The 108,247-nt window shown below is 57.9% G+C and carries 99 protein-coding genes and 1 pseudogene; 34 read left to right on the top strand and 66 right to left on the bottom strand.

The genetic code is table 11. The features are described from left to right. The 9 genes from ACLEXF_RS23165 to fkpA form a co-directional block, all read right to left on the bottom strand. Positions 1–198 (bottom strand): GTP-binding protein (locus ACLEXF_RS23165; RefSeq protein WP_032440645.1); only part of this gene is annotated, 198 nt, incomplete at its 3' end. Between the two features lie 69 nt (positions 199–267). After that, the gene (gene fusA / locus ACLEXF_RS23160; protein WP_004202222.1) at positions 268–2,382 is read right to left on the bottom strand and encodes an elongation factor G; all 2,115 of its coding nucleotides are present in this window, start codon (positions 2,380–2,382) and stop codon (positions 268–270) included. Positions 2,383–2,478: 96 nt separating this feature from the next. Beyond that, positions 2,479–2,949 (bottom strand): 30S ribosomal protein S7, encoded by a 471-nt coding sequence (rpsG, locus tag ACLEXF_RS23155; protein WP_002920113.1) that lies wholly within the window; start codon positions 2,947–2,949, stop codon positions 2,479–2,481. A 96-nt stretch (positions 2,950–3,045) separates the two neighbouring features. Further along, on the bottom strand, positions 3,046–3,420 hold the full coding sequence (rpsL, locus tag ACLEXF_RS23150) for a 30S ribosomal protein S12 (protein WP_002920115.1): 375 nt from the start codon (positions 3,418–3,420) through the stop codon (positions 3,046–3,048). Positions 3,421–3,544: 124 nt separating this feature from the next. Then, positions 3,545–3,832 (bottom strand): sulfurtransferase complex subunit TusB, encoded by a 288-nt coding sequence (tusB, locus tag ACLEXF_RS23145; protein WP_004202221.1) that lies wholly within the window; start codon positions 3,830–3,832, stop codon positions 3,545–3,547. Positions 3,833–3,839: 7 nt separating this feature from the next. Beyond that, complete coding sequence (gene tusC, locus ACLEXF_RS23140) at positions 3,840–4,199, bottom strand: sulfurtransferase complex subunit TusC (RefSeq protein ID WP_004202220.1); 360 nt, start codon at positions 4,197–4,199, stop codon at positions 3,840–3,842. Further along, the gene (tusD, locus tag ACLEXF_RS23135) at positions 4,199–4,585 is read right to left on the bottom strand and encodes a sulfurtransferase complex subunit TusD (protein ID WP_002920128.1); all 387 of its coding nucleotides are present in this window, start codon (positions 4,583–4,585) and stop codon (positions 4,199–4,201) included. Before tusD ends, tusC begins: the two co-directional genes overlap by 1 nt. Further along, entirely contained in the window at positions 4,585–5,307 is a 723-nt protein-coding gene (locus ACLEXF_RS23130) for a helix-turn-helix transcriptional regulator (RefSeq protein ID WP_002920130.1), read from the bottom strand. The genes tusD and ACLEXF_RS23130 overlap by 1 nt, the downstream gene beginning before the upstream one ends. A gap of 168 nt (positions 5,308–5,475) precedes the next feature. Next, entirely contained in the window at positions 5,476–6,306 is an 831-nt protein-coding gene (gene fkpA / locus ACLEXF_RS23125; protein ID WP_407259572.1) for an FKBP-type peptidyl-prolyl cis-trans isomerase, read from the bottom strand. A gap of 222 nt (positions 6,307–6,528) precedes the next feature. Between fkpA and ACLEXF_RS23120 the strand changes: the two genes are divergently transcribed. Continuing rightward, complete coding sequence (locus tag ACLEXF_RS23120; protein ID WP_002920136.1) at positions 6,529–6,747, top strand: protein SlyX; 219 nt, start codon at positions 6,529–6,531, stop codon at positions 6,745–6,747. 57 nt (positions 6,748–6,804) lie between these two features. Here the strand turns inward: ACLEXF_RS23120 and slyD are convergent, their stop codons facing one another. The 4 genes from slyD to kefG form a co-directional block, all read right to left on the bottom strand. After that, positions 6,805–7,398, bottom strand: coding sequence for a peptidylprolyl isomerase (gene slyD / locus ACLEXF_RS23115; RefSeq protein WP_004202213.1), 594 nt, complete (start codon positions 7,396–7,398; stop codon positions 6,805–6,807). A 93-nt stretch (positions 7,399–7,491) separates the two neighbouring features. Next, entirely contained in the window at positions 7,492–7,692 is a 201-nt protein-coding gene (locus ACLEXF_RS23110; RefSeq protein ID WP_002920143.1) for a YheV family putative zinc ribbon protein, read from the bottom strand. Between the two features lie 11 nt (positions 7,693–7,703). Next, the gene (gene kefB / locus ACLEXF_RS23105; protein ID WP_407259571.1) at positions 7,704–9,509 is read right to left on the bottom strand and encodes a glutathione-regulated potassium-efflux system protein KefB; all 1,806 of its coding nucleotides are present in this window, start codon (positions 9,507–9,509) and stop codon (positions 7,704–7,706) included. Next, complete coding sequence (gene kefG / locus ACLEXF_RS23100) at positions 9,496–10,059, bottom strand: glutathione-regulated potassium-efflux system ancillary protein KefG (RefSeq protein WP_004202208.1); 564 nt, start codon at positions 10,057–10,059, stop codon at positions 9,496–9,498. The genes kefB and kefG overlap by 14 nt, the downstream gene beginning before the upstream one ends. A gap of 173 nt (positions 10,060–10,232) precedes the next feature. Between kefG and ACLEXF_RS23095 the strand changes: the two genes are divergently transcribed. The 4 genes from ACLEXF_RS23095 (at position 10,233) to ACLEXF_RS23080 (ending at position 14,483) form a co-directional block, all read left to right on the top strand. Further along, the gene (locus ACLEXF_RS23095; RefSeq protein ID WP_017899944.1) at positions 10,233–12,137 is read left to right on the top strand and encodes an ABC transporter ATP-binding protein; all 1,905 of its coding nucleotides are present in this window, start codon (positions 10,233–10,235) and stop codon (positions 12,135–12,137) included. A 226-nt stretch (positions 12,138–12,363) separates the two neighbouring features. Beyond that, positions 12,364–13,362: a hydrolase gene (locus ACLEXF_RS23090; protein WP_072140368.1), complete on the top strand. Its 999-nt coding sequence runs from the start codon at positions 12,364–12,366 to the stop codon at positions 13,360–13,362. Continuing rightward, the gene (locus ACLEXF_RS23085) at positions 13,359–13,577 is read left to right on the top strand and encodes a YheU family protein (protein WP_002920151.1); all 219 of its coding nucleotides are present in this window, start codon (positions 13,359–13,361) and stop codon (positions 13,575–13,577) included. Before ACLEXF_RS23090 ends, ACLEXF_RS23085 begins: the two co-directional genes overlap by 4 nt. Positions 13,578–13,613: 36 nt before the next feature. Next, on the top strand, positions 13,614–14,483 hold the full coding sequence (locus ACLEXF_RS23080; RefSeq protein WP_004202201.1) for a phosphoribulokinase: 870 nt from the start codon (positions 13,614–13,616) through the stop codon (positions 14,481–14,483). A gap of 55 nt (positions 14,484–14,538) precedes the next feature. Here ACLEXF_RS23080 and ACLEXF_RS23075 read toward each other — a convergent pair whose 3' ends face one another. Next, positions 14,539–14,943 (bottom strand): OsmC family protein, encoded by a 405-nt coding sequence (locus tag ACLEXF_RS23075; protein WP_004202200.1) that lies wholly within the window; start codon positions 14,941–14,943, stop codon positions 14,539–14,541. A gap of 306 nt (positions 14,944–15,249) precedes the next feature. Here ACLEXF_RS23075 and crp point away from each other — a divergent pair, with 306 nt between their 5' ends. Together crp and ACLEXF_RS23065 are read left to right on the top strand one after the other, a co-directional pair. After that, complete coding sequence (crp, locus tag ACLEXF_RS23070) at positions 15,250–15,882, top strand: cAMP-activated global transcriptional regulator CRP (protein ID WP_000242758.1); 633 nt, start codon at positions 15,250–15,252, stop codon at positions 15,880–15,882. Positions 15,883–15,933: 51 nt separating this feature from the next. Continuing rightward, on the top strand, positions 15,934–18,012 hold the full coding sequence (locus ACLEXF_RS23065; protein WP_032456678.1) for a YccS/YhfK family putative transporter: 2,079 nt from the start codon (positions 15,934–15,936) through the stop codon (positions 18,010–18,012). On the opposite strand, the gene argD is transcribed toward ACLEXF_RS23065, so the two are convergent. From argD to ppiA, 5 genes are all read right to left on the bottom strand, one after another. Then, positions 18,002–19,222: a bifunctional acetylornithine/succinyldiaminopimelate transaminase gene (gene argD / locus ACLEXF_RS23060; RefSeq protein WP_004202198.1), complete on the bottom strand. Its 1,221-nt coding sequence runs from the start codon at positions 19,220–19,222 to the stop codon at positions 18,002–18,004. The two genes, ACLEXF_RS23065 and argD, sit on opposite strands and share 11 nt — an antisense overlap. An 89-nt stretch (positions 19,223–19,311) precedes the next feature. After that, complete coding sequence (gene pabA, locus ACLEXF_RS23055; protein WP_004202196.1) at positions 19,312–19,875, bottom strand: aminodeoxychorismate synthase component 2; 564 nt, start codon at positions 19,873–19,875, stop codon at positions 19,312–19,314. 31 nt (positions 19,876–19,906) lie between these two features. Beyond that, positions 19,907–20,509 carry a putative adenosine monophosphate-protein transferase Fic gene (locus tag ACLEXF_RS23050; protein WP_407259570.1) on the bottom strand — a complete coding sequence of 201 codons (603 nt, stop codon included), beginning with the start codon at positions 20,507–20,509 and terminating at the stop codon, positions 19,907–19,909. Beyond that, positions 20,499–20,666: a YhfG family protein gene (locus ACLEXF_RS23045; protein ID WP_004202194.1), complete on the bottom strand. Its 168-nt coding sequence runs from the start codon at positions 20,664–20,666 to the stop codon at positions 20,499–20,501. Before ACLEXF_RS23045 ends, ACLEXF_RS23050 begins: the two co-directional genes overlap by 11 nt. A gap of 104 nt (positions 20,667–20,770) precedes the next feature. Further along, complete coding sequence (ppiA, locus tag ACLEXF_RS23040) at positions 20,771–21,340, bottom strand: peptidylprolyl isomerase A (protein ID WP_002920238.1); 570 nt, start codon at positions 21,338–21,340, stop codon at positions 20,771–20,773. Between the two features lie 276 nt (positions 21,341–21,616). Between ppiA and tsgA the strand changes: the two genes are divergently transcribed. Beyond that, positions 21,617–22,804 carry an MFS transporter TsgA gene (tsgA, locus tag ACLEXF_RS23035; protein ID WP_004202192.1) on the top strand — a complete coding sequence of 396 codons (1,188 nt, stop codon included), beginning with the start codon at positions 21,617–21,619 and terminating at the stop codon, positions 22,802–22,804. Here the strand turns inward: tsgA and ACLEXF_RS23030 are convergent. Beyond that, positions 22,801–24,123, bottom strand: a complete 1,323-nt coding sequence (locus ACLEXF_RS23030) for a cytosine deaminase (RefSeq protein ID WP_407259569.1) — start codon at positions 24,121–24,123, stop codon at positions 22,801–22,803. The genes tsgA and ACLEXF_RS23030 overlap by 4 nt on opposite strands. 238 nt (positions 24,124–24,361) lie before the next feature. On the opposite strand from ACLEXF_RS23030, the gene nirB reads away from it, so the two are divergent. From nirB to cysG, 3 genes are all read left to right on the top strand, one after another. Then, complete coding sequence (gene nirB, locus ACLEXF_RS23025) at positions 24,362–26,905, top strand: nitrite reductase large subunit NirB (protein ID WP_017899950.1); 2,544 nt, start codon at positions 24,362–24,364, stop codon at positions 26,903–26,905. Then, positions 26,902–27,228 carry a nitrite reductase small subunit NirD gene (nirD, locus tag ACLEXF_RS23020; RefSeq protein WP_004202186.1) on the top strand — a complete coding sequence of 109 codons (327 nt, stop codon included), beginning with the start codon at positions 26,902–26,904 and terminating at the stop codon, positions 27,226–27,228. Before nirB ends, nirD begins: the two co-directional genes overlap by 4 nt. A gap of 153 nt (positions 27,229–27,381) precedes the next feature. Beyond that, positions 27,382–28,755: a siroheme synthase CysG gene (gene cysG, locus ACLEXF_RS23015; protein ID WP_004202185.1), complete on the top strand. Its 1,374-nt coding sequence runs from the start codon at positions 27,382–27,384 to the stop codon at positions 28,753–28,755. 74 nt (positions 28,756–28,829) lie between these two features. Here cysG and trpS read toward each other — a convergent pair whose 3' ends face one another. The 12 genes from trpS to ACLEXF_RS22955 form a co-directional block, all read right to left on the bottom strand. Beyond that, positions 28,830–29,834 (bottom strand): tryptophan--tRNA ligase, encoded by a 1,005-nt coding sequence (trpS, locus tag ACLEXF_RS23010; protein WP_017899952.1) that lies wholly within the window; start codon positions 29,832–29,834, stop codon positions 28,830–28,832. Then, a complete protein-coding gene (gph, locus tag ACLEXF_RS23005) occupies positions 29,827–30,588 on the bottom strand; it encodes a phosphoglycolate phosphatase (RefSeq protein ID WP_108433224.1) in 762 nt (253 codons plus the stop codon). Before gph ends, trpS begins: the two co-directional genes overlap by 8 nt. After that, positions 30,581–31,258, bottom strand: a complete 678-nt coding sequence (gene rpe / locus ACLEXF_RS23000; RefSeq protein ID WP_004202179.1) for a ribulose-phosphate 3-epimerase — start codon at positions 31,256–31,258, stop codon at positions 30,581–30,583. The genes gph and rpe overlap by 8 nt, the downstream gene beginning before the upstream one ends. 17 nt (positions 31,259–31,275) lie before the next feature. Further along, positions 31,276–32,103, bottom strand: coding sequence for an adenine-specific DNA-methyltransferase (gene dam / locus ACLEXF_RS22995; RefSeq protein ID WP_004202178.1), 828 nt, complete (start codon positions 32,101–32,103; stop codon positions 31,276–31,278). Between the two features lie 78 nt (positions 32,104–32,181). Then, positions 32,182–33,477, bottom strand: a complete 1,296-nt coding sequence (gene damX, locus ACLEXF_RS22990; protein ID WP_004202177.1) for a cell division protein DamX — start codon at positions 33,475–33,477, stop codon at positions 32,182–32,184. A gap of 84 nt (positions 33,478–33,561) precedes the next feature. Further along, positions 33,562–34,656 (bottom strand): 3-dehydroquinate synthase, encoded by a 1,095-nt coding sequence (aroB, locus tag ACLEXF_RS22985; RefSeq protein ID WP_004202175.1) that lies wholly within the window; start codon positions 34,654–34,656, stop codon positions 33,562–33,564. A gap of 55 nt (positions 34,657–34,711) precedes the next feature. Next, positions 34,712–35,233, bottom strand: a complete 522-nt coding sequence (aroK, locus tag ACLEXF_RS22980) for a shikimate kinase AroK (protein WP_002920267.1) — start codon at positions 35,231–35,233, stop codon at positions 34,712–34,714. Between the two features lie 270 nt (positions 35,234–35,503). Next, positions 35,504–36,742: a DNA uptake porin HofQ gene (hofQ, locus tag ACLEXF_RS22975; RefSeq protein ID WP_108433223.1), complete on the bottom strand. Its 1,239-nt coding sequence runs from the start codon at positions 36,740–36,742 to the stop codon at positions 35,504–35,506. Beyond that, positions 36,681–37,058, bottom strand: a complete 378-nt coding sequence (locus tag ACLEXF_RS22970) for a HofP DNA utilization family protein (RefSeq protein WP_064183551.1) — start codon at positions 37,056–37,058, stop codon at positions 36,681–36,683. The genes hofQ and ACLEXF_RS22970 overlap by 62 nt, the downstream gene beginning before the upstream one ends. Continuing rightward, positions 37,048–37,476: a hypothetical protein gene (locus ACLEXF_RS22965; protein ID WP_043522605.1), complete on the bottom strand. Its 429-nt coding sequence runs from the start codon at positions 37,474–37,476 to the stop codon at positions 37,048–37,050. The genes ACLEXF_RS22970 and ACLEXF_RS22965 overlap by 11 nt, the downstream gene beginning before the upstream one ends. Then, positions 37,466–37,999, bottom strand: coding sequence for a PilN domain-containing protein (locus ACLEXF_RS22960; protein ID WP_048295662.1), 534 nt, complete (start codon positions 37,997–37,999; stop codon positions 37,466–37,468). Before ACLEXF_RS22960 ends, ACLEXF_RS22965 begins: the two co-directional genes overlap by 11 nt. Then, on the bottom strand, positions 37,983–38,783 hold the full coding sequence (locus tag ACLEXF_RS22955; RefSeq protein WP_004202166.1) for a hypothetical protein: 801 nt from the start codon (positions 38,781–38,783) through the stop codon (positions 37,983–37,985). Before ACLEXF_RS22955 ends, ACLEXF_RS22960 begins: the two co-directional genes overlap by 17 nt. A 118-nt stretch (positions 38,784–38,901) precedes the next feature. Between ACLEXF_RS22955 and mrcA the strand changes: the two genes are divergently transcribed. Further along, positions 38,902–41,460, top strand: coding sequence for a peptidoglycan glycosyltransferase/peptidoglycan DD-transpeptidase MrcA (gene mrcA / locus ACLEXF_RS22950; protein WP_023319249.1), 2,559 nt, complete (start codon positions 38,902–38,904; stop codon positions 41,458–41,460). Positions 41,461–41,513: 53 nt separating this feature from the next. Here the strand turns inward: mrcA and nudE are convergent, their stop codons facing one another. Continuing rightward, positions 41,514–42,074, bottom strand: a complete 561-nt coding sequence (gene nudE / locus ACLEXF_RS22945; protein WP_004202164.1) for an ADP compounds hydrolase NudE — start codon at positions 42,072–42,074, stop codon at positions 41,514–41,516. 320 nt (positions 42,075–42,394) lie between these two features. Here nudE and ACLEXF_RS22940 point away from each other — a divergent pair, with 320 nt between their 5' ends. The 5 genes from ACLEXF_RS22940 to pckA all read left to right on the top strand — a co-directional run bounded on the left by ACLEXF_RS22940 (position 42,395) and on the right by pckA (position 48,551). Beyond that, positions 42,395–44,524, top strand: a complete 2,130-nt coding sequence (locus ACLEXF_RS22940) for an intracellular growth attenuator family protein (protein ID WP_064183549.1) — start codon at positions 42,395–42,397, stop codon at positions 44,522–44,524. Between the two features lie 60 nt (positions 44,525–44,584). After that, the gene (gene yrfG / locus ACLEXF_RS22935) at positions 44,585–45,268 is read left to right on the top strand and encodes a GMP/IMP nucleotidase (protein WP_004202162.1); all 684 of its coding nucleotides are present in this window, start codon (positions 44,585–44,587) and stop codon (positions 45,266–45,268) included. Then, the gene (gene hslR, locus ACLEXF_RS22930) at positions 45,265–45,666 is read left to right on the top strand and encodes a ribosome-associated heat shock protein Hsp15 (protein WP_017899959.1); all 402 of its coding nucleotides are present in this window, start codon (positions 45,265–45,267) and stop codon (positions 45,664–45,666) included. The genes yrfG and hslR overlap by 4 nt, the downstream gene beginning before the upstream one ends. Positions 45,667–45,684: 18 nt before the next feature. Beyond that, positions 45,685–46,569 carry an Hsp33 family molecular chaperone HslO gene (hslO, locus tag ACLEXF_RS22925; RefSeq protein ID WP_017899960.1) on the top strand — a complete coding sequence of 295 codons (885 nt, stop codon included), beginning with the start codon at positions 45,685–45,687 and terminating at the stop codon, positions 46,567–46,569. A 359-nt stretch (positions 46,570–46,928) separates the two neighbouring features. After that, positions 46,929–48,551, top strand: a complete 1,623-nt coding sequence (gene pckA / locus ACLEXF_RS22920) for a phosphoenolpyruvate carboxykinase (ATP) (RefSeq protein ID WP_004202159.1) — start codon at positions 46,929–46,931, stop codon at positions 48,549–48,551. Between the two features lie 77 nt (positions 48,552–48,628). On the opposite strand, the gene envZ is transcribed toward pckA, so the two are convergent. Further along, the gene (envZ, locus tag ACLEXF_RS22915) at positions 48,629–49,984 is read right to left on the bottom strand and encodes a two-component system sensor histidine kinase EnvZ (RefSeq protein ID WP_004202158.1); all 1,356 of its coding nucleotides are present in this window, start codon (positions 49,982–49,984) and stop codon (positions 48,629–48,631) included. Beyond that, the gene (gene ompR, locus ACLEXF_RS22910) at positions 49,981–50,700 is read right to left on the bottom strand and encodes a two-component system response regulator OmpR (RefSeq protein ID WP_001157751.1); all 720 of its coding nucleotides are present in this window, start codon (positions 50,698–50,700) and stop codon (positions 49,981–49,983) included. The genes envZ and ompR overlap by 4 nt, the downstream gene beginning before the upstream one ends. A gap of 227 nt (positions 50,701–50,927) precedes the next feature. On the opposite strand from ompR, the gene greB reads away from it, so the two are divergent. From greB to feoC, 5 genes are all read left to right on the top strand, one after another. Then, positions 50,928–51,401 (top strand): transcription elongation factor GreB, encoded by a 474-nt coding sequence (greB, locus tag ACLEXF_RS22905; RefSeq protein WP_002920503.1) that lies wholly within the window; start codon positions 50,928–50,930, stop codon positions 51,399–51,401. 100 nt (positions 51,402–51,501) lie between these two features. Beyond that, the gene (locus ACLEXF_RS22900; protein WP_043522596.1) at positions 51,502–53,832 is read left to right on the top strand and encodes a Tex family protein; all 2,331 of its coding nucleotides are present in this window, start codon (positions 51,502–51,504) and stop codon (positions 53,830–53,832) included. Between the two features lie 412 nt (positions 53,833–54,244). Further along, complete coding sequence (feoA, locus tag ACLEXF_RS22895) at positions 54,245–54,472, top strand: ferrous iron transporter A (RefSeq protein ID WP_004202154.1); 228 nt, start codon at positions 54,245–54,247, stop codon at positions 54,470–54,472. Between the two features lie 28 nt (positions 54,473–54,500). Next, on the top strand, positions 54,501–56,819 hold the full coding sequence (gene feoB, locus ACLEXF_RS22890) for a Fe(2+) transporter permease subunit FeoB (protein ID WP_064151027.1): 2,319 nt from the start codon (positions 54,501–54,503) through the stop codon (positions 56,817–56,819). A 9-nt stretch (positions 56,820–56,828) separates the two neighbouring features. Then, positions 56,829–57,068, top strand: coding sequence for a [Fe-S]-dependent transcriptional repressor FeoC (gene feoC / locus ACLEXF_RS22885; protein WP_004202151.1), 240 nt, complete (start codon positions 56,829–56,831; stop codon positions 57,066–57,068). Between the two features lie 87 nt (positions 57,069–57,155). Here the strand turns inward: feoC and ACLEXF_RS22880 are convergent, their stop codons facing one another. Together ACLEXF_RS22880 and bioH are read right to left on the bottom strand one after the other, a co-directional pair. Next, entirely contained in the window at positions 57,156–57,425 is a 270-nt protein-coding gene (locus ACLEXF_RS22880) for a YdgH/BhsA/McbA-like domain containing protein (RefSeq protein ID WP_004202149.1), read from the bottom strand. 120 nt (positions 57,426–57,545) lie between these two features. Next, a complete protein-coding gene (bioH, locus tag ACLEXF_RS22875; protein ID WP_407259568.1) occupies positions 57,546–58,319 on the bottom strand; it encodes a pimeloyl-ACP methyl ester esterase BioH in 774 nt (257 codons plus the stop codon). Between the two features lie 39 nt (positions 58,320–58,358). On the opposite strand from bioH, the gene gntX reads away from it, so the two are divergent. The 3 genes from gntX (at position 58,359) to gntT (ending at position 61,320) form a co-directional block, all read left to right on the top strand. After that, positions 58,359–59,033 (top strand): DNA utilization protein GntX, encoded by a 675-nt coding sequence (gene gntX, locus ACLEXF_RS22870; protein ID WP_407259567.1) that lies wholly within the window; start codon positions 58,359–58,361, stop codon positions 59,031–59,033. Between the two features lie 58 nt (positions 59,034–59,091). After that, a complete protein-coding gene (gene nfuA / locus ACLEXF_RS22865) occupies positions 59,092–59,667 on the top strand; it encodes a Fe-S biogenesis protein NfuA (protein ID WP_004202143.1) in 576 nt (191 codons plus the stop codon). A 336-nt stretch (positions 59,668–60,003) separates the two neighbouring features. Then, the gene (gene gntT / locus ACLEXF_RS22860; protein ID WP_004202142.1) at positions 60,004–61,320 is read left to right on the top strand and encodes a gluconate transporter; all 1,317 of its coding nucleotides are present in this window, start codon (positions 60,004–60,006) and stop codon (positions 61,318–61,320) included. Between the two features lie 102 nt (positions 61,321–61,422). On the opposite strand, the gene malQ is transcribed toward gntT, so the two are convergent. Together malQ and malP are read right to left on the bottom strand one after the other, a co-directional pair. After that, on the bottom strand, positions 61,423–63,516 hold the full coding sequence (malQ, locus tag ACLEXF_RS22855; protein ID WP_065802714.1) for a 4-alpha-glucanotransferase: 2,094 nt from the start codon (positions 63,514–63,516) through the stop codon (positions 61,423–61,425). A gap of 10 nt (positions 63,517–63,526) precedes the next feature. Beyond that, positions 63,527–65,917: a maltodextrin phosphorylase gene (gene malP, locus ACLEXF_RS22850; protein WP_004202140.1), complete on the bottom strand. Its 2,391-nt coding sequence runs from the start codon at positions 65,915–65,917 to the stop codon at positions 63,527–63,529. 624 nt (positions 65,918–66,541) lie between these two features. Between malP and malT the strand changes: the two genes are divergently transcribed. Then, positions 66,542–69,247 (top strand): HTH-type transcriptional regulator MalT, encoded by a 2,706-nt coding sequence (malT, locus tag ACLEXF_RS22845; RefSeq protein WP_407259566.1) that lies wholly within the window; start codon positions 66,542–66,544, stop codon positions 69,245–69,247. A gap of 15 nt (positions 69,248–69,262) precedes the next feature. Here the strand turns inward: malT and ACLEXF_RS22840 are convergent, their stop codons facing one another. From ACLEXF_RS22840 to glpE, 3 genes are read right to left on the bottom strand one after another with little or no spacing between them, the layout of a single operon-like run. Further along, positions 69,263–70,021 carry a DeoR/GlpR family transcriptional regulator gene (locus ACLEXF_RS22840; RefSeq protein ID WP_002920548.1) on the bottom strand — a complete coding sequence of 253 codons (759 nt, stop codon included), beginning with the start codon at positions 70,019–70,021 and terminating at the stop codon, positions 69,263–69,265. Positions 70,022–70,070: 49 nt separating this feature from the next. Beyond that, positions 70,071–70,901, bottom strand: a complete 831-nt coding sequence (gene glpG, locus ACLEXF_RS22835; RefSeq protein WP_017899968.1) for a rhomboid family intramembrane serine protease GlpG — start codon at positions 70,899–70,901, stop codon at positions 70,071–70,073. A 50-nt stretch (positions 70,902–70,951) separates the two neighbouring features. Then, positions 70,952–71,281 carry a thiosulfate sulfurtransferase GlpE gene (gene glpE, locus ACLEXF_RS22830; RefSeq protein WP_004202138.1) on the bottom strand — a complete coding sequence of 110 codons (330 nt, stop codon included), beginning with the start codon at positions 71,279–71,281 and terminating at the stop codon, positions 70,952–70,954. 204 nt (positions 71,282–71,485) lie between these two features. Here glpE and glpD point away from each other — a divergent pair, with 204 nt between their 5' ends. Further along, positions 71,486–72,994: a glycerol-3-phosphate dehydrogenase gene (gene glpD, locus ACLEXF_RS22825; RefSeq protein ID WP_004202136.1), complete on the top strand. Its 1,509-nt coding sequence runs from the start codon at positions 71,486–71,488 to the stop codon at positions 72,992–72,994. A gap of 89 nt (positions 72,995–73,083) precedes the next feature. On the opposite strand, the gene glgP is transcribed toward glpD, so the two are convergent. From glgP to asd, 6 genes are all read right to left on the bottom strand, one after another. Beyond that, entirely contained in the window at positions 73,084–75,531 is a 2,448-nt protein-coding gene (gene glgP / locus ACLEXF_RS22820; protein WP_004202135.1) for a glycogen phosphorylase, read from the bottom strand. A gap of 17 nt (positions 75,532–75,548) precedes the next feature. Next, positions 75,549–76,982 (bottom strand): glycogen synthase GlgA, encoded by a 1,434-nt coding sequence (gene glgA / locus ACLEXF_RS22815; RefSeq protein WP_004202133.1) that lies wholly within the window; start codon positions 76,980–76,982, stop codon positions 75,549–75,551. Then, positions 76,982–78,277 (bottom strand): glucose-1-phosphate adenylyltransferase, encoded by a 1,296-nt coding sequence (gene glgC, locus ACLEXF_RS22810; protein WP_002920566.1) that lies wholly within the window; start codon positions 78,275–78,277, stop codon positions 76,982–76,984. The genes glgA and glgC overlap by 1 nt, the downstream gene beginning before the upstream one ends. A gap of 79 nt (positions 78,278–78,356) precedes the next feature. Further along, positions 78,357–80,333, bottom strand: coding sequence for a glycogen debranching protein GlgX (gene glgX, locus ACLEXF_RS22805; RefSeq protein WP_023319259.1), 1,977 nt, complete (start codon positions 80,331–80,333; stop codon positions 78,357–78,359). Continuing rightward, the gene (gene glgB / locus ACLEXF_RS22800; protein ID WP_208526984.1) at positions 80,330–82,516 is read right to left on the bottom strand and encodes a 1,4-alpha-glucan branching enzyme; all 2,187 of its coding nucleotides are present in this window, start codon (positions 82,514–82,516) and stop codon (positions 80,330–80,332) included. Before glgB ends, glgX begins: the two co-directional genes overlap by 4 nt. Before the next feature lie 237 nt (positions 82,517–82,753). Beyond that, positions 82,754–83,860, bottom strand: a complete 1,107-nt coding sequence (gene asd / locus ACLEXF_RS22795) for an aspartate-semialdehyde dehydrogenase (RefSeq protein WP_208526985.1) — start codon at positions 83,858–83,860, stop codon at positions 82,754–82,756. Positions 83,861–83,963: 103 nt separating this feature from the next. On the opposite strand from asd, the pseudogene ACLEXF_RS22790 reads away from it, so the two are divergent. Next, positions 83,964–84,326: pseudogene (locus tag ACLEXF_RS22790) on the top strand (hypothetical protein). On the opposite strand, the gene gntU reads toward ACLEXF_RS22790, so the two are convergent. From gntU to ACLEXF_RS22765, 5 genes are all read right to left on the bottom strand, one after another. Then, positions 84,323–85,663: a gluconate transporter gene (gene gntU / locus ACLEXF_RS22785; RefSeq protein WP_004202127.1), complete on the bottom strand. Its 1,341-nt coding sequence runs from the start codon at positions 85,661–85,663 to the stop codon at positions 84,323–84,325. The pseudogene ACLEXF_RS22790 and the gene gntU overlap by 4 nt on opposite strands. Next, positions 85,663–86,193, bottom strand: coding sequence for a gluconokinase (gntK, locus tag ACLEXF_RS22780; RefSeq protein ID WP_004202126.1), 531 nt, complete (start codon positions 86,191–86,193; stop codon positions 85,663–85,665). The genes gntU and gntK overlap by 1 nt, the downstream gene beginning before the upstream one ends. Before the next feature lie 180 nt (positions 86,194–86,373). Further along, entirely contained in the window at positions 86,374–87,369 is a 996-nt protein-coding gene (gntR, locus tag ACLEXF_RS22775; RefSeq protein ID WP_208526986.1) for a gluconate operon transcriptional repressor GntR, read from the bottom strand. A 239-nt stretch (positions 87,370–87,608) separates the two neighbouring features. Then, positions 87,609–88,304 (bottom strand): pirin family protein, encoded by a 696-nt coding sequence (locus ACLEXF_RS22770; RefSeq protein WP_002920779.1) that lies wholly within the window; start codon positions 88,302–88,304, stop codon positions 87,609–87,611. 121 nt (positions 88,305–88,425) lie between these two features. Next, on the bottom strand, positions 88,426–89,463 hold the full coding sequence (locus ACLEXF_RS22765; protein ID WP_049004487.1) for an oxidoreductase: 1,038 nt from the start codon (positions 89,461–89,463) through the stop codon (positions 88,426–88,428). A 264-nt stretch (positions 89,464–89,727) separates the two neighbouring features. On the opposite strand from ACLEXF_RS22765, the gene ACLEXF_RS22760 reads away from it, so the two are divergent. Continuing rightward, positions 89,728–90,369 carry a bactofilin family protein gene (locus ACLEXF_RS22760; RefSeq protein ID WP_069603521.1) on the top strand — a complete coding sequence of 214 codons (642 nt, stop codon included), beginning with the start codon at positions 89,728–89,730 and terminating at the stop codon, positions 90,367–90,369. Positions 90,370–90,608: 239 nt separating this feature from the next. Continuing rightward, a complete protein-coding gene (gene yhhY / locus ACLEXF_RS22755; protein ID WP_074195325.1) occupies positions 90,609–91,085 on the top strand; it encodes an N-acetyltransferase in 477 nt (158 codons plus the stop codon). A gap of 89 nt (positions 91,086–91,174) precedes the next feature. On the opposite strand, the gene ggt is transcribed toward yhhY, so the two are convergent. Next, positions 91,175–92,920, bottom strand: coding sequence for a gamma-glutamyltransferase (ggt, locus tag ACLEXF_RS22750; protein WP_017899976.1), 1,746 nt, complete (start codon positions 92,918–92,920; stop codon positions 91,175–91,177). 123 nt (positions 92,921–93,043) lie between these two features. On the opposite strand from ggt, the gene ACLEXF_RS22745 reads away from it, so the two are divergent. Continuing rightward, the gene (locus ACLEXF_RS22745; protein WP_004202118.1) at positions 93,044–93,364 is read left to right on the top strand and encodes a DUF2756 family protein; all 321 of its coding nucleotides are present in this window, start codon (positions 93,044–93,046) and stop codon (positions 93,362–93,364) included. Between the two features lie 24 nt (positions 93,365–93,388). On the opposite strand, the gene ugpQ is transcribed toward ACLEXF_RS22745, so the two are convergent. From ugpQ to livK, 12 genes are all read right to left on the bottom strand, one after another. Continuing rightward, the gene (gene ugpQ / locus ACLEXF_RS22740) at positions 93,389–94,129 is read right to left on the bottom strand and encodes a glycerophosphodiester phosphodiesterase (RefSeq protein WP_004202117.1); all 741 of its coding nucleotides are present in this window, start codon (positions 94,127–94,129) and stop codon (positions 93,389–93,391) included. Continuing rightward, positions 94,126–95,196 (bottom strand): sn-glycerol-3-phosphate import ATP-binding protein UgpC, encoded by a 1,071-nt coding sequence (locus tag ACLEXF_RS22735; protein ID WP_004150074.1) that lies wholly within the window; start codon positions 95,194–95,196, stop codon positions 94,126–94,128. The genes ugpQ and ACLEXF_RS22735 overlap by 4 nt, the downstream gene beginning before the upstream one ends. A gap of 1 nt (position 95,197) precedes the next feature. Beyond that, positions 95,198–96,043, bottom strand: coding sequence for a sn-glycerol-3-phosphate ABC transporter permease UgpE (gene ugpE / locus ACLEXF_RS22730; protein WP_023319266.1), 846 nt, complete (start codon positions 96,041–96,043; stop codon positions 95,198–95,200). After that, positions 96,040–96,927, bottom strand: coding sequence for a sn-glycerol-3-phosphate ABC transporter permease UgpA (gene ugpA, locus ACLEXF_RS22725; RefSeq protein WP_002920792.1), 888 nt, complete (start codon positions 96,925–96,927; stop codon positions 96,040–96,042). The genes ugpE and ugpA overlap by 4 nt, the downstream gene beginning before the upstream one ends. Before the next feature lie 106 nt (positions 96,928–97,033). Further along, positions 97,034–98,350: a sn-glycerol-3-phosphate ABC transporter substrate-binding protein UgpB gene (gene ugpB / locus ACLEXF_RS22720; RefSeq protein ID WP_004174008.1), complete on the bottom strand. Its 1,317-nt coding sequence runs from the start codon at positions 98,348–98,350 to the stop codon at positions 97,034–97,036. Between the two features lie 291 nt (positions 98,351–98,641). Continuing rightward, positions 98,642–99,010: a type II toxin-antitoxin system death-on-curing family toxin gene (locus tag ACLEXF_RS22715; protein WP_002920800.1), complete on the bottom strand. Its 369-nt coding sequence runs from the start codon at positions 99,008–99,010 to the stop codon at positions 98,642–98,644. Then, positions 99,007–99,228: a type II toxin-antitoxin system Phd/YefM family antitoxin gene (locus tag ACLEXF_RS22710; RefSeq protein ID WP_048295677.1), complete on the bottom strand. Its 222-nt coding sequence runs from the start codon at positions 99,226–99,228 to the stop codon at positions 99,007–99,009. Before ACLEXF_RS22710 ends, ACLEXF_RS22715 begins: the two co-directional genes overlap by 4 nt. A 163-nt stretch (positions 99,229–99,391) precedes the next feature. Next, the gene (livF, locus tag ACLEXF_RS22705) at positions 99,392–100,105 is read right to left on the bottom strand and encodes a high-affinity branched-chain amino acid ABC transporter ATP-binding protein LivF (protein WP_004145133.1); all 714 of its coding nucleotides are present in this window, start codon (positions 100,103–100,105) and stop codon (positions 99,392–99,394) included. A gap of 1 nt (position 100,106) precedes the next feature. Continuing rightward, complete coding sequence (gene livG, locus ACLEXF_RS22700; RefSeq protein ID WP_002920803.1) at positions 100,107–100,874, bottom strand: high-affinity branched-chain amino acid ABC transporter ATP-binding protein LivG; 768 nt, start codon at positions 100,872–100,874, stop codon at positions 100,107–100,109. Beyond that, complete coding sequence (gene livM / locus ACLEXF_RS22695) at positions 100,871–102,148, bottom strand: branched chain amino acid ABC transporter permease LivM (protein ID WP_004202111.1); 1,278 nt, start codon at positions 102,146–102,148, stop codon at positions 100,871–100,873. The genes livG and livM overlap by 4 nt, the downstream gene beginning before the upstream one ends. Next, positions 102,145–103,071 (bottom strand): high-affinity branched-chain amino acid ABC transporter permease LivH, encoded by a 927-nt coding sequence (gene livH, locus ACLEXF_RS22690; RefSeq protein WP_002920807.1) that lies wholly within the window; start codon positions 103,069–103,071, stop codon positions 102,145–102,147. Before livH ends, livM begins: the two co-directional genes overlap by 4 nt. 61 nt (positions 103,072–103,132) lie before the next feature. Then, positions 103,133–104,242 carry a high-affinity branched-chain amino acid ABC transporter substrate-binding protein LivK gene (gene livK / locus ACLEXF_RS22685; protein WP_407259565.1) on the bottom strand — a complete coding sequence of 370 codons (1,110 nt, stop codon included), beginning with the start codon at positions 104,240–104,242 and terminating at the stop codon, positions 103,133–103,135. Between the two features lie 423 nt (positions 104,243–104,665). On the opposite strand from livK, the gene panM reads away from it, so the two are divergent. The 3 genes from panM (at position 104,666) to ACLEXF_RS22670 (ending at position 107,953) form a co-directional block, all read left to right on the top strand. After that, positions 104,666–105,049 carry an aspartate 1-decarboxylase autocleavage activator PanM gene (gene panM / locus ACLEXF_RS22680; RefSeq protein ID WP_048295678.1) on the top strand — a complete coding sequence of 128 codons (384 nt, stop codon included), beginning with the start codon at positions 104,666–104,668 and terminating at the stop codon, positions 105,047–105,049. Between the two features lie 312 nt (positions 105,050–105,361). Then, positions 105,362–105,904, top strand: a complete 543-nt coding sequence (locus tag ACLEXF_RS22675) for a LemA family protein (protein WP_043522571.1) — start codon at positions 105,362–105,364, stop codon at positions 105,902–105,904. A 3-nt stretch (positions 105,905–105,907) separates the two neighbouring features. After that, complete coding sequence (locus ACLEXF_RS22670; protein ID WP_043522569.1) at positions 105,908–107,953, top strand: DUF2207 domain-containing protein; 2,046 nt, start codon at positions 105,908–105,910, stop codon at positions 107,951–107,953. Positions 107,954–108,247 lie beyond the last annotated feature (294 nt).

The raw sequence follows: 108,247 nt of genomic DNA, 5'->3' as shown, positions 1-108,247 counted from the left end.
AGAGGTGTTGATGGTGATACCACGAGCTTTTTCTTCCGGCGCGTTATCGATCTGGTCGAATGCGCGAGCGGAACCACCGTAGGTTTTAGCCAGAACGGTAGTGATGGCAGCAGTCAGGGTAGTTTTACCATGGTCAACGTGGCCGATAGTACCAACGTTGACGTGCGGTTTTGTACGTTCAAATTTTTCTTTAGACACGGCTATATTCCTTACTATAGTGCTCTCCCCTTCGGAGAGAGCACGGGACTTAGGTTTTAATCCTGTGGATTATTTACCACGGGCTTCAATAACGGCCTGAGCAACGTTGTTCGGCGCATCATCATACTTCAGGAATTCCATGGTGTATGATGCACGACCTTTGGTCAGAGAACGCAGCTGAGTTGCATAACCGAACATTTCGGACAGCGGTACTTCAGCGTGGATCTTAACGCCGGTTACTTCGGATTCCTGACCGCGCAGCATACCGCGACGACGGCTCAAGTCACCGATAACGTCACCAGTGTTCTCTTCCGGAGTTTCTACTTCAACCTTCATGATCGGCTCAAGCAGAACTGGTTTTGCTTTCTTAAAGCCTTCTTTAAAGGCAATAGACGCAGCCAGTTTAAACGCCAGCTCAGAGGAGTCAACGTCGTGGTAAGAACCGAAGTGCAGACGGATACCCATATCAACTACCGGGTAACCTGCCAGCGGACCAGCTTTCAGCTGTTCCTGGATGCCTTTATCAACGGCCGGGATGTATTCGCCAGGAATTACACCACCTTTGATGTCGTTGATGAACTCGTAACCTTTCGGGTTAGAGCCCGGCTCCAGCGGGTACATGTCGATCACAACGTGACCGTACTGACCACGACCACCAGACTGCTTGGCGTGTTTACCTTCGATATCGGTAACTTTCGCGCGAATCGCTTCACGGTAAGCAACCTGAGGTTTACCGACGTTCGCTTCAACGTTGAATTCACGCTTCATACGGTCAACGATGATGTCGAGGTGCAGCTCACCCATACCGGCGATAATGGTCTGGTTAGACTCTTCGTCAGTCCATACGCGGAAAGACGGGTCTTCTTTAGCCAGACGACCCAGAGCCAGACCCATTTTTTCCTGGTCAGCTTTGGTTTTCGGCTCAACGGCGATGGAGATTACCGGCTCAGGGAATTCCATACGCTCCAGAATGATCGGCGCATCCGGGTCACACAGGGTGTCACCAGTGGTTACGTCTTTCAGACCGATTGCAGCAGCGATGTCGCCCGCGCGAACTTCTTTGATCTCTTCACGTTTGTTAGCGTGCATCTGTACGATACGACCGAAACGCTCACGTGCAGCTTTCACGGAGTTCAGTACGGTATCACCAGAGTTAACCACACCGGAGTACACGCGGAAGAAGGTCAGGTTGCCCACGAACGGGTCGGTAGCGATTTTGAACGCCAGTGCAGAGAACGGCTCGTCGTCGCTTGCGTGACGCTCAGCCGGAGTATCTTTACCGTCGTCCAGGATGCCGTTGATCGCCGGAACGTCAACCGGGGATGGCAGGTAGTCAACTACCGCATCCAGCATCGCCTGAACACCTTTGTTCTTGAACGCAGAACCACAGGTTACCAGGATGATTTCGTTGTTCAGAACGCGCTGACGCAGAGCTTTTTTGATCTCTTCTTCAGTCAGTTCTTCACCACCCAGGTATTTTTCCATCAGCTCTTCAGAAGCTTCAGCTGCGGACTCGATCAGGTTCTGGTGCCATTCGTCAGCCAGGTCCTGCATGTCAGCCGGGATATCTTCGTATTCGAAGGTTACGCCCTGGTCTGCATCGTTCCAGTTGATGGCTTTCATTTTCACCAGGTCAACAACGCCGGTGAAACCTTCTTCAGCACCAATTGCCAGCTGCAGCGGAACCGGGTTCGCGCCCAGACGGGTTTTGATCTGACCAACAACTTTCAGGAAGTTAGCGCCCATGCGGTCCATTTTGTTAACGAACGCGATGCGCGGAACTTTATATTTGTTTGCCTGACGCCATACGGTTTCAGACTGCGGCTGAACACCACCAACTGCGCAGTAAACCATTACCGCACCATCAAGAACACGCATGGAACGTTCTACTTCGATAGTGAAGTCAACGTGCCCCGGGGTGTCGATGATGTTTACACGGTGCGGTTCATACTGCTTAGCCATACCAGACCAGAATGCAGTAGTCGCAGCGGAAGTGATGGTGATACCACGTTCCTGCTCCTGCTCCATCCAGTCCATGGTAGCGGCGCCGTCATGAACTTCACCGATTTTGTGGTTTACACCGGTGTAGAACAGAATACGTTCGGTAGTAGTGGTTTTACCGGCGTCGATGTGCGCACTGATACCGATGTTACGGTAGCGTGCGATGGGTGTTGTACGAGCCATTTGATTCCTCGTTTATTTCTTTAGGCGTTCAGTTAAGTTATCCAGAGCGGGCGACTCATCTGAAGCGCCCGCCTGGTGACTATGACTCCGAAGGGATTACCAACGGTAGTGAGCGAACGCCTTGTTGGCTTCGGCCATACGGTGAACGTCTTCACGTTTCTTAACTGCAGTACCTTTGTTGTCTGCAGCATCAGTGAGTTCGTTCGCCAGGCGCAGAGCCATGGATTTATCACCGCGTTTACGAGCAGCTTCAACGATCCAACGCATTGCCAGGGCATTACGACGGACCGGACGAACTTCAACTGGAACCTGATAAGTAGAACCACCTACGCGGCGGGACTTAACTTCGACAGTCGGGCGCACGTTTTCGAGCGCAACTTCGAAGGCTTCCAGTTCAGATTTACCAGAACGCTGAGCCAGGGTCTCCAGCGCGCTGTATACGATAGTTTCTGCAGTAGATTTTTTACCATCTACCATCAGGATATTGACAAATTTAGCCAGCAGTTCTGATCCGAACTTCGGATCCGGCAGAATTTTACGCTGACCAATGACGCGACGACGTGGCATGGAAATACTCCGTTGTTAATTCAGGATTGTCCAAAACTCTAAGAGTTTAGTATGACATTAAGATAAATCAGTTTGGCCTTACTTAACGGAGAACCATTAAGCCTTAGGACGCTTCACGCCGTACTTGGAGCGAGCCTGCTTACGGTCTTTAACGCCGGAGCAGTCAAGCGCACCACGAACGGTGTGGTAACGAACACCCGGAAGGTCTTTAACACGACCGCCACGGATCAGGATCACGGAGTGCTCCTGCAGGTTGTGACCTTCACCACCGATGTAGGAGGTGACTTCGAAACCGTTAGTCAGACGCACACGGCAAACTTTACGCAGTGCGGAGTTCGGTTTCTTAGGAGTGGTGGTATATACGCGAGTACATACGCCACGTTTCTGCGGGCAGGCTTCCAGCGCTGGCACGTTGCTCTTTGCAACTTTGCGCGCGCGTGGTTTGCGTACCAGCTGGTTAATTGTTGCCATTAAATAGCTCCTGGTTTTAGCTTTTGCTTCGTAAACACGTAATAAATCGCCTCATATATTATGAGGACGCAGAATTTTAGGGCGGTGCCGAAAAGGTGTCAAGAAATATACAACGATCCCGCCATCACCAGGCCAACTGACCGGCATGTTTGACTGTGAGTCTGACGAAATCAGTATAGCTAACCCTGCCGACACTGTCCGCAATTTGACCAGTTAGCCCGCGGGCGTCAACGTCGTCTTGCAGCACGTAAAGGGTTATGGGGGCGGATTGCAGGATCTCAAGGAAGCGGCCGCCGGCGATAGCCGCCGCGACGCCATCAGACAGCAGTAACAGATCGTCACCTTGCTCCATCAAGCGAAGCATTGCTGCGATATCGGCATGCCAGGGAGAAACACTGAGCGTATGGAGCATGGGGGCCTCAGAAACGCAAAATCACATCAAATTCATGCAGACGGGCGCGCAGGGCATCCGGCGCCAGGCATTCGGCATCCACCACCCACGGGGTCGCAGGATCCAGGCCGCGCTCTCGCGCCGACTCGGCGCACAGCCAGCACTGGTCGATATCGTATAGCGACAGCAGTTTAAAGGTGGCGATGTAGTCGCGGGCCAGCACAGCACCAGGCCGCTGGGCGGGCAACAGCTGAAACACGCCGTCGCCTACGAAAAACACGCCAATCTCGTCGGTGAGGGCGGAGGTGGCTAATAAGGCATCGAGGCCTTCCCTGCCGGCGGCGCTGCCGTGCGGTGCGGAAGAAAAAACGAAAGCCACACGTTTCATCAGAACTGTACCATCCGATCGCAAGTGAGCGCCGCTTCGGCCAGCGCGCCAAGTCCGCTTAACGTAAAACCCGGCTGCAGATTATGGCCAGGCAGAGCGAGCTGTTGCGCTTCGCGTTCGTCCGTTACGCCACGACGCAGGGCGGCCGCCACGCAGATATGCAGCGCGACGCCGTGCTCATCGTGGAGGGATTGCCACCCGCGCACCAGATCGAACTCATCGCTGGCGGGCGCCGTCAACTGGTTAGCGTTAAGCACGCCTTCGCGATAGAAAAAAACGCACGCCAGCTCATGGCCTTCCTGCAGCACGGCCTGAGCAAATTGCCAGGCGCTGCTCGCCTGCTGCGTGCCATAGGCAGGTCCGGTCACCGTGAGGGCAAAACGCATTACTTATCCAGCCCCTGGAAATCACCGCTTTTGAACTGGCGAATATAGAGGTAGACGGTGTGCTTGGAGATATTCAGACGATCGGCCACCTGGTTAATGGCGTCTTTAATATCGAAGATCCCTTTCTCGTAGAGATTCAGCACGATTTGACGGTTTTTAGCATTGTTCGACACGCTGCGATCGGCATTCACCTCTTCGATGGTGAATTCCAGAGTCTGGGCGACCAGATCGTCAACCGAGGAAGCAAAGTTCACCGGCGAGTTAACCTCAGGCGTTTCTGGTGGAATAAAGGTGCTCATGATCTGCGAAAACGGCACATCCAGATTCATGTTGATGCACAACAGACCAATCACCCGGTGATCGCGGTTGCGGATGGCAATCGTCACCGACTTCATCAGGACGCCGCTTTTGGCGCGGGTAAAGTAGCATTTGGAAACGCTGCTATCGGCGCCCGTCATATCGTGCAGCATGCGCAGCGCAAGATCGGTAATCGGTGAACCGATTTGGCGGCCGGTATGTTCACCATTGGCGATACGGATGGCAGAGCATTTCAGATCCTGCAAAGAATGCAGCACGATTTCACAGTGCGAACCGATGAGCATCGCCAACCCGTCCACCACCGCTTCATAAGATTTAAGAATATCGAAATCGGTCTGGTCAAAGGGACGTTGATCCAGCAGGTCAAGCTCGCTGGTTTCGTTGGTTAAAAGCGACCTGGACATGAAAAAAAGCACTCCTTTTCAGGAGCCTGTCGTTATTGTCAGGGCAGGCTCATCATCATTATTAAGCTATCTAAAGTAATACAGCGCCTGAGGATCTTTCCAGTTTTAATTATATCTGCGCGCAATAAAAAAGCCGCCGCCTCTGACGAGACGGCGGCCTGAACCCGATTACTTCTTAGCGTCAGCTTTCGCGTCTGCGGCTTTCGCATCGCCAGCGGCTTCCGGCTGAGCATCTGCTTTCGGCGCCGGTTTGATATCCAGCAGCTCTACATCAAAGACCAGCGTGGAGTTGGCCGGGATCCCCGGGACGCCGGTTTTGCCGTAGGCCAGATCTGGCGGAATGACCAGCTTGATTTTGCCGCCTTTCTTGATGTTCTTCAGGCCTTCAGTCCAGCCCGGGATCACCCCGTCGAGACGGAAAGAGAGCGGCTCGCCGCGGGTATAAGAGTTATCAAACTCTTTGCCGTCGATCAGCGTACCTTTGTAGTTAACCACCACGGTGTCGCTGTCTTTAGGCGCATCGCCAGTGCCTTCTTTCTCGACTTTATACAGCAGGCCAGTCTTCGACGTTTTCACGCCCTTCTCTTTGGCAAAGCTGTCACGGAAAGCTTTACCTTTGGTTTCGTTCTCAGTAGCGTCTTTTTCCATTTTCTGCTGAGCTGCGGTCTTCACGCGCGTTTCAAAGGCCTGCAGAGTCTGTTCGATCTCCTGGTCGGACAGTTTGCTCTTATCGGCAAACGCGTCCTGTACGCCGGCGATCAGCTGGGCTTTATCCAGCTTAATGCCGAGTTTTTCTTGTTCTTTCAGGGAGTTTTCCATGTAACGCCCCAGGGACGCGCCCAGCGCATAGGCTGATTTCTGATCGTCATTTTTAAATGCCGATTTACTCTCAGCCACCGGGGCTGCTTTCGCCGCGGTATCTGCAGCAAAGGTCAGCGGTGCATTCAGGGCGACGGCCATTGTGGTCGCCAGCAGCGTTACTTTAAACAGTGATTTCATCCATTTCTCCAGGGCCGGGGCCTCTCACCCCAGGGTTATCGTAAAAAGCAAAAAACGTACTATAGAACGTCGCCGTTAAAATCTACATACGGACGTTCCTGAATATCGCCTCTTTTAGGACTATTTTTGTATGAATAAGTTTCCTGTAGGACGCAGCGATGCTGCGCGCCGGGGGAAACTTAAGTAGAATCCGCCCGCAGGATCAGACTAAAGAGGTTACCCATGCACGATAGCACATTAGAAACGCGCCTTGCGGAGCTGGAAAGCCGGCTGGCGTTTCAGGAAATCACCATCGAAGACCTCAACAAAACCGTGACCGCCCACGAGATCGAGATGGCGAAGATGCGGGAGCATATGCGTCTGATGATCGAGAAGCTGAAGGCGACCCAACCCTCCCATATCGCCTCCCAGGCCGAAGAGACGCCACCGCCGCACTATTGAGGCGTAAAAAAAGCGGGTTTCCCCGCTTTTTGTCGTCTTCGTGCCGAGGCGCAAAGATTAGTGGCAGCCGCAGCCACCGTGGCCGCCGCAGCCGCCTTTACCATGGTCGTGGCCATGATCGTGGTCGTGACCGTGACCGCCGCAGCAGCCATCGTGACCATGATCGTGGTCGTGATCGTGACCATGCGCGCCGTGCACGTGACCGTGCTCCAGCTCTTCAGCGGTCGCTTCGCGGATGGCGACAACTTCCACATTGAATTTCAGGTTCTGGCCTGCCAGCATGTGGTTACCATCAACCACAACGTGGTCGTCTTCAACTTCAGTGATTTCTACTGGTACCGGCCCCTGATCGGTTTCCGCCAGGAAGCGCATGCCAACCTGCAGTTCATCAACGCCCATGAAGACGTCTTTCGGTACACGCTGCACCAGGTTTTCGTCATACTGACCGTAAGCGTCATTAGCGCCGACGGCTACGTCAAATTTGTCGCCCACTTCGTGGCCATCCAGCGCGTTTTCCAGGCCGGAAATCAGGGAGCCGTGACCGTGCAGGTAATCCAGCGGCGCGCTTACCGGAGACTCATCAACCAACACACCGTCTTCTGTACGTACCTGATAGGCCAGGCTGACCACCAGGTCTTTTGCTACTTTCATGATATCTCCTGAGATGGGAAGAATAGTGGCGCAGATTGTAGCGGAATTCTGCTGCCGTGTACCCTTTAGCTTAAAAAAAGCCGACGGATAACGCTAGTCGGGATGAAAAATGCCAATCACCTGCTCCTCTTTGCGTACATGCTCACGGGCCTCTTTATCCGCCTCACGCATCTGATGACCGCACTTAACGCATTCAACAACATCGACATTATTCTCACGCCACATCGCCAGTGAATCCTGCGCCTGGCACGCCGGACATTTCGCCCCGGCAATAAAACGTTTACGCACTGCCATATGATTTACCTTTATTCAAACTCGTCCCAGCCGTCCAGCTGCCGGCTCTCTTTCTGCATTTCGCGCTGAAAAATCTCTTCCAGTTCGCGCCGGGCTTCCCGCACGCGTGATATCTGTACCGTATCAGTATGCACCGGCATTAACTCACGCAGCATTCGCATATCGAGGCGTCGGAAGTGCAGCTGCGCGCGCTGGGCCTGGTGAGGATGCATCCCCAGGGTAATGAGGGCTTTACGCCCCAGCTCAAGCGCACTGGAGAAAGTCTCACGAGAAAACTGCGTCACGCCGGCCTGCAGCAGCTCATGCGCCTCGACGCGCCCGCGAGCGCGGGCCAGGATGTGCAGATGTGGAAAGTGTTGTTGACACATCTCCACCAGCCGCATGGTGTCTTCCGGCTCATTACAGGTAATGACGATCGACTGCGCCTCCTCCGCCCCTGCCGAGCGCAGCAGCTCCAGCTGGGTAGCGTCGCCAAAATAGACTTTATAGCCATAGTTGCGCATCAGATTTACCGCGCTGATGTCTCGCTCCAGCACCGTAATACGCATCTTATTAGCCATCAGCAGGCGACCGATGACCTGGCCGAAACGGCCAAAGCCAACAATAATCACCTGCGGTTTATCATCCTCTACCCACGGCGCCTCATCGGTATCCTCCGCTGGATTCAGGCGTCGCGACAGTATCTTATCGATCCCTTTCATCAGCAGCGGCGTGGTCATCATCGACAAGGTGACGGCCACCAGCAGCAGCGCCATCTGGTCGTGCTGGAACAACCGCTGCGAGGCGGGCAGCGAAAAGAGGACAAACGCGAACTCGCCGCCCTGGCTTAATACGCCCGCAAACTGCATACGTTCGGAACTCCGCAGGCCATAGAGACGGGCCACCAGATAAAGCACCAGCATTTTTACCGCCACCAGCACCGCCACGCTCACCGCCACCCACAGCAGATGGGTGTACAGCACGCCAAGGTTCAGCGCCATACCGACGGAGATAAAGAACAGCCCAAGCAGCAGCCCCTTGAACGGATCGATGGCGATCTCCAGTTCATGGCGATACTCGCTTTCCGCCAGCAGCACGCCGGCGATAAAGGTACCCAGCGCCATCGACAGCCCCAGCGCCTCCATAAACAGGGCGGATCCGAGGACCAGCAGCAGCGTGGCGGCAGTGAACACTTCCCTGACCCCGGAGCTGGCGATAAAGCGGAATACCGGCCGCAGCAGATAGCGACCGCCAATCAGCATCCCGGCAAACGCCAGGACCTTCATGCCGACTGTCAGCCAGTTCACATGCTCATCCGCGGAACCAGCCAGCAGAGGCACCAGCGCCAGCGCCGGGATCACCGCCAGATCCTGAAACAGCAGGACCGAAAAGCCTAACTGCCCTGATTCGCTGCGGCTCATTCCCTTCTCGCGCATCAGCTGCAGTGCCATCGCGGTAGAGGACATCGCCAGGCCAATCCCGCCGACCACCGCCGCCTGCCATGAAAACCCTGTCGTCATCAACAGACCGCCGAGGATCGCCGCGCTGAGCATCACTTGCGCCGCGCCAACGCCGAAGATGGAGCTTCGCAGCCGCCATAGCTTGGCGGGATTGAGCTCCAGGCCGATGATAAACATCAGAAACACCACGCCGAGTTCAGAGAAATGGAGAATTTCATCCACATCGCTGATAAATCCGAGCCCCCACGGACCAATGGCGATCCCGGCCAGCAGATAGCCCAGCACCGCGCCAATCCCCAGTCTTGAAGCCAGAGGGACGGCGATGACGGCCGCGAACAAAAACAGCACCCCCGCCAGCAGCAGATCAAATCCCGCCATGGACACCTCCGGCGGCAAGGGGGTTGGCCAGCCAGTCCCGATAGGCCAGGGCGCGGCTGCGCAGCTCCTCTGGCTGCTGCCGCCGGGCCCAGTAGACAATGATGGGGCTCATCCAGTGCATACGGCACATACCGGCGGTCAGTTCAAAAGGACGCAGAATATCGTTCATCGGATAGCGATTTGCATCGCGACGGTAAGCGCTCTCTGGTTCGCCGGTGGTGATCACGCTGCGCCAGTACTTTCCCGCCAGTTCGTTCCCTCCGGCGCCGCTGGCGAAGCCGCGGCTTAAGACACGATCCAGCCATTCTTTGAGCAGCGCAGGACAGCTCCAGGTATATAAAGGATGCTGGAAAACAATCACCTCATGCTGGCGCAGCAGGTCCTGTTCGTGAGCAATATCGATAAAAAAATCCGGATAGTGCGCGTAGAGATCGTGCACGGTGACGTTCGGCAACTGTAAGGCGGGTTGTAATAAAACCCGGTTGGCCACGGAATCCTGAGATTCTGGGTGGGCATACAGCAGCAACACTTTCGCTGTCTGAGACATCATTCCCCTCCCGTAGGTCTTCTGGCGGCCTGCACAGCCCCGGCTTTTTGACACAGCCAGAATGACTTTGTGTATCGTCTTCGTTTTGGGCTACCATGGCGGCCCGGTGAAGCGATTCGCTTCCAAACTACATTATCATAATGACAAATTAACATAGTCTGAACATACGGCGCCTTATGATTGTTTTCTCCTCGTTACAAATTCGTCGCGGCGTACGCGTCCTGCTGGACAACGCCACCGCTACCATCAACCCTGGCCAGAAGGTCGGTCTGGTGGGGAAAAACGGCTGCGGGAAATCGACGCTGCTATCGCTTTTGAAAAACGAGATAAGCGCTGACGGCGGCAGTATGACCTTTCCCGGCAACTGGCAGCTGGCCTGGGTGAATCAGGAAACCCCGGCCCTGCCGCAGCCGGCAATCGATTATGTCATTGACGGCGATCGTGAATATCGCCAGCTGGAAGCCGCGCTCCAGCAGGCTAACGAGCGCAACGACGGCCATGCCATCGCCACCGTCCACGGCAAGCTGGACGCCATCGACGCCTGGACCATCCGCTCCCGCGCCGCCAGCCTGCTGCACGGCCTGGGTTTTAGCAATGAACAGCTTGAGCGGCCGGTCAGCGATTTTTCCGGCGGCTGGCGTATGCGCCTTAACCTCGCGCAGGCGCTGATCTGCCGCTCCGATCTGCTGCTGCTCGATGAACCGACTAACCACCTCGACCTTGATGCGGTGATCTGGCTGGAGAAGTGGCTGAAGGGCTACACGGGGACGCTGATTCTGATCTCCCACGATCGCGATTTCCTCGATCCTATCGTCGACAAAATTATCCACATCGAACAGCAGACGATGTTTGAGTACACCGGCAACTACAGTTCGTTTGAAGTGCAGCGCGCCACCCGGCTCGCTCAGCAGCAGGCGATGTACGAAAGCCAGCAGCAGCGTGTCGCGCATCTGCAAAGCTATATCGATCGCTTCCGCGCCAAAGCCACCAAAGCCAAGCAGGCGCAGAGCCGTATTAAAATGCTGGAGCGGATGGAGCTCATCGCCCCGGCGCACGTGGATAACCCGTTCCACTTCAGCTTCCGCCAGCCGGAGAGCCTGCCTAACCCGCTGCTGAAGATGGAGAAAGTCAGCGCCGGCTATGGCGAGCGTATTATCCTCGACTCCATCAAGCTCAATCTGGTGCCGGGGTCGCGTATCGGCCTGCTGGGCCGCAACGGCGCCGGGAAATCGACGCTGATTAAGCTCCTGGCTGGCGAACTCCAGCCCGTAAGCGGGGAGATCGGCCTCGCCAAAGGCATCAAGCTCGGCTACTTCGCCCAGCATCAGCTGGAGTTTCTGCGCGCCGATGAGTCGCCGCTGCAGCACCTGGCGCGCCTGGCGCCGCAGGAGCTGGAGCAGAAGCTGCGCGATTATCTGGGCGGCTTTGGTTTCCAGGGCGATAAGGTCAGCGAAGAGACCCGCCGCTTCTCTGGTGGAGAAAAGGCGCGTCTGGTGCTGGCCCTGATCGTCTGGCAGCGCCCTAACCTGCTGCTGCTCGACGAACCGACCAACCATCTCGACCTCGATATGCGTCAGGCTTTAACCGAAGCGCTGATCGACTTTGAAGGGGCGCTGGTGGTCGTATCGCACGATCGCCACCTAATCCGCTCCACCACCGACGATCTGTACCTTGTCCACGATGGCAAAGTCGAACCGTTCGACGGCGATCTGGAAGATTATCAGCAGTGGCTCAGCGACTCGCAAAAACAGGAGTCCCAGAGCGGCGACGCGCCAAAAGAGAGCGGCAACAGCGCGCAAGCGCGCAAAGACCAGAAGCGTCGGGAAGCGGAGCTACGCAGCCAGACCCAACCGCTGCGCAAAGAGATCGCCCGTCTGGAAAAAGAGATGGATAAGCTCAACGCGCAGCTGGCCAGTGCAGAAGAGAAACTTGGCGACAGCGAACTCTACGACGCCTCGCGTAAAGCAGAACTGACTGAATGCCTGCAGCAGCAGGCCAGCGCGAAATCCGGGCTGGAGGAGTGCGAAATGGCCTGGCTGGAGGCACAGGAGCAGCTGGAGCGCATGCTTCAGGAAGGCTAATCGCCGCGTCATCATTCTGCCTGCGCCTACTACGGCGCGGGCAGAGTGTATTTCTGCCCGCCCTCGCGGTCTGGCCATCAGTGACATCAATGGTTTGTTGTGGTGTAACCTGGCCTCACTGGCCACAAGACCACATATTGGCTAACTCCTGCGCGCCCTGCGCGGTATAGTCATCATCACGTTTATTAATTATTCTGGTGCTATGGTTGAAATCATCCCCACAGACATGACGCCCCCCGAAAACGATTCGCGTGAGTTCCATCCCATGCGCGGCGTGGGCAATCGTCATCTGCAAACCATGCTGCCGCGGCTGATCCGCCGTAAATTGCGCTTTACCCCGCACTGGCAGCGCCTTGAGCTGCCAGACGGCGATTTTGTCGATCTCGCCTGGAGCGAAGACCCGCACCAGGCGTGCCACAAGCCGCGCCTCGTCGTCTTTCATGGTCTGGAAGGGAGTCTGCACAGCCCGTATGCCCATGGACTGATCCACGCGGCGATGCAGCGCGGCTGGCTTGGCGTAGTCATGCATTTTCGCGGCTGCAGCGGCGAACCTAACCGCAATCACCGCATCTATCACTCCGGCGAAACGGAAGATGGCACCTGGTTTCTGCACTGGCTGCAGCGCGAGTTTGGCCCCGCGCCGACCGCCGCCGTCGGCTATTCGCTGGGCGGCAATATGCTGGGCTGCCTGCTGGCAGAAGAAGGCGACCGCTGCCCGCTGGATGCGGCGGTGATCGTCTCCGCGCCTTTCATGCTGGAAGCCTGCAGCTATCATATGGATAAGGGCTTCTCGCGGGTTTATCAGCGCTACCTGCTCAATCTGTTAAAAGCCAACGCCTCACGCAAGCTGAAAGCGTATCCTGGCTCGCTGCCCGTCGATTTACGTCAGCTCAAAGGGATGCGCCGCATCCGGGAATTTGACGATATGATCACCGCCAAAATCCATGGCTTTGCCGATGCGCTGGATTACTACCGGCAATGCAGCGCCATGCCGCGGCTCAGCGATATCACTAAGCCGACGCTCATCATTCACGCGAAAGACGATCCGTTTATGGACCACCATTCCATTCCCCCGCAGGAACAACTGCCGGCGAACGTCGAGTATCAATTGACTGAACAAGGCGGCCACGTTGGCTTCGTCGGCGGCACCCTGCGTAAACCGGAGATGTGGCTGGAAAGACGCATTCCCGACTGGTTAAACCGCTGGCTGGAGGTTCCCGTATGATTATTCCCTGGCAGGATCTGGATCCCGAAACGCTGGATAACCTGATTGAAAGCTTTGTGTTACGTGAAGGCACCGATTATGGTGAACATGAACGTTCACTTGCCGATAAAGTCGCCGATGTAAAACAGCAGCTGAAACGCGGAGAGGCAGTCCTCGTGTGGTCGGAACTGCATGAGACGGTCAATATTATGCCGCGCGCCCTGTTTAACGGCTAAGGCGACGCCACTACATCGTTTAACCAGGGAGTTGTTATGTCTGCCAAACATCCGGTGATCGCCGTCACAGGCTCCAGCGGCGCGGGCACTACCACCACCAGCCTCGCCTTTCGCAAAATCTTCGCGCAGCTAAATCTGCACGCTGCGGAGGTGGAAGGCGACAGCTTTCATCGCTACACCCGCCCGGAAATGGACATGGCGATCCGCAAAGCGCGGGATCAGGGCAAACATATCAGCTACTTTGGCCCGGAGGCGAACGACTTCGGTCTGCTGGAACAGACCTTTGTCGACTATGGCCGCCATGGCAAAGGTCAGTCGCGTAAATACCTCCACACCTATGACGAAGCCGTGCCGTGGAATCAGGTGCCGGGAACCTTCACCCCGTGGCAGCCGCTGCCGGAGCCGACGGACGTGCTGTTCTATGAGGGGCTGCACGGCGGGGTTGTCACGCCGCAGCATGATGTCGCCAGCCATGTCGACCTGCTGGTCGGGGTCGTGCCTATCGTTAATCTCGAGTGGATACAGAAACTCATTCGCGACACCAGCGAGCGCGGCCACTCCCGGGAGGCGGTGATGGACTCCGTCGTCCGATCGATGGAAGATTACATCAACTTCATCACCCCGCAGTTTTCCCGCACCCACATCAACTTTCAGCGCGTGCCGACGGTGGACACCTCCAACCCGTTTGCCGCGAAAGCGATCCCCTCTCTGGACGAGAGCTTTGTGGTGATCCATTTCCGCAATCTGCAGAACATCGACTTCCCCTGGCTGCTGGCGATGCTACAGGGCTCGTTTATCTCGCACATGAACACTCTGGTGGTGCCGGGCGGTAAAATGGGGCTGGCGATGGAGCTTATTATGGCGCCGCTGGTCGAACGCCTGATGGAAGGCCGCAAGATCGGCTAACAGAAGAAACCCCGGCCAGGCCGGGGTTAAGAAAATTCACAACAGCAGGCGAAGACTACGCCTCGATCACTTCATAGGAATGGGTGATCTTCACCGCTTTTTCCAGCATCAGCGCCACCGAGCAGTATTTCTCTGCCGACAGATCCACCGCACGGGAGACCGCGGCATCTTTCAGCGCCTTACCGGTGACGATAAAGTGCAGATTAATATGCGTGAACAGGCGCGGCGCCTCTTCCCGGCGTTCAGAGGTCAGCTTCACTTCGCAGTTAGTCACCTCATGGCGACCTTTTTGCAAAATGGAGACCACATCGATCGCACTGCAACCGCCCGCCGCCATCAGCACCATTTCCATCGGACTGGGCGCCTTATCCCCGGAGTTGCCATCCATCAGAATCTGGTGTCCTGACGCGGACTCCCCGATAAAGGTTAACCCTTCAACCCATTTCACACGCGCTTGCATAAAATTTAACTCCAGTATCGCAATATTCTTGTCAGATTACGCGCACATAACAATTCTCGCAACGGAAGGCGACCTGCGTCATGCTGAAGCGAGACACCAGGAGACATGCGGCGAAAGCTATGCTAAAACAGTCTGGATGCTACAGTAATACATTGATGTACTGCATGTATGCAGAGGAGTTCACATTACGGGCTGTCGAAAAATCATCAGCCAGCTTCCCAGGTATAGGGAAACAATACGATTGCATGCCCGGACGCCGTGTAGTGTCGGCGCCCGGAGATAGCTTATAACAGAGGATAACCGCGCATGGTGCTTGGCAAACCGCAAACAGACCCTACCCTTGAATGGTTCTTGTCTCATTGCCACATTCATAAGTACCCATCAAAGAGCACGCTGATCCACCAGGGTGAGAAAGCAGAAACGCTGTACTACATCGTTAAAGGCTCCGTGGCTGTACTCATCAAGGATGAAGAAGGTAAAGAGATGATCCTCTCCTACCTCAACCAGGGCGATTTCATCGGTGAATTAGGCCTGTTTGAAGAGGGTCAGGAGCGTAGCGCCTGGGTACGGGCGAAAACCGCATGTGAAGTGGCCGAAATCTCTTATAAGAAATTCCGTCAGCTGATCCAGGTGAACCCGGACATTCTGATGCGTCTCTCTTCGCAAATGGCTCGCCGTCTGCAGGTGACGTCTGAGAAAGTGGGCAACCTCGCCTTCCTCGACGTGACGGGCCGTATCGCCCAGACGCTGCTGAACCTGGCGAAGCAACCCGATGCCATGACCCACCCGGACGGTATGCAAATTAAAATTACCCGTCAGGAAATTGGTCAGATCGTCGGCTGCTCTCGTGAAACCGTTGGCCGTATTTTGAAAATGCTGGAAGATCAGAACCTGATTTCCGCCCACGGTAAAACTATCGTCGTCTACGGTACCCGTTAAGTTGCTAAGCGGCGTATTGCTCCTGCAGTACGCCGTTTTTGTTTTTCCCTCATGTGGCGCAGGCTGATTTACCACCCGGAAGTTAACTATGCACTGCGGCAAACGCTGGTGCTGTGTCTGCCTGTGGCCATCGGTCTTCTGCTCGGCCATCTCCAGCAGGGCCTCCTGTTCTCCTTAGTCCCCGCCTGCTGCAACATCGCCGGCCTCGACACCCCGCATAAGCGCTTTTTTAAACGTCTGATTATCGGCGGCTGTTTGTTTGCCGGATGCAGCCTGGTGGTGCAGCTGCTGCTCGCCCAGGCGATTCCCCTGCCGCTTATTCTCAGCGGCCTGGCGCTATTGCTCGGCGTCACCGCGGAGATCAGTTCGCTGCACGCGCGCCTGCTGCCCGCGTCGCTGATCGCCGCCATTTTTACCCTCAGCCTGGCGGGCAATATGCCCATCTGGGAGCCGCTGCTGATCTACGCCTTCGGCACGCTATGGTACGGCGTGTTTAACTGGTTCTGGTTCTGGCTGTGGCGTGAACAGCCGCTGCGGGAGTCACTCAGTCTGCTCTACCGGGAACTGGCCAATTATTGCGAAGCCAAATATAGCCTGTTGACCCAGCATACCGATCCCTCGACCGCCCTGCCGCCGCTGCTCATCCGCCAGCAGAAGGTGGTCGATTTAATCACCCAGTGCTATCAGCAGATGCATATGCTGGCCGCCAACCAACGTAACGACCACAAACGTCTTCTGCGGGCGTTCCAGATGGGGCTGGATCTACAGGAGCATATTTCGGTCAGCCTGCATCAGCCGGAAGAGGTGCAAAAACTGGTAGAACGCAGCCATGCCGAAGCGGTGATCCGCTGGAACGCGCAGACCGTCGCCGCCCGTCTGCGGGTGCTGGCGGATGACATGCTCTATCATCGCTTTCCGCAGCGCTTCCAGATGGATAAACAGATCGGCGCCCTGGAAAAGATCGCCCGCCAGCATCCGGACAACCCGGTCGGCCACTTCTGCGCCTGGCACTTCAGCCGCATCGCCCGGGTGCTGCATACCCAGCGCCCGCTGTATGCCCGGGATCTGATGGCTGACAAAGAGCGTCGTTTACCGCTGTTTCCCGCGCTAAAAAACTATCTGTCGCTGAAATCGCCCGCGCTGCGCAATGCCGCCCGCATCAGCGTGATGCTGAGCATCGCCAGCCTGATGGGCAACGCCCTGCATTTGCCGAAGCCCTACTGGATCCTGATGACGGTGCTCTTTGTTACCCAGAATGGCTATGGCGCCACGCGGGTTCGTATTGTCCACCGGGCGGCGGGGACGCTCGCCGGCCTGATCATAGCCGGGCTGACCTTGCACTTTCACGTTCCGGAGAGCTACACCCTGAGCGGGATGCTGCTGATCACACTGCTCAGCTATCTGATTATCCGCAAACACTATGGCTGGGCGATGGTGGGCTTTACGGTGACGGCGGTATATACCCTGCAGCTGCTGACGCTCAACGGCGAACAGTTTATTATCGCCCGGCTGATCGACACGCTGATCGGCTGCCTGATCGCCTTCGGCGGGATGGTCTGGCTGTGGCCGCAGTGGCAGAGCGGCCTGCTGAAAAAAAACGCCCACGATGCGCTGGAGGCCGACCAGCAGGCGATTCGCCTGATCCTCAGCCCCGATCCCAAAGCGCCCGCGCTGGCCTATCAACGTATGCGCGTTAATCAGGCGCACAACGCGCTCTACAACTCCCTGAATCAGGCGATGCAGGAGCCGGGGTTCAATACCCACTACCTGGAAGATATGAAGCTATGGGTGACGCACAGCCAGTTTATCGTCGAACATATCAACGCCATGACCACCCTGGCCCGGGAGCATACGATGCTCACCCCGGATCTTGCCCAGCGCTATCTCGAATCCTGTGAGATTGCCCTGCAGCGCTGTCAGCAGCGGCTGGACAGCGATGGCCCCGGCAGCACAGGGGATGTCAATATTATGGAGTCACCGGAAAGCGAGGTGCCGATCGGTCCGTTAAGCACCCTGGAGCAGCATCTGCAACGCATTCTGGGCCATCTGAACACCATGCACACTATCTCGTCTGTAGCATGGCGTCAGCGGCCGCATCATGGCATCTGGCTACGGAAGATCAGCCGTTAATCACCTTTGCCACTGCCTGGGCAAAGCGCGCCATCCCCTCGGCGATATCCTGCTCTTCGATGATCAGCGAGGGAACAAAACGCATCACATCCGGCCCGGCGTTAAGCACCATGACGCCGGCTTCCGCAGCGGCATAGAGAAAATCGCGCGCGCGGCCCTTGTGCTGCGGCTTAAGTTCGGCGCCAATCAGCAGGCCCATCCCGCGAATATCACTGAACAGATCAAACTCGGCATCCAGCTGCTGCAGGTGTTTGACGAACAGTTCGCGTTTCGCGTTCACGCCATCCAGCACCGCCGGAGTATTGATCAGATCGAAAGCGGCGTTGGCGACCGCGCAGGCCAGCGGGTTGCCGCCATAGGTTGACCCATGGGAACCGGCATGGAAGGCGCTGGCGATCTCGTGGGTGGTCAACATGGCGCTGACCGGGAAACCGCCGCCTAGCGCTTTCGCGCTGGTGAGAATATCCGGGGTTACGCCATAGTGCATATAGGCGAACAGCGATCCGGTACGCCCCATACCACACTGCACTTCATCAAAGACTAACAGCGCCTGGTGCTGATCGCACAGTTCGCGCAGCCCCTGCAGGAACGCCGGCGTTGCTGCCGTCACGCCGCCCTCGCCCTGAATCGGCTCCACCACCACCGCGCAGGTGTGGTCATCCATCACCGCTTTTACCGCCTGCAGGTCGTTGAAGGGAACATGGACAATATCCGCCGGTTTAGGGCCGAAACCATCGGAGTACTTCGGCTGCCCACCGACCGAGACGGTAAACAGAGAGCGGCCATGAAAGGCATTATGGAAGGCGATGATTTTAGTTTTATATGGGCTATGGCGGGTCACCGCATAGTGACGCGCCAGCTTAAAGGCTGTTTCATTGGCTTCGGTACCGGAGTTCATAAACACCACTCGCTCGGCGAAGGTGGCATCGACAAGCTTACGTCCCAGGCGCAGCGCTGGCTCATTGGTAAAGACGTTGCTGGTATGCCACAGCGTTTCGCCCTGCTCGTGAAGCGCCGCCACCAGCGCTGGGTGGCAATGGCCCAGCGCCGTCACCGCGATACCGCCGGCGAAATCAATATACTCTTTGCCCTGCTGATCCCAGACGCGGCTGCCTTTCCCCTTTACCGGGATGAATTCTGCAGGTGCATAAATTGGCAAAATAACTTCATCGAATGTGGCGCGGGTGATTGCCGGTTGTTCAGTTGCCATGTCTTGCCCATCCCTCTTCGTTATGCAGATATGATTATGATAATATAATCACAAAATATGCATAAAAAGTCAGTCAATGGCAACCGAAATCACCGCTTAATAAAGTTCGCCAGCAATTGATGGCCCTGTTCGCTAAGGATGCTTTCCGGATGGAACTGCACGCCCTCGAGATCCCAGTCGCGATGACGAATCCCCATGATCTCACCGCTGGCGCTGCGGGCGGTGACGATAAACTCAGGCGGCAGCGTCGGCGGGTCAATCACCAGCGAATGATAGCGGGTCACCGTCAGAGGATTATTCAACTCCTGAAACACCCCTTCGCCGTTATGCTCGATAAGCGAAGTTTTTCCATGCATCACCTGCGCCGCCCGCACAATGGTCGCGCCAAACGCCTGGGCTATCGCCTGATGCCCGAGGCAGACGCCCAGCAGCGGCGTTTTTCCTGCATAGTGACGGATTACTGAGAGGGAAATCCCCGCTTCATCCGGCGTACAGGGACCGGGCGAAATCACCATCTTCTCCGGCGCCAGCGACGCTATCTCCTCCAGCGTCAACGCATCGTTGCGCCTGACCAGCACTTCCGCCCCCAGTTCGCAAAAGTACTGATACAGATTCCAGGTGAAAGAGTCATAGTTATCGATAAGCAGGATCATAGCGGCTCCGGAACAATCAAACCGGGCTATTCTACTCAGATTCCCGCGCTTCGCTTACCACTTTGCGAAAGATCGCCGCCAGCGGGTCCGGATCGCCCATCGCGTCCTGCTGGCAGGCGGTGCTCCAGGCGGCAGGATCGACGTCACGCCAGTCAAGAAGGTAGCCGGCATGTATCGCCAGCTGTTCAAAGAAAATGCGCTGGGTCAGGCCATTGCCGAGACGAAAAGGGTGCAGCACATTAATTTCACCATAGAACCAGCTCAGGCGTTCGATAAAGGTATCTCGCGGCAGGCCGCAGAGATAATCCTCCTGCTCCAGGGCCTGCATCAGGGCGTTCCCTTCCTCTTCGATGCGGGCAAAGTGACAGAACGGCGTATCGCCCAGGTAGAGGTTCACTTCACGCAGCCTACCCGCCCAGTCAAACAGATCCTGATACAGCTGATGATGAATAGCGCACAGATAGGGTAAGCCGCGCACCCGCGGGCCCAGCGGCAGGGTGGCCGCCCGCAGCGACGTCATCTCCAGGGCAGCCTGCTGCAGAGTGTTGGCCTGGCGGATGCCGAGGCGGTTGCGCAGGACGTTCAGGGCCGGATAGAGGTAAGGATCGCGTTCATCGCCAAATTTATCGCTCATACTCCCTCCGCAGCGTCGCGAGGCGCGCCTGCGCCTCCTCGGCAGTCAGCGTAACCAGTGGCACCGATACGCCTTCGAGGCGACGGCTGGCCTGAAAATTGCTATTACGTGTCTGTTCCCAGAGTCGGGATTTTTGCTTATCGGTGAGTGGACGCATCGTCGCCCCCTTATCGTCCCCTGTGTGCCACAAGTATAAGCATCAATTACAGGTTATGCCGGGAGGCAACCGGCGCGGCGATAGACTACCGCGCCGTGGGAAGATTAGGGCAGCACTTTCGCAGAGAGGATAACAACCGGTTTAGTCGGCACATTCTGGTATGGGCCGACGTTATGGGTCTGAACCTGGGAGATCTTATCCGCAACGTCCATGCCTTTCACTACCTTGCCAAACACCGCATAGCCAAAGTCGCGCTGGCCATGGTCGAGGAAGGCGTTATCCGCCACGTTGATGAAGAACTGGCTGGTGGCGCTATCCTGATCGGCGGTACGCGCCATGGCGATGGTGCCGCGGGTGTTGCGCAGGCCGTTGTCTGCTTCATTTTTGATCGGCGGGTTAGGCTGTTTCTGCTGCATCTGCTCGTTGAAGCCGCCGCCCTGCACCATGAATCCCGGGATCACGCGATGGAAGGTAGTGTTGTTGTAGAAGCCGCTGTTAACGTACTTCAGGAAGTTATCCACGGAAATCGGGGCTTTCTGGCTGTTTAACTCAAGCTCAATGTTACCTGCCGAGGTGGTCAGCAGCACATGCGGATCGCCCTTTGCCGCCATGGCCGGGGAGAACGCTGAAATGGCGAAAACGGCAGCCATCGCCGCCAGTGTTGATTTGAGCATGGAAAATCCTTAACGGAGCAGAATAAAAGCGAGTGCCTTGATTCTAAAGAGCCTTTGCATCCTGGGCCAGCCTTTTACCAAATTTTACTTAGCTGTAATAATTGTAACCGCGCAAACGTTCTCCCTGGCGTCGAAAAAACGTGATTCAAGTCACATTAAAACATGCAAAAGATAACGTATTTCACAATAAACATTTAATTACATCACCTGAACGACTAAAATCTGTCCGCCCGGCGCGGCGTCAACGCGCTTTACCTTTCTATTCACAGGCCAGTCATGACTAACAGCAACCGTATTAAGCTCACATGGATCAGCTTCTTCTCCTACGCCCTGACCGGCGCGTTGGTGATCGTCACCGGGATGGTGATGGGTAACATTGCGGATTATTTCCATCTGCCCGTTTCCAGTATGAGCAACACCTTTACCTTTCTGAACGCCGGTATTCTGATCTCCATCTTCCTCAATGCCTGGCTGATGGAGATCGTGCCGCTGAAAACTCAGCTGCGTTTTGGCTTTATTTTGATGGTGCTGGCGGTGGCCGGCCTGATGCTCAGCCACAGCCTGGCGCTGTTCTCCGCATCAATGTTCGTTCTCGGCCTGGTGAGCGGGATCACCATGTCGATCGGGACCTTCCTGATCACCCATATGTATGAAGGCCGTCAGCGCGGGGCACGTCTGCTGTTTACCGACTCCTTTTTTAGCATGGCGGGAATGATTTTCCCGATGGTCGCCGCGGTCCTGCTGGCGCGCAGCATCGAGTGGTACTGGGTCTACGCCTGTATCGGTCTGGTGTATGTCGCTATTTTCGTCCTGACATTCGGCTGTGACTTCCCGGTACTCGGCAAAAAAGCGCAGAGCGAAAACAGCCAGCCGGTGGTGAAAGAGAAGTGGGGCATCGGCGTGCTGTTCCTCTCCGTCGCGGCGCTGTGCTATATCCTCGGTCAGCTGGGCTTTATCTCCTGGGTACCGGAATATGCCAAGAGCCTTGGCATGAGCCTCGGCGATGCCGGTAAGCTGGTGAGCGATTTCTGGATGTCCTACATGATCGGCATGTGGTCATTCAGCTTTATCCTGCGCTTCTTCGACCTGCAGCGCATCTTAACCGTCCTCGCCGGCCTCGCGACGGTGCTGATGTACCTGTTTATCAATGGTTCGCCGGAGCATATGCCGTGGTTTATTCTGACCCTGGGCTTCTTCTCCAGCGCCATCTACACCTCGATCATTACGCTCGGTTCGCAGCAAACTAAAGTCGCTTCACCAAAGCTGGTGAACTTTATCCTCACCTGCGGCACCATCGGCACCATGCTGACTTTCGTGGTCACCGGCCCGATTGTGGCGGCCAGCGGTCCGCTGGCCGCGCTGCACACCGCTAACGGCCTCTACGCCGTGGTGTTCGTGATGTGCTTTATCCTCGGCTTCGTCTCCCGTCACCGCCAGAACAACGCTCAGGCGGCGTCTCACTAAGCCTTCGGCCCCTTTGCGTCCGCAAGGGGGCTGTTTCTCATAAAAGAAAGCTCCTCGCCACCGCGGTCGGTCTGGATCCAGGTTTGCGCCAGTTGGGTGGTCGCAATCACCCTTCCCTCGCGAATTGACCAGCGCACCGGCACCTGGCAGCGTACCGCCTCAAAGCCATTCTCCGCCGGCAGAATGATTAGGTTAGCCGGATTGCCGCTGACGATGCCGTAATCCGTCAGGCCAAACGTGCGGGCGCTGTTGTCGGTGACAAGCTGCAGGCCGTCGTTAATTTGCTGGTAGCCCATCAGCTGGCAAACGTGGAGCCCCATATGCAGGACCTGCAGCATATTACCGGTCCCCAGCGGGTACCACGGGTCAAAGACATCATCATGACCAAAGCAAACGTTGATCCCCGCCGCCATCAGCTCCTTCACCCGGGTAATGCCTCGTCGCTTCGGGTAGTCGTCAAACCGGCCCTGCAGATGAATATTGACCAGCGGATTGGCGACAAAATTGATGCCGGAGAGCTTAAGCAGGCGGAACAAGCGCGAGGTATAAGCGCCATTATAGGAGTGCATGGCGGTGGTATGGCTGGCCGTCACCCGCGGCCCTATTCCCGCTTTTAACGCCAGCGCGGCAACGGTTTCCACAAAGCGCGACTGTTCATCGTCAATTTCATCGCAGTGAATATCCAGCGGGCGGTCATATTTCCGCGCCAGCCGGAAAGCGATATGCAGCGATTCCACCCCATATTCACGGGTGAACTCAAAGTGCGGGATCGCCCCGACGACATCCGCCCCCAGCTTCAGGGCCTCTTCCAGCAGCGCCTCGCCGTTGGGGTAAGAGAGGATCCCCTCCTGCGGAAAAGCGACAATCTGCAGCTCGACCCATGGCGCCACCTCCTGTTTGACCTCCAGCATCGCCTTCAGCGCCGTCAACGTCGGATCGGAGACATCGACATGGGTACGGACAAACTGCACGCCATTGGCGAGCTGCCACTTGAGGGTTTTCCACGCCCGGGCTTTAACGTCTTCATGGCTGAGCAGCGCTTTCCGCTCCGCCCAGCGCTCAATCCCCTCAAACAGAGTGCCGGACTGGTTCCAGTTTGGCTCGCCGGCCGTCTGGGTGGTATCCAGATGGATATGCGGCTCAATAAAAGGCGGGATCGCCAGCCCGCCGCGAGCGTTCAACACTTCGTAGCTTTCGTCCCGCGCCTCCCCCATCGGCGTGATCTCGCCAAAGCGCCCCTTATCTATCGCTATCTGCCACAGGCCGTCGCGGTCTGCCAGGCGTACGTTCTGAATCAACCAAAGCGGCGCTGCTGTCATATCAACCTCTCCATTCAATACGGCTTGTTTTCTACTCAACCCCAATCGCGACCCACCCAATTCTTGTACACAAAATCAGCAAAAAGGAAAAGCCAGCGTTTTCCACAACTTAGAAAAATACAGACAAATCAATTATATACCCATTAAGTGGTAGGTGAAGTTGTCATTGATTTGCATCAATAAGCCTGATGGCTGAATCGTTAAGGTAGGCGGTAATAGAAAAGAAATCGAGGCAAAAATGAGCAAAGTCAGAATCGCTATTATCGGTAACGGCATGGTTGGCCATCGCTTTATCGAAGAGCTTCTTGATAAGGCGCCTGCCGGACAATTCGACATTACCGTGTTCTGTGAAGAGCCGCGTATCGCCTACGACCGTGTCCACCTGTCGTCTTATTTCTCCCACCATACCGCAGAAGAGCTGTCGCTGGTCCGCGAAGGTTTCTATGAGAAACACGGCGTCAAGGTGCTGGTCGGCGAAAGGGCCATCACCATCAACCGCCAGGAGAAGGTGATCCACTCCAGCGCCGGGCGCACGGTGTTCTACGACAAGCTGATCATGGCGACCGGCTCATACCCCTGGATCCCGCCGATTAAAGGCGCGGAAACCCAGGATTGCTTCGTCTATCGCACCATTGAAGATCTCAACGCCATTGAATCCTGCGCCCGTCGCAGTAAACGCGGCGCGGTGGTCGGCGGCGGTCTGCTCGGCCTCGAAGCCGCAGGCGCGCTGAAAAACCTCGGCGTGGAAACCCATGTTATCGAGTTCGCGCCGATGCTGATGGCCGAGCAGCTCGACCAGATGGGCGGCGAGCAGCTGCGGCGCAAAATTGAAAGCATGGGCGTGAAAGTTCACACCAGTAAAAACACCAAAGAGATCGTTCAGCAGGGCATCGAGGCGCGCAAAACCATGCGCTTCGCCGACGGTAGCGAGCTGCAGGTCGATTTCATCGTCTTCTCTACCGGGATCCGCCCGCGCGATAAACTGGCCACCCAGTGCGGGCTGGCGGTTGCCCAGCGCGGCGGCATCATGGTCAACGATAGCTGCCAGACCTCCGACCCGGATATCTATGCCATCGGCGAATGCGCCAGCTGGAACAACCGCGTGTATGGCCTCGTCGCGCCGGGTTATAAAATGGCCCAGGTGGCCGTCGATCACCTCCTCGGCAGTGAAAACAGCTTCACCGGCGCCGACCTCAGCGCCAAGCTGAAGCTGCTGGGCGTGGACGTGGGCGGCATCGGCGATGCCCACGGCCGCACGCCGGGCGCCCGCAGCTACGTCTATCTTGACGAAAGCAAAGAAGTCTATAAGCGTCTGATCGTCAGCGCCGACAACAAAACCCTGCTCGGCGCGGTGCTGGTCGGCGACACCAGCGACTACGGTAACCTGCTGCAGCTGGTGCTCAACGCCATTGAGCTGCCGGAGAATCCGGATTCGCTGATCCTCCCGGCCCACGCCGGCAGCGGCAAACCGTCGATCGGCGTCGATAAACTGCCGGACAGCGCGCAAATCTGCTCCTGCTTTGACGTCAGCAAAGGCGACCTGATCGCCGCCATTAACAAAGGCTGCCATACCGTCGCGGCGCTGAAAGCGGAAACCAAGGCCGGTACCGGCTGCGGCGGCTGTATCCCGCTGGTCACCCAGGTGCTCAACGCCGAGCTGGCGAAACAGGGCATCGAGGTCAACAACAACCTGTGCGAACACTTCGCTTACTCCCGCCAGGAGCTGTTCCACCTGATCCGCGTGGAAGGCATCAAAACCTTCGACGAACTGCTGGCCAAACACGGCCAGGGCTACGGCTGTGAAGTTTGTAAACCAACCGTCGGCTCCCTGCTGGCCTCCTGCTGGAATGAGTACATCCTCAAGCCTCAGCACACGCCGCTGCAGGACACCAACGACAACTTCCTCGCCAACATCCAGAAAGATGGCACCTACTCGGTCATTCCGCGCTCCGCGGGCGGCGAAATCACCCCGGAAGGGCTGGTCGCCGTGGGCCGTATCGCTCGTGAATTCAATCTGTACACCAAAATCACCGGCTCCCAGCGCATCGGCCTGTTTGGCGCGCAGAAAGACGACCTGCCGGAGATCTGGCGGCAGCTGATTGAAGCGGGCTTCGAAACCGGCCACGCCTACGCTAAAGCGCTGCGGATGGCGAAAACCTGCGTCGGCAGCACCTGGTGCCGCTACGGGGTCGGCGATAGCGTTGGCTTCGGCGTCGAACTGGAAAACCGCTACAAAGGCATCCGCACCCCGCACAAAATGAAGTTCGGCGTCTCCGGCTGTACCCGCGAATGCGCGGAAGCCCAGGGCAAAGACGTCGGGATCATCGCCACCGAGAAAGGCTGGAACCTGTACGTATGCGGTAACGGGGGGATGAAGCCGCGCCATGCCGATCTGCTGGCCGCGGACCTCGATCGCGAGACGCTGATTACGTATCTCGACCGCTTTATGATGTTCTACATCCGCACCGCCGATAAGCTGACCCGCACCGCGCCGTGGCTGGACAACATGGAAGGCGGGATCGACTATCTGCGCAGCGTGATCATCGATGACAAGCTCGGTCTGAACGACCATCTGGAAGAGGAGCTGGCTCGCCTGCGCGCCGCCTTCGCCTGCGAGTGGACCGAGACCGTCAATAACCCGGCGGCGCAGACTCGCTTCAAACACTTTATCAACAGCGACCAGCGCGACCCGAACGTTCAGGTGGTGCCGGAACGTGACCAGCATCGCCCGGCCACGCCGTATGAGCGTATCCCGGTTACTCTGGTGGAGGAAAAAGCATGAGCCAGTGGGTAAACATCTGCAAAATTGACGACATCCTGCCCGCCACCGGCGTCTGCGCCCTGCTCGGTCAGCAGCAGGTGGCGATCTTCCGTCCGTACCATGACGACAGGGTGTTCGCCATCAGCAATATCGATCCATTCTTCAATGCCAGCGTGCTGTCCCGCGGGATTATCGCTGAGCATGACGGCGCCCTGTGGGTTGCCAGTCCGCTGAAAAAGCAGCGCTTTCGCCTGAGCGACGGGCTGTGCATGGAAGATGCCAGCCACTCTATCGCCCGTTTCGACGCCCGGGTAAAAGACGGCCACGTTCAGCTTAAAGCGTGAGTCCCGCTTCCTCCCCCCGGTCACGGGGGGAAATATAAGTAACACTTCTGACCGACAGCGCATGAGTGCGGGATATGTCGCATGTTTTGTATTACCTTTGCTGCTATTCTACGACCACTCACTTTCTACCCCTTATTTTTATGAGGTTATTCTGTGGATCACTTACCCATATTCTGCCAGTTACGCCAGCGAGATTGTTTACTGGTTGGCGGCGGGGATGTCGCCGAACGCAAGGCCCGTCTGCTGTTGGATGCTGGCGCAAACGTCACGGTCAATGCGCTCGACTTTACCCCTCAGTTTCAGGTGTGGGCCGATTCACAGATGCTGACCCTGGTGCAGGGGGAGTTTATCCCCTCGCTGCTGGACAACTGCTGGCTGGCCATCGCCGCTACCGATAATGAAACAGTGAACCAGCAGGTCAGCGACGCAGCCGAAGCGCGGCGTATTTTCTGTAACGTGGTGGATGCCCCGCGCCAGGCCAGCTTTATCATGCCGTCGATCATCGACCGCTCGCCGCTGATGGTCGCCGTCTCCTCGGGCGGGACATCACCGGTGCTGGCGCGCCTGCTGCGCGAGAAGCTGGAGTCAATCTTACCCCTGCATCTTGGTCAGCTGGCCCGCTACGCCGGCCATCTGCGCGCTCGCGTCAAGCAGCAGTTTGCCACCGTAGGCGAACGCCGACGGTTCTGGGAGAAGCTGTTCGTTAACGACCGCCTGGCGCAGTCCCTGGCCAATGATGATCGGCAGGCGGTGGCGGATACCACCGAGCAACTGCTGACCGAGCCGTTAGAGCATCGCGGCGAGGTCGTCCTGGTTGGCGCCGGCCCCGGTGACGCCGGGCTGCTCACGCTCAAAGGCCTGCAGCAGATCCAGCAGGCCGACGTGGTGGTCTATGACCGACTGGTCTCCGACGACATCATGAATCTGGTGCGCCGCGATGCCGACCGGGTGTTCGTTGGCAAGCGCTCAGGCTATCACTGCGTGCCTCAGGAGGAGATCAACCAGATCCTGCTGCGCGAAGCGCAAAAAGGAAGACGCGTGGTCCGGCTGAAAGGCGGCGATCCCTTTATCTTTGGCCGCGGCGGAGAGGAGCTGGAGACCCTCTGCGAGGCGGGCATCCCCTTCTCGGTTGTGCCAGGCATCACCGCCGCCTCCGGCTGCTCCGCCTACTCGGGGATCCCGTTGACCCATCGCGATTTCGCCCAGGGCGTGCGCCTGGTCACCGGCCATCTGAAAACCGGCGGCGAGCTGGACTGGGCGAACCTGGCGGTGGAGAAGCAGACCCTGGTGTTCTACATGGGTCTGAACCAGGCGCCGGCGATCCGCGAGAAGCTTATCGCCCACGGCATGGCGGAAGATATGCCTGCCGCCATCGTCGAGAACGGCACCGCCGTGACGCAAAAAGTGGTCAGCGGCACCTTAGGACAGCTGGATATTCTGGCGCAGCAGATGGCCAGCCCGGCGCTGATCATTGTCGGCCGCGTGGTCGGCCTGCGGGATAAACTTAACTGGTTCTCAAACCACTAACCTTCGCCTCGCGGCGTGAACGACAGGCATAAAAAAGGGCGGGATAATCCCGCCCTGTTTAGCTATTGCGTCGCTTACGGCTTGGCGACAAAGCCAATCGCTTCGTATACCGCTCTCAGGGTTTGAGAAGCCCGCGCGCTGGCCTTTTCTGCACCGTCTTTCATCACCTGATTGAGAAACGCTTCGTCGTTACGGAAACGGTGATAGCGCTCCTGCAGGTCAATCAGCATGCCCGATACCGCTTCGGCGACTTCGCCTTTCAGGTGGCCATACATTTTGCCTTCGAAGTGCTGCTCCAGCTCAGGAATGGTTTTCCCGGTGACCGCGGAGAGGATATCCAGCAGGTTGGAGACGCCCGCTTTCTCTTTCAGGTCGTAGCGCACCACCGGCGGCTCGTCGGAGTCGGTGACCGCACGTTTGATCTTCTTGACCACCGATTTCGGGTCTTCCAGCAGGCCGATGACGTTGTTGCGGTTGTCGTCGGACTTGGACATCTTTTTCGTCGGCTCCAGCAGCGACATCACGCGCGCGCCGGATTTAGGGATAAACGGCTCAGGCACTTTAAAAATATCGCCGTAGATGGCGTTAAAACGCTGGGCGATATCGCGACTCAGTTCAAGGTGCTGTTTCTGATCTTCGCCCACCGGAACCTGGTTGGTCTGGTACAGCAGGATGTCAGCGGCCATCAGTACCGGATAATCAAACAGACCGGCGTTGATGTTCTCCGCGTAGCGCGCGGACTTGTCTTTAAACTGGGTCATGCGGCTCAGTTCGCCGAAATAGGTGTAGCAGTTCAACGCCCAGCCTAACTGGGCGTGTTCCGGCACGTGCGACTGAACGAAGATAGTGCTTTTCTGCGGGTCGATGCCGCAGGCCAGATACAGCGCCAGGGTGTCCAGCGTCGCCTTACGCAGCTGCTGCGGATCCTGGCGCACGGTGATGGCGTGCTGGTCCACGATGCAATAGATGCAGTGGTAATCGTCCTGCATGTTTACCCACTGACGCAGCGCACCCATGTAGTTGCCAATGGTCAGTTCACCTGAGGGCTGTGCGCCACTAAAAACGATGGGCTTAGTCATGTTTCAATTCCTGAGTTTCACTGTGCGGTAACCCGAGAGCGGGTAAGAGTTCATTAAACTGGTCGAAGAGATAGTCCGGCTCGCTCAGCGCAAGCGGTTCGCCATAGTTATAACCGTAGGTCAGGCCAACCGAGCAGCAGCCAGCCGCTTTGGCCGCCTGAATATCATTACGTGAATCGCCGACGAACAGCAGCGCCTCCGGCGTCAGGCCGAGCTTTTGCGCTACCAGCAGCAGCGGTTCCGGATGCGGCTTTTTGTTCTGGACGTCATCGCCGCCGATCACCACGGTAAAATATTTCGCAATATCGAGCGCGTCCAGCAGCGGGGCGACGAACGGCGTCGGCTTATTGGTCACCAACGCCAGCGGCAGACCTTTGCCCTGCAGCGCGCCGAGCGTATCGGCCACTGCCGGAAACAGGAAACTGCCCTCTTCCGCCGCTTCGGCGTAATAGCGGTCAAACAGTTTACGCAAAATGCGCAGCTGTTCGTCTTGCGGAATATCATGATCGTCGACGGAAGGCTTGCCCATCGCCGCACGTAACGTGGCACGCTCCTGGCGAGCCCAGCTCAGCGCCCGCTCCATCAGGACATCGGCGCCGTTGCCGATCCAGGTTACGACGCGTTCTTCTCCCGCCACCGGCAGCTCCAGGGCGTAGAGGGAGTTATCAACGGCGGCGGTCAGACCCGGCGCGCTGTCCACCAGCGTGCCGTCGAGATCAAACGCGATGCCGCGGATCGCCTGTAATTTATCCATGACTCACCTTCGCTAATTCACTACGCATTTGATCAATCACTTTCTTGTAGTCCGGCTGGCCGAAGATCGCCGAACCGGCAACGAACATATCCGCGCCCGCCGCGGCGATTTCGCCGATATTGCTCGCTTTCACCCCGCCATCCACTTCCAGACGGATGTCGTAGCCGGACGCATCGATGCGCTGGCGCACTTCACGTAGTTTATCCAGCGTCTGGGGAATAAAGGACTGGCCGCCAAAGCCCGGGTTAACCGACATCAGCAGGATGACGTCCAGTTTATCCATCACATAATCGAGATAGCTCAGCGGCGTCGCGGGGTTAAACACCAGGCCCGCTTTACAGCCGTGCTCTTTGATAAGCTGCAGGCTGCGGTCGACGTGTTCGGAGGCTTCCGGGTGGAAGGTGATGATGCTGGCGCCAGCTTCGGCAAAATCAGGAATGATGCGGTCGACCGGCTTCACCATCAGGTGGACGTCGATCGGCGCGGTAATACCGTAGTTACGCAGCGACTTCAGCACCATCGGGCCAATCGTCAGGTTCGGCACGTAGTGGTTGTCCATGACGTCGAAGTGCACGACATCCGCACCCGCCGCCAGCGCCTTCGCGGTATCCTCACCCAGACGGGCAAAATCAGCCGACAGAATCGAAGGGGCAATCAAATACTGCTTCATCCGCATCTCCTTGAAATTTATTTGGTCTTAGGCGGACGGTAGAGCGCTAAGAGCTCGTCCACCTTTTTACGCGTACCACCGTTGCTGCTGATGCTGCGCCGAACCTTCACAATATGCGTTTCTGCCGCGTTTTTATACCACTCCTGCGTCAACGGCGTGCGGTGGTTGGAAATCAGCACCGGGATCCGTTTCTTCATCAGCGACTCCGCCTTTTGCGCCAGCAGCACCTGTTGCTCCAGGTTGAAGCTGTTGGTGTGGTAGGCGGTAAAGTTCGCCGTCGCCGTCAACGGCGCATAGGGCGGATCGCAATACACCACCGTGCGGCTATCCGCACGCTGCATGCACTCTTCATAAGATTCGCAGTAAAACTCAGCGTTTTGCGCCTTGTCGGCAAAATGATAGAGCTCAGCCTCGGGGAAATAGGGCTTCTTATAGCGGCCAAACGGCACATTGAACTCGCCGCGCAAATTGTAGCGACACAGGCCGTTGTAACCGTGACGGTTCAGATACAGGAACAGCACCGCGCGACGCAGCGGGTCCTGGCTCTGATTGAACTCATCACGGTACTGGTAGTAGCGCTCAGCGACGTTATTTTCCGGGGTAAACATCTCGCGGGCGGCAGCGACGTACTCGTCGGTGCGCAATTTGACGATGTTGTACAGGCCGATTAAATCACTGTTGATATCCGCGAGGATATAACGAGAAAAGTCGGTATTGAGAAATACCGACCCGGCGCCCACAAAGGGCTCGATTAAGCACTCACCTTCCGGCAAATGCTTTTTAATATCGTCAAGCAGGGGGTACTTCCCCCCTGCCCACTTTAGAAAAGCGCGATTCTTTTTCATGCTGCCTAACTAATTACACGTTCTCCGGCTGTGGAGAAAGCTCCGACAGCATCCTGCGCTTAAGACTACCCCACGGCATTATTTCAGATCAGCCTGAACCTGATGCAGTGGTTTTGCCCATGGATTTTTCGCCTGCACGTCCGGCGGCAGCGAGGTGACCGCGCGTTTCGCTTCATCTTTCGATGAATAGATACCGCTCACCAGCACGTACCACGGTTGGCCGTTACGTGACGTTTCATAGACAACATATCTGTCCAGCTTCTCTTTCTTCGCCCAGTTGTTCAGGTTTTCATAGTTAGAGGAGCTGCTGAGCTGCAGGGTATAGTTACCCGACGGCGCAGATTTCATCGAGCTGACGTCGCCTGCCGTTTTACCGCTCTTCGCCGCCGGCGCTGCCGCGGCCGCCGTTGCGGCTGGCGCAGCAGTGGTGGTGGTTGCTGGTGCTGCAGGTTTACTCTGCGCGGTGGCTACCGGTTTGCTTTCCGCGACGGTCGTTTTCGCCGGGGCAGTGGTCGCCGCGCTTTCAACATGCTTCGGCTGAACCGGCTTCGTTTCTACCGGCGCTTTTGCCACCGCCTGTGGTTTCGGCTGCGGCTTCGCTTCGATGACGGTGTGCTTACGCTCAGCAGGACGCGGCGTTGCCGCCGTCTGACGTTCGGTCGTCTGGCGCGGCGCCGCGGTGCCACTGGCGCCATTACGGATCGGCGCGACGGTTGCCGGTTCAGTTGGCAGCGTCGAGTTAGCTACGGCGCCGTCCAGCTGGCCCTGCTGCTGGGTCAACGCATTATTCAGATCGCCCTGAACTTCAACGCGCTGCTGGCCCTGCGGCTCTGCCGCGGCCTGGCCCTGGGTCGGGTTCGCGGCAATAGGCGGTACCGTGACGTCCTGCTGGGTGGTGGTATTGGCGGCAGTCTGATCCTGGCCGGCAGCTGGCGTGCTGGTGGACTGGTCGTCAGACAGATTAATGCTCTTCTCGCCGGAAGCGGTCTGCTGGCTGGAAGAAGATGGCGATTTCAGCGCGGAACCGATACCCACGATTAACAGCAACAGTACCAGAATGCCCACGCCCATCATGATGTACTGGCGGGAAGCGGGTTTCGCCGGCGCTTTTTTACGCTTACGCGGACGACGCTCTACAGGCTGCTCTTCGAGCATCTCCTCATCTTCCGCATCCAGTTCTTCTTCGAATTCTTCCTCTTCACGCTCACGACGGGCCTTGCCGGCGCGCGTCGGACGGCCTTCATCGGCATCAAGATCGACATCGTCAAAATTGATCTGCGGATCGGCATCACGCTCGGAAGACTGACGGGAACGACCAGCACGACGATCGTTGCGATCGGCTTTCATATCGTCTTCTGGTTTGAAATCATCCATTTAACACCCCACTAAAAGGCTTATGCTCACGATTATTGCACATCACCCGAAATGATAACGCCGCGCGAACGCGGCCAGACCTTCTTATTGTTGCGCCTGCTGAGTGTCAGCAATCGCGCCAAGAACCACATCGTGCGGCACTCCGCCGCGCAGCTCGCTGCTTCCTATTGCGAGCGGGAGCACCAGCCGCATTTCGCCAGCCAGTACTTTCTTATCGCGCATCATATGGGGCAAATACGCCTGCGCACGCATTTCCTGCGGGCCGCGTACCGGTAAGCCTGCACGCTTGAGCAGATCGATAAGGCGCTGAGTATCCTGCGCGCGGAACTGCCCCAGCCGTTCGGACGTATGCGCCGCCATCACCATACCTGCCGCCACCGCTTCGCCGTGCAGCCAGTTACCGTAGCCCATTTCCGCTTCGATAGCATGGCCGAAGGTATGTCCAAGATTGAGTAAAGCACGTAACCCGGTTTCACGCTCGTCGGCAGCCACAACTTCCGCTTTCAGCTCACAGCAGCGGCGAATGCAGTACGCCATGGCCTTTTCATCCAACGCCAGCAAGGCATCAATGTTGTTTTCCAGCCAGCTGAAGAAGGCGCCATCGAGGATCACCCCATACTTAATGACCTCAGCCAGTCCGGAAGCGAGTTCGCGCTTCGGCAGCGTCTTCAGACAGTTAAGATCAACCACCACGGAAACCGGCTGCCAGAAGGCGCCAATCATGTTTTTGCCGAGAGGGTGGTTCACTGCGGTTTTGCCGCCGACCGACGAGTCGACCTGCGACAGCAGGGTGGTAGGGACCTGGATAAAACGCACGCCGCGCTGATAGCTTGCCGCGGCGAAACCGGTTAAATCACCGATAACACCGCCGCCGAGCGCCACCAGCGTGGTGTCGCGGCCATGGGGTTTTTGCAACAGCGCGGTAAATACGGTATCCATCACCGCCAGGCTTTTATACTGCTCGCCGTCGGGCAGGACTACGCTGTCAACGTTGACCCCTGCCTGCTCAAGCGCAGAGCGGACGGTATCCAGATAAAGCGGCGCCAGCGTTTCGTTGGTGACCAGCATAGCCTGGTCGCCCGACTTAAGTGGCAGGAAGGAAGCTGGATCGTTGAACAAACCAGCCGCGATGGTAATCGGGTAACTACGTTCCCCGAGGGTAACAGTAAGCCTCTCCATAACGCGACATCCACCTCAGTGACTTTTACTCTGACGCACTTTTATTAAGCCAGAATCAGTTGCTTTCCAGCATGTGAATAATCTGGTTCGCGACGACTTTCGCACTCTGATCGTCTGTGCGGATAGTCACATCGGCGATCTCTTCATACAGCGGGTTACGCTCGTCAGCCAGCGCTTCCAGTACTTCACGAGGCGGCGCATCGACTTGTAGCAAAGGACGCTTTTTATCGCGCTGCGTACGGGCCAACTGCTTCTCGATCGTTGTTTCCAGGTAGACCACCACGCCGCGGGCGGAGAGACGGTTACGCGTTTCACGGGATTTTACAGAGCCGCCGCCAGTCGCCAGCACAATTCCCTGTTTTTCCGTCAACTCATTGATAATTTTTTCTTCACGGTCGCGGAAGCCTTCTTCGCCTTCAACATCGAAGACCCAGCCCACATCAGCGCCAGTGCGTTTCTCAATCTCTTGATCGGAATCGTAAAATTCCATGTTGAGCTGTTGGGCTAACTGGCGCCCAATAGTGCTTTTGCCGGCACCCATAGGCCCAACCAGAAAGATATTGCGTTTCTCTGCCATTTTTTCGGTACTACTAAGACTATTCGTTAATGATAAACCCGCTTCGCAGACACCCAGCGCCGCAGGGCATGAACTGAAACCTCATATGCAATAGAGCGAGAGTCAGACTAAAAATTATCTCAATACTCCGGCTGGTTTGGCAACTGAATAAAATCGCCGGACAATAAAGGGAGGATTGATGTCGTACCCGACTCTCAAATCGGTACCCCTTGTATGCTAAATCCGTCCTCACGTCAAACACCTGAAACGTGTTTAGCATGAAAAACCTGCTTAACGTACTGCCAGAATCCGTGGCGTAATAAAGACAACCAGTTCACGGCGTTCATTATCTTTCCCGTCGCGGCGAAACAGACGTCCCAGCACCGGGATATCGCCAAGCAGCGGGACGCTGTCGCGGGCGGTTTTGTTTTTCTGCGAAAAGATGCCGCCCAACGCCAGGGTCTCGCCGCTGCGGACTTCCACCAGGGTCTCGATCTCCTGTTTATCAATGGCCAGCGCCTCGCCGTTATCCTGCTTCAGCACCTGGCCTGGCGTGTTCTCGCTTATTCGCAGCTTCAACCGCACTCTCCCCTGCTGCAGCACCGTCGGCGTCACCTCCATGCCCAGCACCGCCTCTTTAAACTCCACCGACGTGGCGCCGCTTTCACCGCTGGAGACCTGATAGGGGATCTCGCTCCCCTGCTTGATGCTGGCGGGCTGCATATGAGAGGCGAGCAAACGAGGACTGGCGATAATCTCGACCTGCTGCTTGCGCTCCAGCGCGGAAAGCTCCAGCTCAAGCAAGCGCCCGTTAATTTTGCCGATGTTAAAGCCTGCGCGGGTGCTGGCGTCGTTGACTGACAGATCGCTGCTTAGGGTGGTAATGCGCCCGGATCCTGGCGTGCTTTCAGCCTCCGCCAGCCGCCATTTCACCCCCAGTTCACGCAGGCTGGTTTCGCTCATTGACACGATATGGGCGGCCAGCTCCACCTGTCCGACCGGCAGATCCATCTCCTGCGCCCAGGCCTTCAGCGCCGGTAGATGGCGGTCATCATCGCGGATCAGCAGCCGATTGGTCCGCTTGTCCGCCATCAGGTTTCCCCGGGCGCTAAGCAACTTACCGCCGCTTTTAGCCAGCTCCTCGGCATCGGCATAGTGCAGGGTCACGCTCTCCGCCCGCAGCGGCAGATTCTGCAGACGTTTCGCCTGTTCCGCTTCGCGCTGCGCCAGGTTGGCCTTTTGCCAGGCCTGCGTATGTGCGTAGATGACCGTCCCCTGCTGTTGCAAAGAGAGGCCTGCGCTATCCGCCACTGCCCGCAGCGCCTGGGTCCAGGGAACCTTCTGCAGGCGCAGGGAGAGCGTGCCGCTGACGTCCGGTGCGACAACGAGATTCTTCTGGTTCATTTCGGCCAGGGCTTGCAGCACCTGGGCCACTGGCGCGTCGTCAACGACCAGCGAAACCGGCTTATCATTTCGCGCGGCGACCACCGCCAGCGGTAGCAGCAAAAGCAGGCTTATCCATCGCATCATCTTGTTTTCCTTTACGTTGCCAGCGCCACGCTGGCGGTTCACATCCCGGAGGCGTGACGATGTCCAGTTCACTGTCCGTCAGCCGGTTCACCCGCCAGCCCGTGGGCAATTGCTCATCCAGGCGCACCCGTCGCCACGTGCCGCTTCCGTCCTGCAAAAAACCCATCCAGCCTGCACCATCGCCGGCCGCGCCGCCATAACGCCATTGCGACAGCTGCGCCGCGCGGCAGGGATCCTCAACCGGCTGAAAAGGATCGCGCTCGACCGCCAGCAGCGACAGCGGCAACCACAGCAAAACCCAGCATTTACCGACCATCTTCCGCCTCCAGCTGCAGCCGCATGCGCAGCGCCTGCCCCTCGCGCTCCAGCGAGAACGAACGCGGGTTCATCCCGCTGCGCGCCAGCCATGAAAACAGAGCGGGTACCGTCGGCCAGGAGAGAGCCAGCTCCATCTCGCCGCCGCTCCCCTGCGGATGCCAGGCGATTAGCTTCGCCCCGGCGAGCGGAATGGCTATGGGCGAGAACGGCTGCTTGTCGATGCGCTCCCCGGCTCTTTCACCGTCAGGGATGCGCAGCGCCATGATCCGCCGCCACTGCGTTTGCAGAGCGCCATCGCGGGACAGCGCCGCCAGCGGCGGCTGGGCATCGCGCCAGAGCGCCACGCCGCCCCCCGTCAGCCCCATCGCGAGCAGGATCAGCAGCCCCGCCCGGGTGCGCAGGGTATTAATCCTCATCGGCGCGCGCTCCCGACAGGGTGAAACTGAACCGCCAGCGCCCCTCGGCGTCGCGCTGCGTTCCGCCGGCTTTAGCCGGCGCGAATCCCGTGACGCTGGCCAGAGAAGCCTCCACTCCAGCCAGCGCCTGCAGGTTGAGGGCCAGGCCATCCAGCGTCAGGCGCGCCCCCTGGTACTCCAGCCGCGTCAGCCATGCCTGAGCAGGCAGGTCCGCCGCGAGCGCCATTAGTCGGGGTTGCCAGGCGGCGATCGTCGATCTGCGCTGGTGCTGCTCGCGCTGGCGTTGATGCTGCTGCCACGCTTCGCGCATCGCCTGTTCACGTTGTTTGAGCGAGGCGAGCAGCGCTGCGTCGGCCGTCGCGTGGAGCCTCGCCAGGGCGTCGCGCTGTAGACCAGCCGTTCGCCCCACCAGCAGGGTCATCCCCGCCAGCAGCACGATACCGATGGCTAACAACAGGGTGTAGCGCAGGCGCTGGCGGCGACGCAGGTCACGCCAGGGGAGAAGATTAACGACATGCGTCATGGCGCCCGCCCCCCAGCGCCAGCCCAAGGGCAATGGCGTAGCGATCGCCGTCGGCTGGCAGCGGAGGCTGCCGGCGGTGAACCACCTGCCAGACATCAAAACGACTGGCCTCGTCGCCCGCGTCAGCGCACAAGCGCAGAGGAACCTGAAGCTGCCCCGCCAGCTGGCTCAAGGACCCTATCGCATCGCAGGCGTCACAGCCCCAGGCCTCATGGGTCGCCCATAGCCAGTGCTTTTCATCCCGCCACGCCAGGCCTTGCTCTGCTGCCGTCACCCAGGGGAAAAAAGCGCCGAGCGCACTGGCATCCGGTACGATGGCAGCTACCCGCAGGCGCAGCCGCCCTGCCAGCTCCCGCAGAACATTGATATCCAGCCGCTGCGCCGCCGTAACCTGCCAGCCGTCATTTCGCGAGGTGGGCGCATAATCAATACAGAGAGAGGAGGCGGGCATCGCCAGCTGCTGGGTCATGGCGCTGGCTATCCACGTCGCCTGTTCCCGCTCTCGCAGGGCGAACTGGGGATAAGGCACGCGTTTTTGCAGCGTGCGAGCTGCGGGGAAGGCGATATTGATCTGATGCTGTACCGGTAGCTCCCGCCGCCAGGCGGCCAGCCGTGAGCCGAGGGCGCTGACGTCCGCCACCATCCCCTGCCGCACCAGGCCTGGCGGCAGCGGAATGCGCCACCAGCGGCGCAGCGCCCAGTGTGAGCGCTCAAACAGTAGCGCGACAATGGCAATGCTATCTTGTTGGATATGCATTCCGATCCGCCAGTTTCTGAAAGCCATGCTTACGATCTCCTTATCCGGCAAAACTGTCCGGCTATATCAATGCACCTGGCTTGCCTTTATACTACCGCGCGTTTGTTTATAAACTGCCCAAATAAAACTAAATGGGAAAACACCGGTGAAGTTCGTAAAGTATCTATTGATCCTTGCAGTCTGTTGCGTACTGCTGGGAGCAGGCTCGATTTTTGGCCTCTACAAATACATAGAGCCGCAACTCCCCGACGTCGCAACCCTGAAGGATGTGCGTTTGCAGATCCCGATGCAGGTCTATAGCGCCGACGGTGAGCTTATTGCGCAGTACGGCGAAAAGCGCCGTATCCCTGTCACGTTGCAGCAAATTCCCCCCGAGCTGGTGAAAGCGTTTATCGCTACCGAAGACAGTCGTTTCTATGAGCATCACGGCGTCGATCCGGTGGGTATTTTCCGCGCCGCCAGCGTGGCGATGTTTTCAGGCCACGCCTCGCAGGGCGCCAGCACCATCACCCAGCAGTTAGCGCGTAACTTCTTCCTCAGCCCCGAGAAGACGTTGATGCGTAAGATTAAAGAGGCCTTTCTGGCTATCCGCATCGAGCAGCTGCTGAACAAAGATGAAATCCTTGAGCTGTACCTGAACAAGATTTACCTCGGCTACCGCGCCTATGGCGTCGGCGCCGCGGCGCAGGTCTATTTTGGCAAACCTATCGACCAGCTGACCCTCAGCGAAATGGCGGTGATTGCCGGTCTGCCGAAAGCCCCGTCCACTTTTAACCCGCTCTATTCGATGGATCGCGCCACAGCCCGGCGCAACGTGGTGCTGTCGCGTATGCTGAGCGAGGGGTACATCACCCAGGCGCAATACGATGAGGCGCGCAGCGAACCCATCGACGCCAGCTACCACGCGCCGAAAATCGCCTTCTCCGCGCCCTATCTGAGCGAAATGGTGCGCCAGGAGATGGTGAATCGCTACGGCGAGCAGGCCTACGAAGATGGCTACCGGGTGTACACCACGATTACCCGCAAAAACCAGCAGGCGGCCCAGCAGGCGGTCCGCAATAACGTGCTGGATTACGATATGCGTCACGGCTACCGCGGCCCGGCCAGCGTGCTGTGGAAGGTCGGCGAAACGCCGTGGGAGGCGAAAAAGATCGTTGACGCCCTGAAGCGCCAGCCTGGCTTTGGCCCGCTTTCTCCTGCGGTGGTCACCTCCGCGAATGCCCAGGAGGCTGTCGCGCTGTTGGCTAACGGCGACTCCGTTTCGCTGACGATGGACGGCGTGCGCTGGGCTCGCCGCTTTATCTCCGATACGCAGCAGGGGGCAACCCCGCGTAAAGTCAACGACGTCGTGCAGGCCGGGCAGCAGATCTGGGTTCGCAAAGTGGGAGACAGCTGGTGGCTGTCGCAGGTCCCGGACGTCAACTCGGCATTGGTCTCCATTAACCCGCAAAACGGCGCGATTATCGCCCTTGTCGGTGGGTTTGACTTTAACCAGAGCAAGTTCAACCGCGCCACTCAGGCGCTGCGCCAGGTCGGCTCCAACATCAAGCCATTCCTCTACACGGCTGCGATGGATAAAGGCTTAACTCTGGCAAGCATGCTCAACGATGTGCCAATCTCGCGCTGGGACGCCGGAGCCGGTTCCGACTGGCGGCCGAAAAACTCGCCGCCGCAGTATGCCGGTCCGATTCGTTTACGCCAGGGCCTGGGGCAGTCGAAAAACGTGGTCATGGTGCGCGCCATGCGCGCCATGGGCGTTGACTATGCCGCCGAGTATTTGCAGCGCTTTGGCTTCCCGGCGCAAAACATTGTCCACACCGAATCACTGGCGCTGGGCTCCGCCTCCTTTACGCCTCTGCAGGTCGCCCGCGGTTATTCGGTGATGGCCAACGGCGGCTTCCTGGTGAACCCGTTCTTTATCAGTAAGATTGAGAACGATCAGGGCGGGGTCCTCTTCGAAGAGCGTCCGAAAATCGCCTGCCCGCAGTGTGATTTACCGGTGATTTACGGCGATACGCCAAAATCCAACGTGCTGGAAAACAAAGATGTGGAAGATGTCGCCACCTCGACGGAACCGCAGAATGGCACCGTGCCGCCGCAGCCGCAGCTGGAGCAGGCCAATCAGTCACTGGTGGCGCAGAGCGGCGCCCAGGAATACGCGCCGCATGTGATCAACACCCCGCTGGCCTTCCTGATCAAGAGCGCGCTGAACAGCAACATCTTTGGCGAACCGGGCTGGATGGGAACCGGCTGGCGCGCCGGACGTGACCTGCAGCGGCATGACATCGGCGGCAAAACCGGGACCACCAACAGCTCGAAGGACGCCTGGTTCTCAGGCTACGGACCGGGCGTGGTGACCTCGGTTTGGATCGGCTTTGACGATCATCGTCGCGATCTTGGCCGGACCACCGCATCGGGGGCGATTAAAGATCAGATCTCCGGCTACGAAGGCGGCGCCAAAAGCGCCCAGCCGGCCTGGGACAGCTTTATGAAGAGCGTGCTGGAAGGCGTTCCGGAAGAGCCATTAACGCCGCCGCCGGGAATCGTCACGGTGAATATCGATCGCAGCACCGGTCAGCTGGCGAACGGTGGCAACAGCCGGGCGGAATACTTTATTGAGGGTACCCAGCCCACGCAGCAGGCGGTCCATGAGGTGGGCACCACCCTGACTGACGGCGGCGGTGAAACCCACGAGCTGTTCTGACAAAAAAAGCGCCTGCGGGCGCTTTTTTATTGCTGCTTAGCGTAAACGCTCGTTCAGAGTCGGCCCTGGGCCTGCAACCATTCCCGCACTAAAAACAGCGCACTAACGTTGCGGGCCTCGTTAAAATCTTCTTCATCCAGCAGCGACATCAACTGCGCCAGCGGCCAGCGCACCTGCGGCAGCGGCTCGGGCTCATCGCCCGGCAGCGACTCCGGATAGAGATCTTCCGCCACCAGGATGTTCATTTTGCTGGAGAAGTAAGAGGGAGCCATACTGAGCTTCTTCAGAAACGTCAGCTTATTGGCGCCGAAGCCAACCTCTTCTTTCAGCTCGCGATTGGCCGCTTCATCCACGGTTTCACCCGGATCAATCAGCCCTTTGGAGAAGCCCAGTTCGTAGGATTCCGTCCCGACGGCATACTCGCGAATCAAAATAATATGATCATCAACAATCGGCACAATCATCACCGCTTCGCGGGTGGAAGGCCGCATACGTTCATAAACGCGACGCACACCGTTGCTGAATTCCAGATCGACGCTTTCGACATTAAAGAGGCGCGAACGGGCGACAGTTTCAACATTGAGAATGGTGGGTTTTTGTAATGATTTGCTCATTGTCATCGGTCTATGCTGTGATTAAGCAGTCATTGTGCGATACGCAACACGCTTTCGGCAATCCAAATCGCTACTTATTTACAGAGTTGTAACCTTTTCCCTGCAAAGGGAAAAGTAATAAAGATAAAAAAGTCAATAGCTTGAATTCTCTTTGAGAATTTACCGATTTCTGGCCTTTAACGTTTTTGGTAAGCTAATAGGCTGCTGCATGACATATTTACTACCCTGCAAGCAGGTGCGCCGCTAACACTGCAGCTTGACGTTAGTCTTCACGTTCACCGACGATTTCGTAAGAAAAATATAACTATGATGGGATGGGCATGGGCACCTTTCTGATATTCCTTACAGCTCTGCTAATCTGCGTATTGCTCATTGGATGGTGGTATCGCACGCACGCCAGACGCCGCCGGCTCCCTCTACTGCACGCCTTTAGCGATGCCACCACGCGGCCGATCGCGGCCGATGAGCGCCAGGCCATCGAAAAGTATCTTGCCGAACTGAGCCGCGCCCAGCAGGTTCCCGCGTCCGGCGCCACCAGCGCGCCCGTCGCTCTGGCGCTAAACGAACAGAGCGATACCGTCTATGGGGTGACGCGAGCCATCACCCGCTACGGGATCACTACCGACGCGCCGAATAAATGGCGCTATTTTCTCGATTCGGTGGAGGTACATCTGCCGCCGTTCTGGGAACAACATATCAACGATGAAAACAGCGTCGAGCTGATCCCCACCGACAGCCTGCCGCTGGTTATCACCCTTAACGGCCATACCCTGAGCGACTATCGTCAGGAAGCGCAAAGCTACGCGCTGGAACGCGCCTCGGCCACCCAGGCCTCAATTCGCGGCGAAGAGAGCGAACAGGTAGAGTTGCGGCAGATCCGTCGGGAAAGCCCGGAAGAACACGCCCTGAACCGCCCGGATGGTCTGCGCGAAGCGATCCTGATCGTCGCCTCTTTCCTGTTCTTTTATTTCAGTCTGATTGGGCCTGCCGTCTTTACCCCATGGCTGGTGGCTGCCGGTTTGCTGCTGCTCGCCGCCGGCCTATTGGGGATCTATGCCCCGCCGCGCCGCGCCTCGCTGCGCGAAATCCATTGCCTGCGCGGCGTCCCTAAGCGCTGGGGGCTGTTTGGCGAAAACGATCAGGAGCATATCAATAATATCTCGCTGGGCATTATCGATCTCATCTATCCGCGCCACTGGCAGCCCTGGATCGCCCAGGACCTCGGACAGCAGACCGATATTGATATCTATCTCAACCGCCATGTAGCCCGTCAGGGACGCTACTTGTCGCTTCATGATGAAGTGAAAAACTTCCCGCTGCAGTACTGGCTGCGCAGCGCGATTATCGCCGCCGGCGCCCTGGTGATGGTAATCATGCTATGGGCCAGCGTACCGCTGAATATGCCGTTTAAGTTCACCCTGTCGTGGCTGAAGGGGGCGCAGACCATTGAAGCCACGACCGTCAGCCAGCTGGAAAAGGCCCATGTGCGCATTGGCGATACGTTGCGCCTGACCGGCACCGGGATGTGCAACATCCGCACGCCGGGCAGCTGGACGGCCAAAGAGGATTCGCCGTTCCTGCCTTTCGATTGTTCGCAGATTGTGTGGAACGATGCCCCTCCTCTGCCGCTGCCGGAGTCTGACATTGTCAGCAAAGCGACCGCTCTGATGCAGTCCGTCCAGCGTCAGCTGCACCCGGAAACCGACGACGACTCCCGCGTCAGCCCGGCGCTGCGCTCCGCCATTCAGAAATCTGGCATGGTGCTACTGGATGATTTCGGCGATATCGTTCAGAAAACCAACGATCTCTGTTCCGCTGCCGATGATTGCCTGCGGCTGAAGAATGCGCTGGTTAATCTCGGCAATACCCGTAACTGGGAGACGTTAACTAAGCGTGCGTCCGCCGGGAAACTGGATGGCGTGAACGTGCTGCTGCGGCCAGTCAGCGCCGAGTCGCTGGAGAATCTGGTGACCACCTCAACCGCCCCCTTTGTCATGCGTGAAACCTCGCGGGCGGCGCAGGCGCTCAACAGCCCGGCCCCGGGCGGCTTCGTCATCGCCAGCGACGAGGGTAGCGTGCTGGTCAATCAGCCGTGGCCGGCGGTGAGCCTGTATGATTACCCGGCGCATGAGCAGTGGGGGGAACTGCGGCGGCTGGCCGGTATGCTGATGCATACCCCCTTCCATGCCGAAGGGATAGTCACCAATCTGTTTACTGACGCCAACGGCACTCAGCATATCAACCTGCACCGCATTCCTGACCGCAGCGGCCTGTGGCGCTATCTGGGCATCACCCTGCTGCTGCTGTCGATGGTGGGATGCATGGCTTACCACGGGGTGCAGGCGCTGCGTCGTTATCAACGCCATCGCCAGCGTATGGAAGAGATTCAGAAATATTACGAAAGCTGCCTGAACCCGGTGCTGCTCCCCTCGTCTGACCCGCAAGATTAATTTTCCCGGCGACAGGGTGTGATACCCTGTCGCCCATTTCCCGCTCGCTGGAGAGTCATCATGCATTTTGATATCGCCTGGCAGGAGGTCGATACCGTTCTGCTGGATATGGACGGCACGCTCCTGGATCTGGCTTTCGACAACTATTTCTGGCAAACGCTGGTGCCGGAAACCTGGGGGGCCGCCCGCGGCCTCAATCTGCAACAGGCGAAAGAGGCCATGCACCAGGAGTATCACGCCGTGCAGCATACGCTAAACTGGTACTGTCTGGATTACTGGAGCGAGCGCCTGGGTTTGGATATTTGTGCGATGACCAGCGAACAGGGTCCGCGCGCCACGCTGCGTGAGGATACCGTGCCGTTCCTTGATGCGCTCAAGGCCAGCGGTAAGCGACGTATTCTGTTGACCAATGCCCATCCCCACAATCTGGCGGTGAAACTCAAACACACCGGCCTGGATGCGCACCTTGATTTATTACTTTCCACCCACACATTTGGTTATCCGAAAGAGGATCAGCGTCTGTGGCGCGCCGTGGCGGAGGAAACCGGCCTTGAGGCGCATAAAACGCTGTTTGTCGACGACAGCGAGGCAATTCTGGATGCCGCGAGGGAGTTTGGCATTCGTTACTGCCTGGGCATTACCAATCCCGACTCCGGGCTGGCGGAAAAGCAGTATCTGCGCCATCCGGGGCTGAATGATTACCGACGACTGATCCCTTCGCTTACCCCGAAGGAGAGGCGATGAAAGAGAAGCCTACCGAAACCGTCAGACTGGACAAATGGCTTTGGGCCGCCCGCTTTTACAAGACCCGCGCGCTGGCGCGAGAGATGATTGAAGGCGGCAAGGTGCATTACAACGGACAACGCAGCAAGCCTGGGAAAATCGTCGAACTAGACGCCATGCTAACGCTGCGTCAGGGCAACGACGAGCGGACGGTGCGCATCGTCGGTATCACCGAACAGCGCCGCCCGGCAAGCGAAGCCGTCACCCTGTATGAAGAGACGGCTGAGAGTATCGAGAAGCGTGAAAAAATGGCCCTGGCGCGCAAAATGAACGCCCTGACCATGCCGCACCCTGACAGACGTCCGGACAAGAAAGAGCGCCGCGACCTGATGAGATTTAAACACGGCGAGAGTGAGTAACTCGCGCCAGAAAGAGAGATGATTATGACTCAACACGATCAATTACATCGTTATCTGTTTGAAAACTATGCCGTGCGCGGCGAGCTGGTGACGGTGTCGGAAACCCTGGAACAGATTCTGGCAAATCACACTTATCCCCAGCCGGTGAAAACGGTGCTGGCGGAGCTGCTGGTCGCCACCAGCCTGCTGACTGCAACGCTGAAATTTGCCGGCGACATCACCGTGCAGCTGCAGGGCGATGGGCCTTTACAGCTGGCGGTCATCAACGGCAATAACCAGCAGCAGCTGCGCGGCGTCGCGCGCGTGCAGGGCGAGATTGCGGACGATGCGGATCTGAAAGCGATGGTCGGCAACGGCTATCTGGTCATCACCATCTCCCCGGAAGAGGGTGAGCGTTATCAGGGCGTGGTCGGTCTGGAAGGCGATACGCTGGCCGCCTGCCTGGAAGATTACTTCCAGCGTTCAGAGCAGCTGCCGACGCGCCTTATTATCCGCACCGGCGAACATGAAGGTCAGCCGATGGCGGGCGGGATGCTGCTGCAGGTGATGCCGGCGCAGGATGCCCAGACTGCCGACTTTGAGCACCTGGCGACGCTCACCGAGACCATCAAGGCGGAAGAGCTGTTCACCCTACCGGCGAACGATGTGCTGTGGCGTCTGTACCATGAAGAAGAAGTCACGGTCTACGATCCGCAGAGCGTGGAGTTCAAGTGCACCTGCTCCCGCGAACGCTGCGCCGGCGCGCTGAAAACCCTGCCGGACGAAGAGATAGATAGCATCCTTGCCGACGAAGGCGAGATTGATATGCACTGCGACTACTGCGGTAACCACTATATCTTCAACGCCATGGACATCGCCGAGATCCGTAATAACGCCTCTCCGGCCGATCCGCAGGTCCATTAATCCTCACCTCTTTTGCAGGCACCGGGCGGCGATGTGGTTTGTCGCCCGGTGTCTGACTTTTATTTATTCACGAGTTGAATCGATTTTCGCTGAAAGAGTTACGTAATTTTATTCCAGGAAAGCGATTACATTCACATTTCAGTAGTTTTTTTAATTACTTTTTAACCATTGAGAAACATCTAACCCCACCATCCAGCCATTTCCTGAGATAATCCACTTCACTTCGTGACAGGAGTCACCGTTTTTTTCGTCATTCTGAAGAATGTCGAGATACGTAAATCTATGAGCCTGGTCGCGGTCAATACCCGGTAATAAACCCTACAATTTACAGCAGTACATCTTGGCTAAGGAGCAGTGACATGCGCGTTAATCATGGTTTAACCCCGCAGGATCTCAAGGCTTATGGTATCAATGACGTTCAGGATATCGTCCACAATCCCAGCTACGACATGTTGTTTCAGGAAGAGCTCGACCCCAACCTGGAAGGCTACGAACGTGGCGTATTAACCAGTCTCGGTGCTATCGCCGTCGACACGGGCATTTTTACCGGTCGTTCTCCGAAAGATAAGTACCTCGTGCGCGACGACACCACCCGCGATACCGTCTGGTGGTCCGATAAAGGCAAGGGTAAAAACGACAACAAGCCGCTTTCGCAGGAAACCTGGCAGCATCTGAAAGGGCTGGTAACACAGCAGCTGTCCGGTAAACGCCTGTTTATCGTCGACGCCTTCTGCGGCGCTAACGCCGATACCCGTCTCAGCGTACGTTTCATTACCGAAGTGGCCTGGCAGGCGCACTTCGTTAAAAACATGTTCATCCGCCCGAGCGACGAAGAGCTGGCGGAATTCACGCCCGACTTCATCGTGATGAACGGCGCGAAGTGCACCAACCCGCAGTGGAAAGAGCAGGGCCTGAACTCGGAAAACTTCATCGCTTTCAACCTCACCGAGCGCATTCAGTTGATCGGCGGCACCTGGTACGGCGGCGAGATGAAGAAAGGGATGTTCTCGATCATGAACTACCTGCTGCCGCTGAAGGGCATCGCCTCCATGCACTGTTCTGCCAACGTGGGCGAGAAAGGCGATGTCGCCATTTTCTTCGGCCTCTCAGGCACCGGCAAAACCACCCTCTCCACCGACCCGAAACGCCGCCTGATTGGCGATGACGAACATGGCTGGGATGACGACGGGGTGTTTAACTTCGAAGGGGGCTGCTACGCCAAGACCATCAAGCTCTCTGAAGCGGCCGAGCCGGATATCTATCACGCCATTCGCCGCAACGCCCTGCTGGAAAACGTGGTGGTGCGCGCCGACGGGACAATCGATTTCGATGACGGCTCAAAGACCGAAAACACCCGCGTCTCCTACCCCATCGACCATATCGATAATATCGTCAAACCGGTCTCCAAAGCGGGTCACGCCACCAAAGTGATCTTCCTGACGGCCGATGCGTTCGGCGTACTGCCGCCGGTCTCCCGCCTGACCGCCGATCAGACGCAGTACCATTTCCTGTCCGGGTTTACCGCCAAACTGGCCGGCACCGAGCGCGGCGTGACCGAACCCACGCCAACTTTTTCCGCCTGCTTCGGCGCCGCCTTCCTGTCGTTGCACCCGACACAGTACGCCGAAGTGCTGGTCAAACGCATGCAGGCGGCCGGCGCGCAGGCTTATCTGGTCAATACCGGCTGGAACGGCACCGGCAAGCGCATCTCGATTAAAGATACCCGCGCCATCATCGACGCCATCCTCAATGGCTCGCTGGACAACGCGGAGACCTTTACCCTGCCGATGTTTAACCTGCAGATCCCGACGGCCCTCCCGGGCGTGGATCCCCAGATCCTCGATCCGCGCAGCACCTATGGTTCCCCGGAGCAGTGGCAGGAAAAAGCCGATCAGCTGGCGAAGCTGTTTATTGAGAACTTTGAGAAGTATACCGATACGCCAGCGGGCGCCGCGCTGGTGGCGGCAGGGCCGCAGCGCTAACGGGCACAAAGATGAAAAAGCCGGGCTTGCCCGGCTTTTTATTGTGCAACGTTTTGACCAACCAACCGCGGGCGCGATCAGCTCTCTTTGGCCGGTTTCATCGGCGCCAGTACCCGGTGCACCGGCAGCCAGGCGCGGATCAGTAACCCGCCGCGTTCGCTGGAGCCAATCTCCAGCCGCCCGTTGTGATTATCGATAATACGCTGAACAATCGCCAACCCCAGCCCGGTGCCGCTGGTGCTGCGGGCGCTGTCGCCGCGTACAAACGGCTGAAACAGGTGCTCTCGCTGCTCAGGTTTAATCCCCGGTCCGTCATCTTCTACCTGGAACCAGGCCCGGCTCGCTTCGCTACCGCTGCTGACCTTGATCCAGCCATTGCCATAGCGGGCCGCGTTGACCACCATATTCGCCAGCGCGCGCTTGATAGACAGAGGATGCATGCGTACCGGAATTTCGCCGGCCTGCAGGGCGGTGGCGATCTCCCGCTCATAGCCGCTCTCCGCAGCGATCACTTCCCCCAGCACCGCATTCAGATCCGCCAGCTCCATCGGCATCTCCTGCCCGGTGCGCAGATAGTCGATAAACTGCTCGATGATGGCGTTGCACTCTTCGATATCTTTATTGATCGACTCCGCGAGATAGCCGTCCTGCTCGCCCATCATCTCGGTGGCCAGACGAATGCGGGTCAGCGGAGTCCGTAAATCATGGCTGACCCCGGCCATCAGCAGCGTACGGTCGTCGGCCAGCTGCTTCACGCCCGCGGCCATGTGGTTGAAGGCGCGCGTCACCGAACGCACTTCGGAGGCACCATACTCGCGCAGCGGCGGCGGAATAATGCCGCGCCCGACCTGCAGCGCCGCATGCTCCAGATCCACCAGCGGGCGGTTCTGAATACGGATAAACAGCCAGGCGCCGCCTATCGCCAGCAGCATGATCGCCAGGGTATAGCGGAACAGCGGCGAGAAGTCGCCCTGATGGATCTCGGTCAGCGGCACCCGCACCCAAATATTGGGCGACAGCCAGGTCTTCAGCCACACCACGGGGGAGCTTTTATTGACCTCCACCCGCACCTCAGTGGGGCCGCCAAGCTGATGAGCCATCTGCTGGCTCAAGAATTCATAATGCTGCGCCCAGCGCAGGCCTGCGTCTTCCGCCGCTTCATTGGAATAGAGCGAAATCCCCAGCTCGCGATAAATTTCACGGCGAAACGCCGGGGGCACCACCAGCTGGGTGCCATCCTCCAGCTGCAGCTTATCAGTCATCAGCATACGCACTTCGTAGGCCAATACTTTATTAAACTGCTGGAGACTTGGCAGGATCGCGAAATTCAGTACTACCAGATAGGTCGTCACCAGGCTGACGAACAGCAAGGTGACGATCAGGAGCAGCGTGCGAGCAAAGGAGCTGCGCGGCGAAAAGCGCACGCGTTTCATGCCTTAGAACCGTCCGGGACGAAGACGTAGCCCAGACCCCAGACGGTCTGGATATAGCGCGGATGCGCCGGGTCCTCTTCCACCATGCGGCGCAGGCGGGAGATCTGTACGTCGATGGAACGCTCCATCGCAGAGTATTCGCGGCCGCGAGCGAGGTTCATTAACTTATCGCGCGACAGCGGCTCACGAGGATGGCTTACCAGCGCCTTCAGGACCGCAAACTCGCCGCTGGTCAACGGCATCGGCTCGTCTTCACGGAACATCTCGCGGGTGCCCAGGTTCAGTTTGAATTTACCAAAGGCGATAACCGCCTCTTCCTGCGACGGCGCGCCCGGCAGCTCGTTCGCCTGACGGCGCAGCACCGCCCGGATGCGGGCCAGCAGTTCACGCGGGTTGAACGGCTTCGGAATGTAGTCGTCGGCCCCGATCTCCAGGCCCACGATACGATCAACCTCTTCGCCTTTCGCCGTCACCATAATGATCGGCATCGGGTTGCTCTGGCTGCGCAGACGGCGGCAAATCGAGAGACCATCTTCCCCAGGCAGCATCAGATCCAGCACCATCAGGTGGAAGGATTCGCGGGTTAACAGACGATCCATCTGTTCGGCGTTCGCCACGCTACGAACCTGGAAGCCCTGCTCGGTCAGATAACGTTCGAGCAGCGCACGCAGGCGCATGTCGTCATCCACAACCAGAATCTTATAATTCTCTTGCATTGTTTGTACTCCCAAAGGTTCACTGCAATAGTCAGTGCGTATTCTCAAAAAAGCCCGGCGCGCTCACCAGCTAAATCTGGTATATATTCCAGGCTAAATTGTTACAAAGCATATTTAACAGCAGGTTAAGTATACATTTAATCATAAGACACAGTATTTATCCTGTCGGTATTATTACGCGCTACAAATTGTGCGCAACGACAGACTGTCAGAAGGTTGAACTCACGATGAAAACGCCGCTGATCACCCGCGAGGGATATGAAAAACTGAAGCAGGAGATGGACTACCTGTGGCGCCAGGAGCGCCCGGAAGTGACCAAAAAGGTGACCTGGGCCGCCAGCCTCGGCGACCGCAGCGAGAACGCGGATTACCAGTACAACAAAAAGCGCCTGCGCGAGATCGATCGCCGGGTCCGCTATCTGACCAAATGTCTGGAACAGTTAAAGATCGTCGATTACTCCCCACAGCAGGAGGGCAAAGTCTTCTTCGGCGCCTGGGTAGAGATTGAAAACGATGAAGGCGATATCAAGCGCTTTCGCATCGTCGGTTACGATGAAATTTTTGGCCGCAAAGACTATATCTCCATCGACTCGCCGATGGCGCGCGCACTGTTAAAAAAAGAGGTTGGCGATCTGGCCATCGTCAACACGCCGGCGGGCGAAGCCAGCTGGTATGTCAATGAGATCGAATACGTTAAATAGACAAGAACTTTCCGAGAGACGCCCGGCGCGACTGGCATTTTTAGCCGTCAGTCCGTATAACTAGTCCCTGTTTTTTGACCCTAAAGATGAATTAAAAGCCATGATGAATGATTCGCTCTGCCGCATTATTGCGGGTGAACTTCAGGCCAGAGCCGAACAGGTAGAAGCTGCCGTTCGCCTGCTTGATGAAGGGAACACCGTGCCGTTTATTGCACGTTATCGTAAAGAAGTCACCGGCGGTCTGGATGACACGCAGCTGCGTAATCTGGAAACCCGCCTCGGCTATCTGCGCGAACTGGAAGACCGTCGTCAGGCGATCCTCAAATCCATCGCTGAACAGGGCAAACTGACCGACGCGCTGGAAAAAGCCATCAACACCACGCTCAGCAAAACTGAACTGGAAGATCTCTACCTGCCGTATAAACCGAAGCGCCGCACCCGCGGGCAAATCGCTATCGAAGCGGGGCTGGAGCCGCTGGCTGACCTGCTGTGGAACGAACCGTCCCACGATCCGGAAACGGAAGCCGCAAAATATATTGATGCCGATAAAGGCGTGGCCGACAGCAAAGCGGCGCTGGATGGCGCGCGCTATATCCTGATGGAGCGTTTTGCCGAAGACGCCGCGCTGCTGGCGAAGGTCCGTGACTATCTGTGGAAAAACGCCCACCTGGTCTCCACCGTCGTCAGCGGCAAAGAAGAGGAAGGCGCCAAATTCCGCGACTACTTCGATCACCATGAACCGATCGCCACCGTGCCGTCGCATCGCGCGCTGGCGATGTTCCGCGGTCGCAACGAAGGCGTCCTGCAGCTCTCTTTAAACGCTGACCCGCAGTTTGACGAGCCGCCGAAAGAGAGCCACTGCGAGCAGATTATTATCGACCATCTGGGCCTGCGCCTGAATAACGCCCCGGCGGACAGCTGGCGTAAAGGCGTCGTCAGTTGGACCTGGCGGATCAAAGTCCTGATGCATCTCGAAACCGAGCTGATGGGTACCGTGCGCGAGCGCGCCGAAGACGAAGCTATTAACGTCTTCGCCCGCAACCTGCACGACCTGCTGATGGCTGCGCCCGCCGGGCTGCGCGCTACCATGGGCCTTGACCCGGGCCTGCGCACCGGGGTGAAAGTGGCCGTGGTTGACGGTACCGGCAAACTGGTGGCCACCGATACCATCTACCCCCACACCGGCCAGGCGGCTAAAGCGGCGGTTGTCGTGGCGGCGCTGTGCGAGAAGCACAACGTCGAGCTGGTGGCGATCGGCAACGGCACCGCCTCGCGTGAAACCGAGCGTTTCTTCCTCGACGTGCAGAAACAGTTCCCGAAGGTCACCGCCCAGAAGGTGATCGTCAGCGAAGCCGGGGCTTCCGTTTACTCCGCCTCCGAGCTGGCGGCGCAGGAGTTCCCTGACCTCGACGTGTCGCTGCGCGGCGCGGTCTCCATTGCCCGCCGTCTGCAGGATCCCCTGGCCGAGCTGGTGAAAATCGACCCGAAATCCATTGGCGTCGGCCAGTATCAGCACGATGTCAGCCAGACCCAGCTGGCGCGTAAGCTGGACGCGGTGGTGGAAGACTGCGTGAACGCCGTTGGCGTTGACCTGAACACCGCCTCCGTGCCGCTGCTGACCCGCGTGGCCGGCCTGACCCGCATGATGGCGCAGAACATCGTCGCCTGGCGCGACGAGAACGGCCAGTTCCAGAACCGCCAGCAGCTGCTGAAGGTCAGCCGCCTGGGGCCGAAAGCCTTTGAACAGTGCGCCGGCTTCCTGCGTATCAACCACGGCGACAACCCGCTGGATGCCTCCACCGTTCACCCGGAAGCCTACCCGGTGGTCGAACGCATTCTGGCCGCTACCCAGCAGGCGCTGAAAGATCTGATGGGCAATAGCAGTGCGCTGCGCCACCTGAAGGCCGTGGATTTCACCGATGAGAAGTTCGGCGTACCGACCGTGACCGACATCATCAAAGAGCTGGAAAAACCGGGCCGCGACCCGCGTCCGGAGTTTAAGACAGCGAAGTTCGCAGACGGCGTAGAGACCATGAACGATCTGCTGCCGGGGATGATTCTGGAAGGGGCCGTCACCAACGTCACCAACTTCGGCGCATTTGTCGATATCGGCGTCCATCAGGACGGACTGGTCCACATTTCGTCGCTTTCTGACAAGTTTGTTGAAGATCCGCACACCGTGGTGAAAGCGGGCGACATCGTGAAGGTCAAGGTCATGGAAGTCGATCTGCCGCGTAAGCGTATCGCCCTGACCATGCGTCTCGACGAGCAGCCGGGCGACAGCAACGCCCGCCGCGGCGGCGGTCAGGATCGCCCGCAGGGCAACCGCCCGGCCGCGAAAGCCGCCAAACCTCGCGGTCGCGACGCGCAGCCTGCCGGCAACAGCGCGATGATGGATGCCCTCGCGGCGGCGATGGGTAAAAAACGCTAATCCCACCCTGCCCCTTTTCAGGGGCAGTTTTTTTTTCATGACCAGGCCATCGCCATCACGCGCAAAACAGGTTCAGTTGTTTCTGATAACCTGTTTTTATTCCACGCCTGAAGACAGCGAAATTAATATTTTCATTTCGTTAACTTAAGAAACCTTAATTAAACATTAGATCGCCGAAATAATATTTCGTGCATTTTCGATCACAGACAGATTTTGCGGCACATCAATAAAAAAGTGATTTCCGCTTTAAAAATAGCGTTGATCGCATCATATGTATTGATGATAAAAACCATTCTCATTATCATCACTTTCAGAATGATTTTTTCTTTTTTCGTTGGCTATGGTATCCGGCGCGGTGACATCCCGACGCCCGGTCAATTCATCTTCGGTTAGCGATAGACAAGTAGGCCCTATGCAATTCACACCTGATAGTGCGTGGAAAATCATTGGATTCTCCCGCGATATTAGCCCAGCATACCGTCAGAAATTGCTCTCCCTCGGCATGCTGCCCGGATCCTCTTTTCATGTGGTGCGCGTGGCGCCGCTCGGCGATCCTGTTCATATTGAAACCCGACGCGTCAGTCTGGTATTACGCAAAAAAGATCTCGCCTTAATCGAACTGGAAGCGGTTGCACAATAACGGCTGGCCCGGCACAAGAGTCTGAAATATGAAAAAATTAACCGTTGGTTTAATTGGTAATCCTAATTCCGGCAAGACCACTTTATTTAATCAACTGACCGGCGCCCGCCAGCGCGTGGGCAACTGGGCCGGGGTCACCGTTGAGCGTAAAGAGGGCGTGTTCGCCACCACTGACCACCAGGTCACGCTGGTTGACCTCCCCGGGACCTACTCTCTGACCACCATCTCTTCGCAGACCTCGCTGGACGAGCAGATCGCCTGCCACTACATCCTCAGCGGCGAGGCCGACATGCTGATTAACGTGGTCGACGCCTCCAACCTCGAGCGAAACCTCTATTTGACGCTGCAGCTGCTTGAGCTGGGGATCCCCTGCGTCGTGGCGCTGAACATGCTGGATATTGCCGAAAAGCAGCAGGTGCGTATCGATATCGATGCCCTCGCCGCGCGCCTCGGCTGCCCGGTCATTCCGCTGGTTTCGACCCGCGGACGCGGGATCGAAGCGCTGAAGATTGCCCTCGACCGTCATCAGGCGAACAGCGATATTGAGCTGGTCCATTATCCGCAGCCGCTGCTGCGCGAAGCTGACCTGCTGGCGCAGCAGATGTCAGCGCAGATCCCGGTCAAGCAACGGCGCTGGCTCGGTCTGCAGATGCTGGAGGGCGACATCTACAGCCGGGCCTATGCCGGCGACGCCGCCGATAAACTGGATATCACCCTGGCGAATCTTAGCGACGAGATCGACGACCCGGCGCTGCATATCGCTGACGCGCGCTATCAGACCATCGCCGCCATTTGCGACGCCGTCAGCAACACCCTGACCGCCGAGCCAAGCCGCTTTACCGCGGCGATGGACAAGGTGATCCTCAACCGCTTCCTCGGGTTGCCGATTTTTCTCTTTGTCATGTATCTGATGTTCCTGCTGGCGATCAACATCGGCGGCGCGCTGCAGCCGATTTTTGACGCCGGCTCGGTCGCGGTCTTTATTCACGGTATTCAATGGCTGGGCTACACCCTGCACTTCCCGGACTGGCTGACCGTGTTCCTCGCCCAGGGGATCGGCGGCGGTATCAACACCGTGCTGCCGCTGGTGCCGCAGATCGGCATGATGTATCTGTTCCTCTCTTTCCTTGAGGACTCCGGCTACATGGCGCGCGCCGCCTTTGTCATGGACCGCCTGATGCAAGCCCTCGGCCTGCCGGGAAAATCCTTTGTCCCGTTGATTGTCGGTTTCGGCTGTAACGTGCCGTCGGTGATGGGCGCCCGCACCCTCGACGCCCCGCGCGAACGTCTGATGACCATTATGATGGCGCCGTTTATGTCCTGCGGCGCGCGGCTGGCGATCTTCGCCGTCTTCGCGGCCGCGTTCTTTGGTCAGAACGGCGCGCTGGCGGTCTTCTCGCTCTACGTGCTGGGCATTGTGATGGCCATTCTCACCGGCCTGATGCTGAAGCACACCATTATGCGCGGCGAAGCCTCGCCGTTCGTGATGGAGCTGCCGGTGTACCACGTCCCGCATATCAAGAGCCTGATTATCCAGACCTGGCAGCGCCTGAAAGGCTTTGTGCTGCGCGCCGGGAAGGTGATCGTCATTGTCAGCATCTTCCTCAGCGCGCTGAACAGCTTCTCGCTGAGCGGTAAGGTCGTCGACAACATCAACGACTCCGCGCTGGCCTCGGTGAGCCGGGTCATTACTCCGGTGTTTAAACCGATCGGCGTGCATGAAGATAACTGGCAGGCCACCGTGGGCCTGTTTACCGGCGCGATGGCGAAGGAGGTGGTGGTCGGTACGCTGAACACCCTCTATACCGCCGAAGATATCCAGAACGAGGAGTTCAATCCGCAGACCTTCAGCCTCGGCGAAGAACTGCTGGCGGCCGTCGACGAGACATGGCAGGGACTGAAAGACACCTTCAGCCTCAGCGTCCTGGCCAACCCCATCGAAGCCAGCAAAGGCGATGGCGAAATGGCCACCGGCGCGATGGGCGTGATGGGCAGTAAATTTGGCAGCGCCGCGGCGGCTTACAGCTATCTGATCTTCGTTCTGCTCTACATCCCCTGCATCTCGGTGATGGGCGCCATCGCCCGCGAATCGAGCCGCGGCTGGATGACCTTCTCCATTCTGTGGGGGCTGAATATCGCCTATTCGCTCTCGACGCTCTACTACCAGACCGTCAGCTTTAGCGACCATCCGCGCTACAGCCTGGCGTGTATCCTGGCGGTGGTATTGTTCAACGTGGTGCTCTTCGGTCTGCTGCGTCGGGCGCGCAGCCGGGTTGACGTCTCGCTGCTGGCCACCCGGAAAACGCCGACCTCCTGCTGTTCCAGCCCGGCTGGCGATTGCCACTAAGGAGGAGCGGTGGCGTCGTTAATGGAAGTCCGCGATATGCTGGCCCTGCAGGGCCGCATGGAGGCGAAACAGCTCAGCGCCCGCCTGCGGACGCCTCAGCCGCTGATTGACGCCATGCTCGAACGCATGGAAGCCATGGGCAAGGTGGTACGGATCAGCGAAACGAGCGAGGGCTGCCTCTCCGGCAGCTGTAAAAGCTGTCCTGAAGGGAAAGCGGCGTGCCAGCAGGAGTGGTGGGCGCTGCGATGAAGGGAGTAAGGCCAGCCAGCGCCATGGGGTAAAACGAGTGTGACAGCAGAGAAAAACGGGCCAACAGGCCCGTTTTTTATGACTGGATTATTTATACACGTCAGCGTTAGCGTGAACGGTTTTTTCGTTTTTCTGCCCGGCAATCACCACAAAGTATTTTCCACCCAGCTCATCAGCTTTTTTCGACAGATCGCGTCGGGCGTCCATCGGCGAGGTCGTCCTTGAGGTCGTGATGCTGCCGACCTTGGTCAGATTCATCTTCGCCACGTCCTCTTTTTGGATCTCTTTCGCTGCGAATGCGCCAAAAGACAGACAGCCAATCACCAGAGATGCAACCATTCCTGTAACAAGTTTCATAGCCTCTACTCTCCATTAGGTTGTTATTGTAGGTCACGGTGGCGGAATGAAATAATCAACCACCGTAACAACCTAAGTATTGCTGTGAATGGCCCTTTTACCATGGCGCGGCAAAAAAAATTACTCCAGCCGTTTTTTCAGCGCCATCAGCGGCTCGCAAAAGGCCGCGGGATGGGAAACAAACGGCGCATGCGCTGCCTTGTCAAAGAGAATTGACTCGCTTTCCGGCCATAGCTTATCCAGCAGCGGGACAATCTTGCGCGGCACCAACCCGTCCAGTCGACCGTACAGCCGCAGAAACGGCATCGGCAGCCCGACCAGCGCCTGGCGCAGATCGACGGTTCTGAGGATCTCCAGACCGCCGTTCAGCGCCTCAGCGGAAGGCATCGGCAGCGAGAGCACCGCCTGCTTTAACGCCCGCGCATCCTGACGGGCGCTCACCGTTCCCATGGTTTGCAGTGCGAGGAACCGCTCGACGGTGCGCTGGAAATCCTCGCTCAGCTGCTGCTGAAATCCAGCCAGCACCTCCGGCTTGATGCCGGGCCAGTCCTCATGAGCCGCGAAACAGGGGGAAGAGGCAACCGTTACCAGCGCCTGCACCCGTTGCGGACGCATAATCGCGACCTGGCTGGCCACCAGCCCGCCCAGGCTCCAGCCCAGCCACACCGCCTGAGGCGGAGCCTGCTCCAGCACCCGCTGCGCCATCGCCTCCAGTGACATCGCCCCAAACCCGCCGCTACGGCCATAGCCAGGCAGGTCCACCAGGTGAAGGGTAAAATGCGAAGCCAGCTGCGGCGTGATGCAATCCCAGACCTGAGCGTTCAGTCCCCAACCGTGCAGCAGCACAAGATGACAATCACCTTCGCCGATTGTTTGCCACCAGATGTCGTTCATCCGTTACCGTTCTCTTTTTTACTGGACAGAAGGCCAAATATGCTAACAGCACACAGCTTATGCTGGCTATGCCAAATGCCGCTGGCGGTCGCCCGCTGGGGGATCTGCTCTCGCTGCAGCCGCGCCCTGCTCGCCTGCCCCCCGCTCTGCCCGCAGTGCGGCCTGCCGGCGGCAATGTCCCGGTATCCCTGCGGCCGCTGCCTGCAAAAGCCGCCGCCCTGGCATCGAATGGTGGCGGTCAATGACTATCGTTCGCCGCTGAGCGACCTGGTGCGGCAGCTGAAGTTTCACCATCGTCCGGAACTGGGCCCCGCCCTGGCGCGCCTGCTGCTGCTGCGCCTTAAACAGCGCGACGATTTGCCGCCGGTAGACGCGCTGGTCGGCGTGCCGCTGTGGCATCGCCGCCGCTGGCGCCGGGGTTATAATCAGTGCGATGAGCTGTGCCGACCGTTGGCCCGCTGGCGTGGGTGCGTCTGGCGTCGCGACGGCCTGACGCGCCAGCGAGCGGGCGCCGTGCAGCATTCGCTCAATGCCCGCCTGCGCAGGCAGAACCTGAAAAATGCCTTTCAGCTTGAATTTGCCGTCCAGGGACTCCATATCGCTCTGGTGGATGATGTCGTCACGACCGGCAGCACCGTCGCCGAGATATCCCGCCTGCTTTTGCGAAACGGCGCCGCGACGGTTCAGGTATGGTGTATATGCCGTACCTTGTAGACCCCCGCTGATGGGCGTATTATAACCCAGTAAAATAGTCAACTATTAGGCCAACGCTATGATCCGTATTTCCGATGCTGCACAAGCGCACTTTGCCAAACTGCTGGCAAATCAGGAAGAAGGGACGCAAATTCGCGTATTTGTGATTAATCCCGGCACCCCAAACGCTGAGTGCGGCGTATCCTACTGCCCACCGGATGCGGTGGAAGACACCGACACGGCGCTGAAATTTGAACAGCTGACCGCCTATGTCGATGAGCTCAGCGCGCCCTATCTGGAAGACGCTGAAATTGATTTCGTCACCGACCAGCTTGGCTCGCAGCTGACCCTGAAAGCGCCGAACGCCAAAATGCGCAAAGTCGCTGACGATGCCCCGCTGATGGAGCGCGTCGAGTACCTGCTGCAGTCGCAGATTAACCCGCAGCTGGCCGGCCACGGCGGTCGCGTGTCGCTGATGGAGATCACCGACGACGGTCTTGCTATCCTGCAGTTCGGCGGCGGATGCAATGGCTGCTCGATGGTCGACGTAACCCTGAAAGAAGGTATTGAAAAACAGCTGCTGAACGAGTTTCCAGAGCTGAAAGGGGTTCGCGATCTGACCGAGCACCAGCGCGGCGAGCACTCCTACTACTAAGCCTTTCCTCCGGCGGCACCCTGTCGCCGGCTCTCGTTGCTCCTTTCTGTGTTACCGCGCAACATCTCCCACTAAACGACCGGCAAAAACCGGGGAAAGAGTATGACTTAAGTCTCATATTTAACATTTTCCCCGGTCAGGTGATTCTCAACCCTCACATGTTACCCGTATCATCCACTTCAGGCACCACCGGCAAAAAAATAGCCAGCTATCCTTTCTCTGGGTAAGGATAATGCAAGCGTTTACGGTGCCAGACTATTTTGCTCCCTGACGGAGCGGATGCTCTACAGGTTCAAACTTTGACGTTACCCATAACAAATTAAGGCCAGGTAAATCATGCCATTAGTCATCGTTGCTATCGGGGTTGCCCTGTTATTGCTGTTAATGATCCGTTTCAAAATGAACGGCTTCATTGCGCTGGTTCTGGTGGCGCTCGCCGTCGGATTAATGCAGGGTATGCCACTGGATAAAGTGATCGTTTCCATCAAAAACGGCGTTGGCGGCACCCTTGGCAGCCTCGCGCTGATCATGGGCTTCGGCGCTATGCTCGGTAAGCTGCTGGCAGACTGCGGCGGCGCTCAGCGTATCGCCACCACGCTTATCAATAAGTTCGGTAAGAAGCATATTCAATGGGCGGTGGTCCTGACGGGCTTCACCGTCGGTTTCGCCCTGTTCTATGAAGTGGGTTTCGTGCTGATGCTGCCGCTGGTGTTTACCATCGCCGCCTCGGCCCGTATTCCGCTGCTGTACGTCGGCGTACCGATGGCCGCCGCGCTCTCCGTCACCCATGGCTTCCTGCCGCCGCACCCGGGTCCGACCGCGATCGCCACCATCTTCCACGCCGATATGGGTAAGACGCTGCTCTATGGCACCATTCTGGCTATCCCGACGGTTATTCTCGCCGGCCCGGTTTTCGCCCGTTTCCTGAAAGGCATTGATAAGCCGATCCCGGAAGGCCTGCATAACCCGAAAGTGTTCACTGAAGAAGAGATGCCTGGCTTTGGCGTCAGCGTCTGGACCTCGCTGGTTCCGGTGATCCTGATGGCGATGCGCGCCGTGGCCGAGATGATCCTGCCGAAGGGCCACGCCTTCCTGCCGATTGCCGAATTCTTCGGCGACCCGGTCATGGCCACCCTGATTGCGGTACTGATCGCCCTGTTCACCTTCGGTTTGAACCGCGGCCGCTCCATGGAGCAGATCAACGATACCCTGACCTCTTCTATTAAAATCATCGCCATGATGCTGTTGATCATCGGCGGCGGCGGCGCCTTCAAACAGGTGCTGGTGGATAGCGGCATGGATAAATACATCGCTTCTATCATGCACGAATCGAATATGTCTCCGCTGTTTATGGCATGGTCCATCGCCGCGGTACTGCGTATCGCGCTGGGTTCGGCGACCGTTGCCGCCATCACCGCGGGTGGGATCGCCGCGCCGCTGATCGCCACCACCGGCGTCAGCCCGGAGCTGATGGTTATCGCGGTCGGCTCCGGCAGCGTTATCTTCTCCCACGTGAACGATCCGGGCTTCTGGCTGTTCAAAGAGTACTTTAACCTGACCATCGGCGAGACCATCAGGTCCTGGTCGGTACTGGAAACCATTATCTCTGTCTGCGGCCTGGTAGGCTGTCTGCTGCTGGGGATGGTGGTGTAAGGAGACTCCCGCCACAGAAAAAGGCCGGTCCGCATGATGCGGACCGGCCTTTTTTATCGGACATACTCTTCGCCGCGCAGAGGAGCGCGCGGCGGGGTGTCATCAGGAGGCGGCTTTTTTGCTCGCCGCCTTGCGCCGTTTATCCAGATCCTTAATCAGCTTATTGACCTGTTCATCGGCAAACATCTGCTCAAGGGTGACGGAAAGCTTCCGGCGCCAGTTCGGGTACTCGGTGCTGGTGCCCGGAATATTGACCGGCGACGCCATCTCCAGCCAGTCTTCCGGCTGCAGGCCCAGCAGGGCGCTGTTGCTGTCGGCAATATAACGTTGCATCCCCCGGTTGAGGATCCCCGTCATGCTCATCAGGGAGGCCTTATGACCGGCACGCTTGGGCAGACAGCCGTACTTATGCAGCGCATCCAGCAGCCCTTGTTTCGCCAGCTCACGGTCCTGGTACAGCCCGCGCAGCACCACCTCATCAGGATAGAGACCCAGCGCTTTACCTAACGTCAGATCGCCGCTTTCCCAGTAGCCGCGGAGGGTGGGCAGGTCGTGCGTCGTCGCCACAGCCATTGATTGCTCCGGGTACAGCGCCGGCGCGCGGAACGTTTTCTCTGCATCGCTCTCAAAATAGAGCACCTTATAAGAATAGACGCCGCTGTTGCGTAACTTGCTGACGATCTCCACCGGTACCGTGCCCAGATCTTCGCCGATCACCATGCAGCGATGACGCTGGCTTTCCAGCGCCAGAAGCGACAGCAGATCGTCGACGGGATACTGAACGTAAGCGCCATGGTCGGCGGTTTCACCATAGGGGATCCACCACAGACGCAGCACTGACATCACGTGATCAATGCGCAACGCGCCGCAGTTCTGCATATTGGCGCGCAGCAGGTCGATAAACGGCTCATAGGCGCGAGCGGCAATAATATGCGGATCCATCGGCGGCAGGCCCCAGTTCTGGCCCAGCGGACCCAGAATATCCGGCGGCGCGCCCACGGACGCTTTCAGGCAGTACAGCTCACGGTCGCACCAGGTCTCCGACCCGCCTTCGGCGACGCCCACCGCCAGATCGCGGTAGAGGCCGATCGGCATCCCATCGCGCTGGCTGGTTTCCCAGCAGGCGGCAAACTGGCTCCAGGCCAGCCACTGCAGCCAGAGATAGAAACTGACGTCGTCCTCATGCTCGACGCAGAAGGCTTTCACCTCCGGGCTGTCGATATCCTGAAAGGCCTTCGGCCAGGCCGGCCAGCCCCAACGCAGCGGGTCCTGTTGAACCTGCCAGGCGTGCAGCGCATCGAAAGCGGCCTGCCAGTAAAGGCTTTCCCCTTCACGCAGAACAAACTCGCGGAACGCCGTCATCTGCTCATCTTCACGACGAGAGAATCGTTTCCACGCCATACGCAGCGCGGTCATTTTCAGCGTGGTGACCGCGGTATAGTCCACATCATCCGTTTGCCGCGCCGCCTGCAAGGCCTGCTGCGTCGCTGCGGACTGCCACCACGCCTGCGCCTCTTCGCTACGCTGGAAATCGTCAACCGCATTGACGTCGATGTAGATAACGTTCAGCCAGCGACGTGAAGACGGGCTATAGGGGCTGGCGCTCTCCGGGTTCGCCGGATAGAGGGCATGGATCGGGTTGAGACCAATAAACGACCCGCCGCGGCGGGCGATTTCCGGCAGCATGGCGCGCAGATCGCCAAAATCGCCGATCCCCCAGTTTTTCTCCGAACGCAGGGTATACAGCTGCACGCAGGTGCCCCACAGCTTTTTCCCCTCTTTCAGCGGCTGCGGCTCATAGCAGCGAGCCGGAGCGACGATGGTCCGGCAGTGCCAGCGCTCCCCCTCCTGGGTGAGCGTAAGGGAGTGATACCCCTCCGGCAGTTTGGCCGGCAGCGGCAGCGTCTCGCCGCCGCGGGTTTTACCCTGATACTGCTTACCGTCCTCAGTGGTCAGGATCCACTGATACTCACCGCGTCCTGCCACCGGCAGCGACATTTTTTTGCCGTGGGTGAAGATCTTCACGTTCGGCAGCGGGTTTACCGCCACTTTCGTGGCGGCGGTTGAGCGATGCATCGCATCCAGTAGACGCTGTTTGGTGACAGCCGCGATAGACTGCGGCTTGCCGTGCGCGTTGATATAGCTGGGGCTGATGCCCGCCGCCAGCGCGGCATTATCGAGGCGTTTACTCTCCATAGGCCTTCCTTTAGCGTTTCGCCTGCCAGATACGTTGCTGATAATCGCGGATCGAGCGGTCGGAGCTGAACATGCCGCAGCGCGCGGTGTTGAGAATTGTCGCGCGGGTCCAGGCCTCCTGGTCGCGATACAGCTCATCTACCCGTTTTTGCGCCGCCACGTAGGCTTCGAAATCGGCCAGCACCAGATACGGGTCGCCGCCCTGCAGCAGGCTGTGCAGCATCTGGTCGAAGGCATGCTTGTCGCCGTTGCTATAGGTGCCGTTCTCCAGCTCCTTAAGCACCGCATCAAGCAGTTTGTCTTTTTTACGCCATTTCAGCGGATCGTAGCCTTTCGCTTTCAGGGCTTTCACTTCTTCTACCGTGTGGCCGAAGATAAAGATGTTCTCTTCACCGACCTGCTCGGCGATTTCCACGTTGGCGCCATCCAGCGTCCCGACGGTCAGCGCGCCATTCAGCGCCAGTTTCATGTTGCCGGTGCCAGAGGCTTCTTTGCCCGCGGTGGAGATCTGCTCGGAGATATCTGCCGCCGGGATCAGTTTTTCCGCAGCCGAAACACAGTAGTCCGGCAGGAAGACCACTTTCAGCTTATCGCCGACTTTCGGGTCGTTGTTGATCGCTTCCGCTACCTTGTTGATGGCGAAAATAATGTTCTTCGCCAGATAGTAGCCCGGCGCCGCTTTCGCGCCGAACAGGAAGACGCGCGGTACGCGATCGGCCTGCGGGTTTTCGCGGATCTCTTTGTACAGCGCAAGGATATGCAGCAGGTTGAGGTGCTGACGCTTGTACTCGTGCAGACGTTTGATCTGAATGTCGAAAATCGCCTGCGGGTTGATCTCAATCCCGGTACGCTGCTTCACAAACTCGGCCAGATGAACTTTGTTGGCCTGCTTAATATCGCGATAGGTCTGACGAAACGCCGCATCGTCAGCGTATTTTTCCAGGTTGATCAGCTGGTCGAGGTCATTGGCCCACTCTTTTTTCAGCGTCTCATCCAGCAGCGTGGCCAGCGCCGGGTTGCACTGCTTGATCCAGCGGCGCGGTGTGATGCCGTTGGTCACGTTATGGAATTTGTTCGGCCACAGCTGGTTATATTCCGGGAACAGATCTTTCACCACCAGGTCCGAGTGCAGCGCCGCTACGCCGTTGACGGCAAAACCGCCCACCACGCACATGTTGGCCATCCGCACCTGCTTGTTATGCACCACCGCCAGTTTCGCCCAGACCTGCTTATCGCCCGGCCAGGTTTTGTCCACCAGCAGTTTAAAGCGGTCGTTAATCTCTTTAATGATCTGCATATGGCGCGGCAGCAGCGCTTTCACCAGCTTCTCATCCCAGCACTCCAGCGCTTCCGGCATCAGGGTATGGTTGGTGTAAGCAAAGGTTTTGCTGGTGATCGCCCAGGCGTCATCCCAGCTCAACTGGTGCTCGTCGATCAGCACGCGCAGCAGCTCCGGGATGGCGATGGTCGGGTGCGTATCGTTCAGCTGGATCACTTCGTAATCCGCCAGCTCGGCCAGCTTGCGGCCTGCCAGATGATGACGACGCAGGATATCGGCCACTGAGCAGGCACACTGGAAGTACTGCTGCATCAGGCGCAGTTTTTTACCGGCCTGATGGTTGTCATTCGGGTACAGCACCTTGGTCAGTTTTTCCGCGTCGATGCCCTGCTGCTCGGCGCGCAGGAAATCGCCGTCGTTGAATTTGGTCAGGTTAAACGGATGAGCGTGTTTGGCCTGCCACAGACGCAGCGGCTGGGCGACGTTGTTGCGATAGCCTAGCACCGGCAGGTCCCAGGCTTCGCCGGTAATGACGAACGCCGGCTGCCACTCGCCGTTTTTACTGACTTTGCCGCCGATACCGACCTGGACATCCAGCGCGTCGTTATGGCGGAACCACGGGTAGCTGCTGCGGCCCCAGTCGTCCGGAGCTTCCTTCTGCTGGCCGTCGTCAAAGGACTGGCGGAACAGACCATACTGGTAATTGAGGCCGTAACCGGTCGCCGACTGCCCCACGGTCGCCATGGAGTCGAGGAAGCAGGCTGCCAGACGGCCCAGGCCGCCGTTACCCAGCGCCGGGTCGGTCTCTTCTTCCAGCAGATCGGTGAGGTTGACGTCATAGCCTTTCAGCGCGTCGCTCACGCCCTCGTACCAGCCCAGGTTGAGCAGGTTGTTGCCGGTCAGGCGGCCAATCAGAAACTCCATCGAGATGTAGTTAACGTGACGCTGTCCTTGCGCTGGTTTTGCCACCGGCTGCGCCGACAGAAGTTCCGCCAGCGCTCCGCTGACGGCGCGCCACCATTGACGCTGCGTCATCTCGGAAGCGGACTGTAAACCAAAACGCTGCCACTGACGCGTCAGTGCAGCCTGAAACTGAGCTTTGTTAAATGAAGTCTGTGACATAATGAGATCCGGGTCCTTTACTAAAACGATGGCGCTAGTGTGCCGACCTCCCGATTCATCGTCCTCATCCCGACGGGGATTAGACAGGGAGGAGTGCCGGGGATGAGCGAAAAGTGTGATCCTGACCACTATAGTGTGGGTGAGAAGGCCAAAATATGCTGTAAAAATCACCGCAGTATGACAGTCGAGATGCCATTTCTGCCGACCAGAAATTTGTTACAGGCCAATACGCGGCAAAAATTTTCCCGCCCTTCGCAGGGTTATTAAAAAAATAAATAGAGACCTCCGGGAAAATAAGCACATTTCATCACATTAACCCGCAAAAAAGATTACTTCTAAGAAATCACTGACAATAATTTAATAAAAACAAACAACTACTTCAGACATAAAATTAATCTCTCCCCGCTCCGCTCACCACCGGCTAAAAACCGCTGATGACGAGTCCTGCCTGCGATTTTTCCCCATTCGCAACCAATGTCGAAATTTGTGACATAGAGCAAATTCAAGAGCATAAACTTCGGACATAACTTGCAATAAATTTCATAATCACCGACCTTATTAGATATTAATTACGAAGCGCAAAAAAAATCGCAACCTCTCTCTTGCACAGCGAAATGTAGAACTATGTTGATTCCGTCCAAATTAAGTCGTCCGGTCCGCCTTGAACACACCGTGGTTCGTGAGCGTTTACTGGCGAAACTTTCCGGCGCGAACAATTATCGTCTCGTGCTGATCACCAGTCCTGCCGGGTACGGTAAAACAACGCTCATTTCTCAGTGGGCCGCAGGTAAAAACGATCTTGGGTGGTTTTCGCTGGACGAAGGCGACAACCAGCAGGAGCGTTTTGCCAGTTATCTGATCGCGGCGATCCAGCAGGCCACCGGCAACCACTGCGCGGCCAGTGAAGCGATGGTGCAAAAGCGCCAGTACGCCAGCCTCTCCTCTCTTTTTGCGCAGCTGTTTATTGAACTCGCCGACTGGCAGCGCCCGCTGTACCTCGTCATTGATGATTACCATCTGATCAATAATCCGGTGATTCATGACGCGATGCGCTTTTTCCTCCGCCATCAGCCGGAGAATATGACCCTCGTAGTCCTGTCGCGGAACCTGCCGCAGCTGGGGATTGCCAACCTGCGCGTCCGCGATCAGCTGCTGGAGATTGGCAGCCAGCAGCTGGCCTTTACCCACCAGGAAGCGAAACAATTTTTCGACTGCCGTCTGACGTCGCCTATCGAAGCCGACGACAGCAGCCGGCTGTGCGACGACGTCGCCGGGTGGGCCACCGCGCTGCAGCTCATCGCCCTCTCCGCCCGCCAGAATAACTCCTCCGCCCAACACTCCGCCCGCCGACTCGCCGGGATTAACGCCAGCCATCTGTCGGATTATCTGGTGGATGAAGTGCTGGATAACGTCGACGCCCGCACGCGCAACTTTTTGCTGAAGAGTTCGCTGCTGCGCTCAATGAACGACGCGTTAATCGTTCGCGTCACCGGCGAAGAGAATGGCCAGATGCAGCTGGAGGAGATCGAACGTCAGGGGCTGTTCCTGCAGCGGATGGATGATTCCGGCGAATGGTTCCGCTATCACCCGCTGTTTGGCAGTTTCCTGCGCCAGCGCTGTCAGTGGGAGCTGGCGGTTGAACTGCCGGAGATCCACCGCGCCGCGGCGGAAAGCTGGATGGCGCAAGGCTTCCCCAGCGAGGCTATCCACCATGCGCTGGCGGCCGGCGATGCCAAAATGCTGCGCGATATCTTGCTCAATCACGCCTGGGGCATGTTTAACCATAGCGAACTGGGCCTGCTGGAGCAGTCGCTGTCGGCGCTGCCCTGGTCAAATCTGCTGGAAAATCCGCGCCTGATCCTGCTGCAGGCCTGGCTGATGCAGAGCCAGCATCGCTACAGCGAAGTCAACACCCTGCTGGCGCGCGCCGAGCAGGAGATGAGCGTCGAAATGGATACCGCGATGCATGGCGATTTCAACGCCCTGCGCGCGCAGGTGGCGATTAACGACGGCGACCAGGACGAGGCGGAACGTCTGTCGATGGTGGCCCTGGAAGAGCTGCCGCTGGCCAACTATTACAGCCGCATCGTCGCCACCTCGGTACATGGCGAAGTCCTCCACTGTAAGGGTAAACTGACCAAATCTCTCGCCGTGATGCAGCAGACCGAACAGATGTCCCGCCGTCACGACGTGTGGCATTACGCCCTGTGGAGCATCATTCAGCAAAGCGAAATTCTGTTCGCCCAGGGCTTCCTGCAGGCCGCCTGGGAGAGCCAGGAGAAAGCCTTCCAGCTGGTACGCGAACAGCATCTTGAGCAGCTGCCGATGCATGAGTTCCTGTTGCGCATCCGCTCTCAGCTGCTGTGGGCATGGGCGCGCCTCGACGAAGCTGAAGCCTGCGCCCGTCAGGGGATGGAGGTCCTCTCAACTTATCAACCACAGCAGCAGCTACAGTGCCTGGCGCTCATGGTGCAATGCTCGCTGGCGCGCGGCGATCTGGATAATGCCCGCAGCCACCTGAACCGACTGGAGAACCTGCTCGGTAATGGTCACTATCACAGCGACTGGGTCTCCAACGCCGACAAGGTGCGGGTGATCTACTGGCAGATGACCGGCGATAAAACCGCGGCGGCCAACTGGCTGCGCCAGACGCCGAAGCCGGAATTCGCCAATAACCACTTCCTGCAGAGCCAATGGCGCAATATTGCCCGCGCGCAGATCCTGCTGGGCGATTTCGAACCCGCGGAAATGGTGCTGGAAGAGCTGAACGAAAATGCGCGTTCGCTGCGTTTGATGAGCGATCTCAACCGCAACCTGCTGCTGCTCAACCAGCTGTACTGGCAGGCAGGACGCAAGAGCGAAGCGCAGAAAGCCCTGCTGGAAGCCCTGACGCTCGCCAACCGCACCGGCTTTATCAACCACTTTGTGATTGAGGGCGAGGCGATGGCCCAGCAGCTGCGCCAGCTGATCCAGCTGAACACCCTGCCGGAGCTGGAGCAACACCGCGCCCAGCGTATTCTGCGCGACATTAACCAACATCATCGCCACAAATTCGCCCACTTTGACGAAGGGTTCGTCGAGCGGCTGCTGAATCACCCGGAGGTGCCGGAGCTTATCCGCACCAGCCCGCTGACCCAGCGCGAATGGCAGGTGCTTGGCTTAATCTATTCCGGCTACAGCAACGAGCAGATTGCCGGCGAGCTTGACGTGGCGGCCACCACCATCAAGACCCACATTCGCAATCTGTATCAGAAACTGGGCGTCGCCCACCGTCAGGACGCGGTGCAGCATGCCCAGCAGTTGCTTAAGATGATGGGATACGGCGTCTGACGACGCCGTTGCCGTTTAGCACAGCTCGAGCTGGAGGTTGTTATCGGTAATGACCTTCAGCACGCCCGCCGGGGGCAGCACGTCGGTATAGACCGCATCGACCATGCTGATGCTTCCCATGTTGACCATCGCGTTACGGCCAAACTTAGTATGGTCCACCACCAGCATCACGTGGCGTGAATTCTCAATGATCGCGCGCTTGGTGCGCACTTCATGATAATCAAACTCCAGCAGCGAGCCATCGCTGTCGACGCCGCTGATGCCGAGAATGCCGAAGTCGAGACGGAACTGCGAGATAAAATCGAGGGTAGCTTCTCCGATGATCCCGCCGTCGCGGCTGCGCAGTTCGCCGCCGGCAAGAATAATGCGGAAGTCCTCTTTCACCATCAGCGTGTTGGCGACGTTAAGGTTATTGGTCACAATCCGCAGATCGTTGTGATCGAGCAGGGCGTGCGCCACCGCTTCCGGCGTGGTGCCGATATCGATAAACAGCGTCGCCCCGTCCGGGATCTCGCTGGCCACCCGCCGGGCGATACGCTCTTTCTCCGCCGTCTGGGTCGCTTTGCGATCGTGCCAGGAGGTGTTCACCGAGCTGGAGGGCAGCGCCGCGCCGCCGTGGTGGCGGAGGATCATTTTCTGTTCGGCTAAATCGTTCAGGTCGCGGCGGATGGTCTGCGGGCTGACCGCAAACTGCTCAACCAGCTCTTCCGTGCTGACGTAACCCTGTTTTTTTACCAGCTCGATAATGGCGTCATGACGTTGTGTTTGTTTCATGAAATATCCCTGGAAAAATGTCGCCTACCCGACCCCTGTCGGTAAGTCTTTATGCGCGTTTTCGCCCATGCAAGGTATCGACAAACGCCATCGCCAGACCGGTCGCCAGACCAGCCACGTGCGCGCCGTTGGCGATCGCCATGCCGAAAACATCAAACCAGCCAGCAATTAACCACACTAAAGAGAAGAGTATTAACCCGCGCTGCAGATAAATACCGCTCTGCGGATCGCGCTCGCCCCGCAGCCAGACATAGCCCATCAGCGCGTAGACCACGCCCGACAGGCCGCCAAACCACGGGCCGCTAAACTGGTGCTGCACAAAGCCGCTCAGTAGGGCGCTGATGACGGTGATCACCACCAGCTTGCCGCTGCCGATGCGCTTTTCCACCGCGCCGCCGAGATACCACCACCATAGCAGGTTGAAGAGAATATGCATCAGCGAGAAATGCATGAAAGCATGGCTGAAATAGCGCCAGGCTTCGAACTGCAGCGAAGGATCGTAGGGCCAGGCCAGCCAAATCATCACCGGCTGATCGCCCACCAGATTTTGCAGGATGAACACCGCGATGCAGATTAGCAGAATCGCCCAGGTGAACGGGCCGGCGTTATGCCGCAGCGTGGCAAAGAAAGGAAAGCGCTGATAGCGCAACCCGCTATTGGTCTGTCCGGACTGCCAGCTCGCCGCCAGATAGCGCGGGTCCGCCGGGTTTTCGAGAAAACGCGCCAGCTCAGCCCTGACGCGCCCGGCCTGGCTCTCATCAGCCAACCAGACGTCGCTCTGGGTGTGCTGCTGGATAGTCAGGATAATCCCCTGCGTCGCCATATAATCGACAAACGCCTGGGCCACGCGCGGGTTGGCAAAAGAGGTAATCATTAACATGCAGCGAATCGCTTATTCCACACAAAGGGAGATAGTATACCTGCCAGTCGTTAAAACGTCCCGTGCGCCACTTCCGCCGGGAAATGGCGATGCCAGGCGTCGAACCCGCCGTCAACGCTGTAGACCTTATCAAACCCCTGCTGCAGCAGATATTGCGCGGCGCCCTTGCTGCTGTTGCCGTGATAGCACATCACCATCACCGCCGTGTCAAAGTCGTGGTCACGCATAAACGCGCCCAGCGTATCGTTGGTCAGATGAAACGCGCCCGGCGTATGGCCCATCGCATAGCTTTGCGGATCGCGGATATCGACCAAAACCGCCGTCTGCTGATGCAGTTTCTGGTGCGCTTCTTCAACGTTGATACATTCAAACTGTTCCATGGTTCTCTTCTCTTACTCGTCATGACGGGCGATGGCCGGCCCAATTTTACCCTGTAGTGTACCGTCAGGCGGTAAAGAAACGCCAATATGTTACACCCATCACTCCAAAATGTTTTTTTGATGTTACCAAAAGCGCGTTTGTTTGCTATAGTGAGCGATATCGAGCATTTGTGAGCTTAAACGAAAGTGTGAGAGGGTAAGAACGTGGAAACCAAAGATCTGATTGTGATAGGCGGAGGCATCAACGGTGCCGGTATCGCGGCAGATGCCGCCGGGCGTGGTTTATCCGTACTGATGCTGGAAGCGCGCGATCTCGCCTGCGCCACCTCCAGCGCCAGTTCCAAACTGATCCACGGCGGGCTACGCTACCTCGAACACTATGAGTTCCGCCTGGTCAGCGAAGCGCTGGCCGAACGCGAAGTGCTGTTAAAAATGGCCCCGCATATCGCCTTCCCGATGCGCTTTCGTCTCCCGCATCGCCCGCATCTGCGTCCGGCATGGATGATCCGTATCGGCTTGTTTATGTACGATCATCTGGGCAAACGCACCAGCCTGCCGGGATCCACCGGCTTGCGTTTTGGCGCAGAATCGGTACTTAAGCCGGAAATTGTGCGCGGTTTCGAATATTCCGACTGCTGGGTCGACGATGCCCGCCTGGTGCTGGCCAACGCGCAGATGGTCGTCCGCAAAGGCGGCGAAGTACGCACCCGCACTCGCGCCATCTCGGCAAAACGAGAGAATGGCCTGTGGGTGGTGGAAGCGGAAGATATTGATAGCGGCGAGAAGTTTACCTGGAAGGCGCGCGGTCTGGTCAATGCCACCGGTCCATGGGTCAAACAGTTCTTCGACGAAGGGATGCATCTGCGCTCGCCTTACGGTATCCGCCTGATTAAGGGCAGCCACATCGTGGTGCCGCGGGTACATACCCAGAAGCAGGCCTACATTCTGCAAAACGAAGATAAACGTATTGTGTTTGTTATCCCGTGGATGGATGAGTTCTCGATCATCGGCACGACGGACGTCGAGTATAAGGGCGATCCGAAAGCGGTGGCCATTGATGATAAAGAGATTAACTACCTGCTGAACGTCTATAACGCGCACTTTAAAAAGACCCTCAGCCGGGACGATATCGTCTGGACCTACTCCGGCGTCCGTCCGCTGTGCGACGACGAGTCGGATTCGCCGCAGGCGATCACCCGCGACTACACGCTGGATATTCACGATGAGAACGGCCAGGCGCCGCTGCTCTCTGTCTTCGGCGGGAAGCTGACCACCTATCGCAAACTGGCAGAGCACGCGCTGGAAAAACTGACCCCCTATTACAAAGGGATCGGCCCGGCATGGACCAAAACCGCGGTGCTCCCCGGCGGCGATATTGGCGGCGACCGCGACGACTACGCGGCAAAACTGCGCCGTCGCTTCCCGTTCATCAGCGAATCACTGGCCCGCCATTATGCCCGCACCTACGGGAGCAACAGCGAGTGGATCCTGAAGGAAGCCAGCGCCCTGAGCGATCTGGGAGAAGATTTTGGCCATGAGTTTTATGAAGCCGAGCTGAAGTATCTGGTTGAGCATGAATGGGTGCGCAGCCTGGATGACGCTATCTGGCGCCGTACCAAACAGGGCATGTGGCTGAATGGCGAGCAGCAGGCGCGCATCAGCGAATGGCTGGCGCAGCATGCGGGAAAGTCTGAGCTGTCGTTAGCGTCGTAACGCTGCCCGGCGGAAACGCCTGAGGCCAGGTTCAACCGCAATAATGAAACAACGGGGCCAAATGGCCCCGTTGTGTTGCGTTGACTGGCTTACAGCCTTACCGGGTCGATATGCCAGATATATTTCGCGTACTCCTGGATCGTCCGGTCGGAAGAGAAGTAGCCCATGTTGGCAATATTCAGCATCGCCTTATAGGCCCACTCTTCCGGATGTTGATACAGCTCGTCGACGCGATCCTGGCAGTCCACATAGCTGCGATAGTCCGCCAGCACCTGGTAGTGGTCGCCAAAGTTAATCAGCGAATCCAGCAGGTCGCGGTAGCGCCCCGGTTCTGACGGGCTGAAAACGCCGGTACCGATCTGCGTCAGCGCCTGGTGAAGCTCTTCATCCTGTTCGTAGTATTCGCGTGGTTTATAGCCGCTGCGACGCAGCTCCTCCACCTCTTCCGCGGTGTTACCAAAGATAAAGATATTCTCTTCGCCCACGTGCTCCTGCATCTCCACGTTCGCCCCGTCGAGGGTGCCGATAGTCAGCGCGCCGTTAAGGGCAAACTTCATATTACTGGTGCCGGAAGCTTCCGTGCCTGCGAGGGAGATCTGTTCCGACAGGTCTGCTGCCGGAATGATCAGCTGCGCCAGGCTGACGCTGTAGTTGGGGATAAAGACCACCTTCAGCTTGTCGCCAATCTGCGGATCGTTATTGATTACCGCTGCCACATCGTTGATCAGGTGAATAATATGCTTGGCCATGTAGTAGGCTGAAGCCGCCTTACCGGCGAAAATATTCACCCGCGGCACCCACTCGGCCTGCGGATCGGCTTTGATCCGGTTATAGCGGGTAATAACGTGCAGCACATTCATCAGCTGGCGTTTGTACTCGTGAATGCGTTTGATCTGCACATCAAACAGCGCCTTCGGATTCACCACCACATTGAGCTGCTGCGCAATATAGCTGGCCAGCCGCTGTTTGTTTTCCAGTTTAGCCTGACGCACCGCCTGGTTGACCGTCGGATAGTCGATATGCTGCTTCAGCTCGTCAAGCTGGCTCAGATCGGTCCGCCAGGTGCGGCCGATATGCTCATCCAGCACTTTCGACAGCGGCGGGTTGGCCAGCGCCAGCCAGCGGCGCGGCGTGACGCCGTTGGTCACGTTGGTAAAGCGCATCGGGAAAATTTTAGCGAATTCGGCAAACAGCGACTCCACCATCAACCGGGAATGGAGCTCCGACACCCCGTTGACTTTGTGGCTGACCACCACCGCCAGCCAGGCCATCCGCACGCGACGGCCGTTGGACTCGTCAATGATCGAGGTACGGCTGAGCAGCGCGGTATCGTTGGGATACTGCTCCTGCAGAGTCTTGAGAAAGTAGTCGTTAATCTCAAAGATAATCTGCAGATGGCGCGGGAGAATTTTACCCAGCATATCCACCGGCCAGGTCTCGAGCGCTTCGCTCATCAGGGTATGGTTGGTATAGGAGAAGACCTGGCAGGTCACCTCGAACGCCTCGTCCCAGCTGAATTTATGCTCATCGATAAGCAGGCGCATCAGCTCCGGTATCGATAGCACCGGGTGGGTATCATTCAGGTGAATGGCAATTTTGTCCGCCAGGTTGTCATAGGTCTTATGCAACATGTAATGGCGGCTCAGGATATCCTGCACCGTGGCCGAGACGAGGAAATACTCCTGGCGCAGGCGCAGCTCGCGGCCGGAGTAGGTTGAGTCGTCCGGATAGAGCACGCGGGAGACGTTTTCGGAGTGGTTCTTATCCTCTACCGCGGCGAAATAGTCACCCTGGTTGAACTTACCGAGGTTTATTTCGCTACTGGCCTGTGCGCTCCATAGACGCAGCGTGTTGGTGGCGTCAGTGTCAAAGCCGGGGATAATCTGGTCGTAGGCTTCAGCGATGATCTCTTCCGTCTCAATCCAACGGGTTTTCTTCCCCTCCTGCTGAATGCGGCCGCCGAAGCGCACTTTATAGCGGGTATTGTGGCGCTCAAACTCCCACGGGTTACCGTACTCCAGCCAATAGTCAGGGGACTCTTTTTGCCGGCCATCGACGATATTCTGTTTAAACATCCCGTAGTCGTAGCGGATCCCATAGCCGCGTCCCGGCAGGCCTAGCGCCGCCAGGGAGTCAAGGAAGCAGGCCGCCAGGCGGCCCAGACCGCCGTTGCCAAGCCCGGGGTCGTTCTCTTCATCGATCAGCTCTTCGAGATCGAGCCCCATCTCCGCCAGCGCGCTGCTCACATCGTCATAGATGCCGAGCGACAGCAGGGCATTCGAGAGGGTACGGCCGATCAGGAACTCCATCGACAGATAGTATACCTGGCGCACTTCCTGCGAGAGCTGCGCGCGGTTGGAGCGCAACCAGCGCTCCACCATGCGATCGCGAACGGCAAACAGCGTGGCGTTAAGCCATTCATGCTTGTTGGCGATGGCCGGATCTTTACCGATGATAAACATCAGCTTATAGGCAATAGAATGCTTTAACGCCTCAACGCTCAGCGTCGGTGATGCATAGCTAAAGGGTACATTCATAACAATGACTCCAGTGGTTACATCAAGCGTTGATAAAGTTCGCGATAGGAGTTCGCGGCAACCTGCCAGCTAAAATCCATATTCATCGCCTGACGCTGCACATAGCGCCAGAGCGATGGGCGCGACCAGAGGACAAAGGCGCGACGAATAGCGCGCAGCAGTGACAGCGCATTGCTGTCCTCAAAGACAAAACCTGTCGCCAGACCATCGGCAAGGTTCTCCAGCGAACTGTCTGAGACCGTGTCCGCCAGACCGCCGGTGCGGCGCACCAGCGGCAGCGTACCGTACTTAAGACCGTACAGCTGGGTCAGGCCGCAGGGTTCAAAGCGGCTCGGGACCAGAATGACGTCGGCGCCCCCCATAATGCGGTGGGAGAAGGCCTCATGGTAGCCAATCTGCACGCCCACTTTGCCTGGATGTTCGGCGGCGGCGGCGAGGAACCCTTCCTGCAGCACCGGATCGCCGGCGCCCAGCAGCGCCAGCTGGCCGCCCTGCTCAAGCAGGCCCGGCAGCGCTTCGAGCACCAGATCCAGCCCTTTCTGGCTGGTGAGACGGCTGACGACAGCAAACAGCGGCGCTTTATCATCGACCTTCAGGCCCATGGCGATCTGCAGCTGACGCTTGTTCTCCGCCTTCTCCTCCAGCGTGTCGCGATCGTAGCGCATCGGCAGCAGGAGGTCGTTTTGCGGGCTCCAGATACCGTCGTCAACGCCGTTGAGAATTCCCGACAGCCGTCCTTCATGATGGCGCTGACGCAGCAGCCCCTCCATGCCGTAGGCGTACTGCGGCTCGGTGATCTCGCGCGCGTAGGTCGGGCTCACCGCCGTAATATGATCGGCGTAGTAAAGACCGGCCTTCAGAAACGAGATCTGGCCGTTAAACTCGAGGCCATGCATGTTGTAAAACGACCACGGCAGTTCGATATCATTCATATGCCAGGAGTAAAACATCCCCTGGTACGCCAGGTTATGCACGGTAAAGACCGATTTAGCCGGGCGGCCGCGCGCCGCCAGGTAGGCCGGCGTCAGGCCGGCGTGCCAGTCGTGGGCATGGACCACATCCGGACGCCAGAATGGATCCAGTCCGCTGGCCATTTCGCTTCCCACCCAGCCCAGCAGCGCGAAGCGCAGAACGTTGTCGGTATAAGCGTGCTGGTTGGTATCGTGGTAAGGGCTCCCCGGCCGGTCATAGAGATGCGGGGCGTCTATCAGATAGATCCCCACGCCGTTAAAGTGGCCGTACAGCAGCGTGATCCGCCCGGCGAACGTATCCCGGCGGGTCACCACCTGGGCATCCACCACGCCGCGGCGGATATCAGGAAACGCCGGCAACAGCACGCGCGTATCGATACCCTCCGCGATTTGCGCCGCCGGCAGCGCGCCGATGACGTCCGCCAGACCGCCCGTCTTTAACAGCGGGAACATCTCAGAACATACATGTAAGACCTGCATTAGCGCTCCTGTTTGTGCCCCAATTTCCGCAGCATGTCGCGGGTCACCAGCACGATACCTTCCTCTGAGCGATAGAAGCGGCGTGCATCCTCTTCCGCGTTCTCACCAATCACCATACCTTCCGGGATGACGCAGGCGCGGTCAATCACGCAGCGACGCAGGCGGCATGAGCGCCCCACCCAGACATCTGGCAACAAGACTGCCGAATCAATGTTACAGAATGAGTTCACCCGCACGCGCGGGAACAGCACCGACTGCACCACCACCGACCCTGAGATAATGCACCCCCCGGAAACCAGCGAGTTCAGGGTCATGCCGTGGCTACCGGAGCGGTCCTGCACGAACTTCGCCGGCGGCAGCGATTCCATATGGGTACGGATCGGCCAGTTCTGGTCGTACATATCCAGCTCCGGCGTGACTGACGCCAGATCGAGGTTGGCCTTCCAGTAGGCTTCCAGCGTCCCCACGTCGCGCCAGTACGGCTCGGCGTTCGGGTCGGACTGCACGCAGGAGAGCGGGAAAGGATGTGCATAAGCCATGCCAGCTTCAGTGATCTTCGGAATGATGTCTTTGCCGAAATCATGGCTGGAGTTCTCGTTGCGATCGTCTTCTTCCAGCAGCTCATAAAGATAGGCGGCATCAAAGACATAAATGCCCATGCTGGCCAGCGATTTGGTCGGGTCGGTCGGCATCGCCGGCGGGTTGGCGGGTTTCTCGACAAACTCAATGATCTTTTCGTTTTCGTCGACCGCCATGACGCCGAAGGCAGATGCCTCTTCAATGGGCACCGGCATGCAGGCCACGGTGCAACGCGCCCCTTTTTCGACATGGTCGATCAGCATGCGCGAGTAGTCCTGCTTGTAAATATGGTCGCCCGCGAGGATCACCACGTACTCGGCCTTGTAGCGGCTGATGATATCCAGGTTCTGCGTCACCGCATCCGCCGTGCCGCGATACCAGTTTTCGCCGTGTACGCGCTGTTGAGCCGGCAGCAGATCGACAAACTCGTTCATCTCTTCGCTGAAGAAAGACCAGCCGCGCTGGATGTGCTGCACCAGCGTATGCGACTGATACTGGGTAATAACGCCGATGCGGCGGATCCCTGAGTTAATGCAGTTAGATAATGCGAAATCGATAATACGGAACTTGCCGCCGAAGTGAACGGCAGGTTTCGCACGCTTAATGGTGAGATCCTTAAGCCGGGTGCCACGGCCGCCCGCGAGGATCAACGCCACGGATTTGATGGGTAATTGACGCGCCAGCATCAGCGGATCGTTTTTTTCAAGCCTAACCATGATTAACTCCTTTTTACACCCCCGCTTTCCTGCTCATCCCGCCGCGCCGCCGCCACGGGTTTACCGGAAGCTTCAGGGCTTACGACCTTTGAAATACGCACACTCCGTGCGCGGGCCCATGCCAGACAGCCATGATGACCGGATTATCCTCTCCGGCGAATGGAGGAACGGCGCGCCATTCCCCCTCGGGTAAAACCATATCGACCACCTCTGCGGTGGCGTTCAGCGTGAGCAGCCAGCGATCCGACAACTGGATTTGCATACACGCTGCACCCTGCTGCCACTCCCCGGCAGTCAGCGGCTGGGCATTGCGATTAAGCCAGCGGACGCTGCCATCCCCCTCCTGCCACCAGCGGTTGCGGGTGAGCGCCGGAATGCGCCGGCGCAGGTGGATCAGCGCCGCGGTAAAGGCGGTTAATCCCGGGTTCGCCTGGCGCCAGTCCAGCCACGTCAGGGCATTGTCCTGGCAGTAAGCATTATTGTTGCCGTGCTGGCTGTGGCCTTGCTCATCGCCCGCCAGCAGCATCGGCGTCCCCTGAGCCAGCAGCAGCGTCGTCAGCAGCGCATGCACGCTGGCGCGTCGCCGTTCAATCACCGCAAAATTAGCTTCTAATCCTTCTATACCATGATTGTTGCTGTAGTTATTGTTAGTCCCATCGCGATTCTCCTCCCCGTTTGCCTCATTGTGTTTCTGATTGAAACAAACGCAGTCGCGCAGCGTGAAGCCATCGTGGGCCGTCACCAGGTTGACCGTCGCCGATGGCGGCTTGCCATCACGGGCAAAGAGATCGCTGGAGGCCGCGAAGCGTTGCGCGAAATCCCCCAGGGAGACGTTTTGCTGCAGCCAGAAGCGGCGGGCGCTATCGCGAAAATGGTCGTTCCACTCGGCGAACAGCGGGGGAAAATTGCCCACCTGGTAGCCCCCCGGGCCGATATCCCAGGGTTCGGCGATCAGTTTCACCTGCGACAGCACGCTGTCGTGGCGGATAGCCTCGAACAGTGGCGCATCCTGGCGGAATTCCGGTGTCCGCCCCATCACTGAGGCGAGATCGAAGCGAAAACCGTCGACATGGCACTCATCCACCCAGAAGCGCAAACACTGGCGCGCCAGTTCCACTACCCCCGGGTGGCTGAGATTGAGCGTATTCCCGCACCCGGTCCAGTTGTGATAATCACCATCTTCCCTTACCCAATAATAGCTACGGTTGTCGATTCCGCGCAGGGAGACGGTGGGACCTTCAAGATCGATTTCCGCGCTATGGTTGAGCACGATATCCAGTATCACTTCGATACCGGCGGCGTGCAGCGCCTTAACCGCATCGCGAAACTCATCCAGGGCGCGCGTCGGGTCGCTGGCATAGCGCGGATCCAGCGCGAACCATGCCAGCGGGTTGTAGCCCCAGTAGTTGCTCAACCCCATCCGCTGCAGTCGCGGCTCGCTGGCGAACTGCGCCACCGGCAACAGCTCAAGGGCGCTAATGCCCAGCGATTTGAAGTAAGCGATCATTACCGGGTGGCCCAGCGCCTTATAAGTTCCGCGAATGGCTTCCGGCAGCTGCGGATTAAGCAGGGTGAGCCCTTTCACGTGCGCTTCATAAATCACCGTTTCCCCCCACGGGGTACGCGGCGGTTGATCGCCCAGCCAGTCGTAATGCAGATCCACGACCTGCGATTTTGGCGCTATCGCGGCGCTGTCGCGATGATCCGGCTGCCACATTCCGCCGTGCAGGCGTTCGTCGTCCGGCAGCTCGCCTTCCACCCGGTGCGCGCAGGGATCGAGCAGCAGCTTGGCCGGGTTAAAGCGGTGTCCCTGCGCCGGATCCCAGGGACCATGCACCCGGTAGCCGTAACGCAGGCCCGGCCCGACGGCAGCCAGCCAGCCGTGCCAGATGTCGCCGCTGCGCGCCGGGAGATCGAAGCGTTGCTCGTTGCCCTGCTCGTCGAACACGCACAGCTCCACCCGCTCCGCGTGGGCGGAGAAGAGGGCGAAGTTCACCCCTTTGCCGTCATAGCTGGCGCCCAACGGCGCAGGTTTGCCTGCCGCGAGGTTGGTCATTGCGCCTCCCGGACCAGCCAGATCGTCGCCAGCGGCGGCAGGGTCAGGGACAGCGAATGTTCGCGACCGTGGCTGGGGATAGCATCGCTTTCCACCACGCCGCCGTTGCCCTGGTTGCTGCCGTGATAGTGCATTGAGTCGGTATTCAACGCCTCGCGCCAGCGGCCCGGCTGGTTGATGCCGAAGCGGTAGTCATGGCGCGGTACCGGCGTGAAGTTGCTGGCGACGATAATCTCGTTCCCGGCCCGGTCGCGGCGCACAAAGACAAACACCGAGCGCTCATGGTCGTCGACCACCAGCCATTCGAAGCCGTACGGGTCGAAATCCAGCTCGTGCAGCGCCTTATGGTGGCGATAGGTATGGTTCAGGTCGCGCACCAGCCGCTGAACGCCGTGGTGCCAGTTGTCGCCGCCCTCCAGCAAGTGCCAGTCGAGGCTGGTGTCATGGTTCCACTCGCGGCCCTGAGCGAACTCATTGCCCATAAACAGCAGCTTTTTCCCCGGGAAGGCGAACAGCCAGCCGTAGTAGGCGCGCAGGTTAGCGAACTTCTGCCAGGCATCCCCCGGCATGCGGTCGAGAATCGATTTTTTGCCGTGCACCACTTCATCGTGGGAGAGCGGCAGCACAAAGTTCTCGGTGTAGTTGTAGAGCATGCCGAAGGTCATTTTGTCGTGATGGTAGCGGCGATGCACCGGATCGAGCTTCATGTAATCCAGGGTGTCATGCATCCAGCCGAGGTTCCATTTGAACCAGAAACCGAGGCCGCCGCCGGCTGGCGGACGGGTTACCCCGGCGAAATCGGTGGACTCTTCCGCCATGGTGACCGCGCCCGGCGTCTGTTCGCCAAGGATGCGGTTGGTGTTGCGCAGAAACTCAATGGCTTCCAGATTTTCCCGGCCGCCGTATTCGTTAGGGATCCACTCCCCCACCTTGCGGCTGTAGTCGCGATAGATCATCGAGGCCACCGCGTCGACGCGCAGCGCATCGATGCCGAAGCGTTCGATCCAGTACAGCGCGTTACCCACCAGGTAGTTGCTGACTTCCCGACGTCCGTAGTTGTAGATCAGGGTATTCCAGTCCTGGTGATATCCCTCGCGCGGATCGCTGTGCTCATACAGCGAAGTGCCGTCAAACGAGGCAAGGGCAAAATCATCCGCCGGAAAGTGGCCGGGCACCCAGTCAAGAATGACGTTCAGCCCGGCGGCGTGCGCGGCGTTGATAAAGTAACGGAAATCGTCACGAGTGCCGAAACGGCGGGTCGGTGCATAGAGGCCGGTAGGTTGATAGCCCCAGCTGCCGTCGAACGGGTGTTCGTTAACCGGCAGCAGCTCGAGATGGGTGAAGCCCATCCATTTCGCGTAGGGGACCAGCTGGTCGGCCAGCTCGCGGTAGCTCAGCCAGAAATTATTGTCGGTATGGCGGCGCCAGGAGCCGAGATGCACTTCATAGATAGAGATCGGGGCATCAAACTGGTTCGCCGCTCTGCGGTCCGCCGGCTGTTCCACTTTGGGCGGCAAGTCGCAGATAAGCGAGGCGCTTTCCGGACGCATTTGCGACTCAAAGGCATAAGGATCGGCTTTGACCCGCAGGTGGCCGTGGGCGTCAATCAGTTCGAATTTATACAGCTGGCCATTGTGCGCGCCGGGAACGAACAGCTCCCAGATCCCGGACTCTTTGCGGAATCGCATCGGGTGGCGTCGGCCGTCCCAGTAGTTAAACTGCCCCACCACCGAGACGCGGCGGGCGTTCGGCGCCCACACCGAGAAACGGGTGCCGGTAACGCCGTCCATGGTGGCGGCATGCGCGCCCAGCGTTTCGTAAGGGCGCAGGTGGGTCCCTTCCGACAGCAGCCAGACGTCAAGATCCTGCAGCAGCGGACCAAAGCGATAAGGGTCATCAATCAGATTCTGCTGTCCGTGCCAGGTGACGGCCAGCTGATAGCGAAAGGCGTTTTTACGCCGCGGCAGAACGCCGCTGAAAAAACCACGCGAGTCGAGGCATTCGAGCTTGCCGACTTTGCGTCCGGTTTTTGGTTCAATAACCCACACATCGGTGGCATCGGGTAATAATGCGCGCACTTCCAGCCCGGCGTCGGTACGGTGCATGCCGAGCACGGAAAAAGGGTCCGCGAAATGACCGGCGATTAGCGCATTAATCACGTCTCTATCGATATGATTAGACATGCTTTCATCCTGTTGTAAGTGTCGCTCATTCCTGTAACTGGCGACTTTTTTGACCTGAACGGCGCAGCGCTTTTTGCATCCTTCTGCTCCGTCCCACCTTCAGGTAAGGAATTCCTTACTTAAAGCATAGCCAAGGCTGAGTTACCTCCGTGGGGAAAAATCTAACATCCGCGTTTACTCCTTGTATTACGCAAAAAAAAAGGGGGCTCGAAGACCCCCTTTCTGTTCATCCTGCGCTTACGCCAGCTGGCGAAGCATCCGGCGCAGCGGCTCGGCGGCGCCCCACAGCAGCTGGTCGCCAACGGTAAAGGCCGACAGGTATTCCGGTCCCATATTCAGTTTACGCAGGCGTCCGACCGGGGTGGTCAGGGTGCCAGTCACCGCGGCTGGGGTCAGCTCGCGCATGGTAATGTCGCGATCGTTCGGTACCACTTTGGCCCACGGGTTGTGCGCGGCCAGTAGCTCCTCAACGGTCGGGATAGAGACATCTTTTTTCAGCTTGATGGTGAACGCCTGGCTGTGGCAGCGCAGCGCGCCAACGCGGACGCACAGGCCGTCTACAGGGATAACGGACGAGGTGGCGAGGATCTTGTTGGTCTCCGCCTGGCCTTTCCACTCTTCGCGGCTCTGGCCGTTATCCAGTTGTTTGTCGATCCACGGGATCAGGCTGCCCGCCAGCGGAACGCCGAAGTTATCCACCGGCAGCTCGCCGCTGCGGGTCAGTGACGTCACTTTGCGCTCGATATCCAGAATGGCGGAAGCCGGGTCCGCCAGCTCTGTCGCGACGTGGTTGTGCAGCTGGCCCATCTGGCTCAGCAGTTCGCGCATATGACGCGCGCCGCCGCCGGAAGCCGCCTGGTATGTCGCCACGCTGACCCACTCCACCAGCTCCTGGGCAAACAGGCCGCCGAGGGACATCAGCATCAGGCTGACGGTACAGTTGCCGCCGACAAAGGTTTTTACGCCGTTGTTCAGGCCGGCGGTGATCACGTCCTGGTTAACCGGGTCGAGGATAATGATCGCATCGTCCTTCATGCGCAGCGAAGAGGCCGCGTCAATCCAGTAACCCTGCCAGCCGCTTTCGCGCAGCTTCGGGTAAATCTCGTTGGTGTAATCGCCGCCCTGGCACGTGACAATAATGTCCAGTGCCTTCAGCGCGTCCAGATCGAACGCATCCTGAAGCGTGCCACCGGTGCTACCGCCGAATGACGGCGCTGGCTGTCCCAGCTGGGAGGTAGAGAAGAACACCGGGCGAATGGCGTCGAAATCGCGCTCTTCAACCATGCGTTGCATGAGAACAGAGCCGACCATTCCGCGCCAGCCGATAAAACCAACATTTTTCATAACGTATTCCTGCGAGGTGTGTGCTGTTTGTGCCTGGCCAGTTTCCAACTGGAATATCCCTCACCTTACAAAATGCAGCTAAAGTCGCAAGTGAAATTAATCAATGATTGCTGAACAATCAGAAAAGCAACTTATCCTGCGCATTGTCCACCGTCGCTGGTAGTCGTCAAAAGCGCAATGATTATCGGGGAAATCACCCAGGGAATGGAACATTTTCCGTTGCGATTTTATTGATCCTGATTATGGATTAAGCACGAAATCGGCTGATTTTCCCCTTGCCAAAAAGAAGCAACAAACCCAGGTGCAGCAAGGCTTGCTGAAGGATACGAGCATCGTCGTAGCGCTAATAAGGGCGAGGAGCCGGAAGAGAAAAGAGGCAAAAATCGCGGCTTATTGCCGGGAAGCCAGGGTAAACGGCGTTACCCTGGCTTTTGGCCTCCCGCGAGCGGGTGACGAACAGACTTAGCTCAGCAGCTGGAAGGCAATCATGCCGACAATCGCCCCGGTGGTGCCGAGGATGGTTTCCATCATCGTCCAGGTTTTCAGCGTCTGGGCTTCGGTGGCGCCGGTAAATTTACCGAACAACCAGAAGCCGGCGTCGTTCACGTGGCTCACCACAATCGAGCCGCCGGCGATACAGATAGATAATGCCGCCATCTGCGCGCCGCTGTAGTTCAGCTGCTCAATCACCGGCATCACCAGGCCGACAGCCGTCAGGCACGCCACGGTGGCAGATCCCTGGATGATACGCACCGCCGCCGCCAGCACGAAGCAGGTAATGGCGATCGGCAGCCCCATGCCGGTCAGCGCTTCACCAAGCGCCGGGCCGACGCCGGAGTCAACCAGCACCTGCTTGAAGACGCCGCCAGCCCCGATCACCAGCAGGATAATTCCCGCCGGCTGCAGCGCATGGCCGCAGATCTCCATTACCCGGTCTTTCGCCATCCCCTGACGTACCGCCAGGCCGTAGATCGCCACCAGGCAGGCCACCAGGATCGCGGTGAACGGGTGACCGATAAATTCGAACCATTCGTAAGCGGTAGACCCCACCGGCACAAAGCGCGCGGCGATGGTTTTCAGGCCTACCAGCACCAGCGGTAGCAGGATCAGCGACAGGCTGAAGCCGAAGGAGGGCATTTTGCCTTCGCCGAGATGCGGCTCGGTCACGTCGTCAGGAATATGCAGCTCAACGTAGCGGCTGATGAAGTTGCCCCACAGCGGCCCGGCGATAATCATCCCCGGAATTGCCGCGCACAGGCCAATCAGGATCATCCAGCCAAAGTCGGCGTGCATTTGCGACGCCAGCAGCATCGGCGCCGGTCCCGGCAGCAGGAACGCTGCGGCGGCGGCCACCCCGGCAAACAGCGGGATCACCAGCTTCACGAGGTTAGTGCCGGTATGGCGCGCCATCGAGAAGGCGACGCTGATCAGTAGTACGATCGCCACTTCGAAAAACAGCGGCAGCGCGCAGATGAGGCCGGCGAGACCAATCGCATAGTGCGCGCGATTGTGGCCGAAGGATTTGAGCATCTTGACGGCAATCTGATCGACCGCCCCCGTTTCATGCAGGATCTTACCGAACATCGCGCCCAGCGCGACGACGATCGCCAGGAAGCCCAGCGTACCGCCCATCCCCTTCTCCATCGTCGCCGCGATTTTATCCAGCGGCATGCCGGAGAAGAGACCTGCACCAATAGAAACCACCATCAAAGCCACGAAGGCGTGCATCCGCGCCTTCATGACTAAAAACAGCAGCAGCAATACCGAGCCGACAGCTGTTAAAACAAGCGTTAAAGTACTCACTAGTGACTGCCTTTGTTGATCACCTCAATGGTGCTGGCCACCACGCCTTCCAGCGGCTGGTCGATATCGACGATAAGCACATCGCTCTCGTCGGCGCCTGGTTCCTGCAGCGTTTCAAACTGCGTCACCAACATTTGGGTTTTGAAGAAGTGCCCTTTACGCGCCTTCAGACGGTTTTCGATCACCTCGAAGTCGCCTTTCAGGTAGATGAAGGAGAGGTTCGGGTTGCCCTTGCGCAGAATGTCGCGATAGCTCTTCTTCAGCGCCGAGCAGACGATCAGCGACACCTTATTGGTACGCTGCATGGCAAACGCGGCGTCATTTAACGCCTGCAGCCACGGGGTACGGTCGTCATCGTTGAGCGGCTCACCGGAAGCCATCTTGGTGATATTGCTGCGCGGATGCAGAAAGTCGCCGTCGAGAAACGCGGCATGCAGCTGATGCGCCACTTCGCTGGCGACAGCGGATTTTCCGCTGCCGGAAACGCCCATCAGAACGTAGACGTGGTGATCATGATTAGTCGTGCTCAAAGCATCCTCCCACCGGACAGGTACGCCGCGCCGTGGCTGACTCATTGAGCGCGAAGGCGGCATATCGGTTAATTGTTACGGGTAACTGTTATCGGTAACATTGTCATGCCGGACCTGTGGAGAAGCAATATCCATTCGTGCCAGATGTGAATATGTGTGATCTACTTCAAACTTGTCAGTTTAAATTGATCCGCCCGGTGACAATGTGAAACCTAAATCTAACATCTTAGGGGTAATCGCTTCGCCACGAATGCGCGCCAGCAGACGTTCGGCGCCGATGCGCCCCATCCGCTCACGCGGAGTCAGGACGCTGGCCAGCCGCGGCTCCATCACCTGGCCGATATCGTGGCCGTGGAAACCGGCAATTGCCATATCATCGGGGATCTTCAGCCCCAGGCGCTGGCACTCAAAGGCCGCGCCGACCGCGAGGTCATCGTTGGTGCAAAAGATGCCGTCAAGCTGCGGGTATTCGCGACGCGCCTGGCGCATCAGCTCAATCCCGGATGAATAGGACGAGGACTGCTCCACCATCACGCTGTAGGGCGTCATACCGGCGTCGCGCATCGCCTGCTCGTACCCCTTCTGTTTGATGATAGTACGTTCATCAAGACGCGCCCCCAGATAGGCGACGTGGCGGTGGCCGCGGGCGATGATCGCCGCGGTCATCTGCCGGGCAGCGTCAAAGTTATCAAACCCGACCGCAATATCGAGGCATGGCGACCGGCTGTCCATCAGCTCCACCACCGGAATGCCGGCGACTTCAATCATCTTCAGGGTGCGGGGCGTATGGGTGCGTTCGGTGAGGATCAGGCCGTCAATGTTCCAGGAGAGCATTGATTCGAGGCGTTTCTCTTCCATTTCCGGCTTGTAGCCGTAGTGCGCCAGCATGGTTTGATAGCCGAAGGCGTCGGTGACGCTTTCAATACCGCGCAGCACTTCCGAGAACACCTGGTTGGTTAACGATGGCAGCAGCACGCCAATCGCGCGGCTGGTGGCGTTGGAGAGAATGTCAGGGGCGCGATTGGGAATATAACCCAGTTCATCGAGGGCAACGGCAATCTTGCCACGCAGCGCTTCGGAGACCTGCTCCGGGTTGCGTAAATAGCGACTGACCGTCATTTTGGTCACGCCGACAAGATCGGCTACATCCTGAAGTACGGGTCTTTTCTTTTTCATCGTCCTGACTGTGATCAACGGGGAAACATTTTCTCAGTTTATCACGGACAAAGCGCAACCTTCCCTCATGTTAGGGAAGGTTGCGCAATTTATTTATACCCATCATAGTTCAAGTTGCATGCGCGTTGGCTTTCCTCGCTCACCCCAGTCACTTACTTATGTAAGCTCCTGGGGATTCGCTGCGTCGCCGCCTTCCTGCAACTCGCATTATTTTGGGTATAGACTACCTCAGATAACTATCAAACCGGCGGCAGATCGAACAGCAGGATTTCGCTATCGCTGTCGGCATGAACCGAAATCGCCTGCTCATCCCAGATGGCCAGACCATCGCTGGTGGTAGCTTTGGTACCGTTGATGGTCACTTCGCCTTTGACGACCTGGATCCAGACGCGGCGTTCCGCAGCAATCTGGTGAACCGACTGCTCATCTTTCAGCAGCGCCCAGCGATACAGTTCCATATCCTGGTACACCTTCAGCGAGCCATCTCGCGCATCCGGCGACAGCACCAGCTGTTTGCCCTGGGCGGCGTCGAAGCGGCGCTGCTCATAGCGCGGGGTAATGCCGGTTTCTTCCGGAATAATCCAGATCTGGTACAGACGCAGACGATCGGTTTTGCTCGGATTGTACTCAGAGTGACGCACCCCGGTACCCGCGCTCATGATCTGAAACTCGCCCGCCGGCACCTGCTCTTTGTTGCCCATGCTGTCCTGGTGCTCCACCGCCCCTTCCAGCACATAGGTCAGGATCTCCATGTCTTTGTGCGGGTGGGTACCGAAGCCCTGACCGGCGTCGATGACGTCATCGTTAATCACCCGCAGGGCGGAGAAGCCCATAAAGTTCGGGTCGTAATAGTTGGCGAAAGAGAAAGTATGCCAGGAATCCAGCCAGCCATGGTTAGCATGGCCACGTTCGTTCGCTTTGCGTAAGTAGATCATGTTGCACCCCCATATGTTTTCGATGGAGTCAGTGTGGACCCATTTCGCCAACGATCATAGAGGGTGAAAATTGACTCCTCTGTTCAAAAAATATGAACAAGCGCAGAGGAGCCGATTGGGCTTATTTCACCAGAGTAATAGTGGCCGGTGATGGCTGCTCAAAGCCGCGCTGCAGGATCTCCATATTGGTAAGAACGTCAGATTCCTTGACGTAATTTGGCTGGCCATTGACGAGGGTATCGTACAGCGCGTCGTATACCCGGCCATAGTCGCCGCTCTCCAGCGGGACCGCTTCGCGCACCGTCTCCCCCGCGTCGTTGACATACACCAGCTCGCCGACGCTGTCATCCGCGCCAAAGCCCGGCTCGCCCGGCATGATATTGGCTTTCAGGCTGGTTTCCTGCTGGTCGATACCATATTTCACAAACGAGCCTTTATGGCCGTGGACGATGAATTTCGGGTAGTCGATCTGCACCAGATGGCTGGTCTTAACGATAGCCTTCAGATCGCCGTAGAACAGCTGGGCCTCAAAGGTATCGTCCGGGTTAGCTTTGTTGCGCAGCGAGCGCAGATCGTAAGCAACATGGTCCGGGCGGCCGAACAGCGAAATAATCTGGTCCAGGGTATGTACGCCAAGGCCATAGAACTCGCCGTTTTGCGGACCGCCAGGGTTGGTCTCCGCCAGCGGGCGGTAGTTGTCAAAATGGCTTTCGATCTCCACCAGTTCGCCAAGCTTGCCGCTCTCAATCACCTTCTTGGTGGTCAGGAAGCAGGAATCGAAGCGGCGGTTCTGGTAGGGCGTCACCGTCAGGCCTTTGCTGTTCGCCAGCGCAAACAGGGTTTTGGCTTCCTCCAGCGTCGGGGTGAACGGCTTTTCCACCAGCACATTTTTCCCCGCCTCCAGCGCCTTTTTCGCATATTCAAAATGGCTGTCGGCATGGGTGCAGACCACCACCAGCCTGACCTGCGGGTCGTTTAATACTTCATCGAGATCGCTGGTGAAATGGATGTGGGAATACTGCGGCGCCTGCTCTTCGGGCTTCGCCCGACGGCGGTAGATGTGCGCCACCTGCCAGCGGTCCTGGCGGTGTAATACGTAAGGAAGATGGTAGCGGGTGGTGCTTTTGCCGAAGCCAATAAATGCGCAGTGCAGAGTCATAACGCTGTCCTTAGTGAATGAACTACCTTCAACCATAGCGCAAGCCGGGACATGACTTCATCCTCTCAGTCCGTTTTCCGTGAAGATTCGTCAAAAAAATAGGTAGCGCACTACTTATACGTAATTATTAATAACTAATTGATTAATAAGTGATTAAATCACCATTTTCCGGCTAAACCTCTTGATCTCAATGGCGAAACTGCGGATAAGTGGAGGGCAAACCAGGACGTTGCTGATGACTAACGGAGTAGCCAGCCGCTGCTAATGGACAAACAGTATCTCGCCTTAAACGGCGCCCTTTTTTTCTGGCTTCTCGCGCTGATCGCCTGGTCTGTCGATGCGATCGTGCCGGCGCGCCTGGCGGCCGCCTGCGCGCTGGTCGCCTTCCTCCTCCATAGCCAACGGAACAAGATTAACCCAATGTTTATTAAGAAAAATAAAACGGAACCCCAGACTTCAGAAGTGGTCACGCCTCCGGCAAATAACCCAGAATCCCCAACGGTCGCCAGTAAAAAACAAGAGACCACGGTCATCGCCAGCGGGGTGCATTTCGTTGGCAATATTGTCGCCAGCGGCCATGTCTACATTCACGGCCAGCTTACCGGCAACATTGAGGCTAAAGAACATCTGATTAAGGTGATGCGTGAAGGCCAGGTGGAGGGCAACATCAGCTGCCGGGAGCTGATTATTGACGGCAAGGTGCAGGGCCAGTGTCGCGGCGACAGTATCACCATTGAGGAGCATGGCAATTTGGATGGCACCCTCACCTATCGCTCGCTGGCGATTAAAAAGGGCGGCCTGTTCACCGGCAGCGCCGAGGTGCTGGCCGCGGCGGAAAGCAAAAGTCATCTCATCGGCCTGGTTGCGGAAGACGGCGTGACGTCCGCCAGGCCGCAAAGCGCCTGAGATTGCAGCAAAAAAAAAGCCAGCACCCGGCTGGCTAAAGTAATACTGGAAGCAATGTGAGCAATGTCGTGCTTTCAGGCTTTCCGCAGGGGTCTTCCTGAATGCAGGACAATAATAATCATTCTCATTCGCACTTGTCTATCTTTTTTTGCAAAAAACAACATTGACTCCCCGGCTGCCGTCAGAGATGGTGAAGGGGAATCAACCACCAAAAAGAGGATAAGGGAATGAGTGACATAGTGATACGCCATGCCGAACCGCGCGATGCTGAACCTTTACGTATGCTGATGGCGCACCCGGAGGTCTATCATGACACGCTACAGATCCCTTACCCCGCCATGGAAGCCTGGCAGGAGAAGCTACAGCCCAAACCCCATACCTTCCATCTGGTAGCGACGCTGGACGATCGGGTTACCGGGCATCTGTCGCTCCATGTCGAGCCGCGCCCTCGCCGCAGCCACGTTGCGACCTTTGGTATGGCGGTTTCAGCAGGCCATCAGGGCCGCGGTATCGGCAGCGCCCTGATGCGCGAGATGATCGACCTGTGCGATAACTGGCTGCGCGTTGACCGCATCGAGTTGACGGTGTTCGCCGATAACGAGCCAGCGATTGCGGCGTACAAAAAACACGGTTTTGAGATCGAAGGCACCGGCAAGCGTTACGCGCTGCGCAACGGTGAGTATGTGGATGCGTATTATATGGCGAGAATGAAGTAGCTTATTGCCGGGTGGCGGCTTCGCCTTACCCGGCCTATGTTCGTGCCGTGGTTGGCCCGGTAAGCGCAACAGCGCCACCGGGCAACATATCAATACCCCGCCGTTAAATCATCCGGCGAACGCGGATCGGAGGCGCCATACAGCATCCCGTCCGGCCCCACCATAATGCTCTGGGTACTGCCCATCGCCTCTTTCAGCGCCACTTTCTGCCCCTTCGCCTCCAGCAGCTTCAGGGTATCCGGGCTAAAGCCTTTCTCTACCCGCAGCTCATCCGGCAGCCATTGATGGTGAAAACGCGGGGCGTTGGTGGCTTCTGCGACGTTCATCCCGAAATCGATGGTATTGACCACCATCTGCAGTACGGTGGTGATGATCCGGCTGCCCCCGGGACTGCCCGTCACCAGCCAGGTTTTGCCGTCTTTCACCACAATGGTCGGCGACATCGACGACAGCGGGCGTTTTTTCGGCTCCACCGCATTGGCGTCGCCGCCCACCAGGCCATAGACGTTAGGCACGCCGGGCTTCGCCGAGAAATCATCCATCTGGTTATTCAGCAGAATGCCGGAGTCGCCGGCCACAATGCCGGTACCGAAGGTGGTATTCAGCGTATAGGTCACCGCCACCGCATTGCCCTCTTTATCCACCACCGAGAAATGGGTGGTCTGGTTGCTTTCATAGGGCGCCAGTTTGCCCGGGCGGATCTGGCTGGAAGGCTTCGCCTTATTGACGTCGATCTCAGCGGCGATCGCTTTGGCGTAGGCTTTGCTGGTCAGCGCCTGCCACGGCACTTTGACGAAGTCAGGATCGCCGAGATATTCAGAGCGGTCGGCATAGGCGTGTTTCTCCGCCTCCGCCATCACCTGCATGGCGTCGGCGCTGCCGAAGCCATATTTCTGCAGATCGAAGTTTTCGAGGATATTGAGGATCTGCACGATGTGGATCCCGCCGGAAGACGGCGGCGGCATGGAATAAACCTCATACCCGCGATATTCGCCGCTAATCGGCGTGCGCTCCACCGCCTTATAGTTAGCGAGGTCGGCTTTGGTGATAAGCCCGCCGTGCTTTTTCATCTCCTCAGCGATCTGGTCGGCGATGGCGCCTTTATAGAAGGCATCCGGACCGTGCTCGGCAATCAGCTCGAGGCTTTTCCCCAGGTTCTTCTGTACCAGCCGGTCGCCCTTCTTTAGCGGCTCGCCGTTCTTCCAGAAGATCGCTTTGCTGTTTTCGTGCTGCGGGATCACTTCGCTGCCGTAGGTCTTCAGATCGTCCGCCAACGCATCGTTAACGATAAAGCCCTCTTCCGCCAGCTTAATCGCCGGGCGGATCACTTTGTTCAGCGGCATGGTGCCGTATTTTTCCAGGGCAAGAGAGAAACCGGCGACGCTGCCTGGCGTGCCGGAGGCGAGATGCGAGGTGAGCGATTTTTTACTGTCCGGGTTACCCTGATCGTCAAGGAACATGTCGCGGGTGGCCTGCTCCGGCGCCATTTCGCGGAAATCGATGGCCGTGGTCTTGCCGTCTTTCGTACGCAGCAGCATAAAACCGCCGCCGCCGATATTCCCGGCCTGCGGATGGGTGACCGCCAGCGCGTAGCCGACCGCCACCGCCGCATCGACGGCGTTGCCGCCCTGGCGCAGAATGTCCACACCGACGCGGGTGGCCAGGGCATCCACCGAGGCCACCATCCCCTGTCGGGCGCGAACCGGGTGGAACACATCCTCCTCTACGCCATAAGAGACCGGCGGCGGCGGTGGCGGACTGGCGGCAACGGTAAAACTCCCGCCCGCCAGCAACGCAGCGATGACCACCTGACGCCAGATTGTTGTTTTTATCATTGTCTTACTCCTGATAGGTAGGTTTCATTCCCCGCTTAAGCCTGGTTGATAACTCCTAAAAAATCATTGTTATGGCGGATTCGAGGTACACTTAAGTGATCCCACGCACGGGAGGAGAAAACCATGAAAGCGATGTTATTTCTGGCGGCGCTGATGCCGCTCGGCGTTTTAGCCCAGCCAATCAATATTGATAACAACCCCAATCAGCCGGGTTACGTGGTCCCCAGCCAGCAGCGCATGCAAAATGAGATGAAGGTGCAGCAACAGCAGCAGCAGAGCATGCTGAAGCAGAATCTGAACAATCAGACTCGCTCCCAGCAGCAGCATCTGCAAAACCAGCTGCAGACCAATCAGCAGCGTGCCGCACAGGGCGGGAATATCAATCCGCCGCAGCAGGTACTGCCGAACAATAATGGAGGGATGCTGCGGCAGACCAACCCGTAAAGGCCAGCCGCCGCGCAGTGGATATTAAGGCTGGAAATCCGGCCCGATGACGTCAATGGCATCGGTGCAGATGCAGTCTACGCCCCAGCGCAGCAGCTCGGCGGCGCGCTGGGGTTTGTTAACGGTATACACCAGGATATGCAGGCCGGCCTGTTTCAGGCTTGCCACCCGCCCGGCGTCCAGCAGCTTGTGGTTGAGGTGAATGGACACGCAGCCCAGCCGGGTGGTCAACTCCCGCCAGTCATCGCGCCACTCATCCAGCAGCAGCCCGCGCGGCAGCTCGGGAGCGGCTTCCTGCGCCGCCTCCAGGGCATCGATTTCAAACGACGACAGCAGCGGCGCGGTCATTCCCGCCCACAGCTCCCGTGCCGCCAGGGCCACCACGTTGCCGGTCTGCGGCCCAAGGCCAGTGGTCGGTTTAATTTCGATATTCGCCATCATGCCGTGACGGCGGCAGCGCTCCGCCACCTGGGAGAGCAGCGGCAGCGGCTCGCCCTTAAATTCACGGCTGAACCAGCTGCCAGCATCGACCTTCAGCAGATCGTCCCATGGCAGCTCCCCCGCCACGCCCCAGCCGTTGCTGGTGCGTTCGAGATTATCGTCATGCAGCAGAAAGATCTGCCCGTCCTTTGACAGCTTGGCGTCAAATTCAATCATCGTATGCCCGTAGCGGGCGCCAACATCGATAGCCGCCAGGGTGTTCTCCGGCGCCAGTTTACCGCCGCCGCGATGGGCGACGATACGGGGATAAGGCCAGTTACTCATGCGCGTTGTCCTGTTTCACCATCAAAGAGGTGCAGATGTTCCAAAGGCAGATGCAGCCATAGCGTGCTGCCTGCCGCCGGACGCTGCTGGTGCGGCAGTCTGACCACCAGCTTCTGTTCGCCCCAGCGCCCGTGGGCGAGGTTATCGGCACCTAAAATTTCCAGGGTGTCCATCAGCAGCGGAATGCCGCCTTGCGCCTGCGAGCTTAAGATAAAATGCTCCGGGCGGATACCGAGCGTCATTTTACGCCCGGCGTGGCGCCGATGCTCATGATTCGTCGGCAGCTGCATGCCGCCCGCCAGCTCAAAGCGACCGCCGTCATCGCTGATGCGCCCTTCCAGTAGGTTCATGGCCGGGCTGCCGATAAAGCTCGCCACAAAGCGGCTGGCCGGCTTCTCATATACTTCGACCGGGGTGCCGATCTGCTCGGCAACGCCTTTGTTCATCACCATCACCCGCTGGGCGAGGGTCATCGCCTCCACCTGGTCATGGGTAACGTACAACGAGGTGGTTTTCAGGCGGCGATGCAGCTGCTGCAGCTCAAGACGCATCTGCACGCGCAGCTTGGCGTCGAGGTTTGACAACGGTTCGTCGAAGAGGAATACCGCCGGGTCGCGCACGATGGCGCGGCCCATCGCCACGCGCTGGCGCTGGCCGCCGGAGAGCTCGCGCGGGCGGCGCTTGAGCAGGCCGTCCAGCTCAAGAATACGCGCCGCCTCCTGCACCCGCTCGGCGATCAATCCCTTACCCATGCCGCGGATCTTCAGCCCCCACGCCATGTTCTCTTCCACGCTCATATGCGGATAAAGGGCATAGTTCTGGAACACCATGGCGATACCGCGATCCTTCGGCTCCATCTCGGTCACCCGCTTGCGGTCGATCCAGATATCGCCGCTGGTCACCCGCTCCAGTCCGGCGACCATCCGCAGCAGCGTAGATTTCCCGCAGCCCGACGGGCCGACCATAACGATAAATTCCCCGTCCGCCACGTCCAGCGTCAGCGGTTGAATCACCTGGGTTTTGCCATCCCAGCTTTTGCTTACTGCCTGTAGTTTTAAACCAGCCATTTTATTTCTCACTATCGACCAGGCCACGCACAAACGCGCGCTGCATGGCTAAAACGATGACAACCGGCGGGATCAGGGTCAGCAGCATCGCCGCCATCACCTGATTCCACTGGGTAGTACCTTCGCCGGTGGCGATCATGCCTTTGATGCCGGCGACGGCGGTGCCAAGATTCACATCCTGAATAATCAGCAACGGCCACAGATACTGGTTCCAGCCGTAGATAAAGGTGATGACGAACAGCGCGGCGAGGTTGGTTTTCGACAGCGGCAGCACGATGTCGCGAAAAAAGCGCATCGGCGAAGCGCCATCGATACGCGCCGCTTCAATCAGCTCGTCCGGCAGGGTCATAAAGAACTGGCGGAACAGGAAGGTGGCGGTGGCCGAGGCCATTAGCGGCAGCGTAAGCCCGGCGTAGCTGTCGAGCATTTTTAGATTGGCGATCACTTCCACCGTCGGGAAAATACGCACCTCGACCGGCAGCATGAGGGTGATAAAGATCAGCCAGAAGAACAGGTTACGCAGCGGAAAGCGGAACCAGACGATGGCGAACGCCGAAAGCATCGACACCACGATTTTGCCTACCGTAATGGCGAACGCCATGATGAAGCTGTTGAGCATCATCAGCCAGAACGGCGCGCTGTTGACGCCGACGCCGTTCACCCAGATGGTCTTCATGTTCTCCAGCAAATGTCCGCCGGGGATCAGCGTCATCGGCGTTTCGAACACCGATTGGTTATCCAGCGTCGCCGCCACGAAGGCAACATACAGCGGGAATAAAATGACGGCGATGCCCAAAATCAGCATGGTGTGGCTGAAAATCGTCAGCCCGCGACGGTTCTCAATCATTGGTAACGCACCTTACTTTCAACGTAACGGAACTGCACCACCGTCAGGATAATGACGAGGAACATCAGCACCACCGACTGCGCGGCGGAAGCGGAAAGATCGAGCCCGGCGAAACCTTCGCGATAGATTTTGTAAATCAGGGTGGTGGTCGCCTGCACCGGGCCGCCGGCGGTGGCAGCATCGATCACCGGGAAGGTGTCGAAGAAGGCGTAAACCAGGTTGACCACCAGCAGGAAGAAACTTACCGGCGCAATCAGCGGCAGCGCCAGCTTGAAGAAGCGGCGGATTGGTCCGGCGCCGTCGATGGCAGCGGCCTCAACCAGCGAACGCGGGATCGACTGCAGCGCGGCGAAGAAAAACAGGAAGTTGTAACTTATCTGCTTCCATACCGAGGCAAAGACCACCAGGAACATCGCCTGGCCGCTGTTCTGCGCGTGGTTCCAGTCGTAGCCCAGCTCGCCAAGGAAGTGAGTGATCAGCCCGCGCCCGGGGTTAAAGAGGAAGATCCACAGCACCGCCGCGACGGCGGGGGCCACGGCGTACGGCAGCAGCATCAGCGTTTGATAAAAGCGGCTGCCGCGCACCACGTAGTCGACCAGCGCGGCGAAAAACAGCGAAATGAGCAGGCCGCTGACAGTCACCAGGGCGCTGAATTTTATGGTGGTCCAAAATGAGTCCAGATAGTACGGGTCATGGAACAGCGCAACGAAGTTATCCAGGCCGACGAACTGGCTGGAGAGGCCAAACGGGTCGACGCTCTGTAGCGAATACCACAGCGCTTCGCCCGCGGGCCAGATAAAGAAAATCAGCGTGATAATCAGCTGCGGCGCGACCAGCACGTAGGGCAGCCAGCGCGAGCGGAATACCGGACGGGATGATGACATGGAGATTGGGTTCCTGAACAATGCCGGGTGGCGGCTACGCCTTACCCGGCCTACATAGGGCACATCGTAGGCCCGGTAAGCGCAGCGCCACCGGGCAAGTTACAGATTACGATTTGGTCGCTTGTTCGAAGCGGCGCAGCAGCTGATTCCCACGCTGAACGGCGGAATCAAGCGCCTGTTGCGGGGTTTTCTTGCCGGTCCACACGCTCTCCAGCTCTTCATCGACGATGGTGCGGATTTGCGGCATGTTGCCCAGGCGCAGGCCTTTGGTGAACGGCAACGGCGGCTTGTTCAGCATCTGGCGGGTGGCGATATCGGCGCCCGGGTTCTTATCATAGAAGCCCTGCTGGCGGGTCAGATCGTAGGCCGCGGTGGTGATCGGCAGATAGCCGGTTTTCTGGTGCCACTCGGCGGCGTTTTCCGGTTTGGTCAGGAAGTCGAGGAACTTCGCCACGCCGGTGTAGGTCTCTTTGTCTTTGCCCTGCATCACCCACAGGCTGGCCCCGCCAATGATAGCGTTCTGCGGCGCGCCTTTCACATCGGCATCGTAAGGCATCATGCCGACGCCGTAGTTAAATTTGGCGTACTGGCGGATATCGGCCAGCGAGCCGGACGAGGCAGTGGTAATGGCACAATCGCCGTTATAGAACTTTTCAGTGGACTCGTCTTTACGCCCGAAGTAGCTGAAATCGCCCTTCTTGTTCATCTCTTCGAGCAGCGCGATATGCTTCACCTGCTCCGGCTTATTGAACTCAAGAACCGCGTCGGTGCCGTCAAAGCCATTATTTTTCGTCGCCACCGGCAGACCATGCCAGGCGCTGAAGTTCTCGATCTGGATCCAGCCCTGCCAGCCGCTGGCGTAGCCGCACTTCATCCCGGCAGCTTTCAGCTTCGCGGTGTAGGCCGCCAGATCCTGCCAGGTCTTCGGCGGCTGCTCTGGATCTAAACCGGCTTTTTTGAAGGCGTCTTTATTGTAGTACAGCACCGGGGTGGAGCTGTTAAACGGCTGGGAGAGCAGATGGCCGGTTTTCGAATCGGTGTAATACCCGGCGACCGTCGGCACAAACTGCGATTCATCAAACTTGATGCCCGCCTCGCTAAACACCTGGTAGACCGGCTTAATGGCTTTCGACGCCATCATGGTGGCGGTGCCCACTTCATACACCTGCAGGATCGCCGGCGCGTTGCCGGTACGGAAGGCGGCGATACCGGCGCTCAGGCTCTGTTCATAGTTGCCCTTGTATACCGGAACGATTTTGTAATCAGGATTGGCCGCGTTAAAGCGTTGCGCCAGAGAATCCACTTCTTTACCCAGTTCGCCTTCCATTGAGTGCCAGAACGGGATGGTGGTAACCGCCAGGGCCTGACCGGCAAAAGCCAGGCTCAGCGCCAGTCCTAAAGCTGTATGTCGTAACGATATCATCGGTTATCTCTCTTGTTGTGCCGGATGCGCGATTTCACGCGTTTTATGCTCGCGGGGTAACATGACATGTTCGAATTACAGAAAAATAACTTTTTTATTACAAAAAAAAGATAGTAACGGGTCAGAGAGATGACAAGCCGATGAAAGGATGGGGGAAGTAAAGTGGGAGCTGAGACACGGATAATATTCGTGCGATCGGCTCCCGGGGTCGGCGCAAGCGCCTCGCCCGGGCTACAACGGCTTGGGTAGCCCGGCCAAGCGAAGCGCCGCCGGGTTGCTACGAGTTAACCGTCATCCGCGCAAGCGCGCGACAATCTGTTCCAGGGTAAGTTGCCCCGCTGCAGCCTCGACGGTCATGCCGACGAAGTCTGGATTCGCCGGCAATATAATTCCATTTCGCTTTAAAAAAAGCAGGGTGATAAACAGTGCCGTACGCTTATTACCATCATTAAATATATGACCGCGAGAAATCGCCAGCAGGTGCATCGCAGCGAGTCGCCACACGTCTGTCACACCTTCATATTCAATTTTGTTTAGCACCCTATACATTATCGCTTCGGCACGCCCCGGGTCGGGCATACCGGCAACGCCAGGCGTGACGCGGAGCAGCCTGTCATGAAACTGTATTATCTCTTCCGCTGAGATAATCTGCAGCGTCATTTATCCGCAAGCTCCCTGATCTCAACACCATGAACCGCCATGATAGCCGCGAACTCATCATCCATTCTGGCCGCCTGGTAGCGTTCAAACTCTTCTGCACTAATGATGACTGCAGATTTATGCCCACGACGGGTAATGGTCACAGGTACACCTGTCACTGCGCTTTCCAGCACATCGGCCAGATTTTGCCGGGCTTCGCTATAGTTAACCGTTCTCATAAAAACCTCCAAAGCTGTACTCTTTTATTGTACAACAGACATGTACAAAAAAAGAGCCAACAGGCTCTTTTAAATGTATTCGTGCGATCGGCTCCCGGGGTCGGCGCAAGCGCCTCGCCCGGGCTACAAACCGGCGAAGCTAATGACGCCGGGTTGCGATGAATTAACCGCCGAGATAGGCGCTGCGCACCGCCTCGTTGGCCAGCAGCGCGTCGCCGGTATCCTCCAGCACCACGTGACCGTTCTCCAGCACGTAGCCGCGGTCGGCCAGCTTCAGCGCCTGGTTGGCGTTCTGCTCGACGAGGAAGATAGTCATCCCCTGCTCGCGCAGTTGCTCAATGGTATCGAAGATCTGCTGAATAATGATCGGCGCCAGCCCTAATGACGGTTCATCCAGCAGCAGCAGACGCGGCTGGCTCATCAGAGCGCGACCGATCGCCAGCATCTGCTGTTCGCCGCCGGACATGGTGCCGGCGCGCTGGATACGGCGCTCGTGCAGACGCGGAAACAGCTCATACACCCATTTGATGCGGGTCTGGAACTGATCGCGGTCGGCAAAAAAACCGCCCATCGCCAGGTTCTCTTCCACCGTCATACGCGAAAAGACGCGCCGCCCTTCCGGGACGATCGCCACCGCCTCACGCATGATCTTCGCCGTCTGCCAGTCGGTAATATCCTTACCGTCAAAGACAATGCGCCCGCTGGAGGCGCGCGGATCGCCGCACAGCGTGCCGAGCAGGGTGGTTTTCCCCGCGCCGTTGGCGCCGATAAGCGTCACAATCTCGCCCTGTTTGATATGCAGGCTGACGTTGTGCAGCGCCTGAATCTTGCCGTAGTGGGCGCTGACGTTGTCAAAAGTTAACATCGCGTTTTCCATCTTATGCCTCACCAAGGTATGCGCGGATCACGTCCGGGTTATTACGAATCTCTTCCGGCGTCCCGTTGGCCAGCGGTGTCCCCTGGTTCACGACGTAGATACGATCGGAAATGCCCATCACCAGCTTCATATCGTGTTCGATAAGCAGGATGGTGGTGTTGTGATGGTTACGCAGCTCGGCGATAAGCTCGTCCAGCTCTTTGGTCTCTTTCGGGTTCAGCCCCGCCGCGGGTTCATCGAGCATCAGAATTTCCGGCTGGGTCACCATGCAGCGGGCAATCTCCAGCCGGCGCTGGTCGCCATAGGCCAGGTTGCTGGCCTGGCGGTTAGCGTGCTCCAGCAGGCCGATACGCTCCAGCCAGGTGGCCGCGCGGTCCAGCGCTTCGCTCTGCGCCCGACGGAAGGCCGGCGTTTTCAGCAGACCGGAGAAGAGTCCGGTTTTCAGCTGCTGATGTTGCGCCACCAGCAGGTTTTCAATCACCGTCATTTCGCGGAACAGACGCACGTGCTGGAAGGTCCGCACCACGCCCATCCGGGCAATCTGCTGGCCCGGCAGCCCTTCCAGATGCTGGTCGCGCAGCAGAATGGTGCCGCCGGTAGGCTTGTAGAAACCGGTCAGGCAGTTAAAGACCGTGGTCTTCCCGGCGCCGTTGGGGCCGATCAGCGAGACGATCTCGCGCTCTCTGAGCTCCAGCGACACATTGTTGACGGCCAGCAGACCGCCGAAACGCATCATCAGGCCGCTGACGGATAATAATGGCTGACTCATGCCTGCTCTCCTTTCGCCTGACCGTTTTTCAGCTTCAACTGCACGCGCGTCATTGGCAGAAGCCCCTGCGGACGCCAGATCATCATCAGCACCATCAGGCCGCCGAGCATTAACATGCTGTATTCGTTAAAGTCACGCATCAGCTCACGCGACACCACCAGCAGAATAGCCGCCAGGATCACCGCGAACTGCGAGCCCATCCCGCCCAGCACGACGATCGCCAGTACGAAGGCGGACTCGGCGAAGGTAAAGGATTCCGGACTGACGAAGCCCTGGCGCGCGGCGAACAGCGTCCCGGCAAAGCCGGCAAACGCGGCGCTGATGGTAAAGGCGGTCAGCTTAATGCGCGTCGGGCTCAGGCCCAGCGAACGACAGGCGATTTCATCTTCACGCAGCGCTTCCCACGCCCGCCCCAGCGGCATCCGCAGCAGGCGGTTGATAACGAACAGGCTCAGCACCACCAGCAGCAGCGCCACCAGGTAGAGGAAAATCACCCGGTCGGAGGGATCGTATTTGACGCCGAAGAAGTTGCTGAAGGTATCCCAGCCGCCTTCGCGGGCGCTACGGCTAAACTCGAGGCCAAAGAAGGTCGGTTTCGGGATCTGGCTGATGCCGTTCGGCCCGCCGGTGATTTCGGTATTGTTGAGCAGCAGAATACGCACGATCTCGCCGAAGCCTAAGGTCACGATCGCCAGGTAGTCGCCGCGCAGACGCAGTACCGGGAAACCGAGCAGGAAGCCAGCCGCCGCGGAGACCAGGCCGGCCAGCGGCAGACAGGTCCAGAAACCGAGACCGTAATAGTGGTTCAGCAGCGCGAAAGTGTAGGCGCCGATGGCGTAGAACCCGCCGTAGCCCAGCACCAGCAGGCCGGAAAGCCCGACCACCACGTTCAGCCCGAGGCCGAGGATGATATAGATCATCGTCAGGGTGGCGATATCCACCGTGCCGCGCGACACCATAAACGGCCAGGCCACGGCAATGACCAGCAGGGCGATCAGGAACAGCTTCTGCTTCACCGTTGAGCCGTCAATCGCCGGCATAATAAACTTCGGCCCGGAGACGTTCTTAACCGCTTTCTGGAACAGCGGCCGCAGCAGCTGGAAGAAAAAGACCACCGCGGTGCCGATGAAGATCCACTGCCAGCGAATATCGGCGGCGGTATCCACCACCAGTTTGGTGCCGTTCAGCTCCAGCTGCACGCCCATAAAGACGCCCGCCAGAATGAAGAACATCGCAGCAGAGAGCAGCGCCATTGCAATTTGCATCGGTTTCATACTTTTTCAACCTCCGGGCGGCCCAGAATGCCGGTCGGCATTACTAACAGCACCAGAATCAGCAGCGCGAAGGAAACCACGTCCTTATATTCAGTGCTGAGATAGGCAGAAGAGAGCGCTTCGGCAATACCCAGGATCAGGCCGCCGATCATCGCGCCCGGAATACTGCCGATACCGCCGAGCACGGCGGCGGTGAAGGCCTTCATCCCGGCCATAAAGCCGATGTAGGGGTTAATCACGCCGTAGAACTGCCCCAGCAGCACGCCGGCCACCGCCGCCATCGCTGCGCCGATGACAAAGGTCAGGGCGATAACGCGGTCGGTATTAATCCCGAGCAGGCTGGCCATTTTCAGGTCTTCGGCACAGGCGCGGCAGGCGCGTCCCATCCGCGAGTAGCGAATGAACAGCGTCAGGGCCAGCATGGCGATAAAAGTCACCACCCAGATCACCAGCTGCATGGTGGTGATCGTCGCGGAGAAGCTGTCGCTGTGGCCGACAACCCACTGGCCGTTAAACAAGCTCGGCAGCGCCACGTCGCGGGAGCCCTGGGTCAGGCTGACGTAGTTCTGCAGGAAGATAGACATCCCGATAGCGGAGATCAGCGCAATAAGACGTTTGGAGTTACGCACCGGCCGATAGGCCACGCGCTCAATGCTCCAGCCGTAGGCGCTGGCAATCACAATGGCGCCCACGAAGCCGGCGGCGACCAGCAGCCAGCTGGTGTCGATGCCCATCATCATCAGCGCGGCGATGATCATGAAGGAGACATAGCTGCCAATCATATAGACCTCGCCGTGGGCGAAGTTGATCATGCCGATAATGCCGTACACCATCGTATAGCCGATGGCGATCAGCGCATAGGTACTGCCCAGCGTGACGCCGTTAAACATCTGCTGCAGAAAATAGAGAAACTGCTCGGACATAAGGTAACCTTTTTCAAACCGCCCGCGGTTCGCGGGCGGAGGGATAACTCATCTTCAGCGCTTATTTCGCCGCGCTCGAAGAGCCGTCGGCGTGCCACTGGAAGACACCAAACTCAAATCCCTTCAGATCGCCTTTTTCATCCCAGGTCAGCGGCCCAATCACGGTTTTCGCCCCGTGCGCTTTCAAATCTTTGATTAAATCCAGCGGCTGCTGGCTGCCGGTTCTGTCCATCGCCTGCGCCAGCGACTGAACCGCGGCGTAAGTGATCCAGACATACGGCCCGCTCGGATCTTTCTTCTCCGCTTTCAGCGCGTTGACGATGGTGCTGTTGGCAGGGTCCTGATCGTAGCGTTTTGGCATTGTCACCAGCATCCCTTCCGCCGCGGCGCCCGCGATATTGGACAGCGAGGCGTTGCCGACCCCTTCCGGCCCCATAAACACGGTTTTCAGCCCGGCGGAGCGCGCCTGGCGCAGCATCTGGCCCATTTCCGGGTAGTAGCCGCCGTAGTAGACGAAGTCGATGTTCTCTTTCTTCAGGCGCGCCAGCAGGGCGGAGAAATCTTTTTCCCCCGCGGTGATGCCGTCAAAGAAGACGATGTTGGCGCCGGCTTTTTTCAGGTTGTCCTGCACCGAACGCGCCAGCCCTTCGCCGTACTGCTGCTTGTCATGAATGATGGCGATACGCTGCGGTTTCACTTTCTCGACGATATATTTCGCCGCGGTCGGCCCCTGCGAGGAGTCGAGGCCGGCGGTACGCATGATGTACTGATAGCCGCGCTGGGTCAGCTCCGGGTTGGTCGCTCCCGGGGAGATCATCAGGATGCCTTCATCCTCATAGATATCGGAAGCCGGCTGGGTGGAAGAGGAGCACAGGTGGCCGATAACGTACTGAATACCGTCGTTGACGATTTTGTTGGCTACCGCGACCGCTTGCTTCGGATCGCAGGCGTCGTCGTATTCGACGGCCACCAGCTTGTCGCCCTTAATGCCGCCGCTGGCGTTGATGTCTTTAATCGCCTGACGCGCGCCATTGAACTCCATGTCGCCCCACTGGGCCACTGGGCCCGACATCGCGCCGACCACGGCGACCTTAATATCCTTGGCCATCGCCGCGTGCGACATCGCTAATGCGACAATGCCCGCGACGATGGTTTTCGCGTTCCTTTTCATGCTGCAGAACCCCGTTCGTGATGTGGTGTAAATGTTTTGTATTTTTATGGTTAAAAAGCATTCTGTGCTTTTATTAAACAACGCCATTTTTACCATTGAGTTTAATGGTTTAGCGCAGCTTTTCACTAAAAAACAGATTAAAATCTCTATTTTTCAGTCGATTAAGCAAAGATAATATTCTGTATTTTGCTGAAGATAAACAAAAAAAAGTCCATGCGGCAGCATAAAATAACGATACATAAGGCGGAATAAAACGCTGCACATTAGGTTAAAATTCTGCTTATTTTTCGATCCATGACGGATTGCGCTACCCCAACAACGCCAGGAAAACGAATCCCCTGATGTATGCGCAAAAAACAGCGCTCCGCCAGACAGCAATTTTGGGTACACTGGCGCCTCTGTTTTGCACTGGACTTGCCGCCCATGAAACTGACCATTATCCGTTTACAGCACTTCAGCGATCAGGATCGCATTGATCTGGGAAAAATCTGGCCGTCGCAGGATCTGTCGACGCTGACCCTTGATGAAAACCATCGTCTCTACGCCGCCCGCTTTAACGAGCGCCTGCTGGGCGCCGTGCGCGTTACCCTGCGCGGCGTTGAAGGTGAGCTCAGCGATCTGTGCGTGCGTGAAGTGACCCGCCGCCGCGGCGTCGGGCAATATTTAGTGGAAGAGACGTTGCGTGATAACCCGGCCATCAAAAGCTGGCGCGTCGCCGACCAAGGGGTGGAGGACCGCGGCGTGATGGCGGCCTTTATGCAGGCGCTCGGCTTTAGCGCCCAGCAGACCGGTTGGGAAAAGCATTAAGAAAAGCGTTCGTCAGGTAACACAGCGCTTGTTTGTTGCCTCCCGGCAACGGAATAAAGCCCAGCCGCGGGTGAACGGCTGGGCTTGTTTATTTCATACTGCGACGATAATGCCATGGTGCCCCGAACGTGAAACTGCGGATTGTCCTGTCAGATATCCGCCAGGACAAAGGCTCGCGTGATATTTCAGAATTTAATCTGCAAGCACAGTTTCTCCTGGCGTTTCACGTGCGGTAAGATTCGCTGACGCGTAAAATTGCGCAGAAAGTATTCAGCGCAACGCGATCATCAGCAGTCAACATGGAATAAACATATGGAAATGTATATCGGGCTGGCTATTGTCGCCGTGATCCTTATCTGGGCGATCTTCACCTATAACCGTTTTATCTCTCTACGCCGTTTCAAAGATGAAGCCTGGAGTGGCATTGCCGTCCAGCTCAAGCGCCGTCACGATCTGGCGCCCAATCTGTTCAGTCTGGTCAAACGCTATGCGCAGCACGAAAAAGAGCTGCTGGAAGAGATCGGCCGCCAGCGCAGCGTCCTGATCGGCAATCCCCGACAGGTGGCCGACAGCGAGCAGCAATATGCCGGAACGTTGAGTCGTATCTTCGCCCTGGCGGAAGCCTATCCGGAACTCAAAGCCAGCGAAAATTTCCTCTCGCTGCAGCAATCCCTTGGCGAAATAGAAGAACAGCTGCAAATGGCCCGCCGTTACTTCAACGCCACGGTCCGTGAGTTTAATATTCTGGTGGAGTCTTTCCCCAGCCTGCTGCTGGCCCGCCTGTTTAGCTTCAGGGCGGAACTGTTCTTTGAACTGGAGTCCCCTGAAGAAGCCAAATTGCCGCGGATGGAGTGACCTATGTCCACCTGGTCCATGCGGATACTGCGCAGTATTGGCCTGTTGCTGCTGCTGTTGAGCATCTCTGGCTTAGCCGTCAGCGACGATAACGCTATCACCGAGGCGTCGCCACTCCCGGCCAATGTCCGCCGGGTTCCCGCGTATGAACATATTCTCTTTTTCGATTCCCTGGCGCGTTTTCAGCCAAACGGCAGCATGGAGATGCGGGAAAATATCACCGTGCTGTCCCTCGGAAAGGAGATTCGTCGAGGCATTTTCCGCACGCTACCTCTCTCCTGGCACCGGCAGGACGGCAAAATTTTTAGCGTTGATTACGTCATCAAATCGGTCTCACGCAATGGACTCCCTGAACCCTACAGCCTCGATCGCACGACAAAAGCGCTGACCGTGCGCATTGGCAGCGCCGATCGCACCCTGAAGCCAGGTATTTATAACTATGAAATTCGCTATCAGGTTAGCAACCATTTCAGCCGCTTCCATGACTGGGATGAGCTGTACTGGAACGTGACGGGCAACGACTGGAGCTGGCCAATCGGGAAAGCCCGTTTCCAGCTTGTACTGCCTGACGCCGCCGGGCAGCTGAATGCGGATGGCAGAGATGCAAGGTTGCGCACCATTGATGTTTACACTGGTCGTCAGGGGGCGAAAGACCACCATGCGATCATCCTGCCTGATGGCAGCATACAAACTTCCCGCCCCCTTGCCACCGGCGAAGGGCTAACCGTGGTCTATACCTGGCCTCGAGATATTCTGGCAGGCGCCGCCGCGCCCGAAGCGGTCTGGCCGTTGGTCCATTTACTGGTGCCGACGCTGGCCACCAGTATTATCTGGCTTCCCCTGCTACTGCTTGTTGGCTACTACTGGCTGTGGTGGCGCAAAAACGTCATCGCGGCGGGGTTAAAAATGCCGCCGGTGACGCCGCTATTTTCGCTGCCCGCCGCGATGTCGCCAGGCTATCTGCGCTTTATTACGCAACGTAAGTATGATGATGTGGCATTCAGTAGCGATTTGCTGGGACTGGTTGCCAAACGAGCAATCAGATTAACGAGTAAAAAAAGCCAAACCAAAGGCGCGTGGTCTTCATCCCCTGTTGATGAGCAGTGGCTTTCCCGTCAGCCAGACGAAAAACATAAGCCGCTGAACCCCAATGAAAAGCAGTTGATGAGCCTGCTTTTCAGCGCTAAACGTAAGAACATCAATCTCAGTACGCCGCATCAAACGTTGATGCAAAACGCGCGCAGATGGCTGGAAAAATGTTGTGAAGAGCAGAAATCGCAGCTGTGCCGGACATGGGGTAAACCGCTGCGTCATTGTATTTATATTGCTCTGCTGATCCCGATCGTTTGCGGCATCGGATTTAGCCCGGCGGCGGCGGCGCTCACCGTTCCCTGTCTGCTGTTTGTATCGGTCGGCGGGGTGATGACGTATTTGTGCCTGAGGTTTTTACGCAATCCGATGAAAACCCTGCGTAGTTTGGGACCAGTGATGATCCTGATGGCGCTGGTATTTAGCCCTTTCGCCACCGTGGCGGGCGGTGTTTTCCTGCTTGGCATGCTACCCCTCACCCAACTTCCTGCCGGCTATCCTGGCGCCTTGTTAACCGCCATCGCACTGTGCGCGTTCGTCGCCTGGAAAACACCTCGCTATACGCAGAAGGGGTTAAACGATCTGGCCGTCGCCAAGGGCTTGAAGCTGTATATTAAAACCGCCGAAGAGAAGCGTTATCAGACACTTTATCCACCTGACCAGATGGTCGCTCACTTTGAAAGCCTGCTGCCGGTCGCTCTGGCGCTCGGCGTAGGAAAGACCCTGGCGAACACTTTTTCCCGATATTTAAGCAGCACCGGCGCGATGTCGGAAGTGTTAGCGCAGGCAGACTGGCAGGATATGCATCATTTCTACCAGAGCTGTCATTCCGCCGCCGGCGAGAAGCCGGTGCAGCGTTCAGAGGGTGACTCGTCAGGGTCGGGCTATAGCGGTTCCGGCTCTTCCGGTGGCGGATCGTCAGGCGGCGGTTCCGGTGGTGGTGGCGGCGGTGGCTGGTAAGAGAAGGCCGGATAGCATTTATCCGGCCAACACATCTGGGGCGTGAAAGGCGCCCCACCCATTTAACCCAGCATTTCGCGTGGCAAAAAGGCGTCAAGACCCGACATCCCCGGGAGCTTACATCAGTAAGTGACCGGGGTTGAGGGCCGCAGACAACGCATTTGCAGCGTGAAAGGCGCCCCGCCCATTTAACCCAGCATTTCGCGTTGCAAAAAGGCGTCAAGACCCGAAATCCCCGGGAGCTTACATCAGTAAGTGACCGGGGTTGAGGGCCGCAGACAACGCATTTGCAGC

It is taken from the genome of Klebsiella pneumoniae complex sp. WS1778 (assembly GCF_049472055.1).
GTDB lineage: Bacteria > Pseudomonadota > Gammaproteobacteria > Enterobacterales > Enterobacteriaceae > Klebsiella > Klebsiella quasipneumoniae.
This window is presented reverse-complemented; position numbering and strand designations above follow the sequence as displayed.

What these genes read in the sequence shown, in the direction of transcription:
- fusA (WP_004202222.1), bottom strand. Translation starts at nt 2,382, where the DNA reads ATGGCTCGTACAACACCCATCGCACGCTACCGTAACATCGGTATCAGT.
- rpsG (WP_002920113.1), bottom strand. Translation starts at nt 2,949, where the DNA reads ATGCCACGTCGTCGCGTCATTGGTCAGCGTAAAATTCTGCCGGATCCG.
- rpsL (WP_002920115.1), bottom strand. Translation starts at nt 3,420, where the DNA reads ATGGCAACAATTAACCAGCTGGTACGCAAACCACGCGCGCGCAAAGTT.
- tusB (WP_004202221.1), bottom strand. Translation starts at nt 3,832, where the DNA reads ATGCTCCATACGCTCAGTGTTTCTCCCTGGCATGCCGATATCGCAGCA.
- tusC (WP_004202220.1), bottom strand. Translation starts at nt 4,199, where the DNA reads ATGAAACGTGTGGCTTTCGTTTTTTCTTCCGCACCGCACGGCAGCGCC.
- tusD (WP_002920128.1), bottom strand. Translation starts at nt 4,585, where the DNA reads ATGCGTTTTGCCCTCACGGTGACCGGACCTGCCTATGGCACGCAGCAG.
- ACLEXF_RS23130 (WP_002920130.1), bottom strand. Translation starts at nt 5,307, where the DNA reads ATGTCCAGGTCGCTTTTAACCAACGAAACCAGCGAGCTTGACCTGCTG.
- fkpA (WP_407259572.1), bottom strand. Translation starts at nt 6,306, where the DNA reads ATGAAATCACTGTTTAAAGTAACGCTGCTGGCGACCACAATGGCCGTC.
- ACLEXF_RS23120 (WP_002920136.1), top strand. Translation starts at nt 6,529, where the DNA reads ATGCACGATAGCACATTAGAAACGCGCCTTGCGGAGCTGGAAAGCCGG.
- slyD (WP_004202213.1), bottom strand. Translation starts at nt 7,398, where the DNA reads ATGAAAGTAGCAAAAGACCTGGTGGTCAGCCTGGCCTATCAGGTACGT.
- ACLEXF_RS23110 (WP_002920143.1), bottom strand. Translation starts at nt 7,692, where the DNA reads ATGGCAGTGCGTAAACGTTTTATTGCCGGGGCGAAATGTCCGGCGTGC.
- kefB (WP_407259571.1), bottom strand. Translation starts at nt 9,509, where the DNA reads ATGGCGGGATTTGATCTGCTGCTGGCGGGGGTGCTGTTTTTGTTCGCG.
- kefG (WP_004202208.1), bottom strand. Translation starts at nt 10,059, where the DNA reads ATGATGTCTCAGACAGCGAAAGTGTTGCTGCTGTATGCCCACCCAGAA.
- ACLEXF_RS23095 (WP_017899944.1), top strand. Translation starts at nt 10,233, where the DNA reads ATGATTGTTTTCTCCTCGTTACAAATTCGTCGCGGCGTACGCGTCCTG.
- ACLEXF_RS23090 (WP_072140368.1), top strand. Translation starts at nt 12,364, where the DNA reads ATGACGCCCCCCGAAAACGATTCGCGTGAGTTCCATCCCATGCGCGGC.
- ACLEXF_RS23085 (WP_002920151.1), top strand. Translation starts at nt 13,359, where the DNA reads ATGATTATTCCCTGGCAGGATCTGGATCCCGAAACGCTGGATAACCTG.
- ACLEXF_RS23080 (WP_004202201.1), top strand. Translation starts at nt 13,614, where the DNA reads ATGTCTGCCAAACATCCGGTGATCGCCGTCACAGGCTCCAGCGGCGCG.
- ACLEXF_RS23075 (WP_004202200.1), bottom strand. Translation starts at nt 14,943, where the DNA reads ATGCAAGCGCGTGTGAAATGGGTTGAAGGGTTAACCTTTATCGGGGAG.
- crp (WP_000242758.1), top strand. Translation starts at nt 15,250, where the DNA reads ATGGTGCTTGGCAAACCGCAAACAGACCCTACCCTTGAATGGTTCTTG.
- ACLEXF_RS23065 (WP_032456678.1), top strand. Translation starts at nt 15,934, where the DNA reads ATGTGGCGCAGGCTGATTTACCACCCGGAAGTTAACTATGCACTGCGG.
- argD (WP_004202198.1), bottom strand. Translation starts at nt 19,222, where the DNA reads ATGGCAACTGAACAACCGGCAATCACCCGCGCCACATTCGATGAAGTT.
- pabA (WP_004202196.1), bottom strand. Translation starts at nt 19,875, where the DNA reads ATGATCCTGCTTATCGATAACTATGACTCTTTCACCTGGAATCTGTAT.
- ACLEXF_RS23050 (WP_407259570.1), bottom strand. Translation starts at nt 20,509, where the DNA reads ATGAGCGATAAATTTGGCGATGAACGCGATCCTTACCTCTATCCGGCC.
- ACLEXF_RS23045 (WP_004202194.1), bottom strand. Translation starts at nt 20,666, where the DNA reads ATGCGTCCACTCACCGATAAGCAAAAATCCCGACTCTGGGAACAGACA.
- ppiA (WP_002920238.1), bottom strand. Translation starts at nt 21,340, where the DNA reads ATGCTCAAATCAACACTGGCGGCGATGGCTGCCGTTTTCGCCATTTCA.
- tsgA (WP_004202192.1), top strand. Translation starts at nt 21,617, where the DNA reads ATGACTAACAGCAACCGTATTAAGCTCACATGGATCAGCTTCTTCTCC.
- ACLEXF_RS23030 (WP_407259569.1), bottom strand. Translation starts at nt 24,123, where the DNA reads ATGACAGCAGCGCCGCTTTGGTTGATTCAGAACGTACGCCTGGCAGAC.
- nirB (WP_017899950.1), top strand. Translation starts at nt 24,362, where the DNA reads ATGAGCAAAGTCAGAATCGCTATTATCGGTAACGGCATGGTTGGCCAT.
- nirD (WP_004202186.1), top strand. Translation starts at nt 26,902, where the DNA reads ATGAGCCAGTGGGTAAACATCTGCAAAATTGACGACATCCTGCCCGCC.
- trpS (WP_017899952.1), bottom strand. Translation starts at nt 29,834, where the DNA reads ATGACTAAGCCCATCGTTTTTAGTGGCGCACAGCCCTCAGGTGAACTG.
- gph (WP_108433224.1), bottom strand. Translation starts at nt 30,588, where the DNA reads ATGGATAAATTACAGGCGATCCGCGGCATCGCGTTTGATCTCGACGGC.
- rpe (WP_004202179.1), bottom strand. Translation starts at nt 31,258, where the DNA reads ATGAAGCAGTATTTGATTGCCCCTTCGATTCTGTCGGCTGATTTTGCC.
- dam (WP_004202178.1), bottom strand. Translation starts at nt 32,103, where the DNA reads ATGAAAAAGAATCGCGCTTTTCTAAAGTGGGCAGGGGGGAAGTACCCC.
- damX (WP_004202177.1), bottom strand. Translation starts at nt 33,477, where the DNA reads ATGGATGATTTCAAACCAGAAGACGATATGAAAGCCGATCGCAACGAT.
- aroB (WP_004202175.1), bottom strand. Translation starts at nt 34,656, where the DNA reads ATGGAGAGGCTTACTGTTACCCTCGGGGAACGTAGTTACCCGATTACC.
- aroK (WP_002920267.1), bottom strand. Translation starts at nt 35,233, where the DNA reads ATGGCAGAGAAACGCAATATCTTTCTGGTTGGGCCTATGGGTGCCGGC.
- hofQ (WP_108433223.1), bottom strand. Translation starts at nt 36,742, where the DNA reads ATGATGCGATGGATAAGCCTGCTTTTGCTGCTACCGCTGGCGGTGGTC.
- ACLEXF_RS22970 (WP_064183551.1), bottom strand. Translation starts at nt 37,058, where the DNA reads ATGGTCGGTAAATGCTGGGTTTTGCTGTGGTTGCCGCTGTCGCTGCTG.
- ACLEXF_RS22965 (WP_043522605.1), bottom strand. Translation starts at nt 37,476, where the DNA reads ATGAGGATTAATACCCTGCGCACCCGGGCGGGGCTGCTGATCCTGCTC.
- ACLEXF_RS22960 (WP_048295662.1), bottom strand. Translation starts at nt 37,999, where the DNA reads ATGACGCATGTCGTTAATCTTCTCCCCTGGCGTGACCTGCGTCGCCGC.
- ACLEXF_RS22955 (WP_004202166.1), bottom strand. Translation starts at nt 38,783, where the DNA reads ATGGCTTTCAGAAACTGGCGGATCGGAATGCATATCCAACAAGATAGC.
- nudE (WP_004202164.1), bottom strand. Translation starts at nt 42,074, where the DNA reads ATGAGCAAATCATTACAAAAACCCACCATTCTCAATGTTGAAACTGTC.
- ACLEXF_RS22940 (WP_064183549.1), top strand. Translation starts at nt 42,395, where the DNA reads ATGGGCACCTTTCTGATATTCCTTACAGCTCTGCTAATCTGCGTATTG.
- yrfG (WP_004202162.1), top strand. Translation starts at nt 44,585, where the DNA reads ATGCATTTTGATATCGCCTGGCAGGAGGTCGATACCGTTCTGCTGGAT.
- hslR (WP_017899959.1), top strand. Translation starts at nt 45,265, where the DNA reads ATGAAAGAGAAGCCTACCGAAACCGTCAGACTGGACAAATGGCTTTGG.
- hslO (WP_017899960.1), top strand. Translation starts at nt 45,685, where the DNA reads ATGATTATGACTCAACACGATCAATTACATCGTTATCTGTTTGAAAAC.
- pckA (WP_004202159.1), top strand. Translation starts at nt 46,929, where the DNA reads ATGCGCGTTAATCATGGTTTAACCCCGCAGGATCTCAAGGCTTATGGT.
- envZ (WP_004202158.1), bottom strand. Translation starts at nt 49,984, where the DNA reads ATGAAACGCGTGCGCTTTTCGCCGCGCAGCTCCTTTGCTCGCACGCTG.
- ompR (WP_001157751.1), bottom strand. Translation starts at nt 50,700, where the DNA reads ATGCAAGAGAATTATAAGATTCTGGTTGTGGATGACGACATGCGCCTG.
- greB (WP_002920503.1), top strand. Translation starts at nt 50,928, where the DNA reads ATGAAAACGCCGCTGATCACCCGCGAGGGATATGAAAAACTGAAGCAG.
- ACLEXF_RS22900 (WP_043522596.1), top strand. Translation starts at nt 51,502, where the DNA reads ATGATGAATGATTCGCTCTGCCGCATTATTGCGGGTGAACTTCAGGCC.
- feoA (WP_004202154.1), top strand. Translation starts at nt 54,245, where the DNA reads ATGCAATTCACACCTGATAGTGCGTGGAAAATCATTGGATTCTCCCGC.
- feoB (WP_064151027.1), top strand. Translation starts at nt 54,501, where the DNA reads ATGAAAAAATTAACCGTTGGTTTAATTGGTAATCCTAATTCCGGCAAG.
- ACLEXF_RS22880 (WP_004202149.1), bottom strand. Translation starts at nt 57,425, where the DNA reads ATGAAACTTGTTACAGGAATGGTTGCATCTCTGGTGATTGGCTGTCTG.
- bioH (WP_407259568.1), bottom strand. Translation starts at nt 58,319, where the DNA reads ATGAACGACATCTGGTGGCAAACAATCGGCGAAGGTGATTGTCATCTT.
- gntX (WP_407259567.1), top strand. Translation starts at nt 58,359, where the DNA reads ATGCTAACAGCACACAGCTTATGCTGGCTATGCCAAATGCCGCTGGCG.
- nfuA (WP_004202143.1), top strand. Translation starts at nt 59,092, where the DNA reads ATGATCCGTATTTCCGATGCTGCACAAGCGCACTTTGCCAAACTGCTG.
- gntT (WP_004202142.1), top strand. Translation starts at nt 60,004, where the DNA reads ATGCCATTAGTCATCGTTGCTATCGGGGTTGCCCTGTTATTGCTGTTA.
- malQ (WP_065802714.1), bottom strand. Translation starts at nt 63,516, where the DNA reads ATGGAGAGTAAACGCCTCGATAATGCCGCGCTGGCGGCGGGCATCAGC.
- malP (WP_004202140.1), bottom strand. Translation starts at nt 65,917, where the DNA reads ATGTCACAGACTTCATTTAACAAAGCTCAGTTTCAGGCTGCACTGACG.
- malT (WP_407259566.1), top strand. Translation starts at nt 66,542, where the DNA reads ATGTTGATTCCGTCCAAATTAAGTCGTCCGGTCCGCCTTGAACACACC.
- ACLEXF_RS22840 (WP_002920548.1), bottom strand. Translation starts at nt 70,021, where the DNA reads ATGAAACAAACACAACGTCATGACGCCATTATCGAGCTGGTAAAAAAA.
- glpG (WP_017899968.1), bottom strand. Translation starts at nt 70,901, where the DNA reads ATGTTAATGATTACCTCTTTTGCCAACCCGCGCGTGGCCCAGGCGTTT.
- glpE (WP_004202138.1), bottom strand. Translation starts at nt 71,281, where the DNA reads ATGGAACAGTTTGAATGTATCAACGTTGAAGAAGCGCACCAGAAACTG.
- glgP (WP_004202135.1), bottom strand. Translation starts at nt 75,531, where the DNA reads ATGAATGTACCCTTTAGCTATGCATCACCGACGCTGAGCGTTGAGGCG.
- glgA (WP_004202133.1), bottom strand. Translation starts at nt 76,982, where the DNA reads ATGCAGGTCTTACATGTATGTTCTGAGATGTTCCCGCTGTTAAAGACG.
- glgC (WP_002920566.1), bottom strand. Translation starts at nt 78,277, where the DNA reads ATGGTTAGGCTTGAAAAAAACGATCCGCTGATGCTGGCGCGTCAATTA.
- glgX (WP_023319259.1), bottom strand. Translation starts at nt 80,333, where the DNA reads ATGACCAACCTCGCGGCAGGCAAACCTGCGCCGTTGGGCGCCAGCTAT.
- glgB (WP_208526984.1), bottom strand. Translation starts at nt 82,516, where the DNA reads ATGTCTAATCATATCGATAGAGACGTGATTAATGCGCTAATCGCCGGT.
- asd (WP_208526985.1), bottom strand. Translation starts at nt 83,860, where the DNA reads ATGAAAAATGTTGGTTTTATCGGCTGGCGCGGAATGGTCGGCTCTGTT.
- gntR (WP_208526986.1), bottom strand. Translation starts at nt 87,369, where the DNA reads ATGAAAAAGAAAAGACCCGTACTTCAGGATGTAGCCGATCTTGTCGGC.
- ACLEXF_RS22770 (WP_002920779.1), bottom strand. Translation starts at nt 88,304, where the DNA reads ATGATCTACTTACGCAAAGCGAACGAACGTGGCCATGCTAACCATGGC.
- ACLEXF_RS22765 (WP_049004487.1), bottom strand. Translation starts at nt 89,463, where the DNA reads ATGACTCTGCACTGCGCATTTATTGGCTTCGGCAAAAGCACCACCCGC.
- ACLEXF_RS22760 (WP_069603521.1), top strand. Translation starts at nt 89,728, where the DNA reads ATGGACAAACAGTATCTCGCCTTAAACGGCGCCCTTTTTTTCTGGCTT.
- ggt (WP_017899976.1), bottom strand. Translation starts at nt 92,920, where the DNA reads ATGATAAAAACAACAATCTGGCGTCAGGTGGTCATCGCTGCGTTGCTG.
- ACLEXF_RS22745 (WP_004202118.1), top strand. Translation starts at nt 93,044, where the DNA reads ATGAAAGCGATGTTATTTCTGGCGGCGCTGATGCCGCTCGGCGTTTTA.
- ugpQ (WP_004202117.1), bottom strand. Translation starts at nt 94,129, where the DNA reads ATGAGTAACTGGCCTTATCCCCGTATCGTCGCCCATCGCGGCGGCGGT.
- ACLEXF_RS22735 (WP_004150074.1), bottom strand. Translation starts at nt 95,196, where the DNA reads ATGGCTGGTTTAAAACTACAGGCAGTAAGCAAAAGCTGGGATGGCAAA.
- ugpE (WP_023319266.1), bottom strand. Translation starts at nt 96,043, where the DNA reads ATGATTGAGAACCGTCGCGGGCTGACGATTTTCAGCCACACCATGCTG.
- ugpA (WP_002920792.1), bottom strand. Translation starts at nt 96,927, where the DNA reads ATGTCATCATCCCGTCCGGTATTCCGCTCGCGCTGGCTGCCCTACGTG.
- ugpB (WP_004174008.1), bottom strand. Translation starts at nt 98,350, where the DNA reads ATGATATCGTTACGACATACAGCTTTAGGACTGGCGCTGAGCCTGGCT.
- ACLEXF_RS22715 (WP_002920800.1), bottom strand. Translation starts at nt 99,010, where the DNA reads ATGACGCTGCAGATTATCTCAGCGGAAGAGATAATACAGTTTCATGAC.
- ACLEXF_RS22710 (WP_048295677.1), bottom strand. Translation starts at nt 99,228, where the DNA reads ATGAGAACGGTTAACTATAGCGAAGCCCGGCAAAATCTGGCCGATGTG.
- livF (WP_004145133.1), bottom strand. Translation starts at nt 100,105, where the DNA reads ATGGAAAACGCGATGTTAACTTTTGACAACGTCAGCGCCCACTACGGC.
- livG (WP_002920803.1), bottom strand. Translation starts at nt 100,874, where the DNA reads ATGAGTCAGCCATTATTATCCGTCAGCGGCCTGATGATGCGTTTCGGC.
- livM (WP_004202111.1), bottom strand. Translation starts at nt 102,148, where the DNA reads ATGAAACCGATGCAAATTGCAATGGCGCTGCTCTCTGCTGCGATGTTC.
- livH (WP_002920807.1), bottom strand. Translation starts at nt 103,071, where the DNA reads ATGTCCGAGCAGTTTCTCTATTTTCTGCAGCAGATGTTTAACGGCGTC.
- livK (WP_407259565.1), bottom strand. Translation starts at nt 104,242, where the DNA reads ATGAAAAGGAACGCGAAAACCATCGTCGCGGGCATTGTCGCATTAGCG.
- panM (WP_048295678.1), top strand. Translation starts at nt 104,666, where the DNA reads ATGAAACTGACCATTATCCGTTTACAGCACTTCAGCGATCAGGATCGC.
- ACLEXF_RS22675 (WP_043522571.1), top strand. Translation starts at nt 105,362, where the DNA reads ATGGAAATGTATATCGGGCTGGCTATTGTCGCCGTGATCCTTATCTGG.
- ACLEXF_RS22670 (WP_043522569.1), top strand. Translation starts at nt 105,908, where the DNA reads ATGTCCACCTGGTCCATGCGGATACTGCGCAGTATTGGCCTGTTGCTG.